General features: G+C 41.6%; 98 protein-coding genes, 8 tRNA genes, 1 other RNA gene and 2 pseudogenes (2 of these 109 only partly in view). 28 read left to right on the forward strand and 81 right to left on the reverse strand.

The features are described from left to right. The 5 genes from pgaB to GTU69_RS02315 form a co-directional block, all read right to left on the reverse strand. A protein-coding gene (gene pgaB, locus GTU69_RS02290) for a poly-beta-1,6-N-acetyl-D-glucosamine N-deacetylase PgaB (protein WP_166167591.1) crosses the window boundary here: on the reverse strand, positions 1-825 show its 5' end (the start). The gene continues 1,170 nt to the left of window position 1, outside the view; 825 of the gene's 1,995 nt are visible here — the first part of the coding sequence; the start codon lies at positions 823-825; its stop codon lies off the left edge, out of view. A gap of 275 nt (positions 826-1,100) precedes the next feature. Beyond that, positions 1,101-2,972: a diguanylate cyclase gene (locus GTU69_RS02295; protein WP_166167852.1), complete on the reverse strand. Its 1,872-nt coding sequence runs from the start codon at positions 2,970-2,972 to the stop codon at positions 1,101-1,103. A gap of 130 nt (positions 2,973-3,102) precedes the next feature. Further along, positions 3,103-3,441 carry an FKBP-type peptidyl-prolyl cis-trans isomerase gene (locus tag GTU69_RS02300; protein ID WP_166167594.1) on the reverse strand — a complete coding sequence of 113 codons (339 nt, stop codon included), beginning with the start codon at positions 3,439-3,441 and terminating at the stop codon, positions 3,103-3,105. Positions 3,442-3,827: 386 nt separating this feature from the next. Beyond that, positions 3,828-4,358, reverse strand: coding sequence for a YaeQ family protein (locus GTU69_RS02310; protein ID WP_166167597.1), 531 nt, complete (start codon positions 4,356-4,358; stop codon positions 3,828-3,830). Between the two features lie 63 nt (positions 4,359-4,421). Further along, a complete protein-coding gene (locus GTU69_RS02315) occupies positions 4,422-5,432 on the reverse strand; it encodes a GTP-binding protein (RefSeq protein WP_166167600.1) in 1,011 nt (336 codons plus the stop codon). A gap of 478 nt (positions 5,433-5,910) precedes the next feature. On the opposite strand from GTU69_RS02315, the gene GTU69_RS02320 reads away from it, so the two are divergent. Then, positions 5,911-7,518, forward strand: a complete 1,608-nt coding sequence (locus GTU69_RS02320) for a bifunctional 3-(3-hydroxy-phenyl)propionate/3-hydroxycinnamic acid hydroxylase (RefSeq protein WP_166167603.1) — start codon at positions 5,911-5,913, stop codon at positions 7,516-7,518. Between the two features lie 401 nt (positions 7,519-7,919). Here GTU69_RS02320 and GTU69_RS02325 read toward each other — a convergent pair whose 3' ends face one another. The 9 genes from GTU69_RS02325 to GTU69_RS02365 form a co-directional block, all read right to left on the reverse strand. Next, positions 7,920-8,534, reverse strand: coding sequence for a glutathione S-transferase family protein (locus tag GTU69_RS02325; protein WP_166167854.1), 615 nt, complete (start codon positions 8,532-8,534; stop codon positions 7,920-7,922). A gap of 144 nt (positions 8,535-8,678) precedes the next feature. Beyond that, complete coding sequence (gene hcaR, locus GTU69_RS02330; RefSeq protein WP_166167606.1) at positions 8,679-9,572, reverse strand: DNA-binding transcriptional regulator HcaR; 894 nt, start codon at positions 9,570-9,572, stop codon at positions 8,679-8,681. Between the two features lie 15 nt (positions 9,573-9,587). Continuing rightward, the gene (locus GTU69_RS02335; protein WP_166167609.1) at positions 9,588-10,781 is read right to left on the reverse strand and encodes an MFS transporter; all 1,194 of its coding nucleotides are present in this window, start codon (positions 10,779-10,781) and stop codon (positions 9,588-9,590) included. Between the two features lie 27 nt (positions 10,782-10,808). After that, a complete protein-coding gene (locus tag GTU69_RS02340; protein WP_086195969.1) occupies positions 10,809-11,372 on the reverse strand; it encodes a TetR/AcrR family transcriptional regulator in 564 nt (187 codons plus the stop codon). 146 nt (positions 11,373-11,518) lie between these two features. Further along, a complete protein-coding gene (locus GTU69_RS02345) occupies positions 11,519-12,040 on the reverse strand; it encodes an acyl-CoA thioesterase (protein ID WP_086174788.1) in 522 nt (173 codons plus the stop codon). Between the two features lie 365 nt (positions 12,041-12,405). After that, entirely contained in the window at positions 12,406-12,603 is a 198-nt protein-coding gene (locus tag GTU69_RS02350; protein WP_171263187.1) for a hypothetical protein, read from the reverse strand. Between the two features lie 315 nt (positions 12,604-12,918). Then, entirely contained in the window at positions 12,919-13,911 is a 993-nt protein-coding gene (locus tag GTU69_RS02355) for a patatin-like phospholipase family protein (protein ID WP_166167612.1), read from the reverse strand. A gap of 320 nt (positions 13,912-14,231) precedes the next feature. Then, positions 14,232-15,515, reverse strand: a complete 1,284-nt coding sequence (locus GTU69_RS02360; protein WP_166167615.1) for a DcaP family trimeric outer membrane transporter — start codon at positions 15,513-15,515, stop codon at positions 14,232-14,234. A gap of 648 nt (positions 15,516-16,163) precedes the next feature. Beyond that, positions 16,164-17,381 carry a multidrug effflux MFS transporter gene (locus GTU69_RS02365; RefSeq protein WP_166167618.1) on the reverse strand — a complete coding sequence of 406 codons (1,218 nt, stop codon included), beginning with the start codon at positions 17,379-17,381 and terminating at the stop codon, positions 16,164-16,166. Positions 17,382-17,516: 135 nt separating this feature from the next. On the opposite strand from GTU69_RS02365, the gene yccS reads away from it, so the two are divergent. The 4 genes from yccS to GTU69_RS02385 all read left to right on the forward strand — a co-directional run bounded on the left by yccS (position 17,517) and on the right by GTU69_RS02385 (position 24,041). Further along, positions 17,517-19,691, forward strand: coding sequence for a YccS family putative transporter (yccS, locus tag GTU69_RS02370; protein WP_166167621.1), 2,175 nt, complete (start codon positions 17,517-17,519; stop codon positions 19,689-19,691). Between the two features lie 85 nt (positions 19,692-19,776). After that, on the forward strand, positions 19,777-20,337 hold the full coding sequence (locus tag GTU69_RS02375) for a YcxB family protein (protein WP_166167624.1): 561 nt from the start codon (positions 19,777-19,779) through the stop codon (positions 20,335-20,337). A 166-nt stretch (positions 20,338-20,503) separates the two neighbouring features. Continuing rightward, positions 20,504-23,140 carry a sulfite reductase flavoprotein subunit alpha gene (locus GTU69_RS02380; RefSeq protein WP_166167627.1) on the forward strand — a complete coding sequence of 879 codons (2,637 nt, stop codon included), beginning with the start codon at positions 20,504-20,506 and terminating at the stop codon, positions 23,138-23,140. 121 nt (positions 23,141-23,261) lie between these two features. Then, complete coding sequence (locus GTU69_RS02385) at positions 23,262-24,041, forward strand: YdcF family protein (RefSeq protein ID WP_166167630.1); 780 nt, start codon at positions 23,262-23,264, stop codon at positions 24,039-24,041. A 2-nt stretch (positions 24,042-24,043) separates the two neighbouring features. Here the strand turns inward: GTU69_RS02385 and GTU69_RS02390 are convergent, their stop codons facing one another. The 11 genes from GTU69_RS02390 to GTU69_RS02440 form a co-directional block, all read right to left on the reverse strand. Then, positions 24,044-24,505, reverse strand: coding sequence for a DUF2750 domain-containing protein (locus GTU69_RS02390; RefSeq protein WP_166167633.1), 462 nt, complete (start codon positions 24,503-24,505; stop codon positions 24,044-24,046). A 74-nt stretch (positions 24,506-24,579) separates the two neighbouring features. Continuing rightward, positions 24,580-24,655, reverse strand: a tRNA-Val gene (locus GTU69_RS02395). A gap of 105 nt (positions 24,656-24,760) precedes the next feature. Continuing rightward, a tRNA-Asp gene (locus GTU69_RS02400) sits at positions 24,761-24,837 on the reverse strand. A 58-nt stretch (positions 24,838-24,895) separates the two neighbouring features. After that, a tRNA-Val gene (locus GTU69_RS02405) sits at positions 24,896-24,971 on the reverse strand. A gap of 31 nt (positions 24,972-25,002) precedes the next feature. Then, positions 25,003-25,079, reverse strand: a tRNA-Asp gene (locus GTU69_RS02410). A 13-nt stretch (positions 25,080-25,092) separates the two neighbouring features. Next, positions 25,093-25,168: transfer RNA gene (locus tag GTU69_RS02415), tRNA-Val, on the reverse strand. 21 nt (positions 25,169-25,189) lie between these two features. Continuing rightward, positions 25,190-25,266, reverse strand: a tRNA-Asp gene (locus GTU69_RS02420). A gap of 47 nt (positions 25,267-25,313) precedes the next feature. Further along, positions 25,314-25,390, reverse strand: a tRNA-Asp gene (locus GTU69_RS02425). 26 nt (positions 25,391-25,416) lie between these two features. Next, positions 25,417-25,492, reverse strand: a tRNA-Val gene (locus GTU69_RS02430). A 292-nt stretch (positions 25,493-25,784) separates the two neighbouring features. Then, a complete protein-coding gene (gene elsL, locus GTU69_RS02435; RefSeq protein WP_166167636.1) occupies positions 25,785-26,315 on the reverse strand; it encodes a cell wall-recycling L,D-carboxypeptidase ElsL in 531 nt (176 codons plus the stop codon). 7 nt (positions 26,316-26,322) lie between these two features. Continuing rightward, a complete protein-coding gene (locus tag GTU69_RS02440; RefSeq protein WP_166167639.1) occupies positions 26,323-26,706 on the reverse strand; it encodes a YbaN family protein in 384 nt (127 codons plus the stop codon). Between the two features lie 96 nt (positions 26,707-26,802). On the opposite strand from GTU69_RS02440, the gene GTU69_RS02445 reads away from it, so the two are divergent. The 3 genes from GTU69_RS02445 to dapE all read left to right on the forward strand — a co-directional run bounded on the left by GTU69_RS02445 (position 26,803) and on the right by dapE (position 29,214). After that, on the forward strand, positions 26,803-27,672 hold the full coding sequence (locus tag GTU69_RS02445) for a DUF1853 family protein (protein ID WP_166167642.1): 870 nt from the start codon (positions 26,803-26,805) through the stop codon (positions 27,670-27,672). 126 nt (positions 27,673-27,798) lie between these two features. Continuing rightward, entirely contained in the window at positions 27,799-27,948 is a 150-nt protein-coding gene (locus GTU69_RS02450) for an entericidin A/B family lipoprotein (protein ID WP_086195980.1), read from the forward strand. 129 nt (positions 27,949-28,077) lie between these two features. Next, positions 28,078-29,214 carry a succinyl-diaminopimelate desuccinylase gene (dapE, locus tag GTU69_RS02455; RefSeq protein ID WP_166167645.1) on the forward strand — a complete coding sequence of 379 codons (1,137 nt, stop codon included), beginning with the start codon at positions 28,078-28,080 and terminating at the stop codon, positions 29,212-29,214. A 76-nt stretch (positions 29,215-29,290) separates the two neighbouring features. Here dapE and GTU69_RS02460 read toward each other — a convergent pair whose 3' ends face one another. The 6 genes from GTU69_RS02460 to pilG form a co-directional block, all read right to left on the reverse strand. Further along, positions 29,291-29,749 (reverse strand): hypothetical protein, encoded by a 459-nt coding sequence (locus GTU69_RS02460; protein ID WP_166167648.1) that lies wholly within the window; start codon positions 29,747-29,749, stop codon positions 29,291-29,293. A 4-nt stretch (positions 29,750-29,753) separates the two neighbouring features. Then, on the reverse strand, positions 29,754-34,223 hold the full coding sequence (locus tag GTU69_RS02465; RefSeq protein WP_166167651.1) for an Hpt domain-containing protein: 4,470 nt from the start codon (positions 34,221-34,223) through the stop codon (positions 29,754-29,756). Positions 34,224-34,396: 173 nt separating this feature from the next. After that, the gene (locus GTU69_RS02470; RefSeq protein WP_086195984.1) at positions 34,397-36,469 is read right to left on the reverse strand and encodes a methyl-accepting chemotaxis protein; all 2,073 of its coding nucleotides are present in this window, start codon (positions 36,467-36,469) and stop codon (positions 34,397-34,399) included. A gap of 45 nt (positions 36,470-36,514) precedes the next feature. Further along, the gene (locus GTU69_RS02475; protein ID WP_086195985.1) at positions 36,515-37,051 is read right to left on the reverse strand and encodes a chemotaxis protein CheW; all 537 of its coding nucleotides are present in this window, start codon (positions 37,049-37,051) and stop codon (positions 36,515-36,517) included. 5 nt (positions 37,052-37,056) lie between these two features. Beyond that, positions 37,057-37,425 (reverse strand): response regulator, encoded by a 369-nt coding sequence (locus GTU69_RS02480; RefSeq protein ID WP_086195986.1) that lies wholly within the window; start codon positions 37,423-37,425, stop codon positions 37,057-37,059. A gap of 23 nt (positions 37,426-37,448) precedes the next feature. Further along, positions 37,449-37,832 (reverse strand): twitching motility response regulator PilG, encoded by a 384-nt coding sequence (pilG, locus tag GTU69_RS02485; protein WP_086195987.1) that lies wholly within the window; start codon positions 37,830-37,832, stop codon positions 37,449-37,451. A 280-nt stretch (positions 37,833-38,112) separates the two neighbouring features. On the opposite strand from pilG, the gene GTU69_RS02490 reads away from it, so the two are divergent. The 4 genes from GTU69_RS02490 (at position 38,113) to GTU69_RS02505 (ending at position 44,886) form a co-directional block, all read left to right on the forward strand. Continuing rightward, positions 38,113-38,757, forward strand: a complete 645-nt coding sequence (locus GTU69_RS02490) for a hypothetical protein (RefSeq protein WP_166167654.1) — start codon at positions 38,113-38,115, stop codon at positions 38,755-38,757. A 79-nt stretch (positions 38,758-38,836) separates the two neighbouring features. Next, positions 38,837-39,943 (forward strand): efflux RND transporter periplasmic adaptor subunit, encoded by a 1,107-nt coding sequence (locus tag GTU69_RS02495; protein ID WP_240921571.1) that lies wholly within the window; start codon positions 38,837-38,839, stop codon positions 39,941-39,943. A gap of 26 nt (positions 39,944-39,969) precedes the next feature. Continuing rightward, entirely contained in the window at positions 39,970-43,074 is a 3,105-nt protein-coding gene (locus tag GTU69_RS02500; protein ID WP_166167660.1) for an efflux RND transporter permease subunit, read from the forward strand. Between the two features lie 96 nt (positions 43,075-43,170). After that, positions 43,171-44,886 (forward strand): proline--tRNA ligase, encoded by a 1,716-nt coding sequence (locus GTU69_RS02505; RefSeq protein WP_166167663.1) that lies wholly within the window; start codon positions 43,171-43,173, stop codon positions 44,884-44,886. Between the two features lie 52 nt (positions 44,887-44,938). Here GTU69_RS02505 and GTU69_RS02510 read toward each other — a convergent pair whose 3' ends face one another. From GTU69_RS02510 to GTU69_RS02535, 6 genes are all read right to left on the reverse strand, one after another. Further along, positions 44,939-46,231 (reverse strand): DUF6160 family protein, encoded by a 1,293-nt coding sequence (locus GTU69_RS02510; protein ID WP_086195992.1) that lies wholly within the window; start codon positions 46,229-46,231, stop codon positions 44,939-44,941. 39 nt (positions 46,232-46,270) lie between these two features. Beyond that, the gene (locus tag GTU69_RS02515; protein ID WP_166167666.1) at positions 46,271-48,595 is read right to left on the reverse strand and encodes a DUF6160 family protein; all 2,325 of its coding nucleotides are present in this window, start codon (positions 48,593-48,595) and stop codon (positions 46,271-46,273) included. A gap of 28 nt (positions 48,596-48,623) precedes the next feature. Next, positions 48,624-49,292, reverse strand: coding sequence for a hypothetical protein (locus tag GTU69_RS02520; protein WP_166167855.1), 669 nt, complete (start codon positions 49,290-49,292; stop codon positions 48,624-48,626). 62 nt (positions 49,293-49,354) lie between these two features. Further along, the gene (locus GTU69_RS02525) at positions 49,355-51,460 is read right to left on the reverse strand and encodes a hypothetical protein (RefSeq protein ID WP_166167669.1); all 2,106 of its coding nucleotides are present in this window, start codon (positions 51,458-51,460) and stop codon (positions 49,355-49,357) included. A gap of 246 nt (positions 51,461-51,706) precedes the next feature. Further along, on the reverse strand, positions 51,707-52,276 hold the full coding sequence (gene dcd / locus GTU69_RS02530) for a dCTP deaminase (RefSeq protein ID WP_086174816.1): 570 nt from the start codon (positions 52,274-52,276) through the stop codon (positions 51,707-51,709). Between the two features lie 141 nt (positions 52,277-52,417). Further along, positions 52,418-53,011 (reverse strand): LysE family transporter, encoded by a 594-nt coding sequence (locus GTU69_RS02535; RefSeq protein WP_086195995.1) that lies wholly within the window; start codon positions 53,009-53,011, stop codon positions 52,418-52,420. Between the two features lie 276 nt (positions 53,012-53,287). Here GTU69_RS02535 and GTU69_RS02540 point away from each other — a divergent pair, with 276 nt between their 5' ends. After that, positions 53,288-53,830 carry a DUF2062 domain-containing protein gene (locus GTU69_RS02540; protein WP_086195996.1) on the forward strand — a complete coding sequence of 181 codons (543 nt, stop codon included), beginning with the start codon at positions 53,288-53,290 and terminating at the stop codon, positions 53,828-53,830. A 183-nt stretch (positions 53,831-54,013) separates the two neighbouring features. Here GTU69_RS02540 and apbC read toward each other — a convergent pair whose 3' ends face one another. Further along, positions 54,014-55,291 carry an iron-sulfur cluster carrier protein ApbC gene (gene apbC, locus GTU69_RS02545; RefSeq protein WP_086195997.1) on the reverse strand — a complete coding sequence of 426 codons (1,278 nt, stop codon included), beginning with the start codon at positions 55,289-55,291 and terminating at the stop codon, positions 54,014-54,016. A gap of 334 nt (positions 55,292-55,625) precedes the next feature. Between apbC and GTU69_RS02550 the strand changes: the two genes are divergently transcribed. Next, complete coding sequence (locus GTU69_RS02550) at positions 55,626-55,958, forward strand: hypothetical protein (protein WP_166167672.1); 333 nt, start codon at positions 55,626-55,628, stop codon at positions 55,956-55,958. A gap of 324 nt (positions 55,959-56,282) precedes the next feature. Here GTU69_RS02550 and GTU69_RS02555 read toward each other — a convergent pair whose 3' ends face one another. Next, on the reverse strand, positions 56,283-56,861 hold the full coding sequence (locus tag GTU69_RS02555; protein WP_166167675.1) for a hypothetical protein: 579 nt from the start codon (positions 56,859-56,861) through the stop codon (positions 56,283-56,285). A 605-nt stretch (positions 56,862-57,466) separates the two neighbouring features. After that, positions 57,467-57,949 carry a VOC family protein gene (locus tag GTU69_RS02560; protein WP_200223048.1) on the reverse strand — a complete coding sequence of 161 codons (483 nt, stop codon included), beginning with the start codon at positions 57,947-57,949 and terminating at the stop codon, positions 57,467-57,469. Between the two features lie 1,536 nt (positions 57,950-59,485). On the opposite strand from GTU69_RS02560, the gene hcaE reads away from it, so the two are divergent. The 4 genes and pseudogenes from hcaE to GTU69_RS17370 all read left to right on the forward strand — a co-directional run. Continuing rightward, positions 59,486-60,853, forward strand: coding sequence for a 3-phenylpropionate/cinnamic acid dioxygenase subunit alpha (hcaE, locus tag GTU69_RS02565; protein WP_166167679.1), 1,368 nt, complete (start codon positions 59,486-59,488; stop codon positions 60,851-60,853). Then, positions 60,850-61,368 (forward strand): 3-phenylpropionate/cinnamic acid dioxygenase subunit beta, encoded by a 519-nt coding sequence (gene hcaF / locus GTU69_RS02570; RefSeq protein WP_166167681.1) that lies wholly within the window; start codon positions 60,850-60,852, stop codon positions 61,366-61,368. The genes hcaE and hcaF overlap by 4 nt, the downstream gene beginning before the upstream one ends. 153 nt (positions 61,369-61,521) lie before the next feature. After that, entirely contained in the window at positions 61,522-62,487 is a 966-nt protein-coding gene (locus GTU69_RS02575) for a 3-carboxyethylcatechol 2,3-dioxygenase (RefSeq protein WP_166167683.1), read from the forward strand. Continuing rightward, a pseudogene (locus GTU69_RS17370) lies at positions 62,480-62,720 on the forward strand (FAD-dependent oxidoreductase); the annotation flags it as partial. The gene GTU69_RS02575 and the pseudogene GTU69_RS17370, both read left to right, overlap by 8 nt. Before the next feature lie 505 nt (positions 62,721-63,225). Here the strand turns inward: GTU69_RS17370 and GTU69_RS02585 are convergent. From GTU69_RS02585 to GTU69_RS02600, 4 genes are all read right to left on the reverse strand, one after another. Then, complete coding sequence (locus GTU69_RS02585) at positions 63,226-64,674, reverse strand: NAD-dependent succinate-semialdehyde dehydrogenase (protein ID WP_166167687.1); 1,449 nt, start codon at positions 64,672-64,674, stop codon at positions 63,226-63,228. Between the two features lie 19 nt (positions 64,675-64,693). Next, the gene (gene gabT, locus GTU69_RS02590) at positions 64,694-65,953 is read right to left on the reverse strand and encodes a 4-aminobutyrate--2-oxoglutarate transaminase (RefSeq protein WP_166167689.1); all 1,260 of its coding nucleotides are present in this window, start codon (positions 65,951-65,953) and stop codon (positions 64,694-64,696) included. A 280-nt stretch (positions 65,954-66,233) separates the two neighbouring features. Then, positions 66,234-67,415 carry a hypothetical protein gene (locus GTU69_RS02595; RefSeq protein WP_166167691.1) on the reverse strand — a complete coding sequence of 394 codons (1,182 nt, stop codon included), beginning with the start codon at positions 67,413-67,415 and terminating at the stop codon, positions 66,234-66,236. Between the two features lie 145 nt (positions 67,416-67,560). Beyond that, positions 67,561-68,844, reverse strand: coding sequence for a Glu/Leu/Phe/Val dehydrogenase (locus tag GTU69_RS02600; RefSeq protein ID WP_205683424.1), 1,284 nt, complete (start codon positions 68,842-68,844; stop codon positions 67,561-67,563). A 307-nt stretch (positions 68,845-69,151) separates the two neighbouring features. Between GTU69_RS02600 and GTU69_RS02605 the strand changes: the two genes are divergently transcribed. Beyond that, the gene (locus tag GTU69_RS02605) at positions 69,152-70,654 is read left to right on the forward strand and encodes a PLP-dependent aminotransferase family protein (protein WP_166167694.1); all 1,503 of its coding nucleotides are present in this window, start codon (positions 69,152-69,154) and stop codon (positions 70,652-70,654) included. A gap of 417 nt (positions 70,655-71,071) precedes the next feature. Next, positions 71,072-72,517, forward strand: a complete 1,446-nt coding sequence (locus GTU69_RS02610) for an amino acid permease (protein ID WP_166167697.1) — start codon at positions 71,072-71,074, stop codon at positions 72,515-72,517. 3,342 nt (positions 72,518-75,859) lie between these two features. Here GTU69_RS02610 and GTU69_RS02615 read toward each other — a convergent pair. Next, complete coding sequence (locus GTU69_RS02615; RefSeq protein ID WP_166167700.1) at positions 75,860-76,681, reverse strand: DUF2971 domain-containing protein; 822 nt, start codon at positions 76,679-76,681, stop codon at positions 75,860-75,862. A gap of 56 nt (positions 76,682-76,737) precedes the next feature. Further along, a pseudogene (ssb, locus tag GTU69_RS02620) lies at positions 76,738-77,039 on the reverse strand (single-stranded DNA-binding protein); the annotation flags it as partial. Positions 77,040-77,135: 96 nt separating this feature from the next. On the opposite strand from ssb, the gene GTU69_RS02625 reads away from it, so the two are divergent. Beyond that, a complete protein-coding gene (locus tag GTU69_RS02625) occupies positions 77,136-78,764 on the forward strand; it encodes a hypothetical protein (protein WP_166167703.1) in 1,629 nt (542 codons plus the stop codon). Positions 78,765-79,146: 382 nt separating this feature from the next. On the opposite strand, the gene GTU69_RS02630 is transcribed toward GTU69_RS02625, so the two are convergent. From GTU69_RS02630 to ssrA, 13 genes are all read right to left on the reverse strand, one after another. Then, entirely contained in the window at positions 79,147-81,612 is a 2,466-nt protein-coding gene (locus GTU69_RS02630; RefSeq protein WP_166167706.1) for a DUF927 domain-containing protein, read from the reverse strand. After that, the gene (locus GTU69_RS02635) at positions 81,605-81,919 is read right to left on the reverse strand and encodes a hypothetical protein (RefSeq protein WP_166167709.1); all 315 of its coding nucleotides are present in this window, start codon (positions 81,917-81,919) and stop codon (positions 81,605-81,607) included. The genes GTU69_RS02630 and GTU69_RS02635 overlap by 8 nt, the downstream gene beginning before the upstream one ends. Before the next feature lie 2 nt (positions 81,920-81,921). Further along, positions 81,922-82,047, reverse strand: a complete 126-nt coding sequence (locus GTU69_RS17275; RefSeq protein WP_277343560.1) for a hypothetical protein — start codon at positions 82,045-82,047, stop codon at positions 81,922-81,924. After that, positions 82,040-82,357, reverse strand: coding sequence for a hypothetical protein (locus tag GTU69_RS17085; RefSeq protein WP_240921572.1), 318 nt, complete (start codon positions 82,355-82,357; stop codon positions 82,040-82,042). The genes GTU69_RS17275 and GTU69_RS17085 overlap by 8 nt, the downstream gene beginning before the upstream one ends. Positions 82,358-82,366: 9 nt before the next feature. Next, positions 82,367-82,735 (reverse strand): hypothetical protein, encoded by a 369-nt coding sequence (locus GTU69_RS02640; RefSeq protein ID WP_166167712.1) that lies wholly within the window; start codon positions 82,733-82,735, stop codon positions 82,367-82,369. Beyond that, positions 82,728-83,234, reverse strand: coding sequence for a BRO family protein (locus GTU69_RS02645; RefSeq protein WP_166167715.1), 507 nt, complete (start codon positions 83,232-83,234; stop codon positions 82,728-82,730). The genes GTU69_RS02640 and GTU69_RS02645 overlap by 8 nt, the downstream gene beginning before the upstream one ends. Beyond that, entirely contained in the window at positions 83,231-83,449 is a 219-nt protein-coding gene (locus GTU69_RS02650) for a helix-turn-helix domain-containing protein (protein ID WP_166167718.1), read from the reverse strand. Before GTU69_RS02650 ends, GTU69_RS02645 begins: the two co-directional genes overlap by 4 nt. Then, positions 83,446-83,829: a hypothetical protein gene (locus tag GTU69_RS02655; protein WP_166167721.1), complete on the reverse strand. Its 384-nt coding sequence runs from the start codon at positions 83,827-83,829 to the stop codon at positions 83,446-83,448. Before GTU69_RS02655 ends, GTU69_RS02650 begins: the two co-directional genes overlap by 4 nt. 3 nt (positions 83,830-83,832) lie before the next feature. Further along, positions 83,833-84,048, reverse strand: coding sequence for a transcriptional regulator (locus GTU69_RS02660; protein ID WP_166167724.1), 216 nt, complete (start codon positions 84,046-84,048; stop codon positions 83,833-83,835). Positions 84,049-84,136: 88 nt separating this feature from the next. Then, on the reverse strand, positions 84,137-84,964 hold the full coding sequence (locus GTU69_RS02665; RefSeq protein ID WP_166167727.1) for a hypothetical protein: 828 nt from the start codon (positions 84,962-84,964) through the stop codon (positions 84,137-84,139). Next, positions 84,948-85,598 (reverse strand): hypothetical protein, encoded by a 651-nt coding sequence (locus GTU69_RS02670; protein ID WP_166167729.1) that lies wholly within the window; start codon positions 85,596-85,598, stop codon positions 84,948-84,950. Before GTU69_RS02670 ends, GTU69_RS02665 begins: the two co-directional genes overlap by 17 nt. A gap of 146 nt (positions 85,599-85,744) precedes the next feature. Continuing rightward, positions 85,745-86,974 (reverse strand): tyrosine-type recombinase/integrase, encoded by a 1,230-nt coding sequence (locus tag GTU69_RS02675; protein ID WP_166167857.1) that lies wholly within the window; start codon positions 86,972-86,974, stop codon positions 85,745-85,747. 180 nt (positions 86,975-87,154) lie between these two features. Continuing rightward, positions 87,155-87,514: a transfer-messenger RNA gene (gene ssrA / locus GTU69_RS02680) on the reverse strand. Between the two features lie 132 nt (positions 87,515-87,646). Between ssrA and glpK the strand changes: the two genes are divergently transcribed. After that, positions 87,647-89,131: a glycerol kinase GlpK gene (glpK, locus tag GTU69_RS02685; RefSeq protein WP_086196010.1), complete on the forward strand. Its 1,485-nt coding sequence runs from the start codon at positions 87,647-87,649 to the stop codon at positions 89,129-89,131. A 50-nt stretch (positions 89,132-89,181) separates the two neighbouring features. Here glpK and GTU69_RS02690 read toward each other — a convergent pair whose 3' ends face one another. The 3 genes from GTU69_RS02690 to GTU69_RS02700 form a co-directional block, all read right to left on the reverse strand. Next, a complete protein-coding gene (locus GTU69_RS02690) occupies positions 89,182-90,711 on the reverse strand; it encodes a DHA2 family efflux MFS transporter permease subunit (RefSeq protein WP_086196011.1) in 1,530 nt (509 codons plus the stop codon). 6 nt (positions 90,712-90,717) lie between these two features. Beyond that, positions 90,718-91,869 (reverse strand): HlyD family efflux transporter periplasmic adaptor subunit, encoded by a 1,152-nt coding sequence (locus GTU69_RS02695; RefSeq protein WP_166167732.1) that lies wholly within the window; start codon positions 91,867-91,869, stop codon positions 90,718-90,720. A gap of 256 nt (positions 91,870-92,125) precedes the next feature. Beyond that, positions 92,126-92,626 carry a thioesterase family protein gene (locus GTU69_RS02700; protein ID WP_166167735.1) on the reverse strand — a complete coding sequence of 167 codons (501 nt, stop codon included), beginning with the start codon at positions 92,624-92,626 and terminating at the stop codon, positions 92,126-92,128. A 102-nt stretch (positions 92,627-92,728) separates the two neighbouring features. On the opposite strand from GTU69_RS02700, the gene hemB reads away from it, so the two are divergent. Next, complete coding sequence (gene hemB, locus GTU69_RS02705) at positions 92,729-93,742, forward strand: porphobilinogen synthase (protein ID WP_166167738.1); 1,014 nt, start codon at positions 92,729-92,731, stop codon at positions 93,740-93,742. Positions 93,743-93,760: 18 nt separating this feature from the next. After that, positions 93,761-94,885 carry a glycine oxidase ThiO gene (gene thiO / locus GTU69_RS02710; RefSeq protein ID WP_166167741.1) on the forward strand — a complete coding sequence of 375 codons (1,125 nt, stop codon included), beginning with the start codon at positions 93,761-93,763 and terminating at the stop codon, positions 94,883-94,885. Here thiO and GTU69_RS02715 read toward each other — a convergent pair. The 4 genes from GTU69_RS02715 to GTU69_RS02730 all read right to left on the reverse strand — a co-directional run bounded on the left by GTU69_RS02715 (position 94,871) and on the right by GTU69_RS02730 (position 97,939). Then, positions 94,871-95,779 (reverse strand): TIGR01777 family oxidoreductase, encoded by a 909-nt coding sequence (locus GTU69_RS02715; RefSeq protein ID WP_166167858.1) that lies wholly within the window; start codon positions 95,777-95,779, stop codon positions 94,871-94,873. The two genes, thiO and GTU69_RS02715, sit on opposite strands and share 15 nt — an antisense overlap. Before the next feature lie 71 nt (positions 95,780-95,850). Next, on the reverse strand, positions 95,851-96,297 hold the full coding sequence (locus GTU69_RS02720; protein ID WP_086196017.1) for an ABZJ_00895 family protein: 447 nt from the start codon (positions 96,295-96,297) through the stop codon (positions 95,851-95,853). 400 nt (positions 96,298-96,697) lie between these two features. Further along, positions 96,698-97,321 carry a LysE family translocator gene (locus GTU69_RS02725; RefSeq protein ID WP_086196018.1) on the reverse strand — a complete coding sequence of 208 codons (624 nt, stop codon included), beginning with the start codon at positions 97,319-97,321 and terminating at the stop codon, positions 96,698-96,700. Between the two features lie 426 nt (positions 97,322-97,747). Next, complete coding sequence (locus GTU69_RS02730) at positions 97,748-97,939, reverse strand: NF038215 family lipoprotein (protein WP_086196019.1); 192 nt, start codon at positions 97,937-97,939, stop codon at positions 97,748-97,750. 272 nt (positions 97,940-98,211) lie between these two features. On the opposite strand from GTU69_RS02730, the gene GTU69_RS02735 reads away from it, so the two are divergent. After that, the gene (locus GTU69_RS02735) at positions 98,212-99,093 is read left to right on the forward strand and encodes a pyridoxal-phosphate dependent enzyme (protein ID WP_086196020.1); all 882 of its coding nucleotides are present in this window, start codon (positions 98,212-98,214) and stop codon (positions 99,091-99,093) included. A gap of 54 nt (positions 99,094-99,147) precedes the next feature. Beyond that, positions 99,148-100,347, forward strand: a complete 1,200-nt coding sequence (locus GTU69_RS02740) for an NAD(P)/FAD-dependent oxidoreductase (RefSeq protein ID WP_086196021.1) — start codon at positions 99,148-99,150, stop codon at positions 100,345-100,347. Between the two features lie 15 nt (positions 100,348-100,362). Here GTU69_RS02740 and GTU69_RS02745 read toward each other — a convergent pair whose 3' ends face one another. The 4 genes from GTU69_RS02745 to GTU69_RS02760 form a co-directional block, all read right to left on the reverse strand. Further along, entirely contained in the window at positions 100,363-100,515 is a 153-nt protein-coding gene (locus GTU69_RS02745) for a hypothetical protein (RefSeq protein ID WP_166167744.1), read from the reverse strand. A 139-nt stretch (positions 100,516-100,654) separates the two neighbouring features. Further along, positions 100,655-100,813 carry a hypothetical protein gene (locus GTU69_RS02750; RefSeq protein WP_166167747.1) on the reverse strand — a complete coding sequence of 53 codons (159 nt, stop codon included), beginning with the start codon at positions 100,811-100,813 and terminating at the stop codon, positions 100,655-100,657. Between the two features lie 215 nt (positions 100,814-101,028). Beyond that, positions 101,029-102,885: a mechanosensitive ion channel gene (locus GTU69_RS02755; RefSeq protein WP_086196022.1), complete on the reverse strand. Its 1,857-nt coding sequence runs from the start codon at positions 102,883-102,885 to the stop codon at positions 101,029-101,031. Positions 102,886-103,103: 218 nt separating this feature from the next. Further along, positions 103,104-103,451: a hypothetical protein gene (locus GTU69_RS02760; protein WP_240921573.1), complete on the reverse strand. Its 348-nt coding sequence runs from the start codon at positions 103,449-103,451 to the stop codon at positions 103,104-103,106. 474 nt (positions 103,452-103,925) lie between these two features. Between GTU69_RS02760 and GTU69_RS02765 the strand changes: the two genes are divergently transcribed. Further along, on the forward strand, positions 103,926-104,348 hold the full coding sequence (locus GTU69_RS02765; protein ID WP_086196104.1) for a hypothetical protein: 423 nt from the start codon (positions 103,926-103,928) through the stop codon (positions 104,346-104,348). Positions 104,349-104,509: 161 nt separating this feature from the next. Here the strand turns inward: GTU69_RS02765 and GTU69_RS02770 are convergent, their stop codons facing one another. Continuing rightward, a complete protein-coding gene (locus GTU69_RS02770) occupies positions 104,510-105,271 on the reverse strand; it encodes a ferredoxin--NADP reductase (protein ID WP_166167750.1) in 762 nt (253 codons plus the stop codon). An 85-nt stretch (positions 105,272-105,356) separates the two neighbouring features. On the opposite strand from GTU69_RS02770, the gene gigC reads away from it, so the two are divergent. Beyond that, positions 105,357-106,235, forward strand: a complete 879-nt coding sequence (gigC, locus tag GTU69_RS02775; protein ID WP_166167753.1) for a LysR family transcriptional regulator GigC — start codon at positions 105,357-105,359, stop codon at positions 106,233-106,235. Between the two features lie 40 nt (positions 106,236-106,275). On the opposite strand, the gene GTU69_RS02780 is transcribed toward gigC, so the two are convergent. The 10 genes from GTU69_RS02780 to nuoH all read right to left on the reverse strand — a co-directional run. Further along, a complete protein-coding gene (locus GTU69_RS02780) occupies positions 106,276-107,010 on the reverse strand; it encodes a cold shock domain-containing protein (RefSeq protein WP_166167756.1) in 735 nt (244 codons plus the stop codon). A 123-nt stretch (positions 107,011-107,133) separates the two neighbouring features. After that, positions 107,134-107,427, reverse strand: coding sequence for a cold shock domain-containing protein (locus GTU69_RS02785; RefSeq protein ID WP_166167759.1), 294 nt, complete (start codon positions 107,425-107,427; stop codon positions 107,134-107,136). An 83-nt stretch (positions 107,428-107,510) separates the two neighbouring features. Then, positions 107,511-108,146, reverse strand: coding sequence for a uracil phosphoribosyltransferase (gene upp, locus GTU69_RS02790; RefSeq protein WP_086196027.1), 636 nt, complete (start codon positions 108,144-108,146; stop codon positions 107,511-107,513). Between the two features lie 122 nt (positions 108,147-108,268). Then, positions 108,269-109,762 (reverse strand): NADH-quinone oxidoreductase subunit NuoN, encoded by a 1,494-nt coding sequence (gene nuoN, locus GTU69_RS02795; protein ID WP_166167762.1) that lies wholly within the window; start codon positions 109,760-109,762, stop codon positions 108,269-108,271. Positions 109,763-109,765: 3 nt separating this feature from the next. Then, entirely contained in the window at positions 109,766-111,370 is a 1,605-nt protein-coding gene (nuoM, locus tag GTU69_RS02800) for an NADH-quinone oxidoreductase subunit M (protein ID WP_171521991.1), read from the reverse strand. A 7-nt stretch (positions 111,371-111,377) separates the two neighbouring features. After that, positions 111,378-113,273, reverse strand: a complete 1,896-nt coding sequence (gene nuoL / locus GTU69_RS02805) for an NADH-quinone oxidoreductase subunit L (RefSeq protein WP_166167768.1) — start codon at positions 113,271-113,273, stop codon at positions 111,378-111,380. Then, positions 113,270-113,578: an NADH-quinone oxidoreductase subunit NuoK gene (nuoK, locus tag GTU69_RS02810; RefSeq protein WP_004651041.1), complete on the reverse strand. Its 309-nt coding sequence runs from the start codon at positions 113,576-113,578 to the stop codon at positions 113,270-113,272. Before nuoK ends, nuoL begins: the two co-directional genes overlap by 4 nt. Beyond that, entirely contained in the window at positions 113,578-114,096 is a 519-nt protein-coding gene (gene nuoJ / locus GTU69_RS02815; RefSeq protein ID WP_171521992.1) for an NADH-quinone oxidoreductase subunit J, read from the reverse strand. The genes nuoK and nuoJ overlap by 1 nt, the downstream gene beginning before the upstream one ends. Beyond that, entirely contained in the window at positions 114,096-114,638 is a 543-nt protein-coding gene (gene nuoI, locus GTU69_RS02820) for an NADH-quinone oxidoreductase subunit NuoI (protein WP_086196032.1), read from the reverse strand. Before nuoI ends, nuoJ begins: the two co-directional genes overlap by 1 nt. An 18-nt stretch (positions 114,639-114,656) precedes the next feature. Then, positions 114,657-115,343, reverse strand: partial view of an NADH-quinone oxidoreductase subunit NuoH gene (nuoH, locus tag GTU69_RS02825; protein WP_086196033.1) — the 3' portion only. Its footprint extends 330 nt past the window's final position; 687 of the gene's 1,017 nt are visible here — the last part of the coding sequence; the start codon falls outside the window, past its right edge; its stop codon occupies positions 114,657-114,659.

The raw sequence follows: 115,343 nt of genomic DNA on the forward strand, positions 1-115,343 counted from the left end.
CCCCAATGAATCTTTAGCCGAATCTGCACCATCGTCCAGACTAATGGCTACCGGCATACCTAACTGTTTGGCAATTTTTACGGTTTGCATATTATAGTGACCATAGGGCCAAACCATCACACGAGGTGATTTCAAACCATGTGCAGTCAATAACTGGTTATTCTGCTTTAAGTCACCTGTAATCCGTTGCTGATAACGACGTTCGGTTTCATAACTGGCAGATTTAGGATCGTATAACAGTGTCACTGCCGCCGGTTCCATATTGCCCTGCGGATTGCCTAAGATGCCGCGATGCAGGTTATAGCTATGACTGGCAATTTCGACCAGACCACTGTCCTGCATCTCTTTCAATTCAGCCCAGGACAACATTTGACTACGCTGAATTTTCTCACCTGAAAAGTCAACGCTTTGACCTGCTTTAGGCTCTAGCCATGAACCCACGACCGCCAGCACCACGGGAATTTTATTGGCTTTGGTCACCGGATAGGCACTTTTATAAAATGATGCATAGCCATCATCCACCGTTAATAAAACCGGTTTGCTCGGCAAGCGATATTTCCCTTCGTGCGCTTTAATCAGCTGATCAACATTAATAAAATGAAAACCGTTATTTTTAAGCCAGCTAATATGTTGCTGAAACTGCTGCGTCGTTACCGAATAGTCAGGAATCAATGCCGATTGACGATCGGTAATTTCATGGTATCCAATCACCGTGAGGGTGGGATTGCTGGATGGTAGTGTTTTACTCCAGGCTAAATGAGGCATCTGACATAAAACGGCGGAAAGAGAAGCAGAAAGCAAGGTGGACAGCAAGCGAGTCTTCATTGAATGGTGCTCAAAAAACATTTTATGCTCTGAACACGTAGCATCATTGATCAATAGAAAACTACCCTTTTCATGATTTACGACGTTCAGAACTCTGAATCTGTCTTTTTATCCAATCAAGCTGAAATGAAGCTTAAAAAATAATAATTTTTTTGAAAATGAAACGTTTAAAAATAGAGGAACTGTGATCAAGATCATCATACTTTAACTGGCATACCTGCTTTTTATTTTAGTCAAAAGAGCTAAAAAAAGGTTAAATATCCACAAAATTTAAACTAAGTTCCAGAGGGCTGATATTGATCCCGTCCGGCATCCTTGGCTGCATAAAGCTGGATATCGGCAGCTTTCATCAGTTCATGAATATCACTATAAGGATGATTTCGATCCATCCATGCCACCCCCATACTTAAAGTCACATACTGTTTTTGATCCGGCCGGTTTAAATGTTCAAATTGAGCATCTCTGACTGCATTTAAAACCTGCTGCAACACATTCAATACCACTTGACTCGGAATATTATGCAAAATAATGGCAAACTCTTCCCCACCGTAGCGGGCAACATAAGCAGATTCAGGCAAGGCCTGCTGGATCAGCTTGACCAGGTCTTGCAAAATTACATCCCCCTTCAAATGCCCATAGTAATCATTATAGTTTTTAAAATAATCCACATCTAACATGGCAAATGCCAGACTATAATGGGTATGATTTTGTGTCAGGGTAAATAATCGCTGAATTTCAGCATTTAAAGCCCGCCGGTTAAAAGCCCCGGTTAATGCATCTATTTGAATTTGTCGCTCTAGCTTCTGGTTCAGTTGATGTAATTGTGAAGTGCGCTCCTGTACTTTATGATCCAGAGAACTATTCAGCTCAAGTAAGTTATTATTTAATTGCTCAATATGCGAGGTATGCTGTGCATAGTTTTTTGACTGCTGAAACATAATCAGCAAGGCATAGAAACTGGTTGAAATAAATGAAAGATTAAATGAATCGAGTAAATTTAAGGTCAACAAGAAATCATGAAAAAAGGTCACACATAATAAAATTATCGCCCATACATTGACACTGGAATATTGCTCTTTTGATTTCAGGGTCAGATAAAAACCATAGCCAAAATTTACAATAACAATCGGGCTGATGACCCAACTATAAAAGGCAAAACGCTGAAACACTTCAGGCACAGTAAACAAGGTCACCATCATATCCATGATCAGTACGCACATTGCCACACTGTAAACAATCGGATGCATATAACGCCGACTGAGTAAAAACATATAACTGATAAAAAAAGTGACTGCCAGATAAGTAAACAGATATTCTAAACGCTCTCCCCATAACCAGCTGATATTGGTAAAGGTAGTATAGGCATAAGGGGCTGAAAATAAATTATGTAAGGCCAGAAACAGGATAAAAACACCAAACACAAAAACCCGGATACTGCTGCGATTAATCACCCCCTGGAATACTGAAAACATTAAGGTAAACATTCCAATACCCAAGACTGCTCCACACACCAGGCCAATACTCATCATCATCTGCTGGAACTGGCGACCAATGGTTGTACCTATGCCTATCCGCATCGGATTTTCAAGACCACCATGCTGAGGATCAAAATTGGATGCCTGAATGGTGATGGTGAAATACTCTTTTTCCACCACAAAAAAGGCAATTTTAGGTGCATTTTCCGTTTGATGATGGCTTGGGTCTTTTCCAACTTCTCCTAAACGCAGTATAAAATCACCATTCAAGAACATTTTATAAGCCCCATATTGATTGGGAATAAAAATGGCTATACGGCGCCCTACAAATTGCTTGGGTATTTTAAAATGGCCAATAAATGTGCCATAAGTCTGGTTAGTTCCAGTGATTTCTTTAAAAGAGACTGGCAAAGTTACGCTAGTCGATTTTAAAACGGAACTGGGTTGCGTGATGAATTGCTCAGGATAATACTGCCATGTCCCCTTAAGAGGCGTAGAGCTATCTTCAGTAAACTGAACATCATTCAAGAATTTTTGATGTAAATAATAAGATTCAGGTGCGGCTTCATAAAGTGCCCAGACCTGCTTCTGCCCCAGACCAATGCATAGACATATTGCTAGAAAAAGTTTTAAAAAATGAATTAATTTCTGAATTTTATACAAAAAGCGAATCATCCTTAAATACGCTTAGCTATTTCTTAATGTAGCGGTAAAAAAATAAAATTCAAACTATTTTTCACCTATCTACAAGATTCATCCTTGTCTCTTGCAGAATATTTTTTAACCGATAATCAAGGCGAACTTAATCACGTGTTTTTACATCAAACAACTCTATTTCAAAAATAAGATTGGAGTTTGCAGGAATGATTTTATCCATTTTACGTTCACCATAAGCCAGGTGTGCAGGCACCATTAATTTACGTTTACCACCGACTTTCATGCCCATAATGCCCTGATCCCAGCCTTTAATCACACGACCAGTACCAATCACGGTTTCAAAGTAGTTGCCACGGTCAATAGATGAATCGAACTTGGTTCCATCTTCCAGCCAGCCTGTGTAATGAGTCGTAATCAGCGCACCTTTCACCGCTTCTTTACCTTCACCTACTTTTAAATCGATAATTTCTAATTCATTTATCATGATCATTTACCTAAACTGAGCAGCAATTTTTCAATGCCTAGTATAACCGGATTTGGCTGCATGCTTTAGAATTTAAGGGGATCGGATTTCTATACTTAAAAGCAGAGTTCCTGGATATTCGAATCATTCAATAAATAAGCCGTCAATTTTTTATGATTTTCATCCTTAAAAATCCCCCCCTTCCCCAACAAATCCAGCCCGGTCAGAATATTGGCAGGAACTCAGATGACCATAATCATGGTTCAAAGGCCGGCCGATTTGCTACGATATTCTCGCTCTGCACCAATAATTGCCTCAATTGTTTTCCTTTGATTCATTTTTATTGTTTTCAGGTATAGGCAATTTTGTGATCAGGATGCAAGCCTAGACCTGCAACCTGTATCTATTTATTGTAATTGTTCCCACTCCACCACGACTTGAGCATGATCCCCAATCAAGGTCCATTCACCATCCATAACATTTAGCTGTAACTGCATAGTACGCTCGCATAATTGTGGCAAGGCATCAGTAGTCGCAGTAGAGAGTTTCCACACTTCTACATTGCTTAAGGTTTTTAATTTGCTGTTGCGTTTGTACCATTCATCTACAGCTGAGCCATAAGTAACCACAGCCACCTGCTTACAACGCGCACTGGCCTTTTTCACCTTATCTTCATCCGGACAGCCCACTTCAATCCATTTAATCAGTTGGCCGGTCAGGTCTTTTTGCCATAACGCCGGCTCATTAGTTTCAAACAGGTCTTTGGTAAATTCCAGAGCTTCATCGGCAAAACACGCATAAGCCAAAATACGTACCATCAAGCGTTCAATGGTTTCTGAAGGATGCAAAGCCATAGTGAGTTGATAATCACCATATTGATGGTCATCCATATTGGCAATATTCAAATCTGCCTTATAAATTGTTGCTTTTAGCGCCATAAAAGAGTCCTCAAATTTGGCGCCTAGCATATAAGATTTGGGCATATTTTGCTGAAATGTTTTTTAATCCTGATCTGGATTAATCTGGCACTGAAACAGTTGCTGTTCAAATAACTGCCAGTCATGCGGATGCTGCACAATAATTTCAATACGGTTATCCACGCCTTCTTCTGCAGACTGATAGTTAAACTGCTCGGGATTAAAATTGAAGGTTTTCCAGCCCTGATTGGTATTAAAAATCCCTTTAATCCGCAGCCACTGTTGCTGTTCACACAATAAATCCAGCAAGGCATAAAAGTCGAATTGCCAGCGCTTGGGCAATTTCCACCCCGCTACACTATAGCCTTGCGCAGTTTCAACATAGTGATAAGGCAACTGTTTAATTTCAGGTAGCGCTTGGCCAGCAGTAAGTGTTTTCTGAAGTTTCAATAAAGGCTGAATTTTACGTCTGGTTCCCACATAAGGCAGGTCAATTTGTTGCAGAGGAATTTTATCTTGCCCGCTCATCAGCCATGTTTGCTGATAAGCCTGATATTCATGCTTTAATGCCTGCAAAGCCTGATCATCTGCAAAACTCATAGTATCCGCATGGGACACCACAATGATTTGTGCTGCTTTTAACTGATCGGCATATAGGTTCTGTTTGCTCCAATCACCATCATGCAAACGCGAACCATCAACTACAGTTACCAGTGCCCGCATGGCAATACTTGGCTGCCAGTGCGGTTCGGTCAGCTGTTCCAGCAATTGTGCAGGATGCCCCAAACCTGTGGGCTCGATAAACAACCGGTCCGGTTTGCTTTCTGACAATAATCGCGACAAGGCAATCTGCATCGGTAACTGGCTGCTACAGCACAGACAACCGCCCAACAGCTCTTTCACTTCATAGCCTTGGGTCTGCGGTAACAGCTGCTGATCGACCCCAATTTGCCCAAACTCGTTCATCAACACCGCCCAGACCTCATTTTCTGGCTTTTGACTGAGCAAATGTTGAAGCAAGGTGGTTTTTCCAGCCCCTAAAAAACCAGAAATAATATGAGTCGGTACCGCTTGAGTAGGAGAAATCAGTTTCAAAATCAACTCGCTTTCAGATAGATATAATCAGTTCACCAGTAAGCACAACTCACCCACCCATACGGATCATGAGGATGCTCACTTTAATTTTTTCCGTACTGCATAGTAAAGCATCCAGTTTATTTTGAATCCGTCATCATTCAATTTTATTTTTTGACGTTTTTAAAATCTCACTGTAAATCATTCACTCCATGCTGTTGTATCCAAAGCAGGATTAAGTCAAAAAGCGAAATGAGGTAAACCCTTGCGCTTTTTATGTTTAGCAAATATTTATATATGATAGAAAAAAATGATCATTAACCCCAAAAACCATATAGTAGACAATCTAAATAATTATTTATTTTCAATATCTTAAATAATTATATGTATTTCCGCTGTTTTGTTTTCATTCAACATATCTACTATGGCATAGCTTGTTTAGACCCTCAAATTCACCGTTAATACGCTTAAATGTGAATTGATTGAATGGGCATTCGCTATGAGCAACAAAACAAATTACACCACTGAAGTGGCAATCTTGGGCGCAGGCCCTGTGGGTTTGACTATTGCGAACTATTTAAGTAAACAAGGCATTCAGGTCACAGTAATCGAACAACTGGACAGTTTGATTGATTACCCGCGTGCCATTGGTATTGATGATGAAGCATTGCGTACTATTCAGTCACTTGGCTTAGTGAATCAAGTTTTACCGCATACCACACCAAATCATGCCATGCGTTTCTTGACGCCTAAAGGTCGCTGTTTTGCTGACATTCAGCCACTGACTCGTGAATTCGGTTTCTCACGCCGTAATGCTTTTATTCAGCCTCAGGTCGATAATGTCTTGCTGCAAGGCTTAAAGCAATATGAAAACACTCAAGTACTGTTTTCACGTCAACTGAGCGAATTTAGCCAAGATGCCAACGGCGTAACGCTTAAGATTCAAGATAAAAACCAGAAAGAAGAAATTATTCAGGCAAAATATTTAATTGCATGTGATGGCGGTAACTCAATTGTACGTCGTACTTTAAATATTGGTTTTGATGGTAAAACCGCACCAAACCAATGGATTGTAATCGATATTGAAAATGATCCTTTGGCAACACCGCATATTTATCTATGCTGCGACCCGGTACGTCCGTATGTATCGGCTGCCCTGCCTCATGGTATTCGCCGTTTCGAATTCATGGTGATGCCAGGTGAAACTCAAGAAGAGTTAAGCAAACCGGAAAATATTGCTAAATTGCTGTCTAAAGTATTGCCGAATGCTGAAAATATCGAAGTGATCCGCCAGCGTGTCTATACTCACAATGCACGTATTGCTGATAAATTCCGTGTTGACCGTATTTTGCTTGCCGGTGATGCTGCACATATTATGCCAGTATGGCAAGGTCAGGGTTATAACAGCGGTATGCGCGATGCCTTTAATCTGGCTTGGAAAGTGGCATTGGTTGTTCAGGGCAAGGCGACTCCAGACCTGCTGGATTCTTACCAGATTGAACGCAAAGACCATGCTAAAGCCATGATTGATCTTTCAGTGATGGCAGGTCATGTACTTGCGCCACCGAAAAAATGGCAAGGTTTCGTGCGTGACGGTATTGCCTATGCATTGAATTACATCAAGCCAATTAAACAGTATTTGCTTGAAATGCGTTTTAAACCGATGCCAAAATATCATGACGGTGCTTTGCTGGCAGACGGCAAGAAAGAATCTCCGGTCGGCAAGATGTTTATTCAGCCGCAAGTGAAACTTGAGTCGGGTGAACAAGTTTTACTGGATGAGGTGATTGGCAACGACTTTGCGATCATTGCTTGGGGAGTCGATCCTCAATGGGGCATCTCGGATACCACCATGCAAGTCTGGAAAAAATTAGGTGTCAAATTTATTCAGGTCATTCCTGAAGTTCAGTTTGGCAATGAAAACCGCAAGAACATTGATGGCGTGATTACCATTGGCGATATCGGAACCGATATTCGCAGCTGGTTTGGTAAAACTTCAGAATCGGTGGTAATTCTACGTCCTGACCGTTTTGTGGCGGCCCTAGCGATTCCACAAACGCTGGATCACGTGAGCCAACAGCTGTTTAAAAAGCTGCATGTAAAATAATACAGATATAAAAATACATTTACTGAATCATATTCAGAGGCCTGACCACGCGAAAGCGTGGTCTTTTTTATTTTTCACCCATATAAATCTTTAAATTTAAGGTCAATTATTAGACTTCTTCCATACATCATTTTAGAAACTAAAAATTGTTCGTAAAACCAAAATTAAAAAATAGATTTTAGTCAATATCAGATTCATGAGTGTGGCATGGATGCCACACGTTTCCCATCACGACAAGGAAGTCGTGTATGGGAAACAAAAGGTTTTTGTCTACTTTTGACCTTTCAAAAGTAGAAATATTGCCTACGCGAAGGTAAAAAATTAAATCAATCAAATGAGGCCATGCTGATTTAAAAAAATCTAATAGTGAATATTTTTGATTTATGAAAGATATCTATTATTTAAGTATTTATTTTCTGCAGCCATGGTACACCTTTCATGGAATCACGCTGTGCCAAAAGCTGAATAAACGGTTTGAATTCATCCAGATAAGGCAATATTTTGAGAGAGATGGCAAAAATCACCCAGTACCCCAGAAATAGATCTGCTGCTGAAATTTTATCACCCAGCAAATATGGATTTGCTTCTTGCATACCCTTTTTTAGCAATGCCAATACGCTCTCTTCATGACCAAAAGTCAGGCTTCGTTTTCTTTGCTCAATTTTCTCGTCCGATACGCCTAGCCCTTTTAAATCCATAAACTCAGTCAAAGGACCATGCGCAAAGAACATCCATTTCAGATAGGCACCTCGCTTGGGGTCATCCAGGGTGGGTGCCAAACCTTTTTCCCTATATTTATCTGCCAGATAAGTAAATATGGCCGCAACTTCAGAAATCACTACGCCCTGATCGACCAGACAGGGGACTTTTCCCATGGGATTAATAGTTAAATATTCAGCCTGATGCATATTTTCATAGGGCACGTTTATCTCTTCAATCTGGTTTTCTATACCCAGCTCTTTTAATAAAAGCATCACGGTCATGCCACGCGACTGGGGATTGTTATACAGCTTCATCATTTTAATTCGACCTCTGTTGTTATTCTAATTTTTAAGTATAAAGCGCTTTGATTATTTGTTGCTGATGATTATGCGATACATTCACTCGTTAACGATGCTTTTTATCGCTTTAAAAGCATCGTGTGATATCAAACAGTTATTTTAAAAAAAACCCATATAAAACTGTTCTTTCAATATTTTTAAAATCAGTTCAATCAGCTCATTTTTTTGCCCTTTACGATAACTGGCATACAGGTTAATCATCGGTAAAGGCTCAATAGTATTTTTCACGATAATTTTATCGCCCAATAATGGGATCACATAAGCCGGTACCAGGCTCCAGCCCACCCCCATGCCGACTAAATTGACATTTAACAGAATATTGGTCGAGTGCTGTACGACGTTGACATCCAGTTTAGATTGCTTAAAGAAATCGGTAATAATTTTGTACAACTGAGGTGAGGCATCTTCGTCACTAATGACAAAATCCTGATGATTAAAACTCTTGATACTAATATGACGCTGCTCGGCAATCGGTGAATCCTTTGGCACGATTAAAGCCAGAGGCTCACTAAAAATCTGTACGTGTTCCAGTTCATCCGATTCATCGACATAGCGGGTAAAGGCAATGTCAATATCACCTTTTTTTAAGGCCTTCAGCTGGTTGGCATCGATCAGGCTATGAAAGTTGATTTTGATGTCGGGAAAATGAGCCCGTATATTCGGCATGATATAGGGAAAAATTTTCATTTCTGCCACAGGGACAAAGCCAATATTCAACTGGTCTTTGCTCAGGTTGGCAATTTTCCGCGCAGCATCAATCGCCTTTTCTGCATGCTCCAAACTCAGCAGCGCTTCTTTCAGAAATACTTTTCCCGCTTCAGTCAACTCAACTTTACGGTTGGATCGAACCAATAACTGAACACCCACCTCATGTTCCAGATCTTTAATCTGCTGGCTCAAAGATGGTTGCACCGTACACATGCGCTGTGCCGCCTTAGTAAAATTCAGTTCTTGTGCAACTGCAACAAAATAGCGTAAATGACGTAATTCCACGTGCCGGACCTCTCTTTATTTAGGTTGCTTCAGTGATGCCGAAACTGTGTATTTATAAACAAATAAAGTCAGCACAGTAATTACAGCACAGAATAAATAACTCAGTTGATAACCATAATAGGCAATCATCAATCCCAAAATGACTGAGCCGATTGCCATGCCCAAATCAAACAGGGTAAAGAATGTGGAAATTGCATGCCCCATACGCTGTTTTGGCACAGACTGAATAGCAATGGTTTGAAAACATGGAAACAGTGAGCCATAACCAATGCCAATAAATATAGCAGATAACCAGAGCAGCCATTGATTGGAGATAAAACTGACCACGACCAGGCCTATGGCAAAGAAAATAAAGGAAGGATAAATGACTGCACTGGCACCTTTACGGTCATAAATTTTGCCTACCCACGGCCGCACTACAATCATGGAAATGGCGAATACAATAAAAAATAAGCTGGTATACGCGAGCAGGGCTTTAGATTCGCTATAAGCGGTAATGAAACTCATAATGCTGGAATAGGCAAATGCAGTCAGCAAGGCAACAAAGCCAATCGGTATAGCACGTGTTTCAATAATGTCATGCCAACCCAGACGGTTTTTTTCTTGAGTCTCAGCCGTGAAGGCAACCTTGTCTTGCTGTTGTACCGGAATGATTAAACAAAAAATAAAACCCAGACTGATCACAGCGGTTAATAGTGCAAATAGCATCTTAAAATCAGTAAACTGCAGCACGGTCAAGGCAATTAAAGGCCCAAATACCACGGCAAGATTGGTCGACATGACAAAATAGCCCATGCCCTCGCCCTTACGCCGATCTGGAATAAAATCATTTGCTATGGGCACGGTGACCGTGGTTAATATGCTAAACCAGATGCCATGAATAAAACGGATCAACAATAAAGCCCACATACTGTCGGCAAATAAATAGCTAAAAGCAAACAGTACAAACAGCAATTCCGAGCCGCGGAAGGCTATTTTTTTGCCTAATTTTTCCACAATCAGTCCGGAAAATGGACGAACCGCAATTGAAGAAACCAGAAATAGGGTCAGTGCCAAACCTGCTTCCTTCACCGTCCCGCCTAGATCCTTCATGATATAAATCGGCAAGACAGTTAATAAGGCATAATAATAGGTAAATAAAAACAGGTTATTGCATAGACATAATATAAACGAGCGATTCCATAGACGCTCAGTGTTTGTTGCAGACATAATGACCAACTTAGCGGTAGCCTGGTGCTACTTTTGAACCAGAACAGGTTGCATCACCAAACGTACAAGATTGTGTATGTAAGTTTCATCTGGCATGCAATTAAAGAAAATAATCTGATAATGAATCGGCCCATACAGCGTATCCAGCATCAGTTCAAATGGATAATCGGCAATAATTTCATTACGCTCTATGGCAAGTTGAATCAACTTGCGTGTTTGCTCACGACGCGGTAATAAATACAGCCTGAAAAACTCACCGGCTGCTTCACGATGCTCGGCCATCACCACCAATAAAGCTCGCCCTAACGGATGATTTAGCGCGAGTGACAATTTTAACAGCTGCTGGTTCAGATTAACTTCCAGGCTCTGCTCGAAATCCAGATCAAAGACCGAAGCGGTGTGCTCTTTAAAGGCATCAAAGACCAGATCAGATTTATGCTTCCACCAGCGATAAATGGTCGACTTTCCTACCCCTGCCCGTGCAGCAATATCTTCAACAGTTAAATGACTGTAATCCTCATCTTCCAATGCAGCAGTCACTGCCTGCAAAATACATTGCTTGCGACGCGAAGTTTTTTCTAGCTCAGTCATTCACCACCAAAACGAAACGATACGTATCGTTTTATATTAGGCTAATTTTTGCCTGCTGTATAGTTCCAATCTCCCCGTTAAAATCAAAAAAGACTGCTTTAAAGCAGTCTTTTTAACATCAGCGTTCCGTCTGTTTTAATACAGCATTAGCATTGCGAGGTTTTTTTATAAATACTGCATGAAGGATGATGGCTTTCTTGCAAGCGCGCCACTTTACGATGTTCAGCAGCCTCAAAACGGCAACGTTTCCAGTCATTGTCCAGCTTCAATGGCGGAATCTGTTTCGGTTGACCATTTTCATCTACAGCTACCATAGTGAAGTAACAACTATTGGTATGACGTACGGTACGTTTTTGAATGTTCTGCGCTTCTACGCGAATCCCGATTTCCATTGAGGTACGACCGACATGGTTGACACTGGCAAGAAAAGTAACGAGTTCACCCACATGAATCGGTTCTTTGAAATTTACTTTATCCACCGACAAAGTCACCACATAACTGCCTGAATAACGGCTAGCACATGCGTATGCAACCTGATCCAGTAATTTTAAAATTGTTCCGCCATGAACATTTCCTGAAAAGTTCGCCATATCAGGAGTCATTAAAACTGTCATGGTTAATTCAGACTGGTCATCTAATGCTGGAGCAATTTGATCTAATGGGGACATCGCGTTCTCTAGACTCTTTTACAGACAATAGTATAAGGAATGATTATATCGTTTTTCTATGAAATAAAATGTCGAAATTGCCAATAAACCCATCATTATTATTTATAGTGATTTTGGTATCATTCAAAAAAATATATATCAATTTTACCAACTCACTGAGATATAAACATTTTTCTTATAGTCTGATTTTAATAGAATATTTGTTCTAAAAATTAAATTACAAAAAGATGGCTATGTATTTTAAAACATATCGTGTGATTATTACTTGAATACCCATGAATCAAACAAAATTTAAATCCATTTGGGCACACTGCTAGTCTCTAACGTCTCATATCAGACCAGTCAAATCTCAGCTTAAACTAATATCAAGGTGTTACATTGCGCAGCATTTCTTTGGAAATATTGCCATAGCTCAATACATTTTGCTGGTCGAGCTGGGTCTCAACACTATAGGTACCATCAGTATTTTCTGAAATCACGGTAAATACCAGATTTTCCATACTCGCCATTTTAACTTTTTGACCTATGGCAAATTTTTCTATGTTCATACTACTGTTATGCATTTAACTATCCTTACAGAAATATGCTTTTATGACTTTAATAAACCCCAGTGTAGAGAATTTTTATTTACTGGTAAACTTAAATCATTGAACAAACAAATATTATATAAAAATTGTATAATACAAAAGCTTTCATCACTTAGTTGATTTTATTGAATAATATCAATTGATTAGTTTATCTTTACAGTTGAATTCCATTCATCTTGATTGATTATCCCTCAAAACCCAAATGACGACAGACTAAAACCTAACAGCATTGCAATAATGAATCTGAGACTCTTAGGGATTCGGTTTCATCATTGCAATTAATTGAAGGACTTAATCCTGTGCGCTTAATTGCTGAATGGTATGACCAAATGGATAATGCTTCTGTTTCAATAAAGTGGTAATTTCATTTAACTGACTTTCTGTTGCATCTATTCCGGCTTGCATGGTCATTGCACGACCTTTTACATCAAATATATGCCCTTTTTCCCTTAAATCTGGCTGAATCACAATATCTGCATGCTTTAACTCTTCTTCAGCTAAACGGCTCTGCATGATATTAATATTTTGATTGAACATTCCCCAAACATTACTGGTTTCGGTATGCATGGGTTGCGCCAGAATATCCACAGCAATCACAATATCCGCCCCCAAATCGCGTGCCACGCCTACAGGTACCGGGCTCACCAGACCGCCATCCACATATTCATCCGCACCAATTTTGGTCGGAATAAACATGCTTGGAATAGACACGGAAGCGCGTACCGCCTGTCCGGTATTACCATAGTTAAAGACGACTTTTTTGCCTTGTTTTAATTCCGTTGCGACTACATACATCGGGATTTTTAATGCTTCTAAGGGCGTATTGTTGACTTGCTGATTGACATAATTTTCAACTTTTTGGCCATCAAAAAAGCCTTTCATGCCCAGCTTTACATCACGCACATCATTGGCTTTCATGCTTAAAGCAATATCACGCAGCTCTTCTGCTGTTTTACCACTGGCATAAATTGAACCCACAATACTGCCCGCACTGGTGCCTACAATCAAATCCGGGTGTATTCCTTGCTGCTCCAGTACCTGAATGACCCCGATATGAGCATAGCCACGAGCGCCACCACTGCCCAGTACCAAGGCAACGATAGGACGGTTTTCCTGCTGTTTGAGTTTTTTAAAATTAATACGCTCTGCCCGAACTTGAGCATCTGCAGCAGGTGGCTCTGATAGTCCTGTCGAACCAACAGTAAGCTTAGGTTGGGCAACCGTTTGACAGGCTCCCAACCCCAATACTGCCAAAACAATAAAACTAAATTTGATATTGTTCATGAACCACCTAAAGATAAATAAAGCTGTTCGCAAAAAGGCGTATATTTTAAGAACGATCTATGTGTAACACTGTATTCTTTCGTAAAGTTATCCTTAAAAGCTCTCAGTTTTTAAAAGATCAGGGCTCATATATTTGCCGCCTTCCTCTTAATATTATCTCATCTTTTGACCTTTTTTATAGCCGGCGTTTACCCATAAAATCACGGCTGATGATTCTCATACGAATGAGATCACTTAGGTATTAACTGGAGATGAAAAATAATTTTTCAAATAAAAAAAGAGGCGAACCAGTCGCCTCTTTTTAAATTTCCAGTTTTGAATTAGAAATTATATTTAGCCATCAAACCTACACGGTTATCTTTGAATGACTGACCAGCAAATGTTTCACGCTTACCATTGATATATTCCACCCCTAAATCAATTGGTGCAGCTGGTGAATAGATAACGTTAATCCACGCTTGTTGTACTTTTTCATTCGCATTTGTACTCAATGCAGATTTAGCATATTTAGTGCCATCATCTGCAAACAAAGCGCCATACGCTAAAGTCGAACGTAATTTAGGTGAAATTTTATAGGTTGCACCGACTTGGGCAGCAGTAAATTCATTTTGCTCAATATTATTACCATCAAGCACATAAGCTGAATTAGCACCATATAAATAATTGCTATTGCCCTGAGAATACGAAACATCACCATTTAACTTTAACTGCTCAGTCACTGCATAAGAAGCACCAGCTGCCAAGCCCCAAGCCACTGCGCTATCGTCTGCAGATTTATAATTTTCCACTAAAGCACGGGCAGATGCATTTCCTTTACCATCTGCAAAACCTTGAACCAATTTAGCCGTTAAGTTAGGTACGCTATATTTAATGCCTGTTCCTGCACTATCCCCTTCTTCTGCAGACAAGAATAATTGGGTAGCAGGAGCCAGTTTAAGACCATAACGTACTTGTGGAACACGTGCTGTACCACCACCTACGTTGGTATTCAAGTCGATCATTTCTGGTGCATGACTTGACAAGAAGTTAGAAGTCGTTTGACCAAATAACCAGTCATTATAAGTCAAATAAGCATGACGAAGACGTAAGTTTTCTGACTTGCTATTGTCATTACTTGCAAAGTCAACTTCAACTTTACCGCCAACTTTTGCATCGCCCACTGGCGCTGAGAAATCCAGTCCTAAACGACTCATTTTTCCGGTAGCACGTAATTTATCTTCTGCTTCACCCTCACTCTTGTGAACAGAGTTAAAATCGTTATCTGCACCTTCAATAATATAGTTAGCATCACCACGAACAAAACCGTATAGGTTTACACTGGCGCCCGCTTTAGTTTTAAAGCCAGTTAATGCTGATTCAGACTTCGCTGCAGGTGCTGCTGCAAGTTGAACAGGCTGTGCCTTGACTTGCTCAATTTGAGTTTGTTGCTGTTGCTGCACTTGCTGTTGTTGTTGAATTAAAGATTTTAATGCTTCAACTTCTTGACGTAATTGTTGAATTTGTTTTTGTTCAGCTGTGCCGGCATGTGCTGTACTAACCATGACTGCTGTAACTGCCAATGCTAAACCTTTAGCAATAAATTTACCGTTACGTAATTGACTCATTCTTAAAATCTCCGATTTGTTAAATTTCGCATTCCATGCATTCAGTGATTTTTTAAAAACCCAATAAATCTATGAAAAAATACCCTTCAAAAATTAATAAGCTTAAAAAACCATTGCATTTTCAGCTTCTGAGTACAGTAAAAAACTTAAAATATTATAATATTACAAATATGTGACATCCACATATCCTGCTAAATCTAGCAATTTTCAGACTTTATTAAAATCAGTTTTCCCGAACATTGATTGAAAAATAATCTCATTTTCAGATCTAATAAAAAAATAATTTGGATATTCTTATACTTAGAAAAATTCATCCTAAAGCCAAACAACCAGACATTCGACTAATGTATATAACTATCCAGCGCTAAAAAACTCATTTCAAAAGACATTTTTATAAATTTACAGCTCATTTCAGCATGTAAACGATGCCATAATGCCCGCCATGCGGTACGAGCTTTTTGTATCAGACAGGTTGATCCATAAATCATTAAAACATTTTAACAGTAGCAAGCCGGGCACCTTAAGAAAACCTTTGCCTAGTTATCCGGAAAAATGGATATTGCCGCGTTTATGGATAAATAAATAGCTTGAATTCAAGCAGACCTTTAGCACGAATAAGTTTAAAGGTCTGTTTTGCTATGCAGATATTTAAATATTTAAACTTTTATCCTGCAATTGTCTGCTGAGCTGCAGAATTGCAAGCAAAGTCACAGCCACAAAGATCAACATCAGAATTCCCATATTGAGCAGTGAATTCCACATCAGAAAATTTAAAATCACGCCGCCGAGCAAACCACAGGCAAACTGCATACTTCCCATAATGGCACTGGCTGTTCCCGCTTGCGCACCCTGTTCCGACATGGCCAAAGCCATCGCATTGGGACCCGTAAAACCTATTCCTGCCACTGCCCAGAACATGCCAATCAATACCAGCCATAAGGGACTATGACCGATTAAACCTGCACTAAATAAAATGCTGACTCCAAGCAACTGGATGATACCGCCTATTTTCAGGCGACTCAGGACCGAAAATTGCTGGCCAAGTCTTTTATTGAGCGCAGATAACAGCATGATACCAAAGGCATTCAGCCCAAAAGCATAAGCAAATTGCTGTTGCGCTAATCCATAATGATCCATCAGCACAGCAGCAGATGAACTGATATAACAAAATAAAATGCCGCCAGAAAAACAACCAGCCAGCATTGGCCATTTAAAACTCGGGTCTTTAAAAATACTACCGTACAACTGGATAATCTGAGCAACATTCAGCTTTAAACGGCGTTCAGGTGGCAAACTCTCTTTAAAGAAAAAGTGCACACAGAATAAACAGATCAGTCCGATCAAGGTTAAAAAGACAAAGACTGCATGCCAGCTAAAGAACGTCAATACCATTGCCCCGACACTCGGCGCGACAATCGGCGCAATCCCCATCACAATCATCATGCTGGCAAAGGCCTGTGCAGAAGCCTGCATATCCAGACGGTCACGAATGGCAGCCCGGGCAATCACCACCCCGACGCAGCCTCCGACAGCCTGTAAAATCCTTGCAGCAATTAAGCTCCATTCATTGCTGGCAAAAATACACAGCAGGCTCGCAACAACATACAGGGTTAATCCAAAATACAGTGGCGTTTTGCGCCCAATCCGGTCGCTCAAAGGTCCATAAATCAGCTGCCCTAAAGCCAGTCCCAAAAAATAAGCCGGTAAAGTATTGGCTACCATTTGCGTACTGACGCCAAAATCCTGTGCCATTTGCGGCAAGGCTGGCAGGTACATATCAATAGAAAGTGGGCCAAGTGAGGTCAATAAAGCCAGCAGCATGATCCATGCTGTGGAATACTGCCGTGTAGATTGCTGTACAGACATAACGATATTCAATTTTTAAATGGGGGCTTTAAAGACAAGCTTACACTGTACATAGTATTATTTTAAGGATTGAAAATGAAATTTCACATAATTTCATTCCCTGATGCATACATCCTTTAGTGATTAGGACATAACTTGAAATCTTGGCTGACGCGTCTTAAACAAGCGACTTACAACACCACCTTCATGTATAACCTGCGCATGATTATTGCATTTGCAGGTACTGCCTTTGTGCCCTATTTTATGGGACAACAGCTTTTTACCATTCCCTTGACCTTAGGGGTAGTGGCTGCTGGTTTAAGCGATATCGATGACCGCTTTTCAGTGCGGATCATGAACCTGATTTATACTTACATCGGTTTCTTTATTACCGCCGCCTCGATTTATTTTTTATTTCCTCATCCCGTTTTATTTGCCATAGGGCTAATTGTGTCCTGCATTGGCTGGATTCTGCTCGGCTCATTGGGTCGGCGTTATGCGACTATTTCCTATGGCTGTCTGGTCATTTCAGTCTATTCAATGCTGGGGGTTGGACTGTTTGATCAATGGTATATGCAGGCTGGGCTGCTGGTTGCCGGTGCAATGTGGTATGGCCTGCTTTCTACCATCAGTTTTCTGTTATTTCCAGTTCGCCAGGTTCAGGACAAACTGTCCCAGTGCTATTCATCACTGGGGGACTTTCTGTTTGCAAAATCGAACCTGTTTGATGTTGACATGACGCCAGAAAGTTATCAGCAAAGCATGATTGAGCTGTCTTTGGAAAATGGCAAACTGGTCGGTATTTTCAATGAAATGAAAACTGCCCTGTTAACCCGATTAAAAGGTGACCGCGGACAAAAAGATACCCGTCGCAGCCTGCAATATTATTTTGTGGCTCAGGATATCCATGAACGTGCAGATTCAGCGCATATTGATTATCAAAAACTGGTCAAAGTTTTTGAACATAGTGACATTTTATTTCGCTTTCAACGCATTCTTTCTATTCAGGGTAAGGCCTGTAAAGACTTGGGTCACAGTATTTTAAATCGTGAAACCTATCAGCATAACAAGCGCTTTAAACATGCCTTTGCCAACTTAAAAATATCCTTGGAAAAACTCCGTGCCGAGCAGCAATACGATCAGGTTTGGGTCAATGCCTTATTTTCTCTTTATCAAAATTTAAAGTCGATTGATGCCCAGCTTCGCAACGTAGAAACAGAGCGGCATATTAAGTTAGATAAAAGTAAACATATTGAAAACCAGCTAAAAGATGATGATCTCAAAGGCTGGGATGATATTGTGATTCGGATCAAACAGCATTTAACGCCAGAGTCGGTGCTGTTTAGACATGCAATTCGTGTCTCTATTGTCTTGTTTATTGGTTATATTTTTGTCCAGGTTACCCAGATTCAATATGGCTACTGGATTCTATTAACCGCGCTTTTTGTCAGCCAACCCAATTTTAACGCCACCAAACGTCGCCTACGTTTACGGATTGTTGGCACCTTGGTCGGCATTATTCTCGGCTATGCAATTTTGTATTTTATTCCTTCGATCGAAGGTCAATTATTATTGCTAATTTTAAGTGGTGTACTGTTCTTTGAATTACGCAGTAAGCAATATGCACAGGCCACCGCCTTTATCACGATTTTGGCATTAATTAACTTTAACCTCGATGGACTGGGTTTTGCCGCAGCCCTCCCGCGCATGATTGATACCTTGATTGGCTGTGCCTTGGCCTGGTTTGGGGTAAGTTTTATCTTCCCCGACTGGAAATTCCGTCGTTTACCGCGCAATATCCGGCGTTCACTCAACGCTCAATGTGAATATTTGACCGAAGTGATTGAGCAGTACAAAAATGGACGTAATAACGGTTTGAAATATCGTGTGGTACGTCGTGCTGCGCATAATAACGATGCAGATGTAGCCTCACTGATTTCGACCCTAGCCACAGAACCTGATTTTGATCCGACACAAAAAAGCCAGGCTTTTGAATTTTTGTGCTTGAATCACACCCTGCTCAGCTATATTGCTGCACTGGGTGCACATCGTGAAAAAATTGCAGATCAGGAAGTCTTGCAGCTCCTCGATCAAGCGCTGGACGACATTCAAGGGGCATTGCTAAAAGATGAAGTGCCCGACCTGACGGCACAAAATATGCTGAATACCATACGCCAACGCTTAAGCCAAAATAATGAAGAGGATCAAAAATCTCTGATTGTGTTGCAGCAATTATCATTGATGCTCAGTATTCTGAATCAGCTCAGTCGTTTAAAGCAAAGTCTAAGCCATGACCGTGATGAAAAAGCCACCGAATTAGCCTCATTATAAATAGGATGATTTTGGAACAATATACTCACTGAATTGGTATAAATAATGCTAAACTTTTTACAGTTCTAAATTTGTTATTTTCATTATGACCGCGAAAAATTTATACGCTTATACCTTACAGCCTGTGAACTATGAAATTTCTGAGGCTGAACAACGTCAAGCGCAACTTGCCATCTGGCGTAGCACCAATAAAATCGGTACCAAAGCCTGGATCATCATGGCAGCTGTTGCCCTACTTTCCATTGTCGGTATCATCTTGCTGAAAAACTATTCCACCATTTTCTGCTGGGTGGCTTTGGTCTGTGTGCTTGCATATTTCCTGATCCGTAAATTCGGTCTGGAATGGTATGTAAAACGCAAGATGAATGAATTTCCGGTACAGGAAATTAAAGGTATCCGTTTGGGCGTACAGCCGCACGGCATTATCATGCGTCAGCAAATGGGTGCACAGGAAGGTGTCGGTGCCATTGGCTGGAAAGATATTTATGAGTGGTATAATACCCCTGACTTTATGTTGATTAACTTCAAGGTTAAAGGTCAACAAGGTGCTTATATCTTGCCAAAGCGTATGGATTCAAAGAATTTTTCTTTCAATACTATCCGCAAGCACTTGAATGAAACTGTGGGCGAAGCAAAACAGATTTAAAGGCTACTGCAAGCTAGATATTAAAAAACCTCCAGACTGGGGGTTTTTTAATTCCGACAAAATTAAATGATAATGAGAATAAATATTACCTACAAAATCGATATCATTTTGGAAAAGTTCAGCTATAATTCAGGTTAATTCTGTTTCTCACCCTGTTTTTTCGGCTATGTTAAAAAAAATCTTTTTCCAGATTCACTGGTTTCTTGGTATTACTGCCGGTTTAATCCTCTCCATTATGGGGATAACTGGTGCCATTTATTCATATGAACAGCCTATCCAGAAATGGCTCAATCCGGCTAGCTATACCGTCCAGATTGAAAAACAAGATAAATTAACCCCTGCCGAACTGTATCAGCATTTTCAAAAAACTGATCCGGAAATGAAAATTAACAGCATCACCGTGGCCAAAGACCCGACAGCATCTTCAAGCATTAATATTGTCAAAGAAGGTGCACGTAAAGGCTATACCATGATGATTAATCCTTACACAGCCGAAGTGTTACCTGAGATTAAAGGAAGAGAATTTTTCAAGTTTATCGAGCAGTTGCATCGCAATTTAACCGTTGGACCCGTCGGCAAGCAGATCACCGGGGCCTGTACCCTCATGCTGATCTTTTTTGTACTCAGTGGTCTATATCTGCGCTGGCCGAAAAAGCATTCTCTTAAACAGTGGTTCATGCTTAAGCCACAACTGAAAGGTCGTAATTTCCTTTGGGACTTACATGCGGTTGTGGGTACCTGGGTGGTGATTTTCTTCCTGATTATCGCGTGTACAGGCCTAACCTGGTCTTATGGCTGGTGGCGTAGCGGCTTGTATACCGTGATGGGTGTTGAACAACCACAAGCCAAAGGTGAAGCTGAAGCGCCAAAAGGTGGTGAAGCACGCGGCAACCGTGAGGGTTCGAGCGAAGCATTACCTAATACAGCTACAGGTAACCCTGAAAAAGCCGGTGAACCTCAGCGTGGTGACAAACCCGAGAAAAAAGGCTTAAACCCGGAACAGATCCATCTGGCTCTTAGTCAAAGCTGGAACGGCTTTAATGCTCAAGTGGACCGTGATTATTCAAGCATTACCCTGAATATCCCGAAAAAAGCCAATGGTGAACTTGAAATTAGCTTTGTCGATGCCATTCCGCAACATGAACGCACACGCAACAAAGTCATATTTGATTATCAAGCATCTAGCATTAAAGAGATGGAACTTTACGAAGATAAAAAACTCAATGAAAAAATCATGAGTAGCATGCTGCCGGTACACCGTGGTAGCTTCTTTGGTCCTGTATACCAGTTCCTGGCAATGCTGGCTGCTCTGAGTATGCCATTGTTCTTTGTTACAGGCTGGATGCTCTACCTGAAACGTCGCAAACAGAAGAAACTGACTCAAACTGCACGTCATGGATTAACCGCGGTCAATATTGATGCCACTGCAAAACCCTGGCTGATTGTCTATGCGTCACAAACCGGTACGGCAGAACAGCTGGCATGGCGTACAGCAACCAGCCTGCAACAGGCTCATCAGCCTGTGAGCGTGAAATCTGTACAACATTTGAATCTGGATGATTTAAAAAATACCGAACAGGTTTTATTTGTAGCAAGTACTTACGGTACTGGTGAAGCACCTGATTTAGCATCAGGTTTTGCCAAAAAAATACTGCGCAAAAAAGCTGATTTAAGCCATCTGCACTATGCAGTATTGGCCTTGGGTTCGCGCGAATATGCCGACACTTTCTGTCATTTTGGCCATGCAATTGATGACTGGTTAAAACAGAATGGTGCGCAGCAGCTGTTTAATATCATTGAAGTGGATAATACCAATCAAGAGCAGATTCAGGCATGGAATACGGCTTTAGCAAAAGTAACCCAGCTTGAATTGCAAGCCATGAATATTGAAAAAACCTTCGATCGCTGGACTTTAACCCAACGTGATCTGCTCAACCCGAACAGCCTCGGTGCCCCAGCCTTTAATATCGAGTTAAAGCCGGATCATAAAGTGAGCTGGCAAGCCGGTGATATCGCCGAGATTCAACCCGGTAACAGTGCTGAACATATTGCCCGGTTTATGCAAAAGCATCAAATTCAGCCGAATACCTCTGTAGATTCGTTAAAGATCAATATTGAACAGGCCTTATGGAACAAAGATTTGACTGGTGAAGTTGAACCTTTTGCCAATATGGATCATTTACTGGAGCAACTTCCGATGCTGCCTTCACGTGAATATTCCATTGCCAGCATTCCTTCACAGCAAGTTCTGCGTTTAGTGGTACGCCAACAGTCAGATGCTCAAGGCCAATTGGGTCTGGGTTCAGGCTGGCTGACTCGGCATGCCCCGTTAAATAGCGAGATTGCACTGCGCATCCGTAACAATGAATCTTTCCACCTGATTGATGACAACCATCCTATCATTTGTATTGGTAACGGCACCGGTCTGGCAGGCTTAATGAGCTTGCTACATGCACGTACCCGTCAGGACTATACCCAAAACTGGCTGATCTTTGGTGAACGCCAGCGTGAACATGACTTCTTCTATCAAAGCACGATTGAAGCCTGGCAAACCACTGGCATGTTGCAACGCCTGGATTTGGCTTTCTCACGCGATCAGGCAGAAAAAGTCTATGTGCATCATAAACTGCGTGAACAGGCACAGGAACTAAAAGCCTGGGTTAAGAATGGTGCGGTGATTTATGTGTGCGGCAGTATCAATGGTATGGCCAGCGATGTCGATCAGGCTTTAACCGACATTCTGGGTGAAGCTGTAGTTGACCAGCTACGCCAAGATGGACGTTATCGTCGTGATGTTTATTAATTCATCGTTTAATCTCATTATCTAAATCAAGTAAAAAACCGAGTATTAAAGCTCGGTTTTTTATTCTTACAGCCTATAATCCATTTAAACTAAGCCCAAATCTTCATCCCGAGTCCATCCTATGTCCAGCATTTTTAAACGCAGTCTCAGCTTCATTATGGGCAGCTTACTGGCACTGGACAGTTTATGGTTACTTGCACTGGATAAAATTCACTTAGGTATTATTCTTCCATTGATCATCGGTATAGGACTCATGCTCTATGCCCTGTTTTTTAACCGGATTCAAAACTTTATTCAGCTCACCCCATTAAGACAGACTTTATGGGGCTGTGCATGGGCTGGATTTTTTCTCTGGCTCGGCACATTGGTGATATTTTTCAGTTATCTACAATATAACATCCAGCAGTTCAATACTGTTCAGCCTGCTTCTGCCGTCATCATACTGGGCAGTGGTATTGAAAAGGGGCGTCCCTCTCCTACCTTAAAACAGCGTTTAGATGTTGGGGCTGCTTATGCCAAACGTTACCCGGAAGCCCTGCTGGTCGTGACCGGAGGTTTAGGATTTAAAGAACAGATTTCTGAAGCAGCCATAATGTCTGAATATCTGCAACAACAGCATCTTGCCCCCTCACGTATTTTATTAGAAGCCAAAAGCACCAGCACTACGGAAAATCTGCGCAACGTACAGCCTTTACTGGCACAGCAACATATTTCGCTGCAGCAGCCTGTTGTCATTGTCACCAGTGACTTTCATATTTTACGTGCCAAAGCTATTGCCAAACATCAAGGTTACCAACAAATATTTACCCTTAGCGCTCCGACTCCGCTTTATATTCGCTATAACTCCTGGTTACGCGAATACTTTGCCTTTATTAGTGGCTGGCTGTTACAGGAATACTAAAATCAGTTCAAACGAATACTACGAGGCAAAGGCAGTTTTTCATCTTTAAACAATTCAGGTTTTTGCAGGTAAATCTGATACAGATAATTTTTGATATCCAATAATAATTTTTCTGGTGCCACCAGCACATTTTGACCTTCTGGCGTCAAATCCATCGATACACAGGTACTTTCCTGACGTAAAAAAGGAATGACTTTTTCAACAAAATCTTTGAGTGAAATATCCTCAACATGATAATTTGCCCAATTGTCTTTCACCAGCAATTTTGCCAGGCCTTTGCTTTGCCAGATGGCAAATGCACGCTGACCGGTAGGCGTTGCACATAATGCCCAACCATCTTCATACAGGGCATGAACATAACCTTGAGCCACAATCGTTTCAACAAATTGTTTATAGATCTCTTGCGCGTTATAAGTATTATTTTGGGTTTTAGACGCAGCCTTGCGTTGATATGGATTTCTCATGATTTTTCAATAGTTAAAATTATTATTAACTAAAGATTTTAGGAGAAAAATAGAATTTGATCAAGGAGAATGTATGGTGGGCGCTGACGGGATCGAACCGCCGACATTCTGCTTGTAAGGCAGACGCTCTACCAACTGAGCTAAGCGCCCTGAGGGGTAAAAAATAACATGGTTATTTTTTATGACGCAAGACAAGCGAAGCGCGTAGTCTTGGTATTGATATCTTAAACTCAGGGATTTAAGACATTTTAAAAATGGCGCAGCGGACGGGACTCGAACCCGCGACCCCCGGCGTGACAGGCCGGTATTCTAACCAACTGAACTACCGCTGCATCACGATACTTATTTCTAAGTATTTATATCTAAAAAAGAAAATATCTTCAAAAGATATGGTGGGCGCTGACGGGATCGAACCGCCGACATTCTGCTTGTAAGGCAGACGCTCTACCAACTGAGCTAAGCGCCCTCAAAGGGTCTTGCATTTTTGATTCTTAGGATGGCGCAGCGGACGGGACTCGAACCCGCGACCCCCGGCGTGACAGGCCGGTATTCTAACCAACTGAACTACCGCTGCATCACAAAAAATCTGGTGGGCGCTGACGGGATCGAACCGCCGACATTCTGCTTGTAAGGCAGACGCTCTACCAACTGAGCTAAGCGCCCTCAAAAGGTCTATCATGTAAATGGCGCAGCGGACGGGACTCGAACCCGCGACCCCCGGCGTGACAGGCCGGTATTCTAACCAACTGAACTACCGCTGCAATTACACAATGTCGCTATTGTGGCAAACGAATATTAAGAACTTAAGTGGCGCAGCGGACGGGACTCGAACCCGCGACCCCCGGCGTGACAGGCCGGTATTCTAACCAACTGAACTACCGCTGCACTAAAGTGTCTTACATTAAAGAGCTTGGTGGGCGCTGACGGGATCGAACCGCCGACATTCTGCTTGTAAGGCAGACGCTCTACCAACTGAGCTAAGCGCCCTTTAAACGTCTTCATCGTTTGATGAGGTGCATTATAGAGAATCCTGACAGACTGTCAAACGCTTTTCTGACTGTTTTTGGTTTTTTACGTTTGAGTGATTAAAAAATAGGTTGTTTGCTATAAAAACAAACAATTTCGATAACTTATTTACTATTTTCTGCAAAAACCCAAAAATCACCGAGTCATTTTTAAGCAAAATATTGCAATAATTTTTGAACTACTGGCGAATACAGCCGTTTTTATCTGCTATATATTCAGCAGGATGTTAAGCTTTTAATGCTTTATCACGTTATTAATCAGCGAGTGCCTGTGTACCGTCCTTTAAATTCAAACGCTGTTCTGAAATAAACACCAAAGCATCCTCAGCGATCAGTTCGAATAATTCAATCACATCTTGATTACGCATCCGGATGCAGCCATGTGACAATGGAATCCCCATAGGCTCTGTATCGGGGGTGCCATGAATATAGATATAACGCTGAAAGGTATCACAGCCCTCACCCTGATTAAAATTTTCTTCCAGACCGCTTAACCAAAGGATACGCGATAAAATCCAGTCGCGTTCAGGATATTGTGCAGCCAATGCTGCATCATAGACTTCACCGGTTTGCTGCCGTGCTTTAAAAACTGCATTTTTCGGAGCACTATGACCAAATTTAAGCGCCACTTTATGCCAGCCCCGAGGAGTCTTGCCGGAATTTTCTTGCTCGCCAATCCCGTTTTTACCTGTAGAGATGACATAAGATTTGTTATGTTTGGGCAAGGTCAGGTGTTGCCCGACCAAATCAATCCATATATCCGCCTGTTCTAAAGAATATGCCATAACAAAATCACTCACCATCTTTGATTGGTTCTGCTGAAGGTTCAGGACGTAGCCATAACCAGATGGCCACTGTCAGCATGGTCAGATCAGTGAAGATTTTCACCAAAAGCGGTGCATTGGTAAATAACATGATGATTCCACTGATCATCATCATGATAGTGGCGAACCATTTTGCCTTGCGTGGTACGGTGCCATTTTCACGCCATGCCCTTAAGGTCGTCCCATATTTAGGATGATTCAGCAACCAGGCATCCATTTGCGGCCAGCCTTTCGAAGCCGACCAGGCAGCTAAAATCAGAAATACTGTTGTTGGCATACCCGGTAAAAGTGCCCCGATAAAGCCCAGGATGACAAAAATCATCACTAAACTTCGCCAAAACAACATTTTCATAGCACTACCCTATACAACTAATTGCGGTAGTATAAAGTGTTTTTGCATATTATCCGTTGTCATTCTGCACTTTTTAATTTATTGCCCGGGGTTGCTATGTTTGCTTTAAATCAGGTCACTCATATTGAAGAACCGTGGTTGCAATTTAAAAATTTACTGGTTCGGCAACTGGCCTTTTGTGTATGCAGTCCAAATATTTTAGCCCACATCCCGTCCGAAATGGTACTCAAGCATGCTTTTCAATTTCATGATGATGCCGTATGGCGTAGCCATTTTCAGAATTATCACTCCAGATTGCTGTATTTAGATCAGCATCCACAAGAATTAGAAAGCTTTTTACAACAACTCAAAAGCACGCGCTTAGGGCTGCGTTTTGAAATGCTGGTCTGGTTCTGGCTGCTCGATCAAGACTATCACCCTTATCAACTGCTCGGTCACAGCATTCAGAAAATTGCGGGACCTAAAACCTTGGGTGAACTCGATTTTCTGTTATTGAATACCGAAACCCAAGCCATTGAACACTGGGAAGTGGCTTTAAAATATTATCTGGCGGAACGGGATTGTTCTTTGCCCTACTGGTATGGCTTAAACCGTAGCGATACTTTATTGCGAAAATTAAATCATTTTAGCCAAAAGCAGTTTCAGTTTGAGGATGCACTAGAACACAACATTGAGCAGCGTTTTGCGGTACTCAAAGGACAACTTTATCTACCTATTGGAAGCACAACAAACAGCCTTCCCAACTGGGTCAATCGACAGCGACGTTTAGGCTGTTGGGGAAGCGATATTCCTCCGCAAAGTGCTCAATTTTACCGCCTACAGCGACTCGAATGGATCTGTCCGCAGCAGCATATCAGTAGCGATACCGCACAGTGGTGGAGTAACGGCTTATATCTGCAAAAAGATCAAAATAATTTCTATATGTACCGCAATGCCCCGCTACTTGCTCAAGAGATGCATCGCTAATTTTATGAGAATTGTCTATTTTTATAACAAATGTTTACTTTTCTACCATCAAAAAACCCTATTGTTTAGACTGTGCATTAATTAACCTGAATTCACATCAAAATAATGAATGACTTGGAGATGATGATGAAAAAAATTCTTGCTGCTTCCCTCATTATTGCGTTTGCTTTAACTGGCTGTAATACGTTTAAAGGTATGGGTAAAGATGTATCTAAAGCTGGAGAGGCTGTAACCGATACTGCAGAAAAAACTTCTGAGGAAATCCGCAAAAACTAGTTTGTCTTCAGCGCACAGAACCCTATCCAAGATAGGGTTTTTTTATACCAATTTTAGGGCAGTCATTCACATTCAAGGACATATTCGCCTATTATAGTGCAGACAAATTTATCGACTTATGAAAATCGCATGACCTCTTCCGCTACCCTTGATTTAAGCCTGCAACTGCTACGTCAGCCTTCTGTAACACCAATCGATCATAACTGCCAAAATATCATGGCGGAACGTCTGGAAAAAATCGGCTTCAATATTGAACCGATGCGTTTTGAAGACGTGGACAATCTATGGGCACGTAAAGGTACTGAAGCACCTGTTTTATGTTTTGCAGGTCATACTGATGTGGTACCTACCGGGAGTTTAGATGCCTGGAATTCGGACCCCTTTGTACCGGAAATTCGCGATGGTAAGCTGTATGGACGTGGCAGTGCCGACATGAAAACAGCCCTGGCAGCGATGGTGGTGGCTTCAGAGCGTTTTGTAGCAAAACACCCAGACCATAAAGGTTCTATCGCATTTCTCATTACTTCCGATGAAGAAGGCCCATCCATTAACGGTACCGTGAAAGTTGTTGAAGCTTTAGAAGCCCGTAATGAAAAAATGACCTGGTGTCTGGTCGGTGAACCGTCCAGTACCAAACAGTTAGGTGACGTGGTCAAAAATGGGCGTCGTGGTTCATTGAATGCCAAATTGACTGTGAAAGGTAAACAGGGACATGTGGCTTATCCTCACCTTGCCATCAACCCGATTCATACTGCCTCGAAAGCCCTGGCTGAACTGTGCGATACGGTGTGGGACAATGGTAATGAATATTTTCCTGCAACATCTTTCCAAATTTCCAATATCAATGCCGGCACCGGTGCAACCAACGTGGTTCCAGGCAGTATGAATCTTTTATTTAACTTCCGTTATTCAACTGAAGTTACTGCTGAACAGTTAAAAGAACGTACCTTAGAAATTCTAGACCGTCATAATCTTGATTATGATATTGAATGGACATTATCTGGCTTGCCATTCCTAACCCCAGTCGGTGAACTGGTCAATGCTGCTAAAAATGCCATTCGTAATGTCACCGGTATTGAAACTGAACTTTCTACCAGTGGCGGTACTTCTGACGGCCGCTTTATTGCTCCTACAGGTGCACAGGTGCTGGAACTCGGTGTATTAAATGCCAGCATCCATCAAATTGACGAACATGTAAATGTTGCTGATCTGGAACCGCTTGCTGAAATTTACGAACAAATTCTAGAAGGCTTATTGGCTCGCTAAAACAGTAACCACATAAAATAAAAAAGGAACTGAACAGTTCCTTTTTTATTACCCACCTTTTATAAATGCTTCAACATTACAATCCTAAAGAAGACTGAATGTGTTCGAGATTAGGCACATAAAACACCTGATCTCCCATCCGTACATACTGGAATACATCAGGGTCTGTTGCCGTGCGTTCTTCATCTACCACTTCAGAAATACGCAGACGAATCGTTTTTGGCATCTCATTACACATCAGGGCAAAACGCTGACTAACATCATCGCCTTCAATGACCAATGCTACACCCGTTTTGCGCTCCGGATCATTCACAGCATACACTGGCAGCTTCAATTCATGCCATTCCACAAAAGGCACCTGTGTAGTGCTATCCAGCGCAGACAAGACAATGTTTTGCGGAAGAATCATCGCTTCCTTGCCATGACACTCAATGATATAGGTATCGATAAATCCGGTAGATACCGTAATAAGGTGATGTAACTCCTGTTGTGAAATGCGATCAACAGCAGAGTTTGAAACACTATTTTGGCTCATTCAATTACCCCTGGCTGGTTTCTAACAAACTTTCAACATTTTGCAGCAATTCCGCTTCCTGGAACGGTTTACCCATATAGTGCGTTACGCCAAGGCTGAATGCACGTTCGCGATGCTTCTCGCCTGTTCTTGAAGTAATCATAATAATAGGCAAGTTTTGATGCACGTCATGGTGACGAACCAGATTCGTGACTTCAAAACCGTCCATACGCGGCATTTCAATATCCAGCAACATCAAGTCTGGTTTGACATTTTCCAGCTGCTCCATGGCATCAAGACCATCTTTGGCTGTCACCACATCAAAGCCTTGACGCTCAAGTAAACGTGAGGTCACCTTACGTACAGTCACCGAGTCATCGACAATCATAATCAGGCGGCGTGCATTACTGTAACGCGAATGCTCACGTTGATCAGACACATGTTTAAGACGTTGAGTGTTCTGAATTTGTCGGGCAATATTCTGACCATCCAGAATCAGACAGACTTGACCATCACCTAGAATAGTCGCTCCGGCAACAGCGCCAACACTTGAGAATTGCTGACCGATCGGTTTCACCACAATTTGTGCACGCGAACCAATCAGCTGATCCACAAGTAGTGCAATAGTTTGACCGCTATTGCCTTTAATCAGCAATACAGGTAAAGAATGGGCAACATTACTTAAACGTGGTAAAGGCTGATTGGACACAAATTCGGATAAATAACGCAGTTTGTAACTGGTGTTATCAATTTTAAAGAAGTCTTCTTTACTGTTGAAATATTTTTCCAGTGCTGATGGTGCAATACGTACAATACGGTCAATTTGTGCCAGTGAAATGGCAAACTGCTGGTCGCCTGATTTAACCATCAAGGCATCACTTACAGCCACCGTAGTTGGTACGCGAATGGTAAAGGTGGTCCCTTTACCCAATTCAGAATCGATGGAAATATGCCCACCCAGCGCCTTAATTTCGCTTTGCACCACGTCCAGACCTACACCGCGTCCGGAAATTTGCGTCACTTCTTTGGCAGTAGTAAATCCAGGATGGAAAATTAATTGCAGGATTTCCTGCTTATCAATGGATTGATCGGCTTTAATTAAACCCAAGCTGAGTGCTTTTTCTTTAATTTTTGTTTCATCAATCCCTTTACCGTCATCACTGAATGACACCAGTACATCTGTACCTTGACGGCTAATATTGAGAACAATTTTCCCGACTTCAGGCTTTTGTAACTCATGTCGTACGTGAGTGTCTTCCAGACCATGGTCAATCGCATTACGCAGCATGTGCTCGAACGGTGTAACCAGACGCTCTAGAATGTTACGGTCCAATTCACCTTCGGTGTTTTGCACCACCAGCTCGGCCGGACGGTTCAGGGTGGAAGAGGTTTGACGCACAATTCGTTGTAAACGTGGTAATAAACGATCAAATGGTACCAGACGGGTACGCATCAGGCTTTCTTGAATCTCGGCTTGAATACGGGATTGTTGTAACAGTAAACCTTCTGTATCACGAATTTTTTCTGACAGGGTCGTCTTGAAATCGACCAAGTCAGATGCAGATTCCGCCAGCGATTTTGACAACTGGTTTAATGATGAATATTGGTCCATCTCCAGAGGGTCAAAATCGGCATAACGTGAATTATCACCATGTTTGGCAATAATTTGAGACTCGAGCTCACCTTCCATTCGACGTAACTGGTCAGCCAGACGCTTGATCGCCAGTTCCATTTCGTTCAGCGTATTACTAAACTGTCCCAAGTCCATTTCAATACGTGAACGGTTAATCGCATTTTCACCAGACAAGTCGATCATTTTCTCGACCAGATCGGCAGAAATACGGATCATTTCATTGCTGTTGTCCTGTTGATTACTTGTATCCCACTCACCCATCATTGCTGGAGGTTCGGTACCATCACCCTGAACAAATTCAAAGACTTTAGCCGTAGACAGCGTATCCGATTCGGCCACGCGCTTAGGTAACTGCGCAATGACATCAACAAATTCAATCGACTCTAAACTTAATTTGACGCTGTCAAAATTACTGTAATCATGCTCGAAAATGGCCTGCTTTAACCATGCCAAAGTCGTTTGCAATAACAGGTCATAAACATTGGAGTTGAACTGATGCACCGCAAAGCGTTCGAAGGTGGTTTCCAGCTGGTAAGCAATTGCCCCTACCGGTTCATTTTCCACCATACGTGCGCCACCTTTCAAACTGTGGGCTGCACGCTGTAATTGAAGCAGCAAGCTACGGTCACTACGCTGCTCAAACCACTGTTTCAACAGGCTATCTGTAGACTCCAGAATTTCTTTTGCTTCTTCCCAGAAGGTTTCTTCTGCAATTAAACGGATACTGTCATCCGGCTCTTCAACATGGTCTGGAATTGCCAAGGCAACTTCAGCAGCTGTTTCAGCTTCGGCTTTAGCTTCCACTTCAGTTTCAAGCTGAATCTCAGGTTCAATTTCTGTTTCTACTGTCGTTGCAGTTTCAAGTTCTTCAATTTCAGCTGCAACTTCAGGTTCAGCCTGAACTTCGACTTCCGCAACTGCGGTGCTTACAGCCACACTACCTTGAGCGATCGCCTGAATATTATGCAAAATTTCAATCGATTCAGCACCAGAATAATCAATCTGCTCATCGCGAATGACTTGAATACGGTCTGATAGATCATCTTGTACTAAGCGAATAATACTGATGAGTTGCGGATTGACCTCAATTTGATGACGGATCACGCGTTCATAAATGCTTTCCAATTCATGCGCAATTAAGCCAATATGAGTCGCCTGAATCATATTGGCACCCCCTTTAAGGGTATGCAAATAACGCATTAAATTATTCAGTGCCGCAGTATCGGACGGATCTTTCGACCAGGTATTCAAGTCTTGATCGATCCCGCCCAGTAATTCTTCTGCTTCTTCCAGAAAGATATCCAACAAATCTTCATCAAAATCACGATTTGCATCAGCAGCATGCATATGTTCGCGGTCTGAACCAATTTTTTGTGAAATCTGTGCCAGATCTACAATACCTGAAGCAGCAGCTGGTGAGGCTTCAGCTTGAGTTGCAGGATTCGGTTCCTGAACTTCGAACTGTTCAAGATCCTGCTGAACAAAGGCTGCCAGATCATTCAGAACTTTCTGGATATCTTCCGTTAAAATAACACGCTGACCTGCCGCCAGTGTATCAAACAGATGAATGAACTCTTGATGTGCCTGCCCAAACAGATCATATGCATAGTCGATATTGAGCAGTTCCGGTTTTAATACCAGAGCTTCATAGCCAGACTTCAATTCATGGGTAAATTGATAGATGCCCATCGCAGCACGATTATCAGTATTGTCCAATAATTGCTGTGCCTGCTGACTTAAGGCCTGAATGTATTCCGGATATTCTACTTTGGCACGTTTTTCAAATTCGAATTCAGCATCCAGAAGTAAATCAATATTCAATTCGAGCAGTTTGGACACCAGACCTTGCGGATTAACATCCTCATCCACTTCTGCAGAACTGAAACCATAGTCGTCCCATGCCGAATTAAAGGTGGCATATATCGCATCAAGTTTCTGGGTCTGACCCTGTCTTAAAGTATGTAAATAATCACGGACAAATTCAGCATATTGAATTAGCAACGCAGTCTGGCTGGAGGTAGAGACAATTTCTTCTTGTAAAAGTGTTTTAAATAAGTTTTCAACCTTGGTACTGGCTGCAAAAATCTGATCAATATGTGCCATAGAAGAGCTGCCACGCAAGGTATGCAAGGCACGGATCAGGCCATTATAATCCTGATATTGTTCCTGTTCATTTTTCAGGAACTGGTCAATCGTGAGCAGATGTTCTTCCGCTTCTTCAATAAAGATCGCGACCGTTTCTTCAATATCATTGTTGTCGTCTGCTGCGACTGACGCTACTGCAGCCGTTGTTTCAATTGCCGTTTCAGGCTCTGATTCAATAGATGTTTGATCCTGCAATTCCAGGCCAGTGAGACTATTGACACTGGTCAGTGTGCTAGACAGTTCAAGCAATTCTTCTAGTGCAGGCTCCAAACTGACCTGCTGCTGAATTTGCTGCCCCAATAAAACTAAAGGTCTTAAGTCGATATCAGCATTTTGAACAGTTTTGAAAATTGGGTATAACTTGTATTGATAAATATTAAATACAGTTTGGGCAAATCGTTGAACTGTGCTGTCCAAAGGTACTGTGCCGGAAATAACCCGATTTAAAGTATCTTCAACCGCCCATGCCAACTCACCCGCAGATTTCGCCCCAACCATACGGCCAGAACCTTTAAGGGTATGAAAATGACGGCGAATGGTCGTTAAAGTTTCTTGGTCATTCGGATTTTCCAACCAAGTTGTAAATAAAGTACTTAATTCAACGAAGATTTCTTCTATTTCTTCAACAAAAATTTCTAGAATTTCTGCATCTTGATCAAGATAACTATCTTCAGGAAGCGTAGTCGTTTCAACTAAATTTTTTAATATTTCTTTCATAGCTTAGGCTTCTTACGTTTATCTGCCACCAAGAAGGTTGCTCAAACTTAATTGTCACCATCACGCGAGACCTAACTTTGAAGTTAAGTTCATCTTGTCGATGCTTGATCTGTGTCTTATGGATATTCCCTGCCCGAAAGCAGGGAATATCACTGCAACGCTTTTTAATTAACTTAGTCAGGTAATTTAAAGTCGGTTACAGATTCACGTAATGATTCGGCCATATTTGCCAGTTCCGATACCGAACGTGCTGTATCGAAGGTTGCTGTTGTGGTTTGCGAGGTAATTTCTTGTACGACATTCATCGTTGTCGCAATGTGACCAGCAGAAGCAGACTGAAGTTTTGCAGCATCCGAAATGTTGGCAATCAATCGCGCCAGGTTGGTCGATACGTTTTGAATTTCATCCAGTGCCACACCGGCATCTTTGGTTAAGCTTGCACCACGAACAACCTCGGAAGTGGTTTGCTCCATCGAAATTACAGCTTCGTTGGTATCTGTCTGAATGGTTTTTACCAAGCCTTCAATCTGTTTGGTTGCAGAAGCTGAACGTTCCGCAAGACGTTGTACCTCATCGGCTACCACGGCGAAACCACGACCAGCCTCACCCGCCATAGATGCCTGAATTGCAGCGTTCAATGCCAGAATGTTGGTTTGGTCGGCAATATCGTTAATCAGGGCAACGATGTTACCAATTTCCTGAGAAGATTCACCCAGACGTTTAATACGTTTAGATGTTTCCTGGATCTGCTCACGGATGGTGTCCATACCTTCAATAGAACGGTTTACAACCTCTGCACCATTGGCAGCAATTTGTACCGAACGCTCCGCAACCACTGCAGATTCTTCCGCGTTTGCAGATACCTGGTCAATAGACATCGCCATTTCGTTAATCGCGGCAGATGCACCGGCAATCTCTTGTGCCTGGTGTTCAGATGCTTCAGCAAGCTGGTGGGTAATGCCTTGGGTATTCGCTGTATATTGCGCAACTTCTTGAGACGTTTCAGTAATACGTGATACCAGGTCACGTAACTGGTCAATCGCGAAGTTAATGGAGTCGGCAATTGCTCCGGTAAAATCTTCCGATACCGTTGCATATGAACGCAAGTCACCATCCGCCAAGTCGGCAATTTCATCCAGTAAACGTAAAATCGCATTCTGGTTACGGTCATATTCTTCTTGCAGGTTTGCCACGCGCTGTTTATCTGACTGGCCACGTAATGCAAGCAACTTGAATACAGAAAACAGGAAAGCAACCAGACACAGGATTAAAAGCAAGGCAGGAAGCGCAATAGCCAAGCTCGAACCACCAGATAGCTTATTCAGGTTGGCTAACAATTCATCCGACTGGGCAAAAATTGCAGCAGAAGCTTGACGTACTTTTACAATTTGCGCCGAGTTTGAAAGAATTGTTGCAGAAGCTGATTTTAGTACATCATCATATTCGCTTTTAATGCCTGTCAGTGATTCACGCAATGCCGGATCATCAATACGTTCTACACCCAGTTCTGCACTACCATTGAGCTGGGCATTGAGGTAAGAACCGAAAGTTTCAGTATCGGCACTGAAGTCATCCGCAGATTCACGCGAGTTATCGTTACCTGTGAGTACCGAACTGATCGAACGCAAAATACGTTCCGCAATGAATACCTGGTTTTTGGCAATAACCACCTGGTTAGACGGCATGTTTTGACGCGCCATTTGGTCAACCATCAGGTTATATTCTGCCTGAATTCCCGGAATCGACTCACCAATTGCAATATTGGTATCGTACAGCTTGTTAATCATTTTCTGTTGAGACGAAATTAAATCAATCCCTTCTGATAGCGATTTCCACTGCTTTTCCACCTCAACCAATGCAGCTGTATGTGGATGAATATCTTTAACCGTTTCCAGGTTTTCAGCAAATTCTTTTTGCGATTTAATTAATTTATCAATCGACTCTTTGGTTCCTGAAGCAGTTGCATCAGTTGCCTGACGTGAAATGGTTTGTGACAATAGACGCAAATCACCCACACTACGTGTCAATTCATTGTTACGCGGTACACTATAGAATAAGTACAATAACAGGAAGAGTGCTACGACCAGAGAAAATGCTGCCCCCAAAATTAATGGTTTGGACTTTTCACTGTCACCAAATACACGTGATAATTGCTCTGTTTGTGATTGAATCTTTGCGACTAAAGCATTCCCGCCATTATGGCTGGTGCCTTCACCTGTATTTTTCTTTTTAAGTTTAAAGCCCATCCAGCTTCTCCCCGAGTTGCGCTATCATTCTTTAGCTTGCGACTATTAATTTATAAATTTTATAGAGGCATTCATGTATTTTGGGTTTTGCAATAAACGACTAAATAAGAAAACATGCCAGTGCTGATTATGCTGATAAAAATAACCCTGACAATATTCTTGTAAATTGCTATCTAATTCACTGTTTTTAGAAAAGAAACTCTTCTTATTAAAGTGTTGAATCCCCAAAACCTGATCTACCACCAAACCGACATAATGGTCATTATGACTAATACACAATACTTTTTGAGTCGGTGAAAACTGACTTCGATGTCCTGAAATATAATGCGCCAAATCAGCGACGGAAAGTAAACGTCCCCGAATATTGGCCAGTCCCATCACCCATGACTGAGTATTTGGAACCGGAGTATATTTTGGTGGATATATCACTTCAGATACTTCACCCAAAGGGGCCACAAAATATTGCCCCATCATCTCAAAAGCAATGCCTGACCATCGGTTTACTTCATTTTCAGTTGTAACGTAGTTTTTGTTACCACGTTTAGCAATCCGAAGTAATTCGATAAATCCATTTGCTGCCATAGAGCTTATCCTGCATTGAGGTGTTGTTTAATCACATCAATTAATTGGTTTTCGTCTACAGGCTTGGTCAAATAATCACTTGCCCCCTGACGTTTCCCCCAAACGCGGTCAGTGGCTTGGTCCTTGGTACTGACAATCACAATCGGAATGTGTTTGGTAGTAGCACCACGGGCAATCTGACGTGTTGCCTGAAAACCGTTTACACCAGGCATGACCACATCCATGAGCACTAGATCTGGCAATTCTGCTTGTGCCATTGTGACACCATCAGCACCATTTGCTGCTTCAATCACCTCAAAGCCATGCTTGGTTAAAATCTCTCTAAAACGAAATGTTTCCGTAGGTGAATCATCAACGATAAGGATACGTGACATGCTTTTCCCCAATAAAAATAAACTTATGCTGTTACGTGATTGCGGATTGCGTTTAACAATTCATCTTTACTAAAGGGTTTGGTTAAATACTCATCCGAACCAACAACACGACCTTTTGCCTGGTCAAATAAACCATCTTTACTTGACAGCATAATGACTGGAATATTTTGATAATTCTGCGAATTTTTAATCAATGCACAAGTTTGATAACCATCTAAACGTGGCATCATAATATCTACAAAAACAATATCCGGATTTGCTTCAGCAATTTTTGCCAAAGCCTCAAACCCGTCTACTGCGGTCACGACTTCACAACCTTCACGTTGGAGTAATGTTTCTGCTGTACGACGAATGGTTTTTGAATCATCAATCACCATCACTTTTAGATTTTGGAATTTTTCGTCCATTTAATGATCCTTCCCATTTTTAGAATGTACAAACAATTTTAGTCAAAAATTTTATTACAAGTTACAAACATTTTTAACATATCTTTACTTGCCTTTTCAACGAACATTTTCCGCACGAAGACTCATTTTAGTCTATTTTCAATAACGACTTCACACTTTCTATCGACCAATGATTTTTTTTTGACAGACAGAGGTTTTTTATTACTTATTTTGAGTCTAATATAGCTCATTTATTACTTTAAAAATAAGTAATTTAGTCAACTTTTATTCGGGGGTTACAATGCAAAGTCAGTTTAAATACAAACTTGCTTTCATTGCACAAAAAAAAATGAACTTTAGATTCATTTTTCTTTCTTTTCTGGTTTTGCAATCGGCATTGGCATATGCTGAAAATCCGCCACCTAAAGCCACCTGGTATCGCTATTATGACAGTAAGGGTATAGCCAATATTAGCACCAATGTCACCCCCAATCATATTCGCTATGGCTATGAAGCTTTGGACCAGAACATGCAGGTCATCCGGCGTAATCGTGCCTATAATACTGAAGCCGATATTAAACAGGCACCGCAACGTGCAGCCCACGCCAAGCAGCAGGCAGCAGACTTAAAACTAAAAAAGGCTTATGGTAATAGTCAAGTTGCATTCGCAAAACGTAATGACATATTAACCAGCATCAAAAAGCAAATTGCCTTTCAGCAAGACCAGTTAAAGCAATTACAAACTGACCGTATTTATTTTAAGCGTCAACAGATTGAACATTTACGTAAAGCTGAAGACATTCCAGCCAGCTTGAAAAATACAATCGAGAATAATCAAAAGAATATTGAAGCAAAAAAAGCAATGATTCAATCATTACAAATTAACTATCGAAATACTCAAGCAAAATACGACAATATTATCGCTCGCTTAAAAGCGCTTGAATAAATTGTATTTAGGCTATGAAGCACTTAATTTAAGTCACAATAAATAAAAAGGATGAAGCTACATGCTATCTGGACAGCATATGAAAAAATCTAAATTAAGTGACCATAAGCAATATTTAACCGGCAGCGTTCTGTGTTTAATTTTATTTCTAACAGCTTGCCAAAAAAATGAAATAGAAAAACCTGTAGAAACCACAACAAAAATTGAATTAATTGAAAAAGATCTAGTTTCCGTGAAGAATGGCACTTTTGTCGCAAAAAGTGCTTTTACCGGTACTCTTCGTGCAGTCAATCAAAGTAGCATACAGGCTCAGGTCACTGCCACTGCAACCCAGGTCTATGTCCAGGTCGGACAGTCGGTCGCTAAGGGACAGGTCTTGGTTCGCCTGAATAATCAAGATAATGCAGCACGTTTAGCGCAAGCCCAAGCCAATTTGTCAGCAGCGCAAGCGCAGGCCAATCTCGCTAAAAATATGATGCAGCGCAAACAACGCTTACTGGATCAAGGTTTTATCTCCAAAGTTGAATATGAACAGGCTGCTGTCGACTATCAGGCGCAACTGGAAAATGTGCATGCGCAACAGGCTAGTGTCAATATTGCCCAAAAAGCCGAGCGTGAAGGGACTATTTATAGCCCCTTTTCTGGAGTAATTACACAGCGCCAGGTCGATGCTGGTCAAACCGTTGCTGCTGGCCAGACCCTGTTTGAAATCGTGGATCCGAGTCAGCTAGAAATTCAGGCCAAATTGCCAAGTGACATGCAAGCCGCTTTAAAAGTGGGACAACGTATTGAATACACCATTCAAGGTAATCCAGCTCAACTGACTGCTGTTTTAACACGCATCTCCCCGATTGCCGATCCTGCCAGTCGTCAGATTGAATTCTTTGCCCGACCGAATGAAACCATTAACTCACTGAGTATTGGTTCTTTCGTGGAAGGCAACATTCTTGCTTCGACTCAAGTTTCAGGTCAGCTTATTCCGCTCGATGTGATTCAGAATATCAAAGATAAACCCTATGTCTGGGTGATCCGCCAGAACAAAATTGAAAAGGTCAATCTGGTCATTCTGGAACAGCGCTATCGGGATAATTTGGCTGTGGTGCAAGGACTGCAAAATGCCGACCAAATGAGCCGTATTAAATTTAATGACCAGGACATTCATCAAGCGGTCGTCATCAATAAATAATAAAAAATAAGTACAGGATTGTTCTTATGTGGTTTACCCGAATTAGCGTTAAATATCCTGTTTTCACCATCATGATGATGTTGTGTTTACTGGTACTGGGGCTGGCATCTTGGCAACGCATGGGCGTAGAAGAATTTCCCGATGTCGATTTTCCATTTGTTGTAGTCTATACCTCCTATCCAGGTGCCTCCCCTGAAACCATTGAATCTGAAATTACCAAAAAAATGGAAGACCAGATCAATACCATTTCAGGTTTAAAACAGATTATTTCCCAGTCTAGTGAAGGGCTGTCGACCATTATTGTCGAATTCAATCTGGATATGTCTTCTGCGGTGGCCGCCCAGGATATTCGCGATAAGATTGCTCCTGTTACCGCCCAGTTTCGAGATGAAATTCAGGATCCTGTTGTTGAACGTTATGACCCTACTGCCAATGCGGTGATGTCGATTGTGTTTGAATCAGAGACCATGCCGTTACGAGACTTGAGTTCCTATTTAAGTCAGCAGATTGTCCCGCAACTTCGCACCGTGCCGGGCGTGGGTACAGTCAATTTACTGGGCGATGCACAACGCCAGATTCGTATTGAAGTCAATCCGCAAAAACTGCAAAGCTTTGGTATTGGTGTAGATAAAGTCATCAATACCTTGAAAGGTGAAAATATTGAAGTTCCGGGAGGAACCTTAAAACAGCCCACATCTGAACTGGTGGTGGAAATCAAATCCAAAGTGATTCATCCGCAATCGTTTGGTGACCTGATTATTGCCAATAAAAATGGTGCTCCTATTTTTCTAAAACAGGTGGCAAGCATTGAAGATGGTCAAGCCGATCTGGAATCCAGTGCTTATTTAAATGGTAAAGCTGCGGTCGCGATTGATATTCTGCGTAATTCGGATTCCAATGTAATTGATGTGGTCAATGCCAGCTATAAAGCCCTAGCAAAAATCGAGCAACAGCTACCCGAGGGTACTGTGGCTAAAGTTGCCGTCGATAGCTCCAAAGGCATTCGTGGCAGTATTAAAGATGTTGCACGGACCATTATTGAAGGTGCGGTTCTCGCTGTTCTGATTGTTTTGCTGTTCTTGGGTTCTTTTCGTTCCACTGCCATTACCGGACTGACCTTACCGATTTCCCTGTTGGGGACATTAACCTTTATTTGGGCTTTCGGCTTCACTATTAACATGATGACCTTACTGGCATTATCCCTCAGTATTGGTCTGTTGATTGATGATGCCATTGTAGTGCGGGAAAATATTGTCCGTCATGCCGATATGGGCAAAGATGCTGTAACGGCAGCACTCGATGGCACTAAAGAAATTGGGCTGGCGGTTTTAGCCACGACACTGACCATTGTTGCGGTATTTTTACCAGTTGCATTTATGGGCGGCATTATCGGTAAATTCTTCTATCAATTTGGAGTAACGGTCAGCGCTGCCGTGCTGATTTCAATGTTTGTCAGTTTTACCCTCGATCCCATGCTTTCTGCACACTGGGCTAAAAAACATAATCCAAACAAGAAACCCAGCAGAATAAAGCGCTTCTTTAACTGGATATCCAATAGGCTTGATCATTTAAGCCATTACTATGAAAAACTGTTAAAACTGGCACTACACTTCCGTATTTTAACCCTGATAGTGGCCGCAGCTTCACTTTTTGGTGCATTGGGTTTATCTAAATTGATTGGTACGGAATTTGTTCCTGTTCCAGATAAAAACGAAATTCGAATTAAATTTGAAACGCCTGTAGATGCCTCACTCGAATATTCACAAGCCAAGTTGTTGCAAGTGGAGAATATTATGCGCCAGTATCCAGATGTACGTAATACCTACAGCATTATCAATGGGGTAACGGATCGTGGTAAAAACCATGTCAGCATACGCGTCAAGGTCACGCCTCGTCTGGAGCGTGATAAGACCCTGACCCAACTGAATAATGAGTTTCGCCAGCGCTTGCAAAGTGTAGCGGGTATTACCATTACCTCGGTGGCTTCGGCAGATGAAACGGTTTCGGGAGGGCAAAAACCGATCATGATTTCCATTAAAGGTACCGACCTGAACGAACTGCAAAAAATCTCCGATCGCTTTCTGGCAGAAATTTCCAAAGTCGAAGGTATCGTCGATCTGGAAAGTTCACTTAAAGAACCTAAGCCCACCTTGGCGGTTCATATCAATCGTGTCCTTGCCAGTGATTTAGGTCTTTCTGTCAATCAAATCGCCAGTGTCATTCGTCCCTTAATTGCAGGCGACAACGTTACCACTTGGCAAGATGAAAAAGGCGAAATCTATGATGTTAATCTTCGCCTGACTGAAAACAGACGCACCTTACCGAGCGATATTGAAAATCTTTATCTGAATTCACAAAAAACCGATGCTTCTGGCCAGCCTATTTTAGTGCCTCTAGCCAGTGTGGCAAACTTCGAAGAAAGTTTGGGGGCATCGCAAATTACCCGCCGTGATTTGGCCCGCGAAGTCCTGATAGAAGCCAATACAGCAGGCCGCCCTGCAGGGGATATCGGTCAAGACATTAAAAAAATTCAAGATAACTTTGATTTACCACCCGGTTATAGCTTTGCCACGCAAGGTGCAAATAAAGACATGGCCGAATCGGCAGGTTATGCCTTAACCGCCATTACCCTTTCCATTGTGTTCATCTATATTGTACTGGGTTCACAATTTAACAGCTTCATTCATCCTGCTGCGATTATGGCTTCCCTTCCCCTCTCGCTGATTGGGGTGTTTCTGGCTTTATTCCTGTTTAATTCCACCATGAACCTGTTTTCCATTATTGGCATTATCATGCTGATGGGATTAGTGACCAAAAATGCCATCCTGTTAATTGACTTCATCAAAAAAGCCATGGATCGTGGGGTTGATCGTTATGATGCCATTATAGAAGCGGGTAAAACCCGTCTACGCCCTATTTTAATGACCACCAGTGCCATGGTGATGGGGATGATTCCTCTTGCATTGGGTCTGGGTGAAGGTGGCGAACAAAGTGCACCCATGGCCCATGCCGTGATTGGGGGCGTAATCACCTCCACCCTATTGACTCTGGTTGTGGTTCCTGTGATCTTCACCTACCTGGATGACTTGAAGAATTTTATGACGCGCCAAATCCAAAAAATCATGGCATAATAAACCCACTTGACATGAGGTGACATTCTGAAATGTTCACCTCATTTTTTATCGTATAATCTTATGCTTTAACGCTTAATTATTAGGACAGTTTCCATGCGCGCGAGTCGCTTTTTATTTGCTACGTTAAGAGAAACCCCAAATGATGCTGAAGTGATTTCACATCAGCTCATGTTACGTGCGGGGATGATTCGTAAATTGGCTTCGGGTTTATACACTTGGTTGCCGATGGGCGTACGCGTGCTAAATAAAGTTGAAGCGATTGTCCGTGAAGAAATGAACCGTGCAGGAGCGCTGGAAGTATTCATGCCAGTAACCCAGCCTTCAAGCCTTTGGGAAGAATCCGGCCGCTTTGTGCAATATGGTCCAGAGTTATTACGTTTTAAAGACCGTCATAATAACGATTTTGTGCTTGGCCCTACACACGAAGAAGTGATCACCGATCTTGCACGAAATGAATTGAAAAGCTACAAACAGCTGCCAATCAATTTCTATCAGGTACAAACCAAATTCCGTGATGAAGTCCGTCCACGTTTTGGTGTGATGCGTTCACGTGAATTTATCATGAAAGATGCTTATTCTTTCCATATCGATCAAACTTCACTACAAGAAACCTATGACGTGATGTATGACACGTACTGCCGTATCTTTAGCCGTTTGGGCTTAGACTTCCGTCCAGTACAGGCCGATACTGGCTCAATTGGCGGTTCAGGTTCACATGAATTCCACGTTTTGGCATCAAGTGGCGAAGATGATATCGCCTTCTCTACCGAATCTGATTATGCTGCCAACGTTGAAATGGCTGAAGCAATTCTTGTCGGTGAGCGTGCGGCCGCAACTCAGGAATTAAAACTGGTCGATACACCAGCTCAAAAAACCATTGCCGATGTATCTGCCTTCTTAGGTACCGATGCTGCACAGTCTGTAAAAGCCTTGCTCGTGCAGGGTGTCGCTGAAGAAGGTAAAGCTATTCCAGTAATTGCTTTATTCTTACGTGGCGACCATGAACTGAATGAAATTAAGGCTGAAAAGCATCCGTTAATTGCTGCGCCTTTAACATTCGCAACTGAAGCTCAAATTGCTGAACTTGGCTTAACCACTGGTTTCATTGGTCCACAAGGTCTGGTTGAAAAAGGCATTACCGTGATTGTTGACCGCGCGGCATCTGTGCTTTCTGATTTTGTTGCCGGTGCTAATGAAGCCGATAAACATGCAACAGGTGTCAACTGGGAACGTGATGCAACATTTACTGAAGTTTATGACTTACGTAATGTGGTTGAAGGTGACCCATCTCCAGATGGTAAAGGTACACTGCAAATTAAACGCGGTATTGAAGTTGGTCACATCTTCCAATTGGGTCAAAAATACTCTGAAGCTTTAGGCTGCAAAGTGCTTGGTAAAGACGGCAAACCGACGATTGTAACCATGGGTTGCTACGGTATTGGTGTAACGCGTGTGGTAGCCTCTGCCATTGAACAGAACTTCGATGACAAAGGGATTATCTGGCCTTCTGCAATTGCACCGTTTGAAGTTGCGATTGTTCCAATGAATGCACATAAATCACCACGTACTTTGGAAGCTGCTGAAGCACTTTATGCAGAACTGCAAGCCGCGGGTTATGACGTGATTTTGGATGACCGTGACGAGCGTCCAGGGGTGAAATTCTCTGACCTTGAAATTACCGGGATTCCACACCGTATTGTCATTGGTGAGAAAGGTTTGGATGCAGGGACTTTTGAATATAAAGGTCGCCGTGATGCTGAATCTGTCAATATTTCAAAAGAAGAATTGCTCGCTAAAATTGCAAAGTAATTCATCTTTAAAATAAAAAATCCCGCTAACTGCGGGATTTTTTATATCCTCATTAGCAGAATTTCAGCCCACCAAAGCAGTTCGACTTAAAGTTCTGTCCTTGCAAGGTTAAGTTTTGTAATGGGAAATTAATCATTGCAGGGTTCTTAATTTCACCCACATCAAGTTTTGAATCAGCAATACATCCGAAAACCAAATCCCCACATTCACGCGGCTTAGAGGTTAAGTCGTGATTAATCCCTGCAATCGTTTGTTTAAGCACTTCGTCGGTAATTTTTACATTGGTTGTTGGACTAATACTCCCTAAATCCACTTCATCTTCAATTGCTAACCACCACCCTCGATTGGCAGCAACCGATGCACCTGGCCACAATATTTGCTGTGTCTGTAGTGATAATGAACTTGCATTATTTAAATACAAAGAGTGGATCAAACCTAAATTTTGATTCACGGTAATATCTGTCTGCAAGCCGGTTAAAGAACCGGTAATATCTTTATTAAGTGTTAAATTTAAACCTAATGCTGAAATCTGTGCAGCTAAAGGTCCAGAAAAATCTATTTGATTTACTGTTCCTGTTCCTTTTAGGACTGCTTCTGTCATACGTGTTCCAGATACGATCATCGATGGAATGGTAAAAGGTGCAGTTGTTGAAGATAAGTTAAATGAATAATCATTTGACTTGTAATGCAATTCTAAAGGAATACCAACCAATGTTCCCGTTACAGCACCTTCGATATATTGACCCGTTGCTGCATAATCCATAATTCGAGGATCTGTAATTGCCACCCCAGAAGAAGCCTTGGTTTTCATATAACCACTAAAGGAGTTAATACCATTAGGCGTACTACTGTTTTCTGTTCCTATTGTCATTAAGCCAGCAATTTTTTCAGCACTTAAACGAAAGCCAAGAACCTCACGAGTAGAAGCAGATTTTGGATTTTTAATAGCAAACTCAACAAATGGATTGGTAATAAGGGCTGAGCTTGCCGCACGATCATCAGAAGTATAGTTTGCGCCTTGCAAACCACTTAAAGAAATATTATCAATATCAATATCACATTTGCCAATACCATTCACCCCACCACAACCTAATTGCAGCTTTTTAATATTGGCGTTGATTTCCATTTCAGCTTCCAGGCCCAATTTATAAAATCCCAGATTCGTCTGGTCTACATTTTGTCCTTTAGCATCAATAACGTTATAACCCGCGTTATATTCCATAGACAATAATGCTTGACCACTTACATCAGATAATGAATCATCATCCATAGCAACCATTGCATGACTTAAACTTGGTATTGCAATAGATGAAGTAATCAAACTTGCCAATAATAATTTTTTCATAAAATTCTATCCCTATTCTTTTATTTATTCTCAAACAGGTTAACGTGGAGTAATACCTAAATTACTTCTAATACTTCCCCCTGTAATTGCAATATCTGCCATTTTCTGCATTTGATTCGGCATGGTAGACATCGATAATTCGGTTCTGAATACCTGATTCAAAGATTTGGCCGGATTAATATCCACTTTATTATCAAATACCACAGTATCTTTTTGCATCTTGACTTGTGATTCAAGCGCTAGGACACCTTGCAATTTATTCAAATTAATACTTGAAGTTTTCACAACCGTGTTATTCGCATCAACATCTTCGTTAATCAAACTAAAGTAGCTTCCCAAAATATTGGGGTTCAATTTATCTGTGTCTGATAATGCATTAAATTCAAAGTTAGCACGGAAAGATAAGAAGTTATTTTCTGCATTATCATTCATACCGGGAATAATAAACAAATCACCTTTACCATCCAGTTTAAAGGCAATGGAAGTCAGCACATCATCTTTGCGGGCGAAATTATCAACAGGAACGACACTGCCACATTTAACAGAACCACTGGTACAGTTATAGAGCGAACCAGGTAATTGACCAATCGCCATTTCTGCACTTGCAGCGACAAGCAAATCATCGGCGCTAATGTAGATTCCTTGCTCTTCGTAACCAATCACGCCTTTGGCTTTGACAAATGCATCAATATTACGTAAACTGGCATAGTAATTTACTTCTTCATTGTGCAGCCCTTTTTTTCCATCTATTAAAATTAATGATGTAGTACTCGCTGCACCCGTTTTTGTGTCAATTCCATAACCATCGGTAGTTGCCATTACATTGTAGGCAATTCCTTTTTTAGTCCCACCATCCACTTTTGATGTATATTCTGTGCCTGCAAGCGCAATATTCGCATTCAGATTATAAACAGGGATACCAATTCCCCAGCTACTGGTATCATTGGTAATTTCAGCTAAAGAGTTATCCGCAATAAACCGTGCTTTACGTGCAATCGATTGAAAATCCATACTACGTATAGCGATTAATGCAAAGTCATTACCTTTTTCAAGCGATGATAATTGCTGCGTCTGAACTAAATTGCTCACCCCTAAAGTCTTTTTAATTTTATCGTTAATTAAAAAATCTAAACTTTTTGCTTGTATTGCATTAATATAAATGTCACCAAAATCAATATAGGCATTTTTGGTATTTAAATCTGTGTTAGAACTCGAATTACGAACAGTTAATGGTGATAAATTGGAAAATTCAATAGCATAACTTCCATTACCTGTATGACCAATTTCAAGGGTTGTTGGGGGCTGATTCGTACCTAAAAGTGCATTCCCTTCACGGGTAAAATCGGCAGAAATACCAAAATGCAGCCCGCCTAGCCCTACCGCATCATAACCTGTTAATGTCGCTGTTGAAGTACGGCCAAAATCTGTAATCCCACTTTGATTGGCATTTAAGAAAATTGTGGCATTGGTTACCGCGCCCGATGCCCCCATACGAATTAAATTTCGTTGCTGATTCGGATCACTGCCATAACGCAGGTCAATATTTACCCCTGGGTTGGTTGCCTTGGTTCTTGATGAATGTACGGTATCACGACCAGGCAGTGAATTTGCACTGGCGACAGGATCGCTGTCATCTACTCGTCCCAACATTACAACATGATCCGTGGCACCATTACGACTCTTTGTGGTCAGGACAATCCCTTCATCCATGTAACTGCTTGATGTTCTTTCTTGATAAGAGTTCAGATACATATAGCCATCACCAGAAAAATTGAAGTTAAAATCTTTCAAAGTGAGCTTTTGCCCGTTTAAACCATGACTGATACTGGCATTTTGCAATTGAAAATTAAGGTGTGCCGTTTCATCTCGATTAAATAATCCTGCTTCCGTTTGAAGAAGTAAACGAAGCGGTGAACTAGTTTTGATATCGAGAGAACCCAAACTTTGTTCAGGAATCTGACATTTAGTTGCATCAGTACACAGTAACATGAGGTTGTTAACAGCTAATTCAAATGGAGAAATATTGGCTTCTATGCGAATCCCCGCCCCTCGATCAGTTGTCCCCACATCAAAGTCAAGCGTAGAAATAATCGATTGATTATTGACACCTGACAGGGTCACATCTTTCAGCCCCATCTTCATGGTATCAGGGCGTAGCAATGAATCGTTGGCATTACCTTTCGAAGAAGAATCAACCCAGTTGACAGCATTTATAGTTGCCTTGGAGATCTCATGTGTAATGCTGATACCATCTTGCCCGGTTACTGAGCCAAGATAATCATCAGAAAGTTGCTCAAATGCATGGCTTTGTTGTGCAATCAAAATGCTTACCGTAAGTATTTTTAACTTTGTTATTTTTTTCATTTTTATATCCCTATCTGGCTTTATTCAATTAACAGCGCGCAGTTCCTGCACCTGTACAGTTAAAACTGAATATTTTTAAATTGCCTGACATATGCAAATTGCCATGCATATTTAAGCCCATAAAGCCTTTTTCTGTATTTTTATCAAATGTCGGCACATCTAAGCCTGCAACTATTGTTCCATCAGATTTTTTTTCTGTATAGGTGCTATAAATCATATTATTGGCATACCCTTCAACACCTGCATCACCTGTTTCAACCGCCAAAGTATTAAAACCTAAATTCCTAATTTTAAGTGGCTTATCATCAAAAAAAGAAATTTGTAATGCAGTCTGAGGATTACCGTCACGGTTAATAATGGTCGAACCATCTAATGAAAACTGATCAATTTGTAAGGTGCCTTGAATGCCTTTAAAAACTAACCATTTCTTATTACCCGCAGCATCTTTATGATTATTCGGTGCGATCGCTAAACGGCAAAATACATTATCAGTACAACTATAAGTATAGAATGCCTCTGTTGCCTTACCTGTTGCATCAAAAACTGAAATATTTTTTAGAGATAAATCTTTAGCATAACGATGATTTAACGATAGAGTCCAAGTTAAATCTGCACCACCTTGTCCGGATATATCAGTCATCTCATCATTAGCCATACCTACTAACTGTGCATTTGCAATAGGGGTAAAAGCCAACATAGAAATTGAACAAACCAGGTTCAGGATAGAAGTTTTAATACGTGAATACATAGCCTATTCTCCTATAAACCTGTTGTTTTTATTTTTAGGTGCTGAATGAGTACACCATCAATTGCAACTGAGCCTAAATTTGTCGCCTGGCCATTAATATTTTTAAAGACAACACCGGTTGCATCTGCAGTTTTGTTGGCGTTTAACAAATTACCTGTAGCTGACCGTTCTACCGTACCAATACTGATACTACTATGGGTTGCATTTCGACCTTGATAAGTCGTAGTAATATTATTTGCCGTCGTGGTAATTTCAGTACCACAACTATAAACATTACAGGTTGAACCTTTTAAATAATCAGAAAGTTTCGTGTAGGTCACTCCATCTTTATCGATCATCGCAATATTCTGATTATTTTTATCTTTCAATACAGTTGTTGAGTCTGTATCACTATAATAAGTATAAATTTGTGAATATATTTCTGGCACATTTGGAATACGGGTAATTTCTAAAATAATATTGTTACCTTCAGAACCTAAAATAAAAGGCTGATACATATTCCCTAATACCAGGTTAATATTGGGACTATATAAATACATCCCTTCCACATCATTAAATATAGGAGCTAATGAGCGGTCAATCGCTGGAGTGACGGCGGTACCATCATATAGATCAGGAGTGCTGTCCGGGCCTTTTTTTGCAGCAGTACTCATTCTAATTCCACGAGCATCCAGGTCAGCATCCGTTGCTTTTAGCATGGATGGATCATCATGAGTATTTAGACGTAAAATTGCAGCCATGCCTAAAGTTTGATTGTAATTGGCATTGCTCGTTGCTGGTAATGTTTGGAATAATCGAACTTGTGACCCATTTAAATTCAAGCCATTGGCAATAAACTGGGTTCTCAAACGATAATCTTTATCTAGTCCAGAAGTGGGTGCTCCAGTTAACGGATCCACAGTATTACTTGAATTTAATTGGCGTGAAAAAATATCGCTCCAGAAGCCTAATTTAAAAGTATCACTGGTATCTGTTCCTTTTAGCTTTAAAGGTGCCTCCAATGCAATATAACCGACATTGGCCTTATTGCCTTTTGCAAACTGAATCGTATCCACATTACCTGCACGAATCAGCCATGGATTTGCTGCTGTTCCCCAATTAAAACCTTGATTACTGTACCGGGTACTTAAGGACCCATCACTTTTAGAAAGAGCCAGACCATAAATAAAAACGTCTGCTTTGGTTCTTAAACTTCCTACTGTAGCTTGAGCTGCTGCCAATTTTGCCAATCGAATGGCTTCAGCTTCAACCTCAGCAAGTGCAGTATTACTTGCTGTAGTGGCTACGCTTTTCGCATATTCAGCAGCTTGTTGATTAAGTACTGCTTGGGTTTTAGCTTCCAGTTGATTCGCAACAGTGGTGTCGATCGTATTTTGCCTGGTTACACTTTGTGAATAGGTAGTTGTAGGTATACTTTCAGTTGAACGATTGCCATAAAGCAATTCAATCATTTCTAATGTATTTTTTGTAGCATATTGTTGGGATTTGTCTTTTAACCATAATGTCGATTCGGCAGACCCCGGTTCAGTTGTACCATCATCTTTTACACTTAATGGCCACAAATTCCCATCATAATAATCATCATAACGTTGTTGATAATATTGCTTCATCAAAGGAGAGTCGACGTAACTTTGTACCACATTCCCCCGATATTCTGCTGTATAGTTATTCTTTACAGTTGTGTTAACAGTCGTATAATTATTTGTTCTATAAGTATTATAAGCAGATTGATAAGTATTTTCGTAAACACCATTATAATTAGCAGCCTTCCCGCTTAAGTAAGCATCCGTATAAGCTTTATTATAAATTTTAGTATAAGCACGCTGACCAAGCAGCTCATAATTTTCACCGGTCGGAATAATTCGGATAAAGCCCGTATCATACTGTCCCGGATCGGCAATTCCTTTGCCATAACTTGAAGCTTGTGAAATTTCGTTTGGACCTTGAAAGACCATCTTAAAATTTTCAAGGGCTAAAGCAACGCCTTCACCTGTAGTTTCAGAAAGATGATCATCTGACAAGGATTCAAGCGCATAAACTGATGGGCTAAGTAAAGCTGCGAGCATGCTCGCCAAACAAGATTTTTTAAATCTTGTATTATTCCAACTCTGAGTCATCACGACCTTCCTTTTTATCAGATGCTCCGCATCATTATTTTTTAATTCGTCCTATGCTTGGTATGTCGAATTTTTATTTATTTGTCATGACGACAATGTTCTGACCAAGTCTGTTCAACTTTTTATTATGCTGAATATTATTGCAATTGCAAAAAAAACTAGGCGAATAAACACAGTTTCCGATGAATGAAGCAAGCAAAAAATAAGCGGACCAAAATGATCCGCTTATTCAATTATTTGTAATATTTATGCTTTTGGCAAAGTCACACCGGTTTGTCCTTGATACTTACCACCCCGGTCTTTATATGAAGTTTCACATACTTCATCAGATTCAAAGAACAACATTTGCGCAACGCCTTCACCTGCATAAATACGTGCTGGCAAGTTGGTGGTATTTGAAAATTCCAGTGTCACATGTCCTTCCCACTCTGGTTCAAGTGGAGTGACATTCACAATAATACCGCAGCGTGCATAAGTCGATTTACCAAGACATACAGTCAAAACATTACGCGGAATACGGAAATACTCTACAGTACGAGCCAAAGCAAATGAATTGGGCGGAATAATACAGACATCGGATTCAATGTCGATAAAGCTTTTATCATCAAAGTTTTTTGGATCGACAATTGCTGAATGAACATTGGTAAATACTTTAAATTCGCGTGCACAACGAACATCATAACCATAGCTTGAAACACCATAAGAAATGAGTTTTTCACCAGTTTCATCATAACGTACCTGGTTTTCCGCATACGGTTCAATCATGCCGTGTTTTTCGCTCATTTCGCGAATCCAACGATCAGACTTAATTGCCATTATTTCAATCCAAAAATAGTTAATTCGATTATTGCGCTGTACTTTAACTGAAATTGGCTACAATGAAAATAATGATCAGGCGATGAGGTGTTTTTTTACAAAATGTATATTTTCATCGCCGTAATTTCAAGACTTAAAAGTTTAAAGACTCAAAATAGCAGAATAACTTAATGGAATTGAAAAACTGATTAAGATGATAGAAGCAGTCTTTTGCAAATTGGATTGATTTAACCAGCGTACTTTATTAGAAGCCAGAATTGATCCAATAAATGTCCAGAACAAGGCAATCGGGACAATGAGAACCAGAAACATTGCAATATGCGCAGCATAATTATTCACACTGAGCCATGCCGTACTTGGAAAAACAGCCGAAGCAAATAGTAAGGCTTTAGGATTGAGTAAAGTTGCACAGAACAATTCGCGGGCACGGATGGTCGGCAGATTAAAACTTGCTTCAATATCGGCAGTTTTCCAAAGTTTAATGGCGAGGAAAATAATATAGAATGCACTCAGTAGCTTTAACAAGGTCGGAAGCATGGGAAATTTAGCTGAAACGCTACCAATGATCATGCCCCAAAGCGTAATTGCAATTAAATAACCAATCGCTTCAGCAGGAATCAATCGTAATGATTTACGTACACCGACCTGAATGCCGGAAGATGCAAGCAAGGTATTTGTTGGACCAGGCGTCAATAAAATGCTAATGACTAAACCAATGAATAACCATGAAATCATATGCGATCTCTCTATAGAGTGCACGAAGAGTAAATCAGTTTATTGTACTTGGCAAATCAGAAATTTTACATCTTTTAAAATTGCCCAATCTGTTTTATTAATTTATTAAATTTCAATAAATTAAAGTTATTTTTGTAGTTTAACTCCTGAGTCATTTGTTAAAAAAAATTTCAACAAATACTATTTTAAGGTTGATCATTTATATTTATCTGGCTTGATCTGTCTCTGAGGGATCGATTCAGGCACAATACATCATCATTTAAGCGGCCTATTTTTATGGCAAAACAGTTCTTTCAGTCCTGGCTTCCCTCACCGCAAAAAGTTGCAGGGATGAAAGTAATGAAAATTTTTGGTGAGCGTACCTTAAATCCTTTACTTTGGTATGTGAACAGAAAGTCCATTTCAAAAGCTGTTTTTATTGGCACGTTTTGGGGCATGCTACCTTTACCATTTCACAGTATTTTGATTGTATTGACGGTATTGCTATTTGAAGTCAATTTACCTGTGAGCTTATGTCTTGCCTGGCTGACCAATCCTTTTACCCTGGTTCCAATTCTGTATCTGGGGTTCTGGTTAGGCAGCAAAATTTTCCAGGTCAATATGATTGATCAGGATATGATGCTGGGGGTGTTGCATCAGATCAGCCACGCTATCACCCACTTTGGGCATGGACACATCGACTTGAGTCTGGCGAAAATTTTATTATTCGGGTTGGTACTAGAGGCTTTCATCTTTGCAATTGTATTCTTCGTGATTACCCGATTATTGTGGCGATGGAATATTATTCAGCACCATAAACGGCGCCGATATTTTCAATAATCATTGCATCTTTTAACTATATTTCACTATTTAGCCTATTCATATTCGCTTTAACAATAAAATAAACTTCTGTCTAATTGTTGATCCCCCGATTTATTTCCTCCCATCAAGAGAAAATTAAAGGAATTAAAGCCCAAACAACATTGGGCTTTTCGAAAATATTGCTTTAATCAGACAGTAAATTTAAAAAATTCTATTGTGTGGTTTTTCTACTTTCGGCAATTGATCGGCAATTTTTTGCGCAATCGCCATATAACTTTCAGCTGCATCATCCCCCACGAGTACAGAAGGTTTACCAGCATCGGCATTTTCACGGATTTGCACATTGAGCGGTAAACGCCCGAGTAAGGGAATATGGTATTGTTCAGCCAATTTGTCACCTCCACCTGTACCAAAAATCTGTTCCTCATAACCACAATTAGAGCAGATATGGGTCGACATATTTTCCACTACACCAATTACCGGAATCTGGACCTTATTAAACAGTTCAATGCCTTTGGTTGCATCCAGTAAGGCAACATTTTGCGGGGTGGTGACAATCACTGCCCCGGTCACCGGAATACGCTGCGCCAAAGTTAATTGAATATCCCCTGTCCCTGGTGGCATATCAATCATCAATACATCCAGGTCTGGCCACAAAGTCTGATTAAATAATTGCATTAAAGCGCCAGTCGCTTTGGGACCACGCCAGGCAACCGGGGTATTGTTATCTCCGGTTAGATGTCCAATCGAGAGTACTGCCATACCGTAGGCATCCAGCGGAACAAAGTTTTCTGCTTCAATCATGGGCGTACGTCCGGCATTGCCCAGCATGGTTGGAATACTCGGCCCATAGATATCTGCATCCAGAACACCGACTTTTAAGCCAAGTTTCTGTAAAGCCAATGCAAGATTGACGGTGGTGGTCGATTTGCCCACTCCCCCTTTACCTGATGAAACCAGGATCACATTTTGAATGCGTGGATGCTTGGGCACATCTCTTTGCTGCGGTGCCGGTTTCTGGATTGGTGGGTTATTCGGATCTTCTGCAGCTTTGCTTTCAGCTGGAGCAGTTTGTCCGGCAGCATCTACCACAGGGGGAAGTTTTTGCGCTGAAGCTGCCGTTGAAGCCTGTGCATCACTTGCACAGCTATGCCCCTGTTTGCCATGCTCAGGATTAGAACAGCTTTCATCCTGTTTATGCTTTTGTTGAATAACATGCATATTCAGTTCCCGGATGCCGCATTTTTCCAGTGCATCGGCCAAATCATCATGAATTTGTTGTAAATGATCAGCTTCTTCAGGATAAGTATGAAGAGTGATTTGTAATACCTGACCTTCTACATTGACCTGAGTAATCCGGTCTTTCAGGGCATGCTTGGAATTGGGCAAGATATAGCCCTGTAACACATTCTGGATTTCTTCCTCCTTCACCTCTTGCGCGGGTGAAAACACAGATTTAAGCGAAGAAAGCCACGACATAAGTTTACTCCAAGTACGGACATACAGCTGAATAGTATAGTTTAGCTTTAAATGCCTCGAAGGTTAAGCATAGTTCTCTATAGCTTGATGAATGTATGAATAAATCCAAATGAATCGATAGCTTGGACTATTCCATATTGTACTTTTATTTATTCAAAACCCTTTTTTAATTCATTTATATAGCAAACCCATACCACGATAAAACTACTTTAGATCGGATTAATTTATCCAACATCCAGCCTTATTTCTGTTAATAATTCTGCTACAGACATGCTGCTATTTTGTTCTTTATATTGGTAAGTTATTTTTAATGTAATTTTATTTTGGGGGAAAAATGTTATTTAACTCTTTAATTTCACTTATATTTTTATCAGCCATAACATTCACTCATGCTGCAAATGAAACATCATCCATCCACACGCCTTCTGGTCAGTCCATCAGTTTAGGAGATTCTTATACTGACATGCAAAACCGTATGTCTTTATCCCCCAACTCCATGAGCACACATGAAATCAAAGAAGGAAAAAACCTTTATCTGGCCATGGACTATACCTATACAGTTGAAAATATGCTTTACACCATTACCATCGTGAACGATCGGGTGAAAAAAATTGAATGGCTGAATACCGATCAGGACATTAATAAAGATCAAATTACAAAAGAATGATGCAAAATCATTCATAGAAATGGCGACACTGGATAGTCCTTAGCGGTAAAATAACTTTAAAAACAAGCAAATCCAAGTCGCGTCATTTTTTAATTTGTACAGGTCTTGGTGGCTATATTCTTTAGCTCTTCCAATTGACTACAGGTATAGGTGTTAAGTTCATTACATCTAATCGCAGCGGCATGTTGCAGTTCTGAATAGGATTTAAATTGCAGCGGCATACTCAGCAAACCGCTGCAATACAAGATAAAGTGTTTATCTCCAAAGATAATCTGCGTTTAAAGAATCATGACTACGACAGCGCACAATGACCTTCATTTCCCTTTATTTAACCGGAATCATCAAGTGCTGATAAGGCGTTCCGGGCCACATGACGTAAGGTACGGTAGTATCTGGCTGGGCATTTTGGGGATACATGTCATAAAAACCAGGTTCGGCACCGACAATCATGACGTGAGGACCCGTCTTGATCCAGTGGTTACCTTTGGTGGGTTTTTGGGCATATGGGTCGGTATTACTGGCATCGGTTCCACCCGCTAACATATACATAAAGCCAATTTTACCTACATTTGGCGATTTGTGTCCCATCCAGGCTTCTGCCCATTCTAAGGCTGCCTGATCCATGCACATTGGATCTGGACCGGGGGTAGTCGGATTATCAGGCATACAGGTAAAACCATTATTGCCTTTGCGCAAAGTGTGCATCTTGCCACCTTTGCCTATAACCACAATGGTGGCTGCTGCGCTGACTTTTTTCGGTGCTGCGCTCATGGCGCTGGCGATAGCCTTCTGGTCAGCTGCGGAGGTACTGCCCGGTTTTCCATCTGTGGTCTCCGCTGCAAGTATGGCTGGTGTGGATAGAACTATCCATCCGCTCATCATTAATATTTTAGCGATGTTCATGGTCTTGTTCTCCCAATAGGAGGTTATGTTTGTGACCCCTCACTCAAGTTATAAGATCCAATATTCGCCTTATAACAAAAATAGCTAAAATGGAGAAAAGCATCATTATTGTTTTATGGATTATTTTTAACCACATTTAGTTATTCCATCAATATGATGTACCGCAATGCACAGATTTCATAACAAATGAAATCACTAGGACACAATAATTTACCAATATAGAAACCATGCCACTCACGGTATCCTGAACATAAAACGATCTTATTTGGACTGTCCCCAATATTGTGGAAAAATATTGTCTATTCTCTTTTTGAATAGGGAAAGAACATGATAAGTGATCATCACTTCAGATGTAGTGACAGCTTAAATTTTTCATTAAAAACGCAGCTTCAGCTGCTTTAACCTGTGCTAAAAATTATAGAAGGCTTTAATTTTGCAGCTTCTAATCAGGCAACTGATAAAAATTCTCGAACAAGAGTTTTCTAATAAAAGTTTTTTAATATTTGATTTGGTTTTTTAAATATGGTTCTTTTCAACATGTTTTGAGTTGCCCCATCTAAGCAAGCGGCCACAACTTGAAGGAATTGCCAGCTCCTGCCCACATCTCAAGCACGAAATGCGGCTTCTATTACAGAAATGTCAATTTTTTTCATGGTCATCATGGCATCAAATGCACGTTTGGCAGCCGCACGGTCAGGACTGGTATAAGCTTTCGTTAGGACGATTGGGGTAATCTGCCAAGAGATTCCCCATTTATCTTTACACCAACCACATTCGCTTTCCTGACCACCATTTCCGACAATCGCATTCCAGTAGCGATCCGTTTCATCCTGATCCTCGGTCGCCACCTGAAATGAGAACGCTTCGTTGTGTTTAAATGCTGATCCGCCATTCAGTCCGATGCAGGCAACGCCTAGCACGGTAAACTCCACAGTTAAAATATCCCCTGCTTTCCCTGATGGATAATTTCCAGGTGCACAATGTACTGCACCGATCGATGAATCAGGAAAGGTCTCAGCATAAAATCTTGCAGCGCCTTCAGCGTCATTATCGTACCAAAGGCATATGCTATTCTTTGCAATATTCATCATTTCACCTCTTTATAGAGACTAGAGTTGATGTGATTCGTCATCACTGTCCAATATGTCCAATATCGGTCTAAATATGCTATTCAACACTTTTTCTATATTTAAGCAAAAAATGGAATAGGCCTATTTCATAATTGTATTTTTATTAATCTAAACGTATTTTTTAGTGAGCAAAACTACTAATTTTTCATAGGATTTAATGAATGATGATAAAAAATTATGAGATAGGTTTGTGGTATTCCTCTATCACTAAAATATTTTCATTTTGATAATTAACGATAATTCATGGGAGTCTGAGAGACGATCATTTTTAGGGGGATTACCGATAATTAAATGATTACTACTTTCATTAAATGCTGATTTAGAGTTAAACATAATTTTCACAATATTTTTGGCGTCTAAATCCCTATTTTTATTCATGAAAACCGTATTAGACTTAAGTAGCAAAAGATAGAGGATATTCGTCAGGAATTGATTAATGTGGGCTTTTTGATAGTTTTTTTTGATGCTGCCATGGTTAGAAAAATAGCTAAAGTTGCTGAATTTGAACGATGGTTGATGATTTAAAAATAAACGATTTATCAAAAGAAATAAAAAACGAGCCTCTGTACTCCTCCGGAGTTCCTTCATATTCACCTAAAGGATAAATTAGCTTTATATCCATGACTGAAGCACACGTTCATCCATACTCAAAGACACAATATAGCCCAGCAAAATGGTACATTCTCAGCTCACCCCGATCGAGATAATAAAGGTTAGACAGGATATTCTTGACCTTTTGTACAATATTGTGCCGAATGCCCTAAGCTTTTAGTAAAGTCAAAAACCGCGTTGTGCAGGGTCAAGTACCCATTTAAGGAAAATACATTTTCCTCAGCAAACTCCTCTTTAGGTTTGATACATTATGGCTTTTCACATCAATGCCTTATTCCTCATCTTTGATTTATTGACTAAGAGAAGTTCACCTCTTCAGCAACGCTCATAAAGTAATGGAGGCACCATAGTTTTATATAACCGACTCGCCGAGTAATAAAAAATCTTACACCTAACACCTAAAAAAATATGCCCACCTTAAATATAAGTATTTTAGTAGGAATTACTACTTTAATTATAATTGTAAATACAAAAATTAAAATAAAATAACACATCCAAAATATGAGTAATTTAGTAGGAATTATTCCTAAAAAACAATGAAAAAACATATCAATAAAAATAGATAATATTAAATTAAATACTTGTAAATAAACAATAAAAAATTGAAAAACAATATTCTAGTTAAATAATATTAATTAAATTAAAAAAACACACTTTAAATACTATCAATTTAGTAGGAATTACTAAAAAAAATACGTTCATTAAATTAAAAAACAGATTATAATCACGAGCAATTTAATAGGAATTATTACCACAATAATAATCCATTAAATATATTAATTAAAATAAATAAAATATTTCCTAAAATACACCCGAAAATTTCATCATCGTTGAAAAGTTAAGTCTATTACTTTGTGCCAAGATTGGTCGCAGGAGCTTTTCATGAGTGGAAAAATTGATGTGCGCGAAATCGACGCTTTAGTCGATGCACAAAATGGACGTATTACTCCATCTATTTATACAGATCCAGATTTATACGAATTAGAACTTGAACGCGTGTTTGGTCGTACATGGTTATTCCTTTGCCATGAAAGCCAGATTCCTAAAGCCGGTGACTTTTTTAACACCTACATGGGTGAAGATCCGATTATTGTGGCACGCCAAAAAGACGGTTCAGTTAAAGCATTCTTAAACCAATGTCGTCACCGTGCTATGCGCGTAAGCTTCGCAGACTGTGGTAATACCCGTGCGTTCACTTGCCCATACCACGGCTGGTCATACGGTATTGACGGTTCTTTAAAAGACATTCCGCTTGAAGAGCGTGCTTACCCACAAGGGGCTTGCAAAAAAGAATGGGGATTACTTGAAGTAACCCGTGTTAAATCCTACAAAGGCCTGGTATTTGGCTGCTGGGATGAAACAACGCCTGACCTAGAAGAATACATGGGCGATATGGCTTGGTATTTAGATGGTGTTCTAGATCGTCGCCCTGGTGGTACAGTGATTGTTGGTGGTGTACACAAGTGGGAAATCGAGTGTAACTGGAAATTTGCTGCTGAACAGTTCGCATCTGACCAATACCACGCATTGTTCTCTCATGCATCTGCAGTACAGGTGCTTGGTGCAAAACCGGACGATGATGCGTCTAAACACCTTGGTGCAGCACAAACGGCCCGTCCAGTGTGGGAAACAGCGAAAGACGCGATCCAATTCGGTTCACGTGGCCATGGTTCAGGCTTCTTCTTCACCGAAAAACCAGATGCAAACGTTTGGGTAGATGGTGAAGTAGCAAACTATTTCCGTGAAACTTATGAAGAAGTAAAAGAACGTTTAGGTGAAACCCGTGCACTGCGTCTAGCAGGTCACAACACCATGTTCCCGACACTGTCTTGGTTGAACGGTACTGCAACACTTCGTGTATGGCACCCACGTGGTCCAAACAAAACTGAAGTTTGGGCATTCTGTATCTGTGATGCTGATGCACCACAAGACGTGAAAGATGCATTTGAACGTTCTGCAACCCGTGCTTTCGGTCCTGCTGGTTTCCTTGAGCAAGATGACTCTGAAAACTGGGTAGAAATTCAAAAAGTATTACGTGGTTATAAAGCTCGTCAAAACAAACTGATCGTTGAGATGGGTAAAGGCAGCGAAAAAGTACGTGAAGATGGTGTCCCTGGTATCACCAGCTATATTTTCTCTGAAACAGCAGCACGTGGTTTTTATCGTCGTTGGGCAGACCTGCTGATTCATAAAGAATGGGAAGATGTTGAGAAAGCAACTGAAGCATATGAGAAGGAGCTTGTGAAATGAGTCAAGTAAGTATGGAACTTCATTATGAAATCAGTCAGTTCCTCTATCGTGAAGCAAAATTGCTGGATGACTGGAAATTCCGCGAATGGCTGGATGTTATGGCAGACGACGTTTCTTACGTCCTGCGTACCACGCCAAACGCGCAAACCCGTGACCGACGCCGTTCAGTTGAGCCACCAACAACTTGGGTGTTCAATGACAACAAACATCTGTTGGAACGCCGTGTAGCGCGTCTGGAAACGGGTATGGCTTGGGCTGAAGAGCCTCCATCACGTACCACTCACATGGTGAGCAACGTGATTGTTGAACCAACTGAAGTTGCAGGCGAATACGATGTATACGTGACTTATCTACTCTACCGTTCTCAAAAAGAGAAAGATATTACGATTTACTGTGGTAAACGTCACGACAAGATCCGTAAAGTTGAAGGTGGTTTAGGCTGGCAAATTTTTGACCGCAAAATCACCCTAGACCAAGTGACCTATACCTCACATAACCTGAGTGTGTTCTTCTGATGAATACGATTTTTGTTTGTCAAGTTGCAGTCTAGATATCCGTAGTTTACGTCAGCTGTATGCTAGATGCTTTGATGAATAAAAATCTAGTCTGATCAAAACGGACTTATCGGCAGCCTGTTCTTAGGCTGCCTTCCTTTTAAGGAGCCTGTTATGGCTATTAAACTTATTTGTGCATCTCATAGCCCTTTAATGGAATTTGCTTCACCTCAGGAAAAATGCAAAGAACAGGTTGTTCGTGATGCCTTTGCCAAACTGGCAGTTGAAGTAAAAGCTTATGACCCTACCCTGATCATTACTTTTGGTCCTGACCATTTTAATGGTTTCTTCTATGACCTGATGCCAAGCTTCTGTGTCGGTGTTCGTGCCAAGGCTGCAGGTGACTGGGACTATGGTAAAGATAATGACCACCTGAATGTACCTCAAGACAAGGCACTGGCTTTGGTTCGCAGTGTACTGGATGAAGGTGTGGATGTTGCATATTCTTATCGCATGCAAGCCGACCATGGGGTAACCCAGCCTTTACATTTCCTCTGTGAAGGTCAGCTTGACCGTTATCCAACAATTCCGGTTTTTATTAATGGCGCTGCAGCACCCATGCCCACCACCAAGCGTACCATCGCTTTAGGCCGTGCTGTAGGTCAGTTTATCAAATCTTTAAACCTTGAAAATGAACGTGTACTTGTACTGGGTACGGGTGGCCTTTCACACGATCCACCGACTCCGCAAATGGGTTCTGTGCCACCAGAAGTGGAAGAGTTCCTGATTGCGGGCCGTAACCCGACACCTGAAGCACGTAATGCCCGTCAGGCGAATGTGATTTCTGTCGGTCAGCGTCTGGCTGCAGGCGACAAGAGCATTTCTGTGCCTCTAAATCCTGAGTGGGATCTGGCATTACTTGAAAAATTCAAAAATGCAGATTTCGCTGCACTGGAAGCCATGACTGAAGCTGAAATCCGCCGTGACGGTGGCCGTGGTGGTCAGGAAGTTCGTGCCTGGATGGCTGCATTTGCTGCCTTGAGCGAACTGGGCGAATACGACATGACAACACATTGCTATGAAGAAATCAGTGAGTGGATTGCGGGCTTCGGCATCGTATCTGCTGAGTTAAAAGCTTAATGACATGAGCAACATCGAAACCATCCGTGGCAATAGTGTAAATAAAATCAACGCTGAAGCGCATACGGTTGAACTTCAAAATGGTGACGGTGTTGCTTATCACAAGCTGTTGCTTGTAACGGCTGGTATAGGATGTCACTTGGTAAGCTAAGGATACGTTGAGTAAACATATTTATACTCTGCTTAATCTGGAAGAATCACCGGCACTGGTTCCCATAGTGCAGCCAGGCCGCCCAAACTTTTCAATTTGCCGAAAAAGTTGCCTGAAGGCGAAGGTATTGATTGGAATGTTGGGATTGTAGATGCCACAAAAATTCTAATCTAAAGGTCTAAAATAGAAGAAAAACTATAGTGACCAGAAAAAAATGCATTTTCAAACAACTAAAATTTTTAACAACTGTGCAACTCTCTTAAGAGATGTATTTGAAGTGACCGTAAAGAATAATGTTATTTCTGAAAATCCAATGAATAAAATCAAAAACCGTAAAGTTCAAGTTGAAATAGCGGATCCCTTTACAAGAAAAGAGATGGAAACTCTTCTTTTCATAGCTAGGATCAATAATTTTAGCCAATAAAGATGTTTGGCAGACAATCAATTCCAGTTATTGATATAGACAAATCTTGTTGCTTATAAATATTTTTTAACTGCTGTGTGAGTTAAGTTTAAACAGTTTTTATTGTATAAAAATCAGCCCTGAATGGGCAGGGCTGATTTTTAACTGGTTGATGTAGCATTTATTATGAAGATAAATCTACACACAGATATTTCATTTCGAGATATTCATCAATACCGAATTTAGAACCTTCACGTCCTAAACCAGATTGCTTCACACCACCAAATGGTGCAACTTCATTAGAAATAGCACCGGTATTAATTCCGACCATGCCATATTCCAATGCTTCACCGACACGCCATTGACGCGCTGTACTCTGTGTGAATACATAAGTAGCCAAGCCAAACTCGGTATCATTTGCCATCGCCACCGCTTCTTCTTCCGTGTGGAAGCGGAATAATGGAGCCAATGGACCAAAAGTTTCTTCTTTAGCCACTTTCATGTCCTGGGTTACTTCAGTCAGCACGGTAGGTTCAAAGAAAGTGCCGCCTAGACTTGAACGCTGGCCACCAATTTTAATCTGTGCACCTTTGCTCGCTGCATCTGCAATATGCGACTGCACTTTGGCAATTGCATCTTCATCAATTAACGGGCCTTGAGTAGAACCGTCTTGACGGCCATCACCCACTTTTAAATTGGCCACAGCGGCAGTCAATTTCTCAGCCAGCGCATCATAAATGCCATCTTGCACATAAATACGGTTGGCACAGACACAGGTTTGACCGCTATTACGGAACTTGCTGACCATAATACCCTGAACCGCCTGCTCCAGATTGGCATCATCAAAAACCAGTACTGGCGCATTGCCACCCAGCTCAAGTGACAGTTTTTTGATGGTTGGCGCACATTGCTGCATCAAAATGCGGCCGACTTGAGTCGAACCGGTAAAGCTCAGCTTTTTCACTGTGTCGCTTTCGCACAAGGTTTTGCCCACTTCAATGGCATCGCCACTAATGTGCAGCAATACATCTTGTGGTAAACCTGCCTGCAAAGCCAGCACTTCCAGAGCATAGGCTGTTAATGGCGTTTGCTCAGCCGGTTTAACCAGCATAGAACAGCCGGCAGCAATTGCAGGCGCAGCCTTACGGGTAATCATGGCTGCAGGGAAATTCCACGGCGTAATTGCAGCGGTGACCCCAATTGCCTGTTTGATGACCAGCAAGCGCTGATTCGGCAGCGTTGGTGTCAGCACTTCACCGTCAATACGGCGCGCCTGTTCAGCAAACCAGCGGATAAAGGAGGCGGCATAAGCAATCTCACCGCGCGCTTCAGCTAAAGGTTTACCTTGTTCAGCAGTCAAAATCTGAGCCAATGACTCTTTATTTTCCTGCATCAAATCAAACCAGGCCCACAGCACGTCAGCGCGTTGTAATGCTGTTTGTGCTTTCCATGCCTTCTGTGCCGTCTGTGAACGAGCAATTGCTTGTTCTACCGACGCACGGTCATGGGATTTCACCCATGCCAGCGTGTCATGTGTTGCCGCATCTTTTACTTCGATGTAATCGCCACTTAAGGGCTGATCCAAGCAAACATCCGGATGCTGTAATAAATATTTCAAATGATCTGGAAGCATTTCAATCCCTCATTCATTCTTATGCAGTTAAAGTTGCAAATCCCTGTTCTAAAATAGCCAGGCCTTCACGGAATTGCGCTGTTGGAATGGTTAAAGGATATAGGAAACGAATCACATTACCAGAACGACCGCAGGTTAAAATCAGCAGGCCATTTGCCATTGCATAGTTTTGCACCGCTTTGGCCTGTTCAGCCGTTTCCAGTTCTACTGCAACCATTGAACCCAGCGCGCGAATATCAGTGACTACATTGCTGCTGGCTTTAATGTTATTTAATACCGAAACCAGTTCCGCACCCAAGACATTGGCACGATCACACAGACCTTCACCTTCAATCACATCAATAACTGCATGTGCTGCAGCAACGGCGATCGGACTACCCGCATAAGTACCGCCTAAGCCGCCAGGATTCGGTGCATCCATAACTTCAGTACGACCAACCACGCCAGAGATCGGGAAACCACCACCCAGGCTTTTTGCCATCGTAATCAGGTCTGCTTTGGTTTCGTAGTGATTCATGGCAAACAGTTTACCGGTACGGGCAAAGCCTGTTTGTACTTCATCTGCAATCATCAAAATACCATGCTGATCACACAATGCACGTAAACGCTTTAAAAATTCTGCCGGTACAACATTAAAACCGCCTTCACCTTGCACAGGCTCAAGTACGATTGCCGCCACATCATGTGCAGCCACATCTTCAGCAAAAATGTCTTCAATGCTTTGGATGGCATCGTCCACAGTAATGCCTTTTGACTCTACCGGATAACGTGCATGGAAAACACCCGCCGGCATTACCCCAAAGTCACGTTTGTAAGGGGCAGTTTTACCCGTCATGGCCATGGTCATGAATGAACGACCATGGAAACCGTTACCAAAAGTTACAATGCCGTGACGGCCAGTATAGGCACGGGCAATTTTAACTGCATTTTCTACTGCTTCAGCACCAGTAGAAAAGAATGAGGTTTTTGCAGGGCCGTCAATTGGTGCACGCTCATTAATACGCTCAGCAAGAGAGACATAACTTTCGTAAGGTACAACCTGATAGGCTGTATGGGTAAATTTTGTTAATTGTTCAGTAACAGCAGCAATAATTTTAGGATGACGATGACCGGTATTCAGTACCGCAATACCACCTGCGAAATCGATATATTGATTGCCTTCAGCATCCCAAATTGTCGAGTTCTCTGCTTTCTCCGCGTACCATTGACACATGACACCAACACCACGAGGCGTCGCTTGCTGTTTACGTGCATTCAGTGCAGAGTGTTTACTGTCCATTTTGTATCCTCATTCTTGATTCATACAGTGTAAAATTTTGGCATCCATATCATGTGATTGATGATATGCAAATGACTGGTTGATCTTCCTCATTTTGCGCTTTTATCGGCCTGACACGAGAGCCACTTTGAATCAGATAGACAGAGCCAATTCACCCTGTCCCGAAGATTTAAAAAATCAAAAAACAGAATAATTAAATACAAATCATAAACTTGAAATTACACCATAAAAAAATGGCACCTTTTTATAAGGTGCCATTTTGATAACTGAGAGCAAAAATTTAGAAATTGTACATAAACAGTAAATTCAGCAGTCGGCTATGGCCTGCTGCATCTCCTTGCGCCAAAGAACCGGCATCACCGCCAATGAATACATCATTTTTACCGATGATATATTCGGCTGCCAGCGAAAACTGCTTAACATCCAGCTGAGCACCCAAAATATTGCGTGTAGATGTGGCGAAACCGGACTTGTCTTTATCAAAGACGGTATAGCTGACATAAGGCGTCAGATCGTAATCCTTATAAAAATCAGTCATTTGATAATCCAGATTCGCCACATAATAATTGGCTTTATTGGCCACATGATACTTCGATTCAAAAGAACCTACCGTCGCATAATCTGGATTATCTACAGCCTGGGTATCTGCGCGATTCTGTCCGGCAGTCAGGGTCAGGTTTGCATTCTGGTAGTTTAAGCGACCAAACACATTCCATGCATTGCGATGCCCAGTTTGACCATTGCGGTTATTTTCCAAATCTGAATACCAATACGAGCCGCCAACATTCAGTTTAACCGGGCTGTCCTGCAGTGGAATCTGCTGATTGATACGTGCAACCCACATGTTTTTTTCTTCAATGTCATCGGTGCTGGCATCTTCTGGCTTGACATAATTGGCCGCATAACGCGCAGCATCGTCACCAGTGCCGGCAAAACTTCCCCCATCACGCACAAAATAAGCCACATTGACTTTGGTATTTGTACCTAGCTGCTGCTGCCAGTTAATACCCAGATTATGCACATCTTCCAGTCCGGCATTGTCCATTGAACTGCCGTACCAGCTGCTGCTCCAGAAGCGGCCAATACCAAAAGGCATATCTTGCAGACCCAAGGTGATGCGGCTGTCATCATTCAGCTTATAGCCCAAGTTGGCATTCACCAAAGTTGAAAAATCACATAGAGTATCATTTTGATAGCAACGGTATTCCACATCGCCGAACAATGACTTGGCATCATATTTCAGGCTGAGTTTCGCCGCATTAAACTTTACTTTATGGTCACTGTCCGAATAATCCTTATCCTGATAATTCGCTCGTAGCCACCCCGATACGGTCAGTTTGCCTAAATCGGTATCGGCATCTCCCCAAGAAAGCGAATCTGCCTGCACGGTGGCAGACATCGTAACGGCACTGGCGACAAGCGCACAGAACGAAAATGGTTTCACTAAAAAACGTTGCGACATTATAGAAGCCCCAAAAAAGAAATAATAATTTTCAAAACCAGGTCGCTGGCAAAAGCAAAGTTTCTGACCAAATGGAATCAGCAAAGGCGTTAAATATCCAAACTTATGCCGGGTCAAATATTGCATCCTGCAAGAGACCCTACCCTTAACCTGGATAGATGCCGCGCTCTTGGCGAGCCATCAGAATCCGTTCACATGCCAAAATATAAGCTGCGGTACGTAAAGAACATCCGGCCTGCATGGCTTTGAGCCAAACATCATGCACAGCATTTTTCATGATCACATCCATGCGCTGATTGATTTCTTCTTCTGTCCAGAAATAGCTGGCAAGGTCTTGTACCCATTCGAAATAGCTGACAGTCACGCCACCAGCATTGCAGATCACGTCCGGTACAACAGTGATTTGACGCTGACTCAGGATTTCATCCGCTTCAGTGAGGGTCGGACCATTGGCCCCTTCCAAAATGATCTTGGCTTGAATGGTTTGGGCAACATGCACATCAATCACCCCTTCCAGCGCCGCAGGAATAAACACTTCTGCGGGAATTTGCCAGAATTTTGCCATCGCGATTTCGTCGCTTGCAGCAAACCCCTGAATCTTGTGATAGGTGTTTGAATATTCCATTAACTTGGGAATATCAATCCCTTGTTCCTGATATAGGGTTGCGGAGTGATCCTGTACGCAAATCACTTTGCTGCCATTTTCATGAAACAGCAAGGCGGCTTCGCTGCCGACATTACCAAACCCCTGCACACACACCCGGGCATCCTTTAAATCCAGGTCAATTTGCTGCGCCACTTCACGCCCGCTAATATACACGCCACGTCCTGTGGCTTTACTGCGGCCTAAAGAACCGCCAAGATGCACGGGTTTCCCGGTCACCACACCGGTAATGGTAGAACCGGCATTCATGGAAAAGGTGTCCATCATCCAGGCCATAATTTGCGGATTGGTCCCCACATCCGGTGCCGGAATATCCTTTTGCGGCCCAATAACCAAATTGATTTCTGCGGTATAACGCCGTGTCAATCGTTCTAGTTCACGCTTGGATAACTGGCTTGGATCAACCCGTACACCGCCTTTGGCCCCCCCAAAAGGTAAATTCAGTGCCGCACACTTAATCGTCATCCATGCCGACAGTGCCATCACCTCATCTAAATTGACATCAGGATGGAAGCGCACACCGCCCTTGCCCGGACCGCGGGTCAAATTATGCTGAACTCGATAACCTTCAAAATGCTGAACGCTGCCATCATCCATAATCACCGGAATATCCACAATCAGGCTTCGCTTCGGACGTCGCAACATATCCAGTCTTTCGCTGAGTTCACCCAGATAAGGAGCCACTTTATCCAGCTGTTTCAGATAATTGTTCCAGGCCGTCGTACCGTGCTCGGTATAGGTGAGCCCCTTCATCATTGTGTTCATTGCATGATCCTGTTTTTTGTATGCAGACGCATTTCCTTGCGACCGCAAAAAGTATAAATTTATCTCTGCTTGTCGGCATTTATTGATTCAGCTCTGTAGCCAGCGTGATCTGAGCTAAAACATTCAGCTTGGATTTTTCGCTTTGGCTTTAACCAAGATATGTGTATATTGCCTGCCGTTTACAGGCCCGTATTTACATGCACTGTGCAACAACGGGATACTTTACAATTACTGCCTGACCAGATTATTTTGCACATACCGATATCGCTCTCACGAGAGCCACTTTGAATTTGTAGGAGAGAGCCAATTGCGTAGCTTGCTTGGAGACTATTTGCTGCAGCGATTACAGCAAGATATCGATGGAACATTGCAGCTACGATTATTTCGCTGCTTACGTAATGCCATAATTGACGGCGTATTGGCACCCAAGACTCGTCTGCCGGCATCCCGCGATCTGGCCAAAGAGATCAAGGTTTCCCGTAATACGGTATTAAGTGCGTATGAACAATTACAGGCACAAGGGTATGTCGATGCCCGCACAGGACAAGGCACCTGGGTCACAGATAAACTGCCCGAATCCTTTTTAATCAAGGCGGAAAATAGCAACGCCCCTATTCAAGAAAAAAAATCTCAGCAAAGTTACAGCTTGTCTCAGCGTGGTTCTTACTTAATCGGCTATTCAGCAGCCTCGCCTTATCAATGGGGTGCTTTTGTTCCCGGTGCACCGGATGTGACAGAGTTTCCGCATCACATTTTTAGCAAAATTCAGACCCGTTTGAGCCGTGAACCGGAAATTACCCGCTTGATTTACAGCAATGCTGGCGGCTGTCTGGAACTGCGCCAAGAACTTGCGGAATATCTGAAAATTGCACGTTCGGTGCAATGCGATGCCGATCAAATCATTATTACCGAAGGCACGCATCAGGCGATTGATTTAGTCTCGCGTACCTTGAGCGACATTGGCGATGAAGTCTGGATCGAAGATCCAGCCTACTGGGGCGCCCGCAACATTTTGCGCATTAACGGGGTCAATCTGCGTTCACTGCCGGTCGATCAGGAAGGCATTATTCCTGATCTTGATCCGAAAGTACCCCCCAAGCTGATCTTTGTTACACCCTCCCACCAGTATCCGCTAGGTTCACATCTAAGCCTGGAACGACGCAAACAGCTGATTGCAATTGCCCGGCAGCATAAAAGCTGGATTGTGGAAGATGATTATGACAGTGAATTCAGGTTTTCAGGCCAGCCCTATCCGTCTTTACAAGGATTGGAACCTGATTCCCCGGTCATTTATATGGGCACATTCAGCAAAACCATTTATCCTGCACTGCGTATCGGCTATCTGGTGGTTCCGAAGAAACTGTTTTCCCCGCTGCGCATTGTGGCCGCAGAACTCTATCGCGGTGGACATTTAATTGATCAGAAGGCACTGGCAGAATTTATCCGTGAAGGCCATTATGAGGCGCATATCCGACGCATGCGCTTACTCTACAGTAAACGCCATGCATTTCTGATTGATTTAATTCACCGTCATTTAGGTGAAGATTTTCTGCACGAATACAACACGGCAGCAGGCCTACACCTGATTTTAAAACTGCCAAGCAGCAGTGATGATGTCCTGATTGCATCGAATGCACTTGATCAAGGTATTAAGGTCAGAGCCCTATCGCAATACTATACCAAGCACTATTCTACCCGGCAGAAAGGATTACTGCTCGGTTTCGCCTGCGTGAGGGAACAAGAAATATTGGTAGCTTTCGGCGTACTGTTGAAATGCTTGCGCGACAATGGAATTCATACTTTAAACTAGTAAAATTTCGATTCTAATTAAAATTTTATTTTTAAAATCAATATATTCTCGGCCGGTTTTTAAACAAGGAGTAAAACCTTTTATGGCCACTTCATTTTATTTAGTCTTTATTTTTCTGTAAACATTTCTTTCTGTAATTTTCACCTTTTTAAAGCAATTGGCTCCCTTCAATAGCTAAAAAATGGCTCTCGTCACCTGACAACAAAAAAGAGAAATTAGCAGCATACATAAACAGCATGTAACAGTTTTGTAATCAAAGTGTGATTTTTCATGTGTTTATAGAAACATCGGCTTTATTAAGTTTAACTTAAAATTAATGAAGTGATTGCGAATTCGGTTACAGTTTCAAAGGATAGATAGTGTACACAAGGTAGAGAGCTCTATTGCTGTTACACTATGGATATTAAGGGAAATTATATGGCAGAACATCAACATGTCTCCACGCCCGATTCATCACACGGCTTAAAAAGTGGACTTAAGTCACGTCATCTTACAATGATCTCGATTGCCGGGGTAATTGGTGGCTCACTGTTCATTGGCTCTGGTAATGTAATCTACTCGGCAGGTCCCGCTGCAATTTTGGCCTATGCTTTTGGTGGATTGCTCATTCTATTAATCATGCGCATGCTGGGTGAGATGGCCGTTCTCAACCCGGATAGCGGTTCATTCTCAACCTATGCTGATCGTGCAATTGGCCGCTGGGCAGGTTTTACCATTGGCTGGCTGTATTGGTGTTCTTGGGCCTTACTGATGGGCTGGGAAGCGTATGTCGCAGGTAAAATTCTCAACAGCTGGTTTCCGTTGATCCCCATCTGGGGCTATATGCTCCTAGTGATTGTGTCATTGGTTGTCGTTAACTTACAAAATGTCAAAAACTATGGTGAATTTGAGTTTTGGTTTGCCCTGATCAAAGTGATCGCAATTGTTATTTTCTTAGTGATTGGTAGCTTGGCCGTCATGCACTTATGGCCATGGAGCCAAGCAGGTGCGACAGGTATTACCCATTTAACCGCTGAAGGTTTCATGCCCAATGGTTTCTCTGCGGTAATCACGGCATTACTCGGGGTTATGTTTGCCTATATTGGCGCTGAAATTGTGACGGTGGCTGCCGCAGAATCACAAAACCCTGCTCGTGAAATCCGTAAAGCATCTAACTCAGTGGTATGGCGTATCATGTTGTTCTATGTTGGTTCAATGCTTATTACCGTCTGCCTCATTCCACATAACAATCCACTACTCAAAGACCCAACTTGGGGAACCTATAGTGTGACCTTAACTGCACTTGGTATTCCAGAAGCAAAACACATTGTCAATTTTGTGGTCCTGACTTCAGTGTGTAGCTGTTTTAACTCTGCACTCTATACCTGTTCACGCATGCTGTTTTCATTGTCAAAACGTTGCGATGCACCGAAAAGTTTTGGTTTAATCAACCGTAATGGTAGTCCTTGGATGGGTGTTCTGGTGTCATCATCATTCGCTTTATTGGCAACCTACCTGACGGCCACTGAAAGTATGAATGTCTACGACATCTTTATGTTAGCGACAGGTACAGCGGCACTCTATGTCTATCTCACCATTGCTTTTTCTCAATTACGTATGCGTAAGAAATTAGAAGCGGAAGGACAAGTGATTGACTTTAAAATGTGGTTATTCCCTTGGCTGACTTATCTGGCAATCTTCTTTATTATTGGTGCCCTGATTACCATGCTGGTTGAAGGAACATATTTCAAAGAAGTGACTTATACCAGCTTGCTTGCACTCTTTATTGTCGGATTAGGCATCTGTGCACAAAAATTCAATTGGGGTAAAGATTCACAAAAAAAAATTTCGCAAAATAGAATAAACCTGAGCGACAATATTTAACGCTCAAGCTGATAAAATAAATCTTGGGGACAAAATCAGACCCGGCTGGTAGGTGAATCGTTAATCTAAACTTTCACCTACCAATAACAATAAAAGATCTTTTATCATTCAAAAACTGCTGTTCTTTTTATCGGATATAAATAGTAACAACGTTCTCAATAGTCGGGCATCATCTGCCTAAAATGCCTTAAATAATCTCCCATTTTATAGATCTTTTTTTCTTGGATAACATGGCGAATAAATCAAGCCACAAGCAGCAAAAATCAGCTGATGAATATAAGCATGCTGTTGTTCATCCAACATCTTAAACACGTGATCAAGCTAAATACTCCATCAAGTTCCGGATAGTCCTTATCTTTAGATTTTCTAATACGGTATCTGATAAAGGGCACTTTTTAATATCTGAACGCTTTATTGTGTATCACAGTGGTTTCAATTACTTATCAATGATACACGATATGATACAAACTCATATACTCGGTTAAGCTCAGTTATATACAGGCATAAAAAAGGCTTGATCCGTTAAGAATCAAGCCTTTTCGTTTTAAGACTTGGCATATTTTGCCATGTCTTGTTAGGTATTTGGGATGGCGACAATTGAACAAATCTTATAAGCAACTGTTTTATATTATTTAAATTTTAAATTAAAATTCTAGTGTACATGACAGTGTACAAATTATATGTTGCTGGCCTATTTTCTTCGGGTTTAGTTGCTATATCAGGAGTCAAATTCATATAAAAATAACTCCCCTCGCACGCCCACGCCTTTTATTTTAAATATTGCCTGTATTGGTGTGTCGGTTTGCTGTGTTTTTTGGCCTCCCTTATTTGATGGAGGCGAAATAGAGTATTTAAGCTGCTCCTCTATTTAGTGGTTCAGGTACACACTGGTACACGGTATGCAGTCGGTACGCACCAAAACAGCATATTTAAAATGCGTACCCACCCACATTTATAATGTCGATGGGGTCAGATTTGGAATCCTATCCTTTGCGGTAAAGCTCCTCTTTTTTGAGGTGCTTATACTGCACGTCATTTTTGATGGTCAGGTATGCCCTGAATTTTGGTATCGGTAAAATTTCAGATTTTAAATCCACATTTCAAATGCTGAATTAACTTGGTCGCGTTTTAAATGTGTGCAAGTTTGCTCATATTCCCCAGTGGGGTGAATGCCACCGCAATTTTTCGCCCGTCATCACTCGATTGATTGAACCTAATAAAACCTAATATTCAAAGATGCCCAGGGTGATGCATAAACCTATCAAAACCTGACTTTTGAACGCCCTACCTGTTAGGGGAATAATAGGGTCTGAACTTGTCAAAACTTGACATTTGAACTCAGCAAACAAGCTAAGAAATGCTAAGGTTCTGACTTAAAAAAACTTAACCTTTGAACCTGATAAAACCTGAAATCAGAACGGTGTGATTAAGCATTATTTACTGATACGTAGTGATACAGATTTGCTAGACGTAGTTAGACAAAAATGTATTTATAAATTGGCTGTATCCCTTATGTTTATTGGCTTCCACTTATTTATTGAGGCGGTATTGTCTATCAAATTTAAGATGTGCTGTATCACTAATTAATCTGACCTATTTAAATGCTTTTACCCTTACGTAGTCTTACAAGATAGGTATTCGTAACAAACGGCGTAAACTTTGCTGTGCTTAGTCTTGAGCATGGTTTTGATGGTCTTTTTAATGTGGTGCTGTAAGACAAAAAATAAGCTCAAATATTCTTTACGTAGCTATACAAAACATGGGGTTTTCCTTGATGTTCCTTGATGAAATGGGATTCCCTCAAAATAGCGGTAAACCTTGCTGCATATAGCTTAGAGGTTATTTTAAGGGTCTTTCTACTGGTGGCCCATCAAGGAAATTAAATAAACGCAGTAAAGAATAATTTAAGGCTGTTTTGTTTTACGTAGTTTTACAAAATTAATTTCATTAAATCGCTGTATGCCTTGCTGTAACTGGCATAGAGAGCATTTTCAACAAATACGCCGTAAAACAAAAATTACTTAGATGTACTTAGATGAAATAAGCCATTTACCTTGTTGTACCTTGTTCAAATAGAAACTTTTTCACATTTCTTGCTATACGTAGCTATACGGATTGAAATTAATAAAATGACCGTATGCCTTTCTGTGCTTGGCTTACATAGTGATTTATGCAGATAGGCCGTAAAGCAAAATAAATTTACTTGGACGTACTTGGACAGATTTTAAATCCGATCAAGTTTTACTTGGATGTACTTGGATGGAATGGTGGAAAAGTGGTGCGTTTTACGTTGATGTACGTTGATGAAATAAGGCTTCTTCTTTGACGTACTTTGACAGAATGCAGTTTTATGAAAAGCATATAAAAGGGCTGTGTTCTATGGCTGATAAGGCTTATAGGTGATTTTATAGAGTTATTTACGGCGTACCTTGTCAAAGTAAGTTTTTAGCCAATTTAGGTTGACGTAGGTTGACGGAATAGGGTTTTCATAAAACTATCCAAATCCTTTCATCACATAGCTTTGAGCACTGTTTTACTGATTATTTAGCCTGTATGCCGTCAACCTAAAATAAGGCTAATCTTGCAGGACGTAGCATGACAAAACAGCATTTTTGTTTGACGTAGTTTGACGAAGCCAATATCCAGTTAAAAAGCCGTATGCCTTGTATAGCTTGGCTTTCAGTGCATTTTTATAGGTGTTTTTATGAGTACCTTGTCCAACAAAATACAAAAGGCTTGTCATGCAAGATTTTGCGACACGTAGCGACACGAAATTGATTGATTTACCTTGACGTAGCTTGACGAAATACAGTTTTAATAAAATGGCTGTAATACCTATGCAGTAAGGCTTTGACAGGGTTTTTATAGTGTTTTTTGGTGTGGTGCTGTCAAGGTAAATTAACGGCGTGTCGTATCTCTAAATTTCCCCTTTCTTGTACGACGTAGAACGACAAAACGCGGTTTTCAGATAACTAAAAATAGCTAATTTATGACTAGGTTTAGCTATTGAGGGCATGACAATAATGACCAAACCTTTAATGGGTGGCATTTGAAATGTAACCCTTTTGGATTTTAAATCTGATAGGAATGTATTCAACTTGTTGTTTTCTAAGGTAAACGCAAAATTGCGTTTTGTCTAATTAGACTGATCCGATCTAACGCCGTCTGAGGCCATTTATTCATCCTTTGCGATTTCCACAATAGTCGAACCTGCACCTATCTAAACTAATCTAAAGTCAGTTATTCAGTTATCATGATTTCCATGATAGTTGAATCTGCATGGTGATAATGACCATTTAGCTATAAAAAAGCCCCCAGTGAAGGAGGCTAATTTAAATCAATCTATAATTTCTCACGACTCCATAGTGGATCGGACTCATTTTGTCCTTTTTTCATTTGATAAACAGGAACTCCTAATTTTTCACCAACTTGCTTAAGTAAGGTTAAATGATCATCAATCATATTTACTCCTGCAATTAAGCTCTTAATACTTAATCCTTTAGGCATATCTACCGATTGACTTTGTTTTTCAAAATTTATAATTCTAATTTCTTGCTCATAAGCCCAATCTACGGTTTTAGTCGCCAATAACTTTCCGATTGCTTGGTGTGGGGTAAGCAGTGCTTCTGATATACAAATGCTTGGTAACTTATTTATATAACTTACATCATAAATAGCATAACCATTATTTTGGGATACCAAATCCATTTTTCTTAAGTTGTATTCAATACAAAATCCTTTGTGTGATTTACTATAATGGGCCCACTGCAAAGGAATATTACAATCCAAAGAAAAGCACTGCACACCAAAAGTTAAAATATGATTTTTTATCATTGAGCATAATTTAGGCAAACTATCAGGAGTAAAACGATTCTGAGAAAATATCTCCTCAATATTTTTTTCTATATTTTTATTCAAAATATAGTATTTATAAATTAATTTATTTTTATAAATGAAGTCTATTATTTTTTGGAAATCATCCATCTCAAATGTACGATCCGATAAATCTTTAATATCTAGGTGGAAATCAAATGGGTCATTAAATTCTTTAGGATCAGATATATACAGTTTACCTTCTTCTAATTGTTTGATTCGCGTACAATTGTCAGGCTCAAAACGATAGATAGATATACCATTTTGATGTAGCCCATGCTCAATATTCATTATTGGTTCCTAAAAGTTTTAAAATATTTTCTCAGATAATCATTTTAAATTATTCAAAGCAATTGCAGTACATCAGCTCTAATCTCGGTTATTTCCTTTTCTGATCCGTTTTGGTCTTTCCATTTCCTTGTACGCAATGAACCCTCTATATAAACCTTTCCGCCTTTCTTGAGGTACTGACTGGAAATCTCGGCTAATCGGTTGCTGGTGGTGATTCTGTGCCACTCTGTGACTCTTTACGTTCACCAGTGCTTTTATCTTTCCACTGTTCCGATGTGGCTACGCTGAATGTAGCGAGATTGCCATCATTGGGAAAATACTTCGTTTCAGGAGTAAGAGCTAAGACACTTTTAATAATGTCTTAATCAATTTGAATTATTCATTAATTAATATGATCTAAGTAGAATCAGGAAAACGATTCCATTATACGCAACTTAATCTAGGGTAAAAATAAATGATAATAAGAACTTGGAAGGATATTGATAAATATTCAAGCTACATGTCAATAGGAGTACATAGTGCTGACTACAATCAAAAAATATGTAATGGTAAGTTTGCTGAGTTTTTAAAAACTAATTTTGATCTTCAAAAACTCCCATATGACATGAAATTATTAGATTTGCTTGTAGCATCGCCATCAAGCTATGAATTGTATGTAAAGTTACCAGAAGAGTTTTTTAAAAGCTGGAAGAACTATCCTTCACTTGGTGATAACTTTGATGATATGAATGAAGATTTAAATTCAGTATTCTATTTTGATTTGGTTCTGTTGAGTACTGACTCATTTGAAATTAAAGATCTGGTTCATCCATATGATTCAAATTTAAAACAAAGTTTTGTTGAAAAATACAAGCAAACTAACCAGATTGATTCAGTAGAAAAAGTAGAACATGAAAATGGAAGGTTTTTCTATCCTTGTGAAATGTACCTAGCTCACTGGCGAGCATATGTTCTTGTTGAGACAATAGTAGAATGCAAGTTTATTGAAAAATATAAAACTGCAGTGGATGGGAAAAAAAATTTCTTAGAAAAGTTTATAAAAATTAACGAAGAATGGACTAGAAAATATAAAAGCACATTAGATATTGTTTCAACTTATAAAACAGTAAGTGCCAGACTAGGCGATGAAAACAGCGATGTAAATTTTCATAAGGATTTACTCGATTTTTTAAATATAGATATACAAGATATTGAAACAACCATTGAAAATTTATTAATAATTTATAAAAAATTTTCAGGTATCAATAAAAGTAAAAAAATAACAGATTTCGATAATGCACTTAATCTATTACAGCAAGATATCTATCTTATGGTTGAATGGCTTGAGTATCTTGGAGTCCAGCGAGCTAACATCCATAAAAAATGGAGTTACGAAAAATTTAGTAATGAAAATTGGGTTGAGTTGAGTGAAGTTTTACCTCGTATGGAAATAGTTGATAACTCAACTTTAGTGAAATTTTCTCAATATTATCTAGATCCTTTAGTCTTTAAATGGATGGAAAGCAATCACTTTGAAATCGAAAATTTAATAAATGACCTATCAGCTCTAGAAACATCAAAAGTCTGGATTAGGACGTTCAGTAGACTTCATAAAGAAATTCAGACTAATAAGAGGTTAATAAATTTTGATTTTCCATTGATCATAGACTCTTTATTAGTTTTAACTATTCGTACTGAGTCAATTTTAAGAGAAAGACTTGAGGAACTTTGTGGAGGAAATGAAAACTTAATAAATGATGTAGTAAATAAATTAGGAGAATTTGCAAAGGGTCAAGATAAGAGAGTTTTTAATAATGTTAAATCACTTCAAGATGAAAATAAGAGATTAACGAAATTAGAAGAACGACCTGAAAATATTTTTAAAAAAATACAGGAGGTTAGAATGCCAAATGGTCTTAGTGGATCTAGAGAAAGTTTCATTAGGAACATTTTGATGTTCATAATAGCAAGGAATTATTTCGCACATCATTCTTACAAGGATAGTGAAATCGGTTATGTGCAAAGTATTTTAGCAAAACAGATAATTGTTGCATGTTTTACAACTATTATATTTACAATGGGTGCAACTAAAAATCAACAATGAGTTCCCTAAAAGAATCAAGCTATAAAAGTGACATTGTTTACCTCTAGCCTCTGCTAACGTACTGACTCTATTAGTCCATATACGTGTGTCTTTTTAAGTGGACATGGTGGACAAAGTGGACATAAGTAATTATCTATATGTTTTTGAATAGTTAATTAAGTCCACCTACATATAAATTTGCATAGTAAAAAAGTGGACATAAAAAATAGTAGAAGTGGACAGAATAGATTGGATAGAATCATGTCCACCTTATGTCCACCTATTAAAATAGAGAGATTTGTATAAAGTGGACATCATAATATCTATATATAACAGCATCTTAACTATAATAAATATCTCTATGTCCACCTTGTCCACTACATCCACCTTATAAATATTGTTTTTAGATTTCATTATCTAGACTCTGCATAGCTTCTGCGCTGAAATGCATCATGCGTGGGCGTGTGCCATCGGGTAGATTATTGCTGGACTTCTTCACATAGAGTTTTTTATCGCCTTCAATAAACTCTTTAATCCAGCCATGCTTGATTAATGCTTTTTTGACGCTGGCCTCATTCATCCCGATACACATTTCTTTTTTAAACATGGTCGGCGATACCAGGTAGGTTTTTTCTTCAGGGTCATAGTAGCCGACACGGTTATGAATACGTTGCCGGATGACTTCACCATCTGCCTGTCTGATTACAGTTAGATCCTCAAAACGGCTTGTACCATTGGCCTCAAAAAATGCCTTAATATGCTCGAGCATTTTGGTTTCTTCCATGTTCTCGCCGTTACCTAGGTTCCCCAGCCAAGTATTAAAACATTGTGCTATAGCATCAAATGCACGTCCTTGCTGCCATCCTGTAATGCCTGCTTGTGTTGCCAGTTCTCCAGCTGCAGCGACAAGTGCGAAACGGCGTAAAACCCGGCTGGCTTGGCCATTCTTTATTTGGCTGTGCTGTTCAATAAAGCTGTCCAGTAGAGTCTGGACTTTTTGCATGACGGCATCTTTATCATGGGTCAGATACTCAAGCCACTTGATGCCGGCATGGCCATAATGCTGTGATGCCAGTTCATTAATGCGGTTGCCAATGTCCTGCGGCGCTGTACCATAGTTAATACAATCAAATACGCCGTATCCTTTACCTGCATCACTGGGGATATGTGCGAAGCGCAGCAATAGGCCTGCATCCAGTTCGATATTGCCACGGCGCAAATGTTCCTCCAGAGTGACTTCACCGGTAGAGGTATACATGAGGCTGAATTGCTTGGCATCTCGGTTTTTACCTGCCTTGGTGCTTCGGGCTTTGCCTTGTCCACCGGTAAGCATATAGACAATATCAGACACGGCTTTCGGTACAGCCTGGCGTAGTTCATCCAGGTTTAAAAAACTATCGTTTCTTAATTCTGCTTCATTCTCTAAAGCATTGTCCGTGGTCCGCCATGACTTGGAGATATGCTTTGGATTGCCCCATACACTACATGAGGCTTTAGTAATGGTACTTTTACCATCGGTTGATGAACCATAGATATGAAAGCCACCACTTTCAGCACCTAAGGGCAAAACCAATTGCCCGGAAAAGGCACATGAAAATGCCAGGACTGCCAAAGCATGAGGCTCAATCAGCCGGCTAAGTTCCTGCCATTCTTCAAAGGTCCCGGATACGGTATAAGGGCTTTTATTATCACTATGAAAAAGCAGTTCTTCATCTTCACTGTTGCCATAGGTTTTATTGGGCGTAGCAAAGCAGTAGCCATGCCATCCGGCACGATCTACACAGCGGAAACGCTGTTCTATCGGGTAGTCTTGAATGTAGTTGATGAATACATTTTTCTTATACGCCTGGCGCGGTGGCATCAAGCCATGGTTGGCAATAATCTTTAAGGCCTCTTGGGCTTCACCCATGAAATGCTCATAAGGGATTAATAGCCGGTGTAAGGTATTGTCCTTATCATGAAATTGAATAACACGCTTCCAGTTGTCATTATTCAGGCTTCGCGCTTCACCTAAAATAATGGCTGAATGGCAGATAAAAGTTCGGGTCTGCTTAAGTTCGCCATCTTCATCTCTTTTTTCTTTAATCAGATATAAGCCTGTGTCCAGGATATGCAGAAATGCGCCATCATCCATTCTGAAAGGCTTGGCTAAATGACCTTTGGGTAACAGTTTATTTGCAGGCAATTGCTCAATGGCCAGCTGAATAAAAGCTTTAACTTCTTCTACATCATCATCTTTATAAAGCTCAGTTAAAAATGAGCTTTCGCCGTATTCTGTATATTGATTTAACAATCTAACTGCAGTGTTTTTCTCTAAGCTTTGGAATGCTTCAAGCTGAATATGTTCAGGGCGCACTGGCATATAAAGCTGGCTATATCCAGCCTTTGACAGCTGATTAATCACAAACTGGATCTGCTCAAAATCAAAAGGTTTGAGAGCTATCTTTTTTGAACTGCACAAGGTGGGCAATAACACTAAAGCCACGGCGTATCCTATCTGGGCAACCTTAAAGAATGCCTCTAGGCTGTATACGATAATTACAGGCTTATCCTGGTGGAAATCACCATAACTGGCAAAACCTTTAGCCAATCCATCAGGGATGACAGCCACACGCTGCCCATCCTGCATGATTGCGCATTGAACAAGCTCCAGCTGTCCATTCACGATAGGCAGGATTAAAGGGCTTTCATATTGAACGCCGTTTATATCCACATTGCCATCATCGACATAGATCGGCTGTTCAGGACTACCAAAACGTTGTATCAATGGATGTGATGAATAAGCATCATTAAACGTTACAAGCCGTGTGCATTCGTTTAAAATGGCATCGGGTGTTATTAGTTCTTTGGGGTGGTCATAATCAAGCATTGTGGCTGCCCCCTTTAATTTTCTCCCATTCAGCTTCGTATGCCTCAGCCTCTTTAGCATGATGATGACGGCGGTCATCCGCCAAATATTCATACATATCTAAATGCGTGATTAATTCAGAAAAATGATATTGAGAAATAACTTCACCATTTTTGGCTAAACCATGAATCCTTTTTATTTCTTTTTTAACATGAGTGATTGCCGTACTCATCCAGCCCATATCACACTCGGCCAATGCAGCTAAGTCGTGCATATCACCAGCATCATAAGTTTTAAGTGTATTTTTAGAATTGATTTGATTCGACATGATTACACTCCCCATACTTTTTTAAGCTTTTTAAGCATTGAGGAAATGCGTTTAACTAATCCCTGTTTTTGTGCAAAGTCTGCTGACTGGATGCGCTGACGTGTAATTTGATGGATAGATTTAGGCATGGGAATGCGCTCCTGAATTATTTAACGGAGCTTTGCCAATTACGACCAAGTAATTATGGTGGCAAAGCTGAAAGGGGTTGGTCGACCAGTAATTCAGGTAACTGGCACACTCGAGAGTGTCCCCCTCCAACTTCGCCATAGAGATATGCGAACGCATAGAGAGATTACACATACAAAAAAAGCCCATTAAGCGGACTGTATGCGCTGAATATTTATAGCCGACCAAAGCTAACTTTGAGATTTTGCTCAAAGCCCGATTAATATAACCATACTTGGGCATGTTGGCAATATTGAGTGATTTATTTTTCATGCTTTCCCCTCATTGCACCAGGTTGATATTGATATTTGAATCAACCAAAACGCCATCATTGGATAGTCCGACTTTTTGACGGTTATCCATCAGTTGCAATAAATGCTGTTCTGCTTCTTCACAGCTAATGCCAAAATGCTTGGCAATGTCCTCTAGGCGGTACATAGGTTCGCCGTCATCCGTGTAACCGCTTACTGGTGGCAATAGGTTTAGCTCTTTGGCCTTTTGGTGCATTTCTTCTTTGATATGCTCAGGCGTGTAGTGCATTGTCAAAATGAATGCCTGTTCTGTGATGGGGTGATGTTCCCCATATTGGTCCAGCATTGCTTTGTAATGGTCGAAGGCTTTGAAAAACTCAGGGTTTACATGGTTATTCATGGCTTACCCCTTCAAAAGTGAACTGTAAATTTGCTTTGCATGTTTCTATGCGGACGGCATTTAAATGCTTTTCATGTTTACGGCGGTGCATACCTAAACTGTGAAATGTGCCTTTGTCCTTAGATATCTTTTCCTGCATACATAGGCGGTTCAGTTCTTCATAAGCGGTCTGCCGTGCTGAATAACTCCCAGTCTTGCGAATGGTCGGTAATACCTCTGCAAATACCCAATTTTGAAAGTTAATAGCTTCGGGTTTAATAGATCGGAAAACTATGCGATATAGATTTTCTTCACTAATAAAAGTGAGCATCTGACTACCGCCATTTGTAAGGGTACACAAGCTTGCAATACCCTTTGGATTTAAATTGAATCTACTAGGATTAGCTCTTTGCATTCCCATAGCATTACAAACATCAGCAAGACAAAATAAAGGCTGTCCGTTTGCATCAAGGGCAACTCTTACGCCGTGTTCATTAAAATTGAAAATAGATGGTTTCATGCTGCCACCTGCTTAATCAATTCATACCGTGCATGAGTTCCTTTACCGTTAAGATTGGGTTCGCCATGGGTGATGATGTTGTGCCCAGCAATACGTAAACGCTGGATGACGGCGCTCAACCGGTAGCAATCAAAGTGATAAATTGCCTCGGCCTGTGAGAGAGTTTTGCCTTGTTGAAGGTGGGCTAAAACTTGGGTTTGATGGTTTGTACTCATGCTTTGCCCCCTATGTTGATTCCATCCAGGAGGGTTAAAAGGTGGTGCATAGCCTGCTGTTCAGTATCGAGCATTTGTACGATGTGCTTAGGTGAGATATGAACAGTTTTAAGACGCGCGGGCCGGATATATTCGGCAAGGGCATCAATGCGCTTTTTGACAAGCTCTGTGTATTCCATAGGCTCATCAATACCGGCTTTTATACTGCGCTGGTACTGAGTATCCAATACGCCGTATAGATCGTTTAGCGTGGCCGAGGTGTCTTTTAACTGGCCATGATTAAGAGAGGTCACTAAATCACGGTTATAGATGTCCTTTTGCACGGCGTTTAATTGCCGGCTGGCATTCAAGGCAATGGCTTTAACTTGAGTTTTAGTCATAGATTAAGCCTCCATGACTGCAAGGCTTTGCTTTTGCTTGTTGTGCCACTCTACAAGCTCGGCATAGTCAAAATAGACTGGGGCCTGCTTAGCAGTTCCCATCTTAATTGCCTTCGGAAAATCAGCATCAGTACGCACGATATGGCGCAACGATTCGCGGCTTACATCAAGGATTTGGCAAGCCGTTTTGAATTGGACGCGGATTGGTTTGATAGTCATAAAAAGCCCACTTATACAAAAATATAGTGGGTTTAGTATGGGTATGATTTATTTGATTAATCCTAGTTAGGATTAGCCTGTATCCTAGTTAGGATTTTTGAGCATTCGCTCTTTTTAGCCATGTGGCGACATTTTCATTGCTTGGGAACTTATCCACACCTAATAATTCACTTTGAGTTTTTAAGGACTCATATGGCGCATAAGGCTTTGATATATCAATACTTGCTAATTCTGATAATGCCAAAATGAGTTTTGCTACATTATTCTCGGCTCTTGTGCTGCCTAGTTTGGATTCATCCGCTATGCTAGTTTGGATTAATTCCATCTGCTTAATACGTTCTTGTGCTGCTGCCAGTTCGCCCCTTAGTCGTGCAATCTCAGCATTCTGATTCTCAATATTTGGCTCTGTTTGTTGAAATGTTGGAGTGCCAAAAGTTGATTGATTTTGTTGTGATAGATTGTCGTTAAAACCAGGAATCACACAAGTACGTTCAAATAGAAATTTCTGTAATGATGCTCTTGGTATCATGCCATCAGATTCTATATCTAATTTATTTGCTCTAATGGCATTCTCAATTATTTTTACTGCCTGAATATGCTCTCCATAACGCCAGGCATCATAGGTAAGGTCACAACTATCCACGTATGCTTGTATTTTTTCTGGCTCATCTAATGAAATAAAGCAAGCCGACTCAACAATAGTGAAATAATCATTCATTGCCAAAATTTTAATATGTAATGGTATTTGATTATCCGGTTTTTCTATTTCGATTGCTTCTTGTATAGGTTCATTTGATGCAACGGTATCGAAGCTAAAGTTTCCATCAATAGCTTGAAGTACTGCCAATAGTTCAGACTTCTTAAAAGCAAATTTACTGTAATCCTGTTTATCGAAAGGGTTAGAACGGTAAGTCATTATCTAGCTCCTTTTGTCTTTTCTCACCCATTACTTTGTTTACTAAATAATGAATTACTTCTAGTTTTGCTTGGTCACTGGGGTTAGGTGCTTCCATAAAGTCACCATTGTATTGATTCTTCAAAATTACTGGCATCCAGCTTTTAAAATCATCTTTTTTATAAACACTTGGTGGTTCCTCTGCCCTGCCGATAGCTAGATTTAGTAGCTGAACAGCCTTAGATATATCCTGATCCGTGCCTAAGTGATGATGAATAGAATCTATAGCCTCACTGATACTTATGTATTCGGCATCTTCATTCTTTAAGAAATCTAAAAGAGAAATACTATTTTGATTTTTTTTATTAAAACTTTGCTCTTTATTTTCAAATTTGGCTTTCCAGCGATTAAAGGAGCGTTTATTAATTAATAGCAAACCTCTACCATATAACTCCATAACAGGGTCATCGAAAGATTTTCCATCATTACGCGTATATTCTATTTGTTGATTTTCACACGCGCCTAAGATAGCCAATTCTTTTATTTTCTTGCATGACTGATCTAGCTTGCACCATTCATTTAAAATATCTGAAAGCCTTAACCATTCGGCATGATCTAAGTATTGTGAACAATTACTGAAACTAGTGTTATACATTATGCCTCCCACAGCATCCCAATAAATAGCTAAGCCAATCAGATTGGGTATCTGACTTTCGGGGATCAACCTAGACTTAGCAAACTGAATATAAACGATATTTAATTATGATTGTGTATATTTAGGTAAGTGAGCGACAAGCTCTGTCACTTGGCCTTTTTAAATTGAATAATGCTTTGATCTGCAATTTCTTCTAAATGATTTGCATACCATTGCATCATATTTGCCCTGTCTTGTAGGTATTGCGCCTTGTTGTACACCCCTGCCACGCCATCCTTTACATGGGCCAGTGCTGCCTCAATGTGACGTTCATCAAAACCACGATTGTTTAATAAGGTACTGGCAATGTGCCTAAATCCATGTGGTGTCTGTCTGCCCTCATATCCCATACGGCGCAAGGCCATAATAAAAACTGTGTCTGATTTCGGCTTGTTCTTGTCCGATCTGCTCGGAAATAAATACTCAGAATTGGTTTGGTAGGTCTGTAATTCTTTTAATATCGCCACTGCTTGAGTTGATAAAGGTACAACATGCTCACGGCGTTTCTTCATGCGGTATTCGGGAATATTCCACAGTCCTTGCTCTAGATCGAACTCCTCCCATTTGGCTTCCCTTAATTCAGTAGGTCGGCAAAACAACATAGTTAAAAGCTGTAGGCCCATCCGTACATCCAGTGATGGGTAATTATTGATAGCTCTTAATAATGTAGGTAGTTCCTGCTCAGTCACATGAGCCATATTTTCCTTTTTACCTTGTTGCAGATATTTTTGGATGCCTTCCACTGGGTTGTAATCTATTCGCCCAGTCACCTTTGCAAAATCGTATATATCACGGCACATGGCACGAACTCGGTTTACCTGTTCATATATGCCCTGCTCTTGTTGAATACCTTTTAGATGATTCATCCATTCAATCGGTTTGATGGTGGTGTACAAGCGTTTGCCGAAAATTGGGAATATATGTTTTTCTAATGCACCTTTGTTTCTGGTCATGGTGTCCTGTACCCATGTGTCTACTTTGGTGTCTAACCATTCACGGGCCAATACTTCAAAGGTGGCATTATTCTGTTCCAGTTCTTGCCGTTTACGTTCCTGCTTGGTAATGATTGGATTATCGCCGTGTGAAATATCTTTGATTATCTCTCGCGCTTTCTTCCTTGCACCTGCTCCTGAAAGTTCGGGATAAGTTCCGATTCCAAGCCACGACCATTTGCCATCTGCTTTCTTATATCTGAATAACCAAGCCTTTTTGCCATCAGGCTTCACACGAAAATATAAACCCTCGCCGTCCAGCTCCCGATATTCTTTTGATTCAGGTTCAAGGTTAGCTAAAACGGTGTCTGATAATGGTCGGCGTTTTATATCTGTTCTTTTCATGAGCTTGTACACCCGTGAGTTCAATAAAATGTGCAATGTACAAGGCAGTGTACACCGTGCATGTACACTGTAGCTAGTTATATTTGGTTATGTTCAGGCAAGAAAAAAGGCTCAATCCCTTTAGAATCAAGCCTTTTCGTTTTAAGACTTGGCATATTTTGCCATGTCTTGTTAGGTATTTGGTGGAGATGGCGGGAGTTGAACCCGCGTCCGCCAGCACTACGCTCGAGAATACTACATGCTTAGATATCGTCTATTGTTTTAACTCTTTGTGACCCGACGAACAGGGTACAAATCGCGATCCTCTAAGTTTAGTACAAAGCCCCGAGGCTTGGCTTTATACGGACTTGTGTGCGTGCGCTTCAGTCGGACTCTCTAACCACAAGTATTTGGAGAGGCGGACAAGCTGCCCTTAGGCAGCTAGAGCGTATGATTCGTCGTTTGCGACTATTAAAATGCAAATTTGATTTACGAGAGAAAATGCGCTCTCGACATGCATCTATGAGTTTCATCACCAGCGTCGAAGCCAGAAACATCCCCAAAGTAGACCGCAATCATAACATAAATGTTTAAACCCGCAGCGAGTTTTTTAAACATTTACACAAACAGATGCGATTAATTCAATAATTGCGCTAATATTTTATTTTTCAAGTCCTATAAAAGAAAAAAATTATGAGCTATTTACTTGCACTCGATCAGGGAACCACCTCTAGCCGTGCGATTATCTTCAATGAACAGGGAAAAGTTCAAGCAACAGCTCAGCGTGAAATACATATCTCTACCCCACATTCAGGCTGGGTAGAACAGGATGCACAGGAAATCTGGACCACACAAATTGCAGTTGTGCAGCAGGCCCTCGCCTCGGCCCGTATTCTGGCCAAAGATATCAAAGCCATTGGACTGACTAATCAGCGTGAAACCACCATGGTTTGGGATAAACGCAATGGCAAGCCGCTTGCCCCTGCAATTGTCTGGCAAGATCGACGTGCAACTGAATGGTGTAATCAGCTTCTGCAAAAAAATTTACAGAATAAAATCCAGCAGAAAACCGGTTTATTGATTGACCCTTATTTCAGTGCCGGAAAACTGGTCTGGTTGCTGGAAAATATCGAAGGTCTGCGTGATCTGGCACAACAGGGACATGTGGCTTTTGGAACAGTCGATAGCTGGCTGATGTGGAATCTGACCCAAGGTACAGAACATGTCATTGAAGCCAGCAATGCCTCCCGTACTATGCTGATGAATCTGCAAACTCAGGCCTGGGATGAAGAATTGCTACAGCTGTTTAATATCCCGCGTTCAGTTCTGCCGCAAATTATTGCTTCGGATAGCTATATGGCAGACACGGCTACAGGTTTATTGGGCGCAAATATCCCAATTATGGGAATTTTGGGCGATCAGCAATCGGCCCTGTTTGGCCAGTCCTGCTTTGAAGTGGGTAGTGCAAAAAATACCTATGGCACGGGTTGCTTCATGCTGTTCAATACGGGGCATCAGGTGCAATTTAGCCACAACAAGCTCTTGAGCACCTTAGCCTGGCAATGTCATGAAAAAACCACTTATGCATTGGAAGGCAGTGTATTTATGGCGGGTGCCATTGTGCAATGGTTACGTGATGGTTTAGGGATTATTCAAAACAGTCGTGAAGTCGAACAGCTGGCTTGTCAGGTAAAAGATACCGACGGCGTAGTTTTGGTGCCGGCTTTTACCGGACTCGGTGCTCCGCATTGGGACAGTGATGCCCGTGCCCTGCTCTGCGGCATGTCCCGTGGGACCAATAAAGCCCATATTGCCCGTGCAGCTTTGGAATCGATAGCCTTTCAGGTCTCCGATGTCCTGATGGCCATGCAATCCGATATTACCCATCCCTTAAAGGAACTGCGCGTCGATGGCGGTGCGAGTAGCAATGACATGCTGATGCAGTTTCAGGCAGATATCTTAAATGTGCCGGTATTGCGCCCTAAAATGCTGGAATCTACCGCTTGGGGTGCAGCAGCCATGGCCGGATTAAAAGCTGGCGTATTTTCCAGCATGTCAGATATTTCTGCATCATGGCAACTGGAGCGGGCTTTTGAACCCAATATGAATCAAGACCAGCGCCAGTTTCATCTAAGCAAATGGCAAACTGCATTAAAGCGTGCTAAATCAGATATTTAATATCTTCATATCCAAGATAATCAAAAACCGCTTCGAAAAGCGGTTTTTGATTAATGTGCATGTCCACCACCGGTGACACCATTTTTGGGTTTTGGACATAGCCAGATAATCAGTGCGGCAAAAACAAACACCAGCGCCAGAATTAAAAATACATGGTTAGCAGATAAGGTAGATGCTTCTTTATCGACCAGACTCGAAATATAGCCCAAACTGCTTTCTGGACTCATTCCTCTTTGGGTCAGCGTATTTTGCACCTCATCCACATGCAAGCTTCCGGCCATCTCGCTACGTGCCACCTTTGCATGATCATCCCAAATGGTAACGGCAATCGACGCTCCAATTGCCCCGGCCATGGTTCTGAGGAAGTTCATCAAACCGGCAGCAGAAGCCATTTCTTGCGGCAATACTGAAGCCAGAGCCATATTGGAGAGTGGAATAAAGAAAAACGGTACGGCAAAACCTTGCAAGATTTGCGGCAATGCCAAGGCCATAAAGTCGGCTTCAGTAGTCCAGAAGGCCCGCATCAGGGTCACCCCGCCCAGCAGACATAAACCAAAACTGGCCAAAGCCCGCTGATCATATTTGGTCGCCAGTTTGGCCACAATGGGCGACATCAGCAAACTGCCAAAACCCATGGTTGCAGTCAAATAACCTGCCCAAGTGGCGGTATAGCCAAGATTCACCTGTAACCATTGTGGAATCATGACAATACTGCCAAAAAAGGCCCCAAAACCAAAGGCTAAAGCCAAAACGGAAATGGTAAATCCACGATATTTAAAGATCTGGATATTCACTACCGGATGGCACTCGGTGAGTTCCCAAATGGTAAAAACGATGAGCCCGATCAAGGCAATCATGGCCAAAATAACAATAAAGGGATGATTAAACCAGTCATACTCATGGCCTAAATCCAGCATCAGCTGCAATGCCCCAATCCATAAAATCAGAAGCATTAATCCGCCCATATCAATTTTGAGTGTATTGGTTGCTGTTTCAGCAGATTTCAGCAAACGCATTGCAGCAAATGCACAGCCCAACCCGACCGGGATATTGATAAAGAAAATCCAGTGCCATGACCAGTTATCACTAATAGTCCCGCCCAGAATTGGCCCCAAAATGGGTCCAACAACTGTAGTCATGGCCCACATGCCCATCGCCTGCGACTGTTTCTCCGGTGGGAAAATACGCATCAGCAGGGTTTGACTGAGCGGCATAATCGGCCCGCCAAACAGGCCTTGTCCAATTCGGCAAAATACCAGCATTTCCAGACTGGTGGATAAACCGCATAACACAGAAAATAAGGTAAAACCGAACAGGCTGATGACAAAGATCCGGACCGTGCCAAAGCGTCCAGCCAGCCAGCCGGTTAAAGGCACACAAATGGCTTCGGCAACGGCATAGGAGGTAATCACCCAGGTCCCTTGCGATGCAGAAACCGCAAGGCTACCGGTAATATGCGGAACCGAGACATTGGCAATGGTCATGTCCAGCACGACCATAAAATTGGCAAAGGCCAGTACAAATGCTGCCAGAAGCAGGCGGCCGCCAGTCAGGTTCGGTATAGGAGCGTAGTTATTCATAAATGACTACTTCGAAGACAAATCGATCTTCGCTTCCATAGACAGTCCCACCCGTAACGGATGTTCAGCCAGTTCTTTAGAATCAAGCTTGATGCGAACCGGCAAGCGCTGAACCACCTTAATCCAGTTACCCGTCGCATTTTGTGCCGGAATCAGCGCAAAGGCTGAACCGGTTCCGCCAGAGAAGCCTTGTACCGTGCCGTGATATTCAACGGAATCTCCATACAAGTCAGAAGTCAGGATTACATTTTGACCGGGACGGACTTTTTCCAGCTGGCTTTCTTTAAAGTTGGCATCAACATACAGTTGTGAGGTCGGCACCACCATCATCAGGACAGTGCCCGGTGCCACACGCTGACCAACCTGAATATTACGGCGTGTCACCACCCCATCAAAAGGAGCCTTGATTTCAGTACGCTCCAGATCTAACACAGCCTGCTTTAATTTGGCCTGTGCCACCAAAACATCAGGCGTGCTATTTTCATTGGCGCCGCGAATCAGTGCTTCATTGGCCGCCAAATTGCTTTGTGCCGCTTTTTGGCTGGATTTAGCTTGTGCCAAACCGGCTTGTGCCGATTCATAAACCGCTTTGGCGGTATTCAGTGCGCTTTGTGCCGTACTGAGTTCTTCTTTAGAAATGGCGCCAGAGGCACTGAGTTTTTCACGACGGCTTAAATCATCTTGTGCCTTATCCATTTCAGCTTTGGCCTCGGCCACTTTGGCTTCAGCACTATGAATCGCATCATCACTGACAAAAATTTGTGAATTCAGTGAGCTGCTATTGGCTTGCGTCTGTTTATATTGACGCTGTGCCTTGACCAGTTCTGCTTTGGCTGCAGCAAGAGCGATTTCCGCATCGCGCTGATCAACTCGAACCAGCAACTGACCTTTTTTGACCGTTTGAGTATCACTGACCAATACCTGTTCGACTTGTCCGGTGACCATAGAAGTGATTGAGGCCGTTTCTGCACCTACATAGGCATTATCGGTATCAACAGAATGATTGAAAAATAATGTCCAGATGGCATATAAAATCACAGCAAGGATTAAAATCAGTGCCACAAATCCCAAAGCCTTTTTTCGTTTTGCCTTGAGTTGCTGGTCAGTCACCTGTTCAGACTGTTGAGCATCTGACGGCGTAATTTGAACATCTGTCATGCATGTTTCCTAAATCCAACAGCCCCCATCAGCAAGCAGCCCTGATCTGCCACCTTGACAATAGGCATCTAGATCGTAGTAAGCTCATCTTGATGAGACGTTATTCTTGTAAAAATTTTTGATGCATTTTAAGAGTAAAAAATCATATTTTGAGAATAAAAATGTAACTCACCAGTTTCCAAAACAAATTCAGCACCGGATTTTCATTCAATGCCACATATTGACCTGACTTCTGCTTAGCTGGCTTCAAACAAATTTAATAAGCATAAGAAGCGATGGCGGTTGCAATCGCTTTGCCTTCATCATTGACTAAGGTCATGCGCATGGTGCAACCTTTCCGACCTAAACGCAAAGTCTCGGCACGTGCAGTAAAAGAATTGCCGCGACCCGGTGCAAGATAATCGACCCGCATATCAACTGTTGCCAAACGGGATACCTTCTTAATCGTCTCGGGCAAATCATCAGGAGTGGCTTTCTTGTACAGCTCCCCCATCGCCACAATCCCGCCAATACTGTCTAAAATGGTCGCCGCAACACCGCCATGCAAAATCTGAAATGCCACATTGCCAATCATATACGGCTGCATGTCGATATGGGCTTCAATCTGCCCATCCACTACCCGCATGTTCATGCCATTGTGCTGAAAAAAAGGAGATTTATTAAAAGCCTTGCATAACTGGTTCAGCAATACATCAATATCAACTTTCGAGCCGAAATGTATATGACCGGTCCAACTTTTTTCTGTTTCGTTTACCATTCGCTCGAATTTCCTGATTGAATAAAAATCTGTTAAACATCACCCAAAAACATATTCTAGGGCTACAATAGCCAAAGTTTAATACTGATCATTGAGATTGTTATGACCTATACGTTCAATCGTCCAGCATTTCCCGCTACCCGCATGCGCCGCATCCGTAAAAATGACCAATTACGTGCCATGGTACGCGAAACCCAGCTGACGACCGATCATCTCATTTACCCAGTATTCGTCCTTCCGGGGCAGAACCAAACCCAAGACATTCCAAGTATGCCGAATGTACAGCGTCTGTCTGCCGACCTACTGTTAAAAAAATCCGAACGTCTACTAGAATTGGGCGTTTCTAAATTAGCGCTCTTCCCTGTTACTCCACAAGAAGACAAAAGTCTGTCCGCCGAAGCTGCATGGCGTGAGGACGGTCTGGTCCAAAATACCGTTCGCCTGCTAAAAAAAGAATTGCCAGAAATGGTACTGATCACAGATGGTGCTTTAGACCCGTATACTACGCATGGTCAGGACGGCATCATTGATGACACAGGCTATGTGCTAAATGATGAAACGGTAGAATGCCTGATTAAACAAGCCTTAAGTCATGCTGAAGCCGGTGCAGATGTGGTTGCGCCGAGTGACATGATGGATGGCCGTATTGGTGCTATTCGTAATGCGCTGGAAGCCAACGGTCATATCTATACCAATATCATGGCTTATTCAGCCAAATATGCCTCCAGTTTTTACGGTCCATTCCGTGATGCAGTCGGTTCATCGACGAACCTGAAAGGTGGCAACAAGTACAATTACCAGATGGACATCGGTAACCGTGCCGAAGCGCTGCATGAAATTGCCCTGGATATTCAGGAAGGTGCAGACATGGTGATTGTTAAACCGGGTATGCCTTATCTGGATATCGTCCGTGAAGTGAAAGATACCTTTGGCGTGCCGACTTTCGTTTATCAGGTCAGCGGTGAATATGCCATGCTGGCGGGTGCCATTCAAAATGGCTGGCTGTCCGACAGCGTGATTATTGAATCACTGATGAGTTGCCGCCGTGCCGGTGCTGATGGCATCTGGACCTACTTTGCCGAAGAAGCGGCTCTTAAACTAAAAGACATGAAATAAGGATTTGTGGTCTAAGCGATGAAAATTGCCATTATTGGAGCAGGCATTAGCGGTCTGCTGTCTGCTCTAGAGCTGGTGGAACAGGGATGTTCCGTGATGATTTTCGATCAGCAGGAGGCAGGAAAAGCTGCCTCCTGGGCGGGTGGTGGGATTCTCTCCCCGATGTATCCGTGGCGCTATCCGCAAGCCGTAAATCAGCTGGCGCAATATGGCAAGTCATTGTATTTAGACTGGAACAAAAAGTTAAAGCCTGTGTCAGGCATTGATTTTGAAATTCATGAAAGCGGTATGCTGATTTTTGATGAAGCTGATTTTGAAAGCGGTCTGAATTATGCCGAGCAGTTTCAGGAACCAATGCAGCAATGTGAATATTTACAACAGGAACAGATTGAACAGCTAAATCCTTTTATTGACGCCAAATTTCAACACGCCATTTATTTCCCCCAGATTGCCAATGTCAGAAACCCGCGCTTACTGCAATCCATGGTGGCCTATTTAAAGCAGCATCCACAAGTCGAATTTATTGAACACTGCCCGATTGAGCAGTTCAATATCGCCAATGGCCAAGTCCAGTCCGTAGCTGCTAAAAATGGCAAAACTTATGATGCGGATCAGTTTGTGATCACCACCGGCGCATGGTCGCAGCGCTGGTCTGAACAACTGGATCTTGAGATTCCAGTTCGTCCGGTTCAGGGACAGATGGTGCTGTTTAAAACCCCGGCAAACTGGTTACCGACCATGTGCATGAATGATGTGATGTATTTAATTCCACGTCTGGACGGTCATGTGGTCTGTGGTTCCAGCATGGCGGATTGCGGTTTTGACACCACCCCAACAGTAGCAACCAAGCAGAAAATTTTAGAAGCCTGTTTCGAGATGGTTCCCGAACTGGCAGCGTTCCCTATCGAAAAACAGTGGGCCGGTTTAAGACCCGGCTCCCCAACGGGTATTCCTTACGTCGGCAAAATACCCGAGATGGAAAATTTGTGGGCCAACTTTGGACATTTCCGTAACGGCTTATGTATGGGGCCTGCCTCTGCACAATTGCTCAGACAGCTGATGCTGGGCCAAACTCCTCTCGTAAACCCGGCAGCTTATAGCCCTGCGCGTCTCAAATCTGAAGCAGAGTTAATGGTTCACTAATATATCTTCTAAAGCGCTGTTCAAGGTCGGATATTTAAACTCAAAACCGGCCTCTTGCAGGGCTATGGACGCGACATATTGACCATTTAATACCAGTTGTGACTGCTCACCCAGCATCCATCGCAACACGAAAGCCGGTAAAAAGAACACAGGTTTACGTTTTAAAACTTGTGCCGCTGTTTTAACAAACTGCGCTTGCGAGACTTTTTCAGGTGACACGAGATTAAATATTTGTGCTTCAGTTTCATTGAGCATTAAAAATTCGATGGCACGCAGCACATCTTGCACATGCACCCAGACTACAGGTTGCCGCCCATGTCTAATCTGTCCCACCAGATTCAGTTTAATGGGGAATAACATACGCGGTAAAATTCCGCCATTTTTCCCAAACACAATGCCAAGACGAATAATCTTGGTTTTTTGCTGCGTAAAACTGAGGGCTGCCTGCTCCCATAACTGGCACAATTCCGACATAAAAATAGACTGTGGTGCAGACAGTTCTGTATATGTTTCTAACCATTGTTCAGTCGGATCTATACCGTAATATCCGACTGCGGAACCGGAAATAATCCGCTTTGGAAAAATCTGTCTTTTTTCCAGGTATCGATAGAGCTGCTGCGTGGTTTCTACCCGGCTCTTCATCAGTTGTTGTTTTCTTTTCGCTGTCCAGCGTCCCTGTCCAATACTTTCACCAGCCAGGTTGATGACATAATCAATGCGGTCGGTTTTTAGTTCATCTAAATGCTGAATCCAGGTCAGATCGGGATGATTTGAGCGTTTATTTTTCTGGCGGGTCAGTCCCACCACGGCATAATCACGAGCCAGCAAATAAGACAACAGATGCGAGCCGATAAAACCACTGCCCCCGGTAATCAAGACACATGCTTTTTGCATTTTAGACGTACTCATGTTTTTCTTATCTATAGATCAAGACGGTATAAAACTCAAGCCTACATCAGGGTCGTTTAGCCAAACATTTTTTGCGCCATGCGCTTCGCCTGTTTACCATAAAACCAATAGGTCAAAAGATAAAGTGGAATGGCAACGAGCAAGACCATGATCAGTACCATACTCATAAATTGTGTATTTTTGAGATATAAAAGAAAATTCTGCCAAACTTCGGGATCATTCTTGGCAAAAAGGACAATGCCGAGCAATAAAAAGGCCAGGTTATAGCCCCAGAAAATCAGGCTAAACCCCAAAGTAATTTTTTTTTGTTCTTGAGCGGTTGGTGCTCGTCGTTGTTGTTTTAAAAACTTATACAGCACTAAAATCATGGCTGTTAAATAAGGCACAATGGTCAGAATTCCGCCCATGCCGGTTGGCAGTAAAGCAGCCAATACACCACAGATACAGGTAAAAATAAAACAGAAGAGAAAAAACCATAAAAAATATCGGGTTAATGACACAATGAGCCTGCATAAGCAACTTTTAGATGATCAGTATAAAAAAAAATGAGTTTTTTTTCATTTTATTGTCAACCAATCTGTAAAGCTCTGCGTTATATAAGGTATGAAGTTCATGAACCGTTAATTTGTACCGGCATCCACAATATTTTCGGTGAACTTTTCTAAAGCAATAAACTTGGTTTCAAGTTTTAGTTAGGAACAGCAGCCCAAGCTAAAACTTGCAACAGATTTTTTGACCGACGATTTCATCATCACTCGAATCGTCGGTCTTTTATTTTCTACATTCTATTTTAATCCTAACGTTAAGTCTGGGAATAGATTTATACACTTCTTGCATAAATCACTCTTTTTATAAAATAACAAATGAGTAAACCATTCAAAATTGATTTACCCATGCCGTGATTTATTTCATTCCAAAGATTAACTTCAAGCCCAGTAAAGTCATGATGCCGCCTGCAGCACGGTCAAAACCTGCTTTAAATTTCAAATAGACACGACGTGGCTTTTCTGCCGACAAGGCCACTGCAACCAGTGAGCACCACCCTGCATCAATAAAAAAGCACAAAATGGGTAACACAAAATAATAATAAGTCGGAATTTCTTTGGGTAAAAGTGCAGTAAAAATACTGGCCAGCACAATTGCAATTTTCGGATTGGAAAGCTGAGTAATCAGGCCTGTAGTAAATGCACGGCGTAAGGACATTTGGGCTTGCGAACTATGCTCAGATTCAATCGGTTCTTTGGCATGTTTAATAATTTTAAAAGCCAACCAGAGTAGATATATGCCACCGCAGATTTTTAAAGCCAGATAGGCAGATGGCACCGCCAATAAAAATGCCTGTAATCCGAGTACGGCCAACAAGCCAAAAATGGCAGCACCTGTGCCTGTACCTAAAGCGGTAAACACACCATGCTGACGTGAAATCGCAATTGAATTTTTAGCGACATAAATCGAAGTCGGTCCAGGACTCATTGCACCTAACATTAAGGCAAATGCAATTGAGCCCAAAATCCAAAATGATTCCACAAGTCCACCTACTGAAATTAATTCCTCGGCAATTTTACAATTTAAAAGGCTGAATATCTCCCTGAATTTCACCTCTTTTTCAGAATTTCACCGCATCATTCACCAAGAATTAAATCAATCACCTAATAAATCACTAAGTAGGCACATCAAATCCCTCATTTATTAGAAAATGGATGAAATGAACAGAAGTATGGCTGCTGCGTAGCGATAGATATGGAAGAATATAAAATAAAGGTTTATATGGTAAAGATCGTTACAGTTACAATGAAATTAGCTGCATACATATATTTTTATGACAGTACTCAAATAGAAAAAAATCAGCACATCATTTCAGTAATAATTTTTTAGATACATATCAATTCAGACCTGCCAATTGGCAGGTCAAGCTTGATTTAGCGCGAGATTAAATATCGGTTTCCGCTCAGTTTACTCTTGAGCCATTGGCTGGATTTCACGTGCGCCAAGCGGAGCAAGCCGATAATCTTGATCATGCACCGGCACACCGCCAATAATCATGCTACGAACTTCGGTTTTTGGCTTATTATAATCATCTTTCGCATCACATGCTGTCAGCAATAGCAGCACGCAAACAGATAAACCCACGGATAGCGTCTTCATCACATATCCTCTTTTTCATCATTGTTATATCTTTTAGATTAACACTAATGAGTATTTTTCAATCATTATTTTTATCATTTTAATTCAATTATTTAAGATATATTTACAAATAAGGCTTCTATGAATATGAGCAAGAACAAAAATCTTCAATAACTATTGTCAGGTCACTCCTTATATTAAAATATCACTTTGATGATCCTGATGAAAACAGCGTGCCATAGATCCTCCTATTTTACGTACAATACAATCTCATATTTATGGACCATAATGAAATGTTTGACCATATTGCCCAGTCAGTCACTTATCAGCACATTCAGCTGAATGCCCCCGTTACAGTGACTGTGAAGCGTTTGGATCAGATTCATCCTCAAATTTCGGGCAACAAGTTTTTTAAACTGAAATACAATTTTCTGGAAGCAGAGCAGCAAGGCTTTAAAAAAGTCCTGACTTTTGGCGGTGCCTACTCCAATCATATTGCTGCCACCGCTTATGCAGCACATCTGTTTGGCTTTGCCAGTGTAGGCATTATTCGCGGTGAAGAACTCAAAGATAAAGCACTCAATCCTACCCTTGCCACAGCGCAACAATCTGGTATGCAACTGCATTTTGTCTCCCGCCAACAATATCGTGAAAAAACCAGTTCTGATTTTCTTGCACAATTACAACAGAGCTATCCAGAGCATTACATCATTCCCGAAGGTGGAACCAATTCTCTTGCCATTCAGGGCTGCAAGGAAATTTTAACAGCCGGAGACCAACACAATTATGATGTGATCTGCTGTGCCGTTGGAACAGGCGGAACAATTACAGGATTAATTGAAGCCAGTGCTGCTCATCAAACTGTGCTGGGTTTTTCGGCCTTAAAAGGCGATTTTTTAAAGTCGGATGTCGAGCAATGGACAACAAAGAAAAACTGGAAAATCACCGATGCCTATTGCTGTGGCGGTTATGCCAAGACCAGTTCTGAGCTATTACAGTTTATGCAGTGCTTTGAAGCCGAGCACCACATTCCTTTAGAGCAGGTTTATACTGCGAAGATGACGTACGGTCTGATGGATTTAATTGCCCAAAACCATTTTCCGGCAGGCAGCCGTATTCTGGTAATTCATACGGGTGGTCTGCAAGGTCGGCATCCAGATGCAGATCTATCCTGAAATTGAGCGCAAAATTGTCTATAATGCCCTGTTTTTATCTCCCGCGGGTTGCTCATGTCTACAAATCAGTATGATGTCATTGTTTTAGGTGCAGGTGCATCCGGTCTGATGTTGGCATTTATGGCGGCCCAGCGTGGTCGTAAAGTTGTGGTACTGGAAAAAGCCAACAAGGTGGGTAAAAAAATTCTGATGTCCGGTGGTGGTAAATGTAATTTTACCAACCTGTACGTCGAACCTGAAAACTATATTTCACATAATCCGCACTTCGTAATCTCGGCCTTAAGCCGCTATACCAACTGGGACTTTATTGGTCTGGTGTGTGAACACGGGATTGAATATGAAGAGCGCAAACACGGTCAGTTATTTACCTTAAAGGGTGCCAAAGAAATTTTGGCTATGCTGCTGGCTGAATGTGACAAAACCGGTCTGGTCGACATTAAAACCGGTTGTGAAGTCAAAGCAGTGACGGCAGTGAATGAGCAAGGTTTCCAAGTTGCAACTACTTTAGGTTATTTTCAGGCTGAATCTGTGGTTGTGGCAACGGGTGGTTTGTCTGTTCCTACACTTGGCGGCTCGGGTATTGGTTATGAGATTGCCAAACAGTTCGGCCATCATGTGCACCCGACCCGTGCAGGCTTGGTGCCCTTTACTTTTTCCGACCAGTTTAAAGAAGTGACTACCCGTTTAAGCGGTAATGCGGTCGATGCCACCCTATCCAATGATTTAAACAGTTTTACTGAAGCCTTGCTGTTTACCCATCGTGGTTTAAGTGGTCCAAGTTCATTACAGCTTTCTAACTACTGGAATGTCGGTCAAAGCTTTAATATCAATTTTCTGCCTTACCTCGACTTGGTAGAATTTTTTAAAGCTAAAAAATCCAGCCAGCCTAAAGTGCTGCTACGTACCCTGTTGAATGAGCATTTGCCAAAAAGTGTGGTGCTGGAACTGCAAAATCTCATATGGGCAGAACTGGCCGATATAGCAATCGGTAATTTGAGTGACGATAAACTGGAACAGATTGCCAAACATCTACAGCATTTTGAAGTGAAACCGTCTGGAACTGAAGGCTACCGGACTGCGGAAGTGACTTTGGGTGGTGTAGATACCACGGAAGTATCGTCCAAGACCATGGAAAGTAAGAAACAGAAAGGCTTGTACTTTGTCGGTGAAGTTCTGGATGTGTCTGGTCATTTAGGCGGGTTTAATTTTCAATGGGCATGGGCCTCTGCACATGCCGCATCGCAATATGTTTAATCCATTGCAACTAAATTATTCTAAATAGTCCGTACGTAAAATTTCAATATGCTGCTTCTGCTGCATACGCACAATTGCTTGATCCATCTTTGCAACTGCTTGTGTATGTTGGCAGTCTTGTTGAAATGCTTGCCCGACTAAACCTAAAAGTTTCTTAACTAACATCATAATTTCCCCTCAATAATTATTTATACGTCCTAGTATAGAATGATGAATATTTCAAGAATATTAAAACTAAGTCTTTATATTCTTGAAATATTACAATTATATTTAGCATAATACATGCCAACAATCGAGCATTTATTGATTATTTTTTATCTAAATTTTCTCGATATTCTGGGCTTTTCTGTTGATATTCAACTTTAAGTTTGGCAAATATAAATTTATATGCACTCATAAGAAACCCAACTGTTATACCTGCGATTACAATTGGTATAAGAAACTTATTCGGTTCTCTTTTACTCATTTTGCTCTCCTGTTCAGAATTAGGGTCTGTTGACGATCCGTCCCTAATTTTGACAATACATTTTTTTAACGAGTCTCAGGCTTGCAATAGAAAATTCAGTCATTTTACTGACCGCTTCATAACAATAGAGCTGCAAAAAACATCCCCATCCCTTATGCACAAACAAAGCAGCGCTTTGTTTGTGCTCATGTAGTGGATTTTTCTGGTTCTAGCGATTATTTTTTATCATCACTGGAGCCAGGATTATTTGGACCTTTGTCACTCTTAAGATCGACATCAGACTCTTTTTCCCCCGTGGATCCAAAAGGATTATTTACTGGCGGATGCTTGGGATCAACACGAACAGAATCCGGAATACTCTGATCTGAATCCGTTTTTTGTGCCTCTTGTGGTGCAGTGGTTAATGAGGCAGGAGTTGGGTTAGATAAATCAGGAGTGAGCGTTTCTTTTTGATCTGAGATTGGAAATGAACTCACCGTTACAGGTTTGTTAGAAGTAGAGGTTGCTGGTACTCCGCCATCGATTTCCAATTCAGAAGATTTATGTACTGAAGTATCAGAACCTGGTCTTGAATTTTCCTGATGCGGATTAGGCTGCTTCGCCTCTTTTTTGCATTTATCAATCAAGTCGGTCAAGACACGTTGTGCCGGATCTCGCCCACCTAAACCAAAAGCCAATGCGAAGGCAACAGCGACGGCTCCCAAGGTTAAACCGAAGGCCAGATTGACGATGGAATCGGCAATACCCATTGCACGCAACCCCATAGCAATCACCAGTCCCATAATCAATATACGAACAAGATTTGCCAGCCAGCGTGAACTGACATATTCACCTCGTCCAATCACTTGGGCGACCAGATTAGCAAGCCAGAAGCCAATCATCAGAATCACTGCACCGAGCAGGATATTGGCACCGAACTGGATAAACATCGAAATCAGTGCACTGATCTGCTCAAAACCAAGCCGGTTCGCTGCTTCAGATACCGCAAACAACATGGTAAAGAACACAATCAGGTAACCAATAATTGAAGATACTTTGGTCTTGCCTAAAAAGCGTTGTGCATCCATTTTGGCAGGAATTTCATCCACGCCCGTTCCAGAGACAATGTCTACCACCAGTTTAGCCACAAAGCGCGATACCACATAAGCCAGAATAAGAATCAGAGCCGCTGCAATAATATGCGGAATGGCATTCATGATTTCGTACAACATGGCTGTGGCCGGTTGTGAAATTGCCTGAATGCCTAAAGCTTCGAAGGCAATAATTAGGGCGGTAATGATAATAATCGCAAAGACAAATGAGCCCAGTACCTGTGACAGATTAGAATTTTTAAACATCCCGATTTTCTGGGCATGTTGCTGGAGATTCAAACTGCCCACCAGACCTTCAACAATACCGCGTACAATTTTTGCCAGAATATAACCAACAAATACAATCACAGCAGCAATAAAGATATTCGGCAAGAATGAAACAACTTCATTCACCATGTTCTGTACTGGAACAAGCAAGCCGGTTAAGCCTAAAATAGACAGTACAATTGGCAGGAACAATAACAAAATCAGCCAATACACAATCTCGCTAATGTTTTGGCTAATAGGACTGACGCCCACATCAGCACTTAATTTTTCGTCCAGTTCAGTTCTGTCCAACAGTTTTTGTAGCCCCATCTTGACCAGATTTGCTACAATCCAGCCAATAAAACCGACCGCAATAGCCGCCAAAAGTTGAGGAATAAATAACAGGAATTGCTGAATCATATTGCTAAATGGCCCACTCACGCTGGTGAGATTCAGCACATTAAAAGCACCTATAACGGCAATGATCATCACGATCCAAAAGACAATACGCGAAACAATGCTTTCAATATTGGCGCGATGTCCTGTCGCACCCGAAAGTCTTTGATTTGTTCCAAGCTTTTGTAAAACTTTTTTAATTCCTGCCGCAATAATAAGGGCAACAATCCAACCTATGATTAAAATGGCGATGGCAGCGAGAATAGGATGAAACTGATTCCAATAATACATCGCATCAAATTCACCCCCTCTAGGGCCTCCAGAAAAATACTCATTCATATTGTCATGTCCTCTTGTTATTACTTATTGAATTTCTATAGATGAATACTGGGTTATGTTGGCTCAGTTCACCCTAAAATGATGAAGTTAAGAACACATTAGAATTCGATTATTTTTTATTCAATACAAACCAGCATAAATACAACAAAAGCGCACATTAGATTGCAAAAAAGCCCTAATCCTTTCAAATTAGAGCTTTAAATGAATGATTTGAATCCCTACTGATTTTTGTTACTAATGCCTGTCCCCACATTATCGTCAGCCTCACCTATTGCACTTTTTTCACCCGGTTCTGTTACAGTATCGGCATCTGTAGCGACTGCCTCATCTGTTGCCGTTGCAGTACCGGTAGTGGCGGTATTATTTGGTGTGGCAGGTTGGGCACTAGGGTCAGGATGTCCTGGAGGAGCATTTGATGATTGCGGTTTAGTATAGGCAAACATGTAAACCAGTACGGCAATGAAGAATACACCCACAAGAAGGAGGATATACACTGGCAAACGTTTTTTCTGAGATCTTTCTTCTTCACTCGTAACATGAGGCGGTTTATTAAAATCATGTGTCATGTTTTTTCCCCTTTTTTTATCTCATTCCATGTATTTATATTAACCATATTTCCTGATGAATTATGTATAAAAGCATAGTGACATGGTGAAGACTTGTAATTTTCACTTAAAAAACAGCAATTCAGAAAACAGCTGTTTAAATATTTTAAGGCAAGAAGATTGTGTCGATTCAATTTTCAGTCAGGCTATCATTCTTTTCTATAGCTCTTTTAATATTACTGCTGCTGTTGCTTTTATCGCAGTAAAGAGGACTTTTATTCCATTTTTATATCTGGAGCAAGACACTATTATTTTACTTTAAGCCCCAGCAAAATTTAACCATGCAAAAGATAGGGGTTTAAGTTGCGGTTTTTAAAATAAGAAAATTAACCGATTTTTAAACCTGTCTAAGCTTTCATGATGAAACATGCTTTAGGTGCTGAAAGGCTTAAAATAAGCTATAATTATGCACCGTTTTTCATGCTGCTTAACTTTATGGCGTATCGTCAGCAATCTGTAACGCTTGATTTGGACACTGACGTCACTCATCAATGTTGTTTGCATTACACTCGTGATGAACATCTCATTGGAATTATTGAATTTAGTAAACCAAGTTATGTGCTTAAATGGGGTGATCTGGAATATTTCCGCCGTCGTACCGAAGAATTTTCTGTGATGCCGTTTCCTGAATGCATCAATGCCATGGTGATCGACATTCGCAATATTGCCCCGTTCATAGACAATGAAGTACCCATTATTCCTTGGCGCTTACTAGAAGAAGAATGTCCGATCCGTCTGGTGGTTCCCCAAGAACGACTTGAACATTATGCCGGTATATTTGAACCTACCTGGCTGACCAGCGATGTGGAAACTGCAATTCAGGAAATCCGCGAATTTATTGATATGTTTGTCCACTAAACTACTTCAATCAAAAACCTCCTGTACGGAGGTTTTTTTATGCCTAAAGAAAGTCCCCCTTAGAAAAAGGGGGATTTAGGGGGATTCAATTTTCACGAGATAAATTATTCCTTTTAATCCCTCCTAACCTCCCTTTAAAAAGGGAGGAACTCTAAATGCGATTACCAATAATTTTCGACCGCAATATTACCTTCACCACGGCGGTTCATTTTCAAGCCACGTGCTTTTAATGCTTCTTTGGTATCTTCCACCATTTGTGGGTTACCGCAAAGCATCACATGACTGGTATCTACATTGAATTGTAGCCCTACCGCTTTTTCCAGTTCACCATTTTCAATCAATACCGGTAAACGGTCATGCAACGTTGCATCGGGATTCCGGGTAATAATCGGGACAAATTTAAAGCCCGTATGACCTTCGCCAAAGGTTTCAGCTATTTCCTGAATACGCTCGACATAAGCCAGTTCGGCTTCCGTACGCACACTATAAACCAGATTGATCTTTTGATATTTCGACCAGGTTTCAAAGTCTTGTAGCATGGAAATAAACGGTGCCAAACCTGTGCCAGTCGCGAGTAGCCACAAGTCATGCGGTAATGGGAGCTGATAACGCGCCAAGGTTAAAAAACCATAAGGAATTTTTTCCAGGTACAGCTCATCACCGATCTGTAAATGTTGCAGGTTAGATGTAAATGCACCATCTGGCACCACAATTGAAAAGAACTCCAGGGTTTCATCAAAGGGAGATGACACCACGGAATAAGCCCGAACCACCAGTTCATCGCCCACTTTTAGGCCAATACGTGCAAACTGCCCTGCAGTAAATTTAAAATGTGCAGGTCGTGTCATGGTAAAACTGAATAAGGTATTGGTCCAGCGATGTACAGATAAAACTTTTTCTAAGCTAAATTTTTCAATTGACATGATTTCAACGTGGCATGAAAGACTGTGCTCATGGTAGCATGACCACATAATTTATTAATATTTTTTAAATGTTAAGGCTCTATTCATGCGCATGACCTTACGCCAGTTGGCTGTTTTTGTAGCAGTTGCACAAGAAGGCACAGTAACCAAAGCCAGCGATGCTGTCAAACTCACGCAAAGTGCTGCAAGTATGGCTTTAGCAGATTTGGAAGATGGCTTGGGTGCACCTCTATTCGACCGTCTTGGTAAGCGTCTGCAACTCAATGATTTAGGTCGTTTTCTACTTCCTCAAGCACTAGAAATTTTAGGTCGCTGCGAAGCTTTTGAACAGGCGGCTAAAGGTGAATTACAAAGTATTGACCTGCGCCTGGGGGCAACCTTAACCATTAGCGATTACCTGATGCCAGACCTGATGGCAGACTTTTTGCAAATTCAGCCGCAAGCACATTTGCAGTTGCAAGTAGGTAACACCCGTCAGATGATTGAAGCAGTCAACCAGTTCCAGCTGGATTTAGCCTTAATTGAAGGGTCCTGTCATTTGCCACAGCTGCAGTGTATACACTGGCGCGATGATGAACTGGCGGTATGCTGTTCACCAGAGCATCCATTGGCAAAACTGGACCGCGCAATTACCGCTAAAGATTTTGACCATGTCGAATGGATTTTACGTGAAGAAGGTTCAGGGACCCGTGAGGTGTTTGACAATGCCATTTTAAAAGACCTGCCAGATGCCAATATCCGCCTCACTTTAGGCCATAATGAAGCGATTTTAAAAATTGTGGCGGGAGGTATCGGGATGTCTTGTATTTCCAAACTCGCCATTGAACCTTTACGTGAAAAAGGTCAGCTGGTCATTTTAGAAACCCCTTTCTGGCAACTGACCCGTCCTTTATTCATGCTAGTACATCGTCAGAAATATCAGGGACCTGGCCTTAAAGCCTTTATGAAATTCTGTGAAGAATAAAAAACGATTTAAAAAAAGCTCCATTTAGGCGCTTTTTTTATTACCAGCGTGAATCATTTTCACACGGTATACCGTCACCATCACCATCCATCTTATGATGTGGACAGTTTTGTACATACCACACAGCTTCTGCTCTTGAATTCATTTGACTGCAATGTTGCCGTTCATCACATTTAAATTGTGCTGTTGCTAATCTCACCCCATTTTGCTGATCAATACTGGCATTAATTTTTTCCGAGCGCGGTTTAGTGGTATTGTAAGTTTCACCTGCCAGATTACGCTGCCCCTGCTCCGACAAAACTGCTTCCGGTAAATCCCCCAGTGCTTCTCGCTGTTCTGACACAATGCGCTGTTGCTCTATAATCAACTGTTGCGCTTTCAGCTGCTCTGCCGTGCGATAATCCTGATATTGACCATAACCGATCACAGCAAGCAGTGCCAGAATGATCAAGGCAATAGCGGACAAGATTCGGCCTTTATATGAAGCCTTATTATAACGTGGTGAAGCAGTTTTCTTTTTTGCACCTGCTGGCTTGGCAGCTATACTCTCCGCTGAGGCAGACTGTAGGTCCAGTCGTACAATACGGTCGGCTTTAAACTTGCCGTCATCTTCCACAATAATAAATTTTAATTTCTCCCCGACTTTAGGTTCGATAGTGCTATTGGGCACATCTTTAATGTGAAAGAAAATATCTTTCACTTCGCCTTCCTCTACTGCAATAAATCCAAAACCGCGCTCTGCGTTATAAGTTTTGACTTTCCCCTGAACAAACATAAAACACTCTTTTTCATTTATATTTCTTCTTATTATAATAAAAAAGAGGCCTAAAAGCCTCTTTTCCAATGATTGTCAAAAGCAACCCTGAACATCATCATACTGCAATCAAAAGCAGAAGCCTCAACCTCGAAAATTCGACAACAAGGCGGATGTAATTGACTTATTATGCGTCGATACTTTTGACTTTTTCGCTTTTGCTGAATGATCTGCAACACGTTCTATACGAATGGCCTTGAACTTGTCACCATTCTTCACAGCCGCAAATTTTACCCGTTCATTACGTTTCGGTTCGCCTTCTGCCGCAGGGAAATCTGAAATATGAAAGAAAATATCCCCTTCAGCCGAACCAATAAAACCAAAGCCTTTTTCAGGGTCATACTTTTTGATTTTACCCTGATGTAATTCATCTTTCATGCTGCTGCCCTATGCTAAAAAATACCATGTTTACAGTATATAAAAAAAGAGGCCTGAAGCCTCTTTTAATTTGTCTTCCAGGCTCAGTCTTTTTGTACTGAACCGAAAATTTTATCGCCTGCATCGCCAAGACCCGGAACGATATAACCATTTTCGTTGAGACCGTCATCAATAGCTGCTGTGAAAATAGTCACATCCGGATGTTCTTCTTCTACTTTTTTAATACCTTCGGGTGCAGCCACTAAAACCATGACACGAATATCTTTACAACCACTTGCCTTCAATACATCAATGGCTGCTACCAATGAAGAACCGGTTGCCAACATCGGGTCGATAATCATCGCCAAACGGTTCTGTACATCGGGAACCAGTTTTTTATAGTAAGTACGTGCTTGCAAAGTTTCTTCATCACGCTCAAGACCCAGTACAGATACTTTTGCGCTTGGAATCAGGTTCAGGAAACCATCTAACATGCCAATACCGGCACGCAGAATAGGTACAACGGTAATTTTTTTACCCGCAATGCGGTCTACAGTCACTTTGCCATTCCAGCCATCAATTTCATGCTCACACATCGGCAAGTCTTTGGTTGCTTCATAAGTCAAAAGCATGGTGACTTCTTGCGCTAGTTCGCGGAAATTTTTTGTACTAATGTCTGCACGACGTAGCAAACCAAGTTTATGTCGAATGAGCGGATGACGGATTTCATGAATAGCCACGGGAGAGCACCTAAAAGATGAGATAAAATTTCAGCTATTATAAATGTTTTTTATATCTCTTATAAACCAAAAAGCCCCCTATGAAAGGAGGCTTTTTCGAAAAAACTTATAGTTTTTTTAGATTACTGTTGAGATAGCATGAAATGCAATGGAGATAAAATCTCCGCTTGAAGCGCCAATTTGATGATTGGGTCAGGATAAACACCAATGATCAATACAGCCAATGCCGCAGCAAGTACCATAATACCACCCACTTTCTGACCCCAATGTTTGTCGGCATCAATACGTGGCGTATCTGGCGGAGTCATGTACATCACCACCATCACACGAAGGTAATAGTACAGACCAATACCTGAACCCACTACAATCATGGCAGCAAGGAACCAGTGCTGGGTTGTTACCGCAGCCATCACCACCAGGAACTTACCAATGAAGCCCGCAGTCAATGGAATACCGGCAAGAGACAACATCATGACAGTCAAGGTCGCAGTCAATACTGGACGGCGCCAGAACAAACCACGGTAATCTGCCAGACTTTGTGCTTCATCTGCATTGTTATACGGACTAGACATCAACGCGACAACACCAAATGCACCAATCGTCGTCAATACATAAGTGATTACGTATACAGATACGTTACCCAAGCTTGCATAAGTCATGCTGATTAAACCAATCAGCAAATAACCAAAGTGGGCAATTGAAGAGTAACCTAGAATACGTTTCAAGTTGACTTGACGTACTGCAAGGAAGTTACCCACCAGAATAGAAAGCACCGCAATAATCGTGATGATCGTTACGATTGAATCTACCAGGATTGCGCCTGAAGCAAGTAAATAACGTACAAACAAACCAATGGTTGCTACCTTAGCCACAGTCGCAAGGAATGTTGCGATTGGCGCTGGAGCACCTGCATACACGTCTGGTGTCCATTTATGGAATGGCGCAAGAGACAATTTAAATGCAACGGCAAAAACGATTAAGCCTAGACCTAAAATCACCATTGGCTGTTTGATCGCTTGCATCAAGGCCTGAACATTGTCATAGAAAGACAATGAACCGGTATAAGCATAGATATATGCCATGCCCATCAACAACATTGCAGAAGCAGTTGCTGAAAGAACAAGGTATTTAATACCCGCTTCTAGCGATTGTGAACGTTGGTGTGTATAAGCCAAAAGACCGTATACAGGAATCGACATCAACTCAAGGCTAATGAAGAAAGATGCATAATGAGAACTAGCCACCATCAGCATTGCGCCCGCTACCGAGCACAGCATCAGGATATACAGTTCTTCACGGTTATCTTGATAGCTTTCAATATAAGCATGTGACAAGGTACAGCAAGCCAGTGCAGCAATCAGGATGACCAATTGGTAAAGCAAGGTAAATGGGTCAAGCATAAACATGCCCATCACGTTCGCTGGTGCAAAAGCACCACCGAACATCGCAATCAGGACATAAGCTGCAGCAAGGTTCAAACCGACTACAGAGGCTGTTGCAATTAAATTATGGTTACGTTTAATTGCAATGAGAAGCATCACTACGATCGCAGTTAAAGCCACGATCATCACAGGAGCTAATGGCATAAGCTCGGAAAATGACATTGTGAAGTTCATGGCTTATTGGATCTCCACATTTTGTTGAGATACGACCTGTTGAGTCGCATCGACAACTTCTTGAACTGGGATATAGCTGTTTGCTAACCACGCCATGCTTGAATTTGAAATATCAAGGAAGCTTTGTGGATAGATACCGAGCCATAGTAGACCAAAAGCACACACTAACAAAATAACAATCTCACGCGCATTCAAGTCTTTCAATGGGCTTGTATAATTTTGTTTTTGCTCTTCATTTGGCGTACCAAACAATGCTTTGTGAATCAGGATCAAGCCGTAAAGACCTGCCAATACCAAGCTGGTCGCTGCCAAAATGGTGAAGGTTGGGAATTTATTGAATGAACCCATCAAAATCAGGAATTCACCAATAAAGTTACCTAAACCTGGAATACCGACAAGCGCAGCAATAAAGAACATCAGGAAGAAAGCTAGGTACGGGAATTGACCGCGCATACCACCCATTAAACGTAAGTCGCGCGTGTGAACACGCTCGTACACTTGACCACACATAATGAACAAGGCAGCAGATGATAAACCATGTGCCAGCATCATGATCATTAGGCCTTGGAAAGTCAGGATATTACCTGCGTAAAGTGCAAGTAATACAAAGCCCATGTGTGAAATTGAAGTATACGCCAACAAACGTTTCATATCGGTTTGCTGGAAAGCACACCAGGCACCGTAGAATACGCCGACTAAACCGAAGATGATCGCGATATCTGCAAACTGTGCAGAAGCCGCCGGGAAGAATGGCATAACAAAACGAAGCAGACCGTATGCAGCAGTCTTAATCAGGATACCTGCCAAGTCGACAGAACCAGCTGTCGGTGCTTGAGCATGCGCATCTGGTAACCAGCCATGCAATGGGAACACTGGAAGTTTTACAGCGAAACCAATGAACATACAGATCATCAAGGCATAAGCTACTGATGGCAACTGTGCATCAAGCGTATTTGCCACACCTAACAGGTAGTTGTAATCGAAGCCGATCATGCCAGTCATCATGTATCCGTAAACCACAAGGCCTAGAATACCGATCAGCATGATCAAACCTGCTACCTGAGTATAGATGAAGAACTTGGTCGCAGCATAAACACGTGACTTACCGTCTGCTCCCTTATGACCCCATAAGGCAATCAGGAAGTAGATTGGTACCAGCATCATCTCCCAGAAGAAGAAGAATAGGAACAGGTCAATCGCCAAGAATACACCGATGACCCCACCCAAAGACCATAAAAGGTTTAAGTGGAAGAAACCCACGTTCTTTTGAATCTCACCCCATGAACAGCCCACTGCAAGTACACCCAGTAATGCAGTCAAGCCAACCATAAGCAGTGAAAGACCATCCACCGCAAGGTGAATGTTAATGCCGAGGGTTGAAATCCAAGGCAGCATGAATTCGGCAGACCAAGTTGGAACTTTTGCGCCGAGTTCATAGTGATAAGTACCAGAATTCCAAAGCGCAACGGTTAAGCCCAAAGTAATGAGCATACCGAATAACGCAATGTAACGCGGTAGTTTGTCGTCGAGCTTGTCGACGATCCAGCATACAAAACCTGCAATGAACGGTACGAGGATCAGCGCGGGTAAAATCCAGTTGTTTGTGATTTCCATCTTATTTCCCCACTACCTGAATCACGATCAGGATCATCAGCAATACCACTACACCGAGTGACATACTTGATGCGTATTCACGCAATGAACCTGTTTGACGTGAGCTGGTGAAGCTATGACCACCTTTAACAATGGCAGGAAGCACTAACCACAGGCCGTCAATCGGATCACGACCTAAAATTTTCGCGATAAGCAAATATGGTTGTACAAATACGATGTTATACAACGCATCAAAACCAAGTGCATTACGGCAGATATTGGCAAGGCCAGCACCCAATGAAGTACGGGCAAAACCTTTCACTGCATTATAAGCAAAGACAAATAATACGATACCTACCACAAGACCAGCCAATGCAATACCCACAGCGGTATATTCAGCACCATGTACACCTGCTTCAAGCGCTTCAGGAATAACAAAAGCTGGAATATTGGCTTTGGTTAATGCAGCTTCTACTGGTGCTTTCAAGAAGTAAGCCAAGCCAGTTGAAAGTACCGCCAAGATACCCAACGGAGCCCAATAAGTTGCACCTTTGATTTCGTGATAAGGCGTGTTTTCTTTACCAAAGAATACAACCCAGATTAAACGGAATGTATAGATTGAGGTTAAGAATGCACCCGCAACACCTGTCCAGTATAAGCAGTTATATACAGGAAGATTTGCAATGTGGCTTTGTGCCCAAACTGCACCAAGGATGGCATCTTTAGAGAAGAAGCCGATGGTCAAGAATGGAATGGCTGCCAATGCACCACCACCAATTGCGAAGCAGGCAAACAGGAATTTGTTATGTTTGAACAAGCCACCCATTTTGAAGATGTTTTGTTCGTGATGGTAAGCCAGAATCACCGCACCAGAAGACAAGAACAATAATGCCTTAAAGAATGCGTGTGAAAGCATGTGGAACAGACCCGCTTGGTATGCTTCAGCACCTACAGCCATAAACATATAACCGAGCTGACTCATGGTTGAGTAAGCCAGAATACGTTTGATATCTGTTTGAACCAATGCAGCAAAACCAGCCACAATCAATGTTACCGCACCAGTGATCGAGATGAACATCATCACTTCTGGTGTCATTTCAAACACGGAGAACATACGGCAGCACAGGTAAACACCTGCTGTTACCATTGTTGCAGCATGGATCAATGCAGAAACAGGTGTAGGACCTGCCATTGCGTCTGCCAACCATGTTTGTAATGGAATTTGCGCAGATTTACCTGCAGCACCCAGGAACAACATTAAAGATGTCCAGATTGCAAGTGAATGGTCACCCGCCAATACTTGCGGTGCATTGGCAACGATTGTTCCAATATGCAAAGTACCGAATTGTTGGAAAATCAGGAACAAGGCAATCAGCAAGAATACGTCACCAATACGGGTTACGGTAAATGCCTTGATTGCTGCAAAACCATTTTCCGGGTTTTGATAGTAGTAACCAATCAGCAAGTAAGAGCAAAGACCTACGCCTTCCCAACCCAGGAACAATAACGCCAGGTTATCGCCAAGAACGAGCAGCAACATGCTGGCAACGAACAGGTTGAAGTAAGAGAAGAAACGTGCGAAGTCTTCTTCACCGCGCATGTACCATGAGGCAAAGATGTGAATCAGGAAACCCACACCTGTGATCATACCGGTCATGAGTAATGACAGACCGTCCAGATGCAAGCTCATGCCAGGTGCAAAACCACCGACATTGAACCAGGTCCAAAGATGTTGAACCTGAGCTACTGAACCATTGTCTACAAAGCCCATGCCAGCAATCAGTGCAAATAAAGCAGATAAACCGACTGAACCCACACCAATAATGGCTGCCACATTTTCAGGAAGCTTATTGCGCCCCGCCGCCAAGAGGACAAAACCAATGAGCGGAAATAAAATTGTTAAATATAAATAACTCATCCGCGCATCTCACTAGCAGCATCCACATCCAAATGATGGAAGCGATGGTAGAACTGAAGGACGATCGCAAGACCAATACAAGCCTCTGCAGCTGCAAGGGTCAAGATCAGGATGAACATGATTTGTCCATCTGGCTGTAACCATGCACTACCTGCAAGAACGAACGCAAGCGCCGCTGCGTTCATCATGATTTCAAGGCTCATCAACATAAATAGTAGGTTGCGTCGCACCATTACACCGTAAAAACCCAGTGCAAAAAGAATGGTTGCAACGATTAAACCGTGTTCTAAAGGAATGTTGCCCATTATTCTTTTTCCTCTTTTGCACTTGGTTCACGTTTACCTAAGTGGAATGCTGCAACGAGGGCTGCAAGCAATAACATTGCGGCAACTTCTACCAATAGTAAGTAGTGAGTAAAGAGCGCTGTACCTACAGCTTTAGGTCCCACAACTTTAGTGCCCATCACCGGACCTGCGGTTGTGTAATCCGAACCAAGCATCCAGACAAGCACCAAGCCCATCAGGAAACTCATCAATGCTGGATATGCCCATGCAGATGAAGTCAGCCATTTACGTTCCTGTTCAACCGTATGTTGACCAAGATTTAGCATCATCACCACAAACACGAACAACACCATGATCGCGCCGGCATAAACAATAATTTCTAGTGCGCCAGCGAATGGCGCACCAACGATCATGAACATCCCTGCCACAGCAAGGAGGGACACGATCAGGCTTAATAAAGCATGCACAGGATTCGCGTTAGTCACCACACGAACCGTAGAAACAATGGCCACAAGTGCCATCAAATAAAATGGCCACATCATGGTAATAAGCTCCGTACGTCAACTGGTGCACTTTCACGTTGTGCCTGACCTTTATCTTTACCTGCCACTGCCATACCGGTTACACGGTAGAAGTTGTAGTCAGGATATTTACCTGGACCTGAAATGAGCAGGTTCTCTTTTTCGTAGACCAAGTCTTGACGAACGTATTCACTTAACTCGAAATCTGGTGTCATTTGAATCGCTGTCGTTGGACAGGCTTCTTCACACATACCGCAGAAAATACAACGCGAGAAGTTGATACGGAAAAACTCCGGATACCAGCGACCATCTTCTTTTTCTGCTTTCTGTAAAGAAATACAGCCAACCGGACAGGCAACCGCACACAGGTTACATGCCACGCAGCGCTCTTCACCATCTGGGTCACGTGTCAATACAATACGACCACGGAAACGCGGCGGAACAATTTGTTCAGCTGGCACTTCTGGATAAAGAATAGTGTCACGTTTACGTGTCACGTGGCTGAACACCATCCACAATGAACGTACGATTGACCCGAATCCAGCTAGAATTTTATACATTTTGTACTCCCTGCTGTCCTAGGCCTGATTCATCAGAATCACAGCACCAGTCACCAACAAGTTGACCAACGCCAATGGCAAACAAATTTTCCAACCAAAGTTCATCACCTGATCGTAACGTGGACGCATTAACGAACCACGAGCCAAGACAAACATCATCACAAAGAATGCTGTTTTGATAATGAACCAGAATACTGGTGGAATAAATGGAATTTCTAGGTTAAATGGTGCTAACCAACCGCCAAAGAATAAAGTGACGATCAATGCTGAAATAAGAACTACGTTGACATATTCCGCAACGAAGAACATACCCCATTTCATACCGCCGTATTCGACGTGATAACCTTCCGCCAATTCTTGCTCAGCTTCCGGTTGGTCAAATGGATGACGGTGCGTTACTGCAACACCTGCAACAATAAAGATAATGAAACCCAAGAATTGTGGAATCACAAACCATACATCGCGTTGTGCTTCAACAATTTCACGCATGTTGAATGAACCGGCAATTGCCACCACACCCATCAGCGAGATCCCCAAGAACACTTCATAAGAAATGGTTTGAGCTGCAGAACGCAGACCACCCAATAATGCATATTTGTTATTTGAAGACCAGCCACCGAATAGCACGGCATATACCGCTATACCAGCCATTGCCATAAAGAACAACAGGCCGATGCTCATGTCTGCTACGCCCATTGTCGGACT

It is taken from the genome of Acinetobacter sp. SA01, assembly GCF_011319235.1.
Classification (GTDB): domain Bacteria; phylum Pseudomonadota; class Gammaproteobacteria; order Pseudomonadales; family Moraxellaceae; genus Acinetobacter.

Bases quoted from the DNA above. Each gene is read 5' to 3' on its own strand.
- GTU69_RS02325 (WP_166167854.1), bottom strand. From the start codon at position 8,534: ATGAAGCTGTATAACAATCCCCAGTCGCGTGGCATGACCGTGATGCTT.
- GTU69_RS02490 (WP_166167654.1), top strand. From the start codon at position 38,113: ATGCAAAGTCAGTTTAAATACAAACTTGCTTTCATTGCACAAAAAAAA.
- GTU69_RS02655 (WP_166167721.1), bottom strand. From the start codon at position 83,829: ATGACTAAAACTCAAGTTAAAGCCATTGCCTTGAATGCCAGCCGGCAA.
- GTU69_RS02510 (WP_086195992.1), bottom strand. From the start codon at position 46,231: ATGAAAAAATTATTATTGGCAAGTTTGATTACTTCATCTATTGCAATA.
- GTU69_RS02390 (WP_166167633.1), bottom strand. From the start codon at position 24,505: ATGAGAAATCCATATCAACGCAAGGCTGCGTCTAAAACCCAAAATAAT.
- GTU69_RS02625 (WP_166167703.1), top strand. From the start codon at position 77,136: ATGATAATAAGAACTTGGAAGGATATTGATAAATATTCAAGCTACATG.
- nuoN (WP_166167762.1), bottom strand. From the start codon at position 109,762: ATGAACTTCACAATGTCATTTTCCGAGCTTATGCCATTAGCTCCTGTG.
- GTU69_RS02300 (WP_166167594.1), bottom strand. From the start codon at position 3,441: ATGATAAATGAATTAGAAATTATCGATTTAAAAGTAGGTGAAGGTAAA.
- GTU69_RS02615 (WP_166167700.1), bottom strand. From the start codon at position 76,681: ATGAATATTGAGCATGGGCTACATCAAAATGGTATATCTATCTATCGT.
- GTU69_RS02465 (WP_166167651.1), bottom strand. From the start codon at position 34,223: ATGAAAGAAATATTAAAAAATTTAGTTGAAACGACTACGCTTCCTGAA.
- GTU69_RS02475 (WP_086195985.1), bottom strand. From the start codon at position 37,051: ATGGCAGCAAATGGATTTATCGAATTACTTCGGATTGCTAAACGTGGT.
- nuoI (WP_086196032.1), bottom strand. From the start codon at position 114,638: ATGTATAAAATTCTAGCTGGATTCGGGTCAATCGTACGTTCATTGTGG.
- GTU69_RS02320 (WP_166167603.1), top strand. From the start codon at position 5,911: ATGAGCAACAAAACAAATTACACCACTGAAGTGGCAATCTTGGGCGCA.
- GTU69_RS02595 (WP_166167691.1), bottom strand. From the start codon at position 67,415: ATGTCGCAACGTTTTTTAGTGAAACCATTTTCGTTCTGTGCGCTTGTC.
- GTU69_RS02700 (WP_166167735.1), bottom strand. From the start codon at position 92,626: ATGGTAAACGAAACAGAAAAAAGTTGGACCGGTCATATACATTTCGGC.
- GTU69_RS17275 (WP_277343560.1), bottom strand. From the start codon at position 82,047: ATGCCTAAATCTATCCATCAAATTACACGTCAGCGCATCCAGTCAGCA.
- thiO (WP_166167741.1), top strand. From the start codon at position 93,761: ATGAAAATTGCCATTATTGGAGCAGGCATTAGCGGTCTGCTGTCTGCT.
- GTU69_RS02515 (WP_166167666.1), bottom strand. From the start codon at position 48,595: ATGAAAAAAATAACAAAGTTAAAAATACTTACGGTAAGCATTTTGATT.
- GTU69_RS02610 (WP_166167697.1), top strand. From the start codon at position 71,072: ATGGCAGAACATCAACATGTCTCCACGCCCGATTCATCACACGGCTTA.
- GTU69_RS02665 (WP_166167727.1), bottom strand. From the start codon at position 84,964: ATGACTTACCGTTCTAACCCTTTCGATAAACAGGATTACAGTAAATTT.
- GTU69_RS02675 (WP_166167857.1), bottom strand. From the start codon at position 86,974: ATGAAAAGAACAGATATAAAACGCCGACCATTATCAGACACCGTTTTA.
- GTU69_RS02385 (WP_166167630.1), top strand. From the start codon at position 23,262: ATGTCCAGCATTTTTAAACGCAGTCTCAGCTTCATTATGGGCAGCTTA.
- GTU69_RS02770 (WP_166167750.1), bottom strand. From the start codon at position 105,271: ATGTCAATTGAAAAATTTAGCTTAGAAAAAGTTTTATCTGTACATCGC.
- GTU69_RS02575 (WP_166167683.1), top strand. From the start codon at position 61,522: ATGGCTATTAAACTTATTTGTGCATCTCATAGCCCTTTAATGGAATTT.
- glpK (WP_086196010.1), top strand. From the start codon at position 87,647: ATGAGCTATTTACTTGCACTCGATCAGGGAACCACCTCTAGCCGTGCG.
- nuoK (WP_004651041.1), bottom strand. From the start codon at position 113,578: ATGGGCAACATTCCTTTAGAACACGGTTTAATCGTTGCAACCATTCTT.
- GTU69_RS02535 (WP_086195995.1), bottom strand. From the start codon at position 53,011: ATGATTTCATGGTTATTCATTGGTTTAGTCATTAGCATTTTATTGACG.
- GTU69_RS02360 (WP_166167615.1), bottom strand. From the start codon at position 15,515: ATGAGTCAATTACGTAACGGTAAATTTATTGCTAAAGGTTTAGCATTG.
- GTU69_RS02650 (WP_166167718.1), bottom strand. From the start codon at position 83,449: ATGAGTACAAACCATCAAACCCAAGTTTTAGCCCACCTTCAACAAGGC.
- GTU69_RS02645 (WP_166167715.1), bottom strand. From the start codon at position 83,234: ATGAAACCATCTATTTTCAATTTTAATGAACACGGCGTAAGAGTTGCC.
- GTU69_RS02355 (WP_166167612.1), bottom strand. From the start codon at position 13,911: ATGAACAATATCAAATTTAGTTTTATTGTTTTGGCAGTATTGGGGTTG.
- GTU69_RS02340 (WP_086195969.1), bottom strand. From the start codon at position 11,372: ATGACTGAGCTAGAAAAAACTTCGCGTCGCAAGCAATGTATTTTGCAG.
- gabT (WP_166167689.1), bottom strand. From the start codon at position 65,953: ATGGACAGTAAACACTCTGCACTGAATGCACGTAAACAGCAAGCGACG.
- dcd (WP_086174816.1), bottom strand. From the start codon at position 52,276: ATGGCAATTAAGTCTGATCGTTGGATTCGCGAAATGAGCGAAAAACAC.
- GTU69_RS02495 (WP_240921571.1), top strand. From the start codon at position 38,837: ATGAAAAAATCTAAATTAAGTGACCATAAGCAATATTTAACCGGCAGC.
- GTU69_RS02730 (WP_086196019.1), bottom strand. From the start codon at position 97,939: ATGAAGACGCTATCCGTGGGTTTATCTGTTTGCGTGCTGCTATTGCTG.
- gigC (WP_166167753.1), top strand. From the start codon at position 105,357: ATGCGCATGACCTTACGCCAGTTGGCTGTTTTTGTAGCAGTTGCACAA.
- apbC (WP_086195997.1), bottom strand. From the start codon at position 55,291: ATGTCGTGGCTTTCTTCGCTTAAATCTGTGTTTTCACCCGCGCAAGAG.
- GTU69_RS02765 (WP_086196104.1), top strand. From the start codon at position 103,926: ATGGCGTATCGTCAGCAATCTGTAACGCTTGATTTGGACACTGACGTC.
- GTU69_RS02310 (WP_166167597.1), bottom strand. From the start codon at position 4,358: ATGGCGCTAAAAGCAACAATTTATAAGGCAGATTTGAATATTGCCAAT.
- GTU69_RS02600 (WP_205683424.1), bottom strand. From the start codon at position 68,844: ATGAACACAATGATGAAGGGGCTCACCTATACCGAGCACGGTACGACG.
- hemB (WP_166167738.1), top strand. From the start codon at position 92,729: ATGACCTATACGTTCAATCGTCCAGCATTTCCCGCTACCCGCATGCGC.
- GTU69_RS02745 (WP_166167744.1), bottom strand. From the start codon at position 100,515: ATGATGTTAGTTAAGAAACTTTTAGGTTTAGTCGGGCAAGCATTTCAA.
- GTU69_RS02555 (WP_166167675.1), bottom strand. From the start codon at position 56,861: ATGAACATCGCTAAAATATTAATGATGAGCGGATGGATAGTTCTATCC.
- GTU69_RS02380 (WP_166167627.1), top strand. From the start codon at position 20,504: ATGTTAAAAAAAATCTTTTTCCAGATTCACTGGTTTCTTGGTATTACT.
- GTU69_RS17085 (WP_240921572.1), bottom strand. From the start codon at position 82,357: ATGAAAAATAAATCACTCAATATTGCCAACATGCCCAAGTATGGTTAT.
- GTU69_RS02500 (WP_166167660.1), top strand. From the start codon at position 39,970: ATGTGGTTTACCCGAATTAGCGTTAAATATCCTGTTTTCACCATCATG.
- GTU69_RS02715 (WP_166167858.1), bottom strand. From the start codon at position 95,779: ATGCAAAAAGCATGTGTCTTGATTACCGGGGGCAGTGGTTTTATCGGC.
- GTU69_RS02335 (WP_166167609.1), bottom strand. From the start codon at position 10,781: ATGTCTGCAACAAACACTGAGCGTCTATGGAATCGCTCGTTTATATTA.
- GTU69_RS02750 (WP_166167747.1), bottom strand. From the start codon at position 100,813: ATGAGTAAAAGAGAACCGAATAAGTTTCTTATACCAATTGTAATCGCA.
- GTU69_RS02735 (WP_086196020.1), top strand. From the start codon at position 98,212: ATGTTTGACCATATTGCCCAGTCAGTCACTTATCAGCACATTCAGCTG.
- GTU69_RS02780 (WP_166167756.1), bottom strand. From the start codon at position 107,010: ATGTTTGTTCAGGGGAAAGTCAAAACTTATAACGCAGAGCGCGGTTTT.
- dapE (WP_166167645.1), top strand. From the start codon at position 28,078: ATGACCTCTTCCGCTACCCTTGATTTAAGCCTGCAACTGCTACGTCAG.
- pilG (WP_086195987.1), bottom strand. From the start codon at position 37,832: ATGGACGAAAAATTCCAAAATCTAAAAGTGATGGTGATTGATGATTCA.
- GTU69_RS02640 (WP_166167712.1), bottom strand. From the start codon at position 82,735: ATGAATAACCATGTAAACCCTGAGTTTTTCAAAGCCTTCGACCATTAC.
- GTU69_RS02660 (WP_166167724.1), bottom strand. From the start codon at position 84,048: ATGACTATCAAACCAATCCGCGTCCAATTCAAAACGGCTTGCCAAATC.
- GTU69_RS02445 (WP_166167642.1), top strand. From the start codon at position 26,803: ATGTTTGCTTTAAATCAGGTCACTCATATTGAAGAACCGTGGTTGCAA.
- GTU69_RS02525 (WP_166167669.1), bottom strand. From the start codon at position 51,460: ATGACTCAGAGTTGGAATAATACAAGATTTAAAAAATCTTGTTTGGCG.
- GTU69_RS02670 (WP_166167729.1), bottom strand. From the start codon at position 85,598: ATGTATAACACTAGTTTCAGTAATTGTTCACAATACTTAGATCATGCC.
- nuoL (WP_166167768.1), bottom strand. From the start codon at position 113,273: ATGAGTTATTTATATTTAACAATTTTATTTCCGCTCATTGGTTTTGTC.
- GTU69_RS02480 (WP_086195986.1), bottom strand. From the start codon at position 37,425: ATGTCACGTATCCTTATCGTTGATGATTCACCTACGGAAACATTTCGT.
- GTU69_RS02630 (WP_166167706.1), bottom strand. From the start codon at position 81,612: ATGCTTGATTATGACCACCCCAAAGAACTAATAACACCCGATGCCATT.
- GTU69_RS02345 (WP_086174788.1), bottom strand. From the start codon at position 12,040: ATGTCCCCATTAGATCAAATTGCTCCAGCATTAGATGACCAGTCTGAA.
- GTU69_RS02520 (WP_166167855.1), bottom strand. From the start codon at position 49,292: ATGTTGGCTTTTACCCCTATTGCAAATGCACAGTTAGTAGGTATGGCT.
- elsL (WP_166167636.1), bottom strand. From the start codon at position 26,315: ATGGCATATTCTTTAGAACAGGCGGATATATGGATTGATTTGGTCGGG.
- GTU69_RS02540 (WP_086195996.1), top strand. From the start codon at position 53,288: ATGGCAAAACAGTTCTTTCAGTCCTGGCTTCCCTCACCGCAAAAAGTT.
- hcaE (WP_166167679.1), top strand. From the start codon at position 59,486: ATGAGTGGAAAAATTGATGTGCGCGAAATCGACGCTTTAGTCGATGCA.
- GTU69_RS02470 (WP_086195984.1), bottom strand. From the start codon at position 36,469: ATGGGCTTTAAACTTAAAAAGAAAAATACAGGTGAAGGCACCAGCCAT.
- hcaF (WP_166167681.1), top strand. From the start codon at position 60,850: ATGAGTCAAGTAAGTATGGAACTTCATTATGAAATCAGTCAGTTCCTC.
- GTU69_RS02350 (WP_171263187.1), bottom strand. From the start codon at position 12,603: ATGCATAACAGTAGTATGAACATAGAAAAATTTGCCATAGGTCAAAAA.
- GTU69_RS02375 (WP_166167624.1), top strand. From the start codon at position 19,777: ATGACCGCGAAAAATTTATACGCTTATACCTTACAGCCTGTGAACTAT.
- GTU69_RS02560 (WP_200223048.1), bottom strand. From the start codon at position 57,949: ATGAATATTGCAAAGAATAGCATATGCCTTTGGTACGATAATGACGCT.
- GTU69_RS02755 (WP_086196022.1), bottom strand. From the start codon at position 102,885: ATGAATGAGTATTTTTCTGGAGGCCCTAGAGGGGGTGAATTTGATGCG.
- GTU69_RS02785 (WP_166167759.1), bottom strand. From the start codon at position 107,427: ATGAAAGATGAATTACATCAGGGTAAAATCAAAAAGTATGACCCTGAA.
- GTU69_RS02585 (WP_166167687.1), bottom strand. From the start codon at position 64,674: ATGCTTCCAGATCATTTGAAATATTTATTACAGCATCCGGATGTTTGC.
- GTU69_RS02690 (WP_086196011.1), bottom strand. From the start codon at position 90,711: ATGAATAACTACGCTCCTATACCGAACCTGACTGGCGGCCGCCTGCTT.
- GTU69_RS02760 (WP_240921573.1), bottom strand. From the start codon at position 103,451: ATGACACATGATTTTAATAAACCGCCTCATGTTACGAGTGAAGAAGAA.
- GTU69_RS02740 (WP_086196021.1), top strand. From the start codon at position 99,148: ATGTCTACAAATCAGTATGATGTCATTGTTTTAGGTGCAGGTGCATCC.
- GTU69_RS02635 (WP_166167709.1), bottom strand. From the start codon at position 81,919: ATGTCGAATCAAATCAATTCTAAAAATACACTTAAAACTTATGATGCT.
- nuoJ (WP_171521992.1), bottom strand. From the start codon at position 114,096: ATGTGGCCATTTTATTTGATGGCACTTGTGGCCATTGTTTCTACGGTT.
- GTU69_RS02695 (WP_166167732.1), bottom strand. From the start codon at position 91,869: ATGACAGATGTTCAAATTACGCCGTCAGATGCTCAACAGTCTGAACAG.
- GTU69_RS02550 (WP_166167672.1), top strand. From the start codon at position 55,626: ATGTTATTTAACTCTTTAATTTCACTTATATTTTTATCAGCCATAACA.
- GTU69_RS02460 (WP_166167648.1), bottom strand. From the start codon at position 29,749: ATGAGCCAAAATAGTGTTTCAAACTCTGCTGTTGATCGCATTTCACAA.
- GTU69_RS02365 (WP_166167618.1), bottom strand. From the start codon at position 17,381: ATGTCTGTACAGCAATCTACACGGCAGTATTCCACAGCATGGATCATG.
- GTU69_RS02450 (WP_086195980.1), top strand. From the start codon at position 27,799: ATGAAAAAAATTCTTGCTGCTTCCCTCATTATTGCGTTTGCTTTAACT.
- GTU69_RS02440 (WP_166167639.1), bottom strand. From the start codon at position 26,706: ATGAAAATGTTGTTTTGGCGAAGTTTAGTGATGATTTTTGTCATCCTG.
- GTU69_RS02505 (WP_166167663.1), top strand. From the start codon at position 43,171: ATGCGCGCGAGTCGCTTTTTATTTGCTACGTTAAGAGAAACCCCAAAT.